This window comes from Cupriavidus ulmosensis, assembly GCF_977008105.1.
The window spans coordinates 2,476,972-2,589,166 of sequence record NZ_CDRMWP010000001.1 but is presented as its reverse complement, the minus strand read 5'-3'; the positions used below and the strand labels follow the sequence as shown (position 1 = coordinate 2,589,166).

The following is a 112,195-nucleotide window of genomic DNA, read 5'->3' as shown; positions in this document are numbered from 1 at the left end:
AGATCGACAAGCCCGAAGCCAACCCGGACCGCGTCAAGCAGGAACTGGTGGCCGAGCAGGTGCTGCCGGAAGAATACGGCGGCGACTCGCCGTTCGTGCCGGTGTCCGCCAAGACCGGCGCCGGCATCGACGAGCTGCTCGAGCAGGTGCTGCTGCAGGCCGAAGTGCTGGAACTGAAGGCGCCGGTGGACGCCCCGGCCAAGGGCCTGGTGGTGGAAGCCCAGCTCGACAAGGGCAAGGGCCCGATCGCGACCATCCTCGTCACCAGCGGCACGCTCAAGCGTGGCGACGTGGTGCTGGCCGGCAGCGCCTACGGCCGCGTGCGCGCCATGCTGGACGAAACCGGCAAGCCGACCAAGGAAGCCGGCCCTTCGATTCCGGTCGAGATCCAGGGCCTGTCCGAAGTGCCGGCCGCCGGCGAGGAAGTGCTGGTGCTGCCCGACGAGCGCAAGGCGCGCGAAATCGCGCTGTTCCGCCAGGGCAAGTTCCGCGACGTCAAGCTGGCCAAGCAGCAGGCGGCCAAGCTGGAGACCATGCTGGAGCAGATGAGCGAAGGCGAAGTGCAGACGCTGCCGCTGATCGTCAAGGCCGACGTGCAGGGTTCGCAGGAAGCGCTGGTGCAGTCGCTGCAGAAGCTCTCCACCGACGAAGTGCGCGTGCAGATCGTGCACGGCGGCGTGGGCGGCATTTCGGAGTCGGACGTCAACCTGGCCACGGCCTCGAAGGCGGTCATCATCGGCTTCAACGTGCGTGCCGACGCCGGCGCGCGCAAGCTGGCCGAGAACAACGGCATCGACATCCGCTACTACAACATCATTTACGATGCGGTGGACGAGATCAAGGCGGCGATGTCGGGCATGCTGGCGCCGGAAAAGCGCGAGGTCACGCTCGGCACGGTCGAGGTGCGCCAGGTGTTCCGCGTGCCGAAGATCGGCGCGGTGGCCGGCTGTATGGTCACCGACGGCGTGGTCAAGCGGACCTCTCTGGTGCGGGTGCTGCGCAACAACGTGGTCATCCATACCGGCGAGCTCGATTCGCTCAAGCGCTTCAAGGACGACGTCAAGGAAGTCAAGCAAGGCTTCGAGTGCGGCCTGTCGATCAAGAACTTCAACGACGTTCAGGAAGGCGACCAGCTCGAAGTGTATGAAATCACCGAGGTGGCGCGCACGCTGTAAGGCGCCGCGCGCGCGGCGGGCCCCCTTCACGGGCGGGTCCGCCGCGGCCGTCTCGACAAGACCCTATTGAATGGCCAAGAAAGGCAATATCTCCTCCCGCAATCTCCGGATTTCCGACCAGATCCAGCGTGACCTGGCCGCGATGATCCAGCGCGAGCTGCGCGATCCCCGCCTGGGGCTCGTCACGCTGCAGTCGGTCACGATGACGCCCGACTACGCGCACGCCAAGGTGTATTTCACCGTGCTGGGCGCCGATGCCGCGGTGGCCGAAGGCATCCTCAACGAAAAGGCCGGCTACCTGCATTCGCTGCTGTTCAAGCAACTGCATATCCACACCGTGCCGACGCTGCACTTCCACCACGACACCTCGGTCGAGCAGGCCATCGAGATGTCCAAGCTGATCAGCGAAGCCAATTCGACGCGGGCGAAGGAAGACTGAACCGGCGGCCCGTTGAAACGGGCCGTTTTTCCGTCCGCGCCGGCGTCGTCCGCTTCATCCGCTTCATCCGCTTCGTTCGTTCCGCCCGCTCTCCCGTCATGACCGATCCGAAAACCAATCGCCCGCCCCGGCAGCCGCGCCGCGAGGTGCACGGCGTGCTGCTGCTCGACAAGCCGCTCGGCCTGTCGTCCAACGACGCGCTGGTGCGCGCCAAGCGCATGCTGCGCGCGCTCAAGGCCGGCCACACCGGCACGCTCGACCCGCTCGCCACCGGCCTGCTGCCGCTGTGCTTCGGCGAGGCCACCAAGTTCTCGCAGGACCTGCTCGAAGCCGACAAGACCTACGAGGCCGTGGTGCGCCTGGGCATCCGCACCGCCACCGGCGACGCCGAAGGCGAGGTGATCGCCGAGCGCGCGGTGACGTGCGGCGCCGACGCGCTGCGCGCGGCCATCGCGCGCTTCACCGGCGAGATCGAGCAGGTGCCGCCGATGCACTCGGCGCTCAAGAAAGACGGCAAGCCGCTCTACGAATACGCCCGCGCGGGCCAGACCGTGGAGCGCGCCGCGCGTCGCGTGACCATCCACGAGATCGCGCTGCTCGACTGCGGCCTGCCGCAGGCGCCCACCTTCACCATGCGCGTGACCTGCAGCAAGGGCACCTATATCCGCACGCTGGCCGAGGACATCGGCGAAGCGCTGGGCTGCGGCGCGCACCTCACCGGCCTGCGCCGCACGGCCGTGGGCGACCTGAGCCTGGACGGCGCGGTCACGCTGGAACAGATCGACGCCCATGACGACGCCGCGCGCCCCGCGATGCTGGCGCCGGTCGACGCGCTGCTGCAGCGCTGCGCGCCGGTGACGCTGGACGAAGCCGCGGCGGGCCGCTTCCTGCAGGGCCAGCGCATCGCGCAGCGCGACCTGCCGGCGGGCACCGCGCTGGCCGAGGGCGAACTCGCGCGCGTCTATGGCGGCGAGCCGCAACGCCTGCTGGGCGTGGCGCGCATGCGCGAAGGGGCGCTGCGGCCGGAGCGGCTGGTCAGGCTTTGAGCCGGTCCGCAACGCGGGGAACTGGCTGACCAAGTTCATTCCGTCATCAACGGTTTGCTCTCCTCTCCCACAAAGTGGGCGATCTGCTGTTCTTCCATCGCAAGTTGCGCTGCCTGGTCACGTGCCGGAATCGCCTGCTGCCGTGGTCGTGGCGTTGCGCTCCTTGCTGGAAATCTCGGGCGAAGCGAGGCTCAAACAGCGAGTGAGCCACCGTCCACGAAGAGTTCGACGCCCGCGATGTAGCTGCTCTCGCCGGATGCCAGGAAGAGCACGGCGCGCGCGACTTCGTCCGGCTGCCCCAGGCGGCCGAGCGGCACGATCTGCTTCAGCATGTCTTCGACTCCCGGACGCGTGTCGAGGTAGCTGCGCATCAGGCGTGTTTCGGTGCCGCCCGGCGAGACCACGTTCACGCGGATGCCACGCTCCTTCAGGTCGGTCGTCCAGCTTCGCGCGAACGAACGCACCGCCGCCTTGCTCGCGTTGTAGAGCGACTGGTCGGGAAAGCCTTTGCTGCCGGCGACCGAGCCGTTGAGGATTACTGCGCCGCCCGCAGTCAGCAGTGGCAAGGCCTTCTGCACAGTGAAAAGCAGGCCACGCACATTCAGGCCGAAGAGGCGGTCGAAGTCCTCTGCGGCGATCGTGCCCAGCGGTCGCGGCTCGCCCTCGGCGATGCCGGCGTTGGCAAAAACGACATCCAGCTTGCCGTGCTCGCGTTGGATGCGCTCATAGAGTCGATCAAGGTCCGCGAGGTTCGCGGCGTCTCCCTGCACGCCAATAGCGCCATTGCCGATTTCCCGCACGGCTTCGTCGAGTCGATCCTGTCTGCGTCCGGTGACGTAGACCTGCGCGCCTTCGGCCGCAAAGAGCTTGGCAGTCGCCAGGCCGATGCCCTCGCTGCCGCCGGTGATCGCCACAACCTTGTTCTCGAATCGCTTGTTCATATATGCCTCATCTATAAGTGGAGTATTGCTCCACTTATTATATGGAGGCATCATCCACTTTGTAAATGAGGTCGAAGATGAAAGCGCATTCTGCAACTGACGAAGCGCCGCTGCGCGCCGACGCTGCGCGCAACAGGGAACGCATCCTTGCAGCGGCGGAAGAGGTGTTTCTTGAACGTGGCGCCGATGCCTCGCTCGACGATGTCGCCAAGCGCGCCAAGGTCGGCATCGGGACACTCTATCGCCGCTTTCCGACGCGCGAGGCCCTGCTTGCTGCATTAAGCGATGAGCGCTTGCTGTCGCTCGCTACGGCGAGCCGGGCCGCGGACGACACGCTCGAACCGAAGGCCTCCATACGCGCCTTCGTCCGGGAACTGGTGATGCACGCCAGCCACTATCGCGGGTTGGCGGCGTCGCTGGGGGCGGTACTCCAGAGTGGCACTCCCGGTTGTCACGCAGGGAGCGAAGAAGGACTGCGTCTGCTCCAGCGCGCGCAGAAAGCGGGAGTTGTTCGCAAGGATGTTTCCCTTGACGATCTCTTGTGCATGGTCACGGCGATCTCCCTTGCCGTCGAGCAAGGCCGTGCCGGGAAAGCGCGAGTCGCGCACTTGGTGGATATGTTCCTTGACGGCATCGGGATGCATTGAGCTGACAACATTGAGCTGACAATCGCGGATTTCGCTATCAAACGCACCACGCAAACATGAAACCGGGCGCAGCAAGTCTGCCGCGCCCGGTTTCAATGCCCAAAAATCGCCCCGTCGCCACCTTTGACTAGGCGGCGGCAGCGCGCGCAATGGACTCTTGCGAACCAAAAATATCCCTTTGGAAGCTAAGGCCGAAGCGCCAATAAGTGAGGGATATTTCCGGAGGCTGCTACCGCCATCGCATCAATCAGCGCGCGCGTTTCCGTCGGGCCAAACTCACCGAGATCCTTGATGGGGCGCGTACGGCTCAGAATCCATAGCAGGCCCGTACGCGCGATCGAAGGCAGGCCTGCAAGCGTCCCGAGCAGACGAGGCTTCAGTGCGTGGCCCAGGCCTCGAACCAGTTCGAACCCTTCCACCCATGCAACATCAAGCTGTCTCGCCTCTGCCCATGTGAGGGAAGTAGCTCGTTTCCAAGTGAGCAGAGCGGCGAGGAATGACGGCACCACGAACGCGACATGGCTTCGGAGGAAGGCATCCATATCGTCTTCAACTTCGCTTGGCATACCCGCCTCCCTGAACAACGTGGCGAGAGCCGGATTCGTCAGCGTTGTCACCATGCCGGGGCCATCCACGCGAAAGCGCAGCCGTTGGTCCACCAGAAAAGCCGACATTTTCGGGAACCCGAATGCGAAGCGTTCGATGCCTATGGCTGCTCGATAGGGTTCGGTTCCTTGAAACGTATTGAACATTAGAAGGATGGTGCTCGCGCTGCTTGCCGACAACGCTGGCAATAGGGGCGCGACTTGGTGTTCGGGAACAGTGACGATAGCCAAATCGTAGGGGGCGGCTGGATCTAGCGTCTGCACTACCTTGACCGGCATGCGTTGCCCGTCAACGGTAATAATGGCTCCCTCGCGGCTCAACGTGTCGAAGCGTGCGCCGCGTGCCACGACGGTGATGTCGTGACCAGCCTTGGCGAGACAGAAGGCGACGGCGCTGCCGATTCGACCAGTTCCAATCAGAATGATTTTCATGGGATCAGTTTAGGCGCGACGGAAATTCCCGGATACGGAAAATTACGGTAATCTGGTTCCCATATATGGAAAAACTTTCTTGGGATGATCTGCGCATTCTTCTGGCTGTGCATCGGGCCAGGAGCTTGCTGGGTGCAGGCAAAGCACTTGGCCTTTCAACCTCCACGACCGCGCGGCGTCTGGATGCCCTGGAGGCCGCCGTAGGACGGCAATTGGTGTACCGCAGCCAGTCGGGTACTGAGTTGAAACCAGAGGCGTTGCGCATGGTGCAGCTAGCCGAAGGGCTTGAGCATGGTCTGGATGCGTTGCGCCGCGATCAAACCGTTCTTGCTGGGACATTGCGGGTCAGTGTGCCGGATGGAATGGCTCAAACACTGACCCGATCGCTGCTCGCGTTCTGCCAAGAGTACCCCGACGTTGATCTTGAGCTGGTAGGAGAGAATCGGATGGTGGATGTGGCCGCGCGTGAGGCGGACATTGCCGTTCGTCTGGCGCGCTCCACTTCCAATGTGCTCGTCGAAAAGCACCTGGCGACGTTTCGGTTCGCGCTGTTCGCATCTGCGGACTATGTTCGACGCCATCTTCCAACGCGGCGGCTCAGTAAGGGCGAGGCCGCGGCGCATTCATTCGTCGGACTTGATGAACGATGGAAGGAGCTGCCGCACGAGCAATGGATGCGGACGCTGGGCGCGACGCGATTTGCATTTCGCTCCAGTTCAATGGATGCCATCGAAGAAGCCGTTCGCTACGGCGTAGGTCTTGCGGCATTCCTTGAAAAAGATCCACGAAGCGCGGGCCTGATCCGTGTCGAAACGGATACGGATGGGCCGTCCCAGTCTTTCTACCTCGTTTATCACCGCGATTTGCGAAAGCAACCGCATGTTCGTGCTGCGGTGGCATCAATCGAGGCATACATGCGTGTGCATCGCTGACTCGGATCAGCGCCCGCGAGCGCGGGCAAGATCTTGATGGCACCCCGCCGCAATGGGCGAGGCTTGTGGCGCTACGCCCCAGTTTGCCGCGGCAGGTTGTGCGAAAGCGTGCGCGCTCGCATCGTGCTGGCGGGCTTCGCCGCCATCGGCCTCGCTGCGCTGGCCTGGACAGTGCGCGGCGGCGGTGTGTCGCGGGATATGGGACGGCAGCGTGGAGTTGTGCCTTAACGGCTAGCCTGCTTCACTGTTTGAGTGGAAGTGGCCGTTCGTTGCACAACCCAGGGGGGAGCCGCCAGCTTTTCGGTGATCCAGTTGGAAAAGGCGCGAGTCTTGGACGGAGTGCCGGCCGCTGCCGGTGTGACCACATAGACGGCGCCGCGATCGAGCAGTGCCCAATCGGGAAGGACTTCGACCAGCTTGCCCGCGGCCAGATCGCGGCAGGCATACCAGTCCGACGTGTACAGGATACCTAGCCCGCTGACAGCCGCTTCGATCAACAGTTCGGCGTCATCCGACGCCAGGGGGCCAGACACGGTGACGCCGAGTGTCCCCCCGCTGGGCTTGGTGAAATTCCATCGGTAGGGATCGTGTCGGCCGGTGAAGCAGAGGCATGGATAGTTGGCTAGGTCTTGCGGCGTCTGAATAGCCGGATGCCGGGCGATGAAATCCGGGGATGCGCAGATCATCCGACGACGCTCTGCAACCTTGCGGGCGACCAAGCGCGAGTCGGGAAGCTCACCCAAGCGAATGGCGAGGTCGAAGCGTTCCCCGATCAGGTCAACGAAGCGATTGCTGGTGTCCGCCTCGATGGTGACGCGCGGATGCTTACGCAGGAACTCCACGATCAGCGGTGTCAACCACATGCGACCGAAGTTGCCCGGCAAGGTGATGCGCAGATGGCCGCGCGCCTCGCCATCAGCGAACGCGACTGCTTCGCGTCCGGCCGCCTGCAGGTCGTGCAGCAATGGCCGAATCCGGTCGAGATAGGTTCGACCGGCCTCGGTGAGAGCCACCTTGCGCGTGCTTCGTTCGGCCAGCCGGACACCCAGGCGCGCTTCCATCGCACTCAAGCGGCGAGAAACCGCAGTGGGATCCCGTCCGAGCTGCCTGCCAGCTGCAGCGAACGATCCTGTATCGGCCAGAGCTACGAAAGCCGCTAGCTCGTTCAGATCGGAGAATAGAGATTGCTGCATTTTTCGCAGGTATGAAATGCGTCGTCTCCGTATTCTACATAAAAACGCCGCGATTTAAAGTGACATACCTTTAGGAGAAAGACTCGTGCAATCCATTCAAATCACCGCACCTTCGTTCGATGCATTCCGGCGGGCAGAGCTGCCCGAACCCACTCAACCTGGCAAGGGACGCATCCTTGTTCGCATGAAGGCCGGCAGCGTCAACTTCGCCGATCTCGCCGTGGCTTCCGGCCATTACCCCGGCGCCTTGTATCCCAACATTCCCCTGTCCGACGGTGCGGGGGAGGTCATCGCTGTCGGTGAAGATGTCTGGCAAGTTGCCGTTGGCGATCGCGTCGCCATCCACGTCAAGGCGCACTGGATCGCTGGCCGGCCTAGCGCGGAACTGGCCAATCCGATGCGTGGTGCGACGCTGCCCGGCTCGCTGGTCGAAATCGCCGAACTCGATGCGGCCGGCGTCGTCAAGCTGCCGGACTATTTGAGCTGGGAAGCCGCAGGCACGCTCCCCATCGCGGCGATGACGGCATGGCGTGCGCTGGAATCGGCGCAGATCGGCCCGGCATCCACCGTCGCGCTGCTGGGCACGGGCGGGGTGTCGATCTTTGCGCTGCAACTGGCCAAGGCACGCGGGGCGCGAGTCATCATCACCTCCTCGTCCGACGAGAAGCTGGCCCGCGCTCGCGCCTTGGGCGCCGATGAGGTCATCAACTATCGCCAGGATGCCAACTGGGATGCTTCCGTTCTGGAACGCACGGGTGGCGTCGGTGCCGATCTGGTCATCGACCCGGTCGGCGGCGAAGGCTTCAACCGATCCGTGGCCGCTGCACGTCACGGCGGCACCGTGGCCGCCATCGGTTTCCTCGGCGGCGGTGCCACGCCGCTGGATTTGCTATCGGTGATCTTCAGGGAGGTGAGCGTACAAGGCAGCAACGGCGGCTCGGTGGCGGACTTGGCGGGAGCGGTGGCGGCGATGGCCGCGCATCGCATCGAGCCGGTCATCGACCGCACTTTCGGCCTTGATGACTTGAAGAAGGCTTACGAGCTGATGGCGCAAGGCGGCCACTTCGGAAAAATTGCGATCAGCTTCGACTGGTGAGTTCTGGACTCAGACCGTTGCTAAGAAGTTGCCTCGGCATTCGGCGCGCCGAGATGGAAATCCTGATTCCAAAGCTAGATATAACTGCTGCCTTGACCCCAATGAATACTCCGCAGCGCGCAATCAGCGCCGCGGAGACATTTTAGATAAGGAGTAAGAGGATGGCTAGTTCGTCCTTGGGTGCCGAACAGTCCGGCACATTTCAGCGAGCAAGTGCTTGATTACTGCTCCTCCCTCGGTATCGGCTTTATTCCTTGGTTCCCGCTGGCCGCAGGTGATCTCGCCAAGCCAGGCTCCTTGCTCGATAACCTGGCTCAGCGATACCACGCTACACCCGGGCAACTTGCGCTTGCTTGGCTCTTGAAGCGAAGCCAGAACATGCTGCCGATCCCGGGTACGTCGAAGGTCACGCATCTAGCGCAAAACGTTGCCGCCGCGGCGATAGCGTTTTCGGATGAAGATTTCCTCGCTCTAGACGAAGAAGGACGGAAGGCGTCGCGGGATGCCGGCACCAGATGATCAATCACGGCCGACCACGGCCGGCAAACTACCGGGAAACGCTATGAATGAAGACGTATCAATGTCTCGACGAATGGTCGTGACTGGCCTTGCCGCCGGCGCGGCCACTGAGAACAACTCGGTCGCGGTGGGGCCGGGCGCCACGGCATTGATCGTGATGTTTCGGCCTCGCGGTTCGCGCGAGAGGAAACTGGCATTTGCCGTGCCGCGCAACGGCGCCAGGACCTTCTTGGAACGACGCTAATGCGCCCCGGCCGCCGACGCATCCATGTCGCCGCCTTTCTTCGGCTTGGTCAGCCAGACGAAGACGATCAGCACGAAGAACAGCACCCCCGAGATCCAGAAGATGTCGTTGGCGCCGAGCATGGCCGCCTGCTGCGAGATGCCGCGCTCGATGAAGCCGTCGGCCTGCGCGCGCGTCATGCCCATCTGCATCAGGTGGTTGATCTGGTCGACATAGACCGGGTTGAACGGGTTGACCTGCTCCACCAGCTGCGCGTGATGCAGCGCCGAGCGGTTGTCCCACACGGTGGTCGAGATCGAGGCGCCGATCGCGCCGAAGGTGATCCGCACGAAGTTCGACACGCCCGAGGCCGACGGCATCTTCTCCGGCGGCTGGCCCGACAGGATGATCGAGGTCAGCGGGATGAAGAACATCGCCATCGCCGCGCCCTGGATCAGCGTGGGGATCATCAGCGTGCGGCTGTCCACCTGCAGCGTGAAGCCCGAGCGCATCAGGCTGACCACGCCGAAGGTGACGAAGGCCAGCGTGGCGACCCAGCGCGCGTCCATTCGCGGCAGGTTCTTGCCGATCAGCGGCGACAGCAGGATGGCGAAGATGCCCACCGGCGCCATCACGATGCCGGCGTCGGTCGCGGTGTAGCCGACGATGGTCTGCAGCCACAGCGGCAGGATCACCAGGTTGCCGAAGAACAGCCCGTAGGCCACCGAGATGGCCACCACGCCGGCGCTGAAGTTGCGCCCCCGGAACAGGTGGATGTCCACCACGGGGTGCTTCTCGTAGTTCTCCCACACCACGAAGAACAGGAACCCGACCACCGCCACCACGGCCAGCACCACGATCGCGGTGGAGTGGAACCAGTCCAGCTCCTTGCCCTTGTCGAGCATCAGCTGCATCGAGCCGACCCAGATCACCAGCAGCGCCAGCCCGATGCGGTCGATCGGCAGGATCCGGGTGGGCGTCTCGCGCTCGCGGTAGATCGCCCAGGTGGCATAGGCCGCGCCGAGCCCGACCGGGATGTTGATGTAGAAGATCCAAGGCCACGTCATGTTGTCCGAGATCCAGCCGCCCAGCAGCGGGCCCATGATGGGCGCCACCAGCGTGGTCATGCCCCACAGCGCCAGCGCCATCGTGCTTTTCTGCGGCGGGTAGCTCGACAGCAGCAGCGCCTGCGACAGCGGGATCATCGGCCCGGCCACCGCGCCCTGCAGCACGCGCGCGGCCAGCAGCACCTCCAGGTTGGGCGCCACGCCGCACAGCCACGACGACAGCACGAACAGCAGGATCGAGGTGACGAACAGCCGCACCGCGCCGAAGCGGGTGGTCATCCAGCCGGTGAGCGGCACCGAGATGGCGTTGGCCACCGCGAACGAGGTGATCACCCAGGTGCCCTGGTTGGGCGCCACGCCCAGGTCGCCCGAGATGGCCGGGATCGACACGTTGGCGATGGACGAGTCCAGCACGTTCATGAACGTGGCCAGCGACAGCGCGATGGTGCCGACCACCAGCTTGCCGCCGCTCAGCGGCACCGGCAGGGCGGAGCGGGGTGCCGGCGCGCGCGGGGCGGGCGCGGCGCCGTCGCGCGCGGGAAGGGAGGTCGCCATGTTCAGGTGTTGGCCGGTTTCGCCGCCGGTGCCGCGACCGGCGCCGCCATCGGCTCGGCAGCCTGGCGCCCGCCGTTGTTCAGCGAGATGATGCGGGCGATCAGCGCGTCGGCGTCCTGCGCGACCTTGTCATAGACGTCGGTCTGCATCGGGCGCGATGCCGTGGTCTGGGTCATCGAGGCGCCTTCCTCCTTGCGCACGTCGACCGTCACGTTCATCGACAGCCCCACGCGCAGCGGATGGTCCTTGAGCTGCCGCGGGTCCAGCGCGATGCGCACCGGCAGGCGCTGCACCACCTTGATCCAGTTGCCGGTGGCGTTCTGCGCCGGCAGCAGCGAGAAGGCCGAGCCGGTGCCGGCCGAGAACCCTTCCACCTTGCCGGCGTAGGCCACCTTGGAGCCGTACACGTCGGCTTCGAGCCGGACCGGCTGGCCCACGCGCATATGCGTGATCTGCACTTCCTTGAAGTTGGCGTCGACCCACACCTGCTCCAGCGGCACCACTGCCATCAGCGGCGTGCCCGGCGCCACGCGCTGGCCGACCTGCACCGAGCGCTTGGCCACGTAGCCGGTCACCGGCGCCGGCAGCGTGGAGCGCGCGAAGGCGAGATAGGCCGAGCGCAGGTTGGCGGCGGCGCGCTGCACGTTGGGATGCTTCTCCACCGTAGTCTGGTCGGTCAGCACCTTGTTGGAGGCGAGCTGCTCGCGCGTGGAGGAGAGCGCCGACAGCGCCGCCTGCAGCGCGGTCTGCGCGTGCGAGATTTCCTCGCCCGAGACCGCGCCGGAGCCGGCGATGGCCTGGCGGCGCCGGAGGTCTTCGCGCGCCCGGGCCACGTCGGCCTCGCGCATCGCCACGTTGGCGGCCAGCGAGCCGTTGTTGACGTAGAGCGTGCGCACTTCGCGCACGGCCTGCGCGAGCTGCGCCTCGGCCTGTTCCAGGTTGACCTGCGAGTCGGCGCGGTCGAGCTGGATCAGCGGCTGGCCGGCCGTGACCAGCTGGGTGTCGTCGGCCGCGATCGAGATCACGGTGCCGCTGACCAGCGGCGTGACCTGCACCACGTTGCCGGCGACGTAGGCGTCGTCGGTGTTCTCGAAGTGGCGCGCGTACAGGCCCCAGTAGATGCCGTAGGCCACGCCCGCCACCACCACCGCGGCGGTCAGGGAAAGCAGCAGGCGCTTGCGCTTGCCGTTGTTGTTGGCGGAGGCCGCGGGCGCGGGCGCGGCGGCGGTCTGGGACGCTTGCTTGTTGTCGCTCATGATGGTGTCTTAAGAATGCTGTCTCGGTGCTGTGCGGCGGCCGCGGCCGTCCGCCTCGTTGGTGCGTGGCGCTCTCAGCCCTGCGCGCCGCCGGGCTTTTCCCCCGCCACGCCGCCGGCCGGTTCCTGGTAGCCGCCGCCGAGCGCCTTCATCAGGCCCATCTGCAGGTCCAGCCGGCGGGCCTGCAGGTCGGTGGCGAGGCGGCGCTGCTGCAGCACGTTGCTCTCGGCATTGAGCACCGTGAGCTGCGTGCCGAGGCCGGCCTTGTAGCGGATGGTGGCGAGCGAGTAGGCGCGCTCGGCCAGCGCCAGCGCCTCGCGCTGCGCGGTGATCTGCGTGTCCACGCTGCGGATGCTGGTCACGGTGTCGGCGGTCTCGCGCAAGGCGTCGACCAGTGCCTGGTTGTAGTTGGCCACGGCGAGGTCGTACTGTGCGTACTTGCCGCGCAGGTTGGCGCGCAGCTTGCCGCCCTCGAAGATCGGCAGGGTCACGGCCGGGCCGACGCCGAACGTGCGGCTGATGCCCATCAGCAGGTTGGAGGTGTCCAGCGAGGCCACGCCGGCGAAGGCCGTCAGGCTGATCGCGGGCAGGAACTCGGCCTTGGCCACCGCGATGTCCTTGCCGGAAGCCTCCACGCGCCAGCGCGCGGCCACCAGGTCGGGGCGGCGGCCGAGCAGCTCGATGGTGAGGTTGTCGGGCAACTGCGGCGTGTCGTGCGCGAGCACGGTCGGGCGCTGGATTTCCTGGCCGCGGTCCGGCCCCTTGCCCAGCAGCGCGGCGATCTGGTTGCGCGCCAGCAGGATGTCTTCGTCCACGCGCAGCAGGTCGGTCTGCGCCGAAGCCACGGTGCCGCGCGCCTGGGTGGTTTCCACCTGCGTGTCGAGCCCCGCGCGCAGGCGGTCGCTGGACAACTGGGTCAGGTCGCGGCGCTGGGCGATGGCGCGCTCGGCCACGTCGCGCTGCGCGTACAGCGCGGCCAGGCGGGCGTAGGTGCGCGCCACGGCGGTGGTCAGGATCAGGCGCGAGGCCTGGCTCTCGGCCTCCATCGCGCGGTCGTCGGACAGCGCGGCCTCGAGCGCGGCGCGGTTCTTGCCCCAGAAGTCGAAGTCGTACGACAGGCCGGCCTGCAGGCGCGACTGGTTCTGCCAGGAGCCGGCCAGCGGCGTGCCCGCGAACAGGTCGGTCGAGGAAAAGCGCTGGCGCACCAGGCTGCCCTCGAAGTCCACGCTCGGGTAGAGCGCGCTGCGCGTGATGTCGGCCATCGCGCGCGAGGCTTCCACGCGCGCGAACGCGGCCTGCAGGTCGGGGCTGTCCTTGACCGCCTCGTCGACGAGGCGGCGCAGCTGCGGGTCGTTGAACTGGTCGACCCAGTCGAGCGAGGGCCACTGGCCATGCTCGCCGGGCAGGGTCCTGGCGCTGGCCAGGGCGGCCGGGTCGGTCACCGTCTGCGTGCTGTGCGAGTTGCCGAAGGCGGCGCAGCCGGCCAGCACCGCGGCCGCCAGCGCGCTCAGCGCCAGCGTGGCGGCACGGCGGCCGGCCGCGCCGGCGCGCGGCGACAGTGCGGATTGGGAATTGGGAGCTTGGTTCATCTCGGTGCCCTGCGCGAGAGCGTCAATGTTGCTTTTGTCATCGGTGAAGAACGTCAATCGATCCGGCTTGCCGGCCGGTGTCGCGCCTATCCGCTGTTGTTGCCGATGATCCGGTGCAGCATCGAGCGGAACGTCTGCAGCTCGGCCTCGGAGAAGCCGCGGAAATGCCGGTTCAGCACGCGGCAGTAGATGCGCGGCAGCGCCTCGAGCAGCGTGCGGCCGGCGGCGGTGATCGACACGTCCACCACGCGGCGGTCCGCGTCGCTGCGCTGGCGCTCGATCAGGCCGCGCTTTTCCATGCGGCCGAGCAGGCGCGTGACCGAGCCCATGTCGGTATTGAGCTCGCGGCCCAGGTCGGTCACGGTGTTGCCGCGCCCCGCGGCCAGCATCATCAGGCAGGTAGCCTGGGCATGGGTGATGTCCAGGTCGTTGACCTCCAGCTCCACCTCGTGCGACAGCAGGTTCTTGGCGCGCGCCATCAGGTAGCCCACGCTTTCGCCCATGCGGTACTGGGCCGGGTCGAAAGGATGGGTGTCGTCGAAGGCGGACGGGTCGTGCGGCTGGGGCGAGGGCTGCTCGGGCATGTCTGTCAGGTGCTTGTCAGGTGCTTGTCGCTGCAATGTTTGCCGTGGCAACTATATGTTCACGAATGAAGATCCGCAAGGACGGCAACTTGCTATTGCGATATGCGCAATAATTGAACAATTGTGATCGGCAAGGCGATCGCGCCGGCCACCCGTTCCCGGCCCGTCGCCATGCTTCCGGTCGCGCTTCGGGTTTTGCGCCGCAACATGCTATAATGTCGGGTTATCTTTTGATGCTCAGCCCCACAAGCGAGACGCTGCAATGACCCGCGCCATCCGCAATATCGCCATCATCGCCCACGTCGATCATGGCAAGACCACTCTGGTCGACCAACTCCTGCGCCAGGCAGGGACCTTCCGCGACAACCAGCAAGTGGTAGAGCGCGTGATGGATTCGAACGACATCGAAAAGGAACGCGGGATCACCATCCTGGCGAAGAATTGCGCTGTCGAATACAACGGTACCCACATCAACATCGTCGATACCCCGGGCCACGCCGACTTCGGCGGTGAAGTGGAGCGCGTGCTGTCGATGGTCGACGGCGTGCTGCTGCTGGTCGACGCCGTCGAAGGCCCGATGCCGCAGACCCGCTTCGTCACGCGCAAGGCGCTGGCGCTGGGCCTGAAGCCGATCGTGGTGATCAACAAGGTGGACCGCCCCGGCGCGCGTCCGGAATGGGTGATCAACCAGACCTTCGACCTGTTCGACAAGCTCGGCGCCACCGACGAGCAGCTCGACTTCCCGGTGATCTACGCCTCCGGCCTGAACGGCTACGCCGGCCTGACCGACGACGTGCGCGAAGGCGACATGAAGCCGCTGTTCGAGACCGTGCTGGCCAAGGTGCCGGTGCGCGACGACAACCCCGACGGCCCGCTGCAACTGCAGATCATCTCGCTGGACTACTCCAGCTACGTCGGCAAGATCGGCGTCGGCCGCATTTCGCGCGGCCGCGCGCGCCCGCTGCAGGACGTGGTGGTCAAGTTCGGCCCCGAAGGCAATCCGATCAAGGGCCGCATCAACCAGGTGCTGAAGTTCCAGGGCCTCGAGCGCGAGATCGTGCCCGAAGCCGAAGCCGGCGACATCGTGCTGATCAACGGCATCGAGGAGCTGGGCATCGGCTGCACCGTGTGCGCGCCGGACGCCCAGGACGCGCTGCCGATGCTCAAGGTGGACGAGCCCACGCTGACGATGAACTTCTGCGTCAACACCTCGCCGCTGGCCGGCCGCGAAGGCAAGTTCGTGACCAGCCGCCAGCTGCGCGAGCGCCTGGACCGCGAACTGAAGTCGAACGTGGCGCTGCGCGTGGCCGAGACCGGCGACGACACCATCTTCGAAGTGTCGGGCCGCGGCGAGCTGCACCTGACCATCCTGCTGGAAAACATGCGCCGCGAAGGCTACGAGCTGGCCGTGTCGCGCCCGCGCGTGGTGTTCAAGGAAATCGACGGCGTCAAGCACGAGCCGTTCGAGCTGCTGACCGTGGACGTCGAAGACGGCCACCAGGGCGGCGTGATGGAAGAGCTGGGCCGCCGCAAGGGCGAACTGCTCGACATGGCGTCCGACGGCAAGGGCCGCACCCGCCTGGAATACCGCGTCCCGGCACGTGGCCTGATCGGCTTCCAGGGCGAGTTCCTGACCATGACGCGCGGCACCGGCCTGATCAGCCACATCTTCGACGACTACGCGCCGCTGCGCGAAGGCGGCCTGGGTGAGCGCCACAACGGCGTGCTGATCTCGCAGGACGACGGCGACGCCGTGGCCTACGCGCTGTGGAAGCTGCAGGACCGCGGCCGCATGTTCGTCAAGCCGGGCGATGCGCTGTACGAAGGCATGATCATCGGCATCCACAGCCGCGACAACGATCTCGTGGTCAACCCGATCAAGGGCAAGCAGCTCACCAACGTGCGCGCCTCGGGCACCGACGAAGCCGTGCGCCTGGTGCCGCCGATCCAGATGTCGCTCGAATACGCGGTGGAATTCATCGCCGACGACGAACTGGTGGAAATCACGCCGAAGAGCATCCGCCTGCGCAAGCGCCACCTGAAGGAACACGAGCGCAAGCGCGCTTCGCGCGAAAACGCGTAAGCGTCTTTCGCCGCAGTCCGGCAGCAACGAAAAACCGCGCCCCGTGCGCGGTTTTTTGTCGTCCGGGCCACGGCGGCGCCGTCAGGCGTCCGGCATCCGCTCCGCCGCCGGCGCCGCGCGCGGGCTGCGCCATTCCGGCGGCATCCACAGGTGGCGCGGGTCGCGGTGGCGCCACGCGTCGGCGAACATGTCGCGCCATTCGTGAAAGGTGAGGGTGAGCGGGTTGTGGCTGTCGATGCGGCGCGTGATGCCGTACTCGGGCGCCTCCTGCTCCGGCACGAACGAGCCGAACAGGCGGTCCCACACGGTCAGCACGCCGGCGTAGTTGCGGTCGATGTAGCGCGGGTTGCGGGCGTGGTGCACGCGGTGGACCGAAGGCGTGTTGAACAGCCATTCCACGCGGCGCCAGCGCCTGCCCAGGCGCGTATGCACGAAGAACTGGAACGCCAGGTTCAGGCCGACCGCGAGGATCACCCAGTCCGGCGTGAAGCCGGCCAGCGCCAGCGGGATCCAGAACAGCCACATGCCCGAGAGCGGATAGGTCAGGCTCTGGCGGAACGCCGTCGAGAAATTCATGCCCTCCGACGAATGGTGCGTGACGTGCGAGGCCCACAGCCAGCGCACGCGGTGGCTGGCGCGGTGGAACCAGTAATAGAGGAAGTCCTGCAACAGCAGCAGGAGCAGGAACGACCACCACGCCTGCGGCACCGCCTGCCAGCCGTGCCGGTAGCACCAGTCGTAGGCGGTGCGCACCATCAGCCACAGGAAGAAGGCGTCCGAGGCCTGGTGCATCAGCGCCAGCGCGGCGTTCGAGGCCGAATCGCGCAGGCTGTACACGCCCGGGTCGCGGCGCGCCCAGTACCACGCCTCCGCGCCGATGGTGAGCAGGAACACCGGCGCGAACGCCAGCAGGATCAGGCCGGGATCGAGGGTCGACTGTGTCATGGCGCCAAGTGTTGCCGGTTTCCGGCGTTCATGCCTGGAGGCCGCCCTCTAGACGCGCGCCGGCCCGCGCCATGCCGCCGCGGTGCCCGCCGCGCGGTCCCGCTGGTGTAAAGTCGAGGGCTGCTTCCGAGGAGAAAGAGACAATGACAGACCTGGTCACCAGCGAGATCCACGGCGGTATCGGCTACCTCACGCTGAACCGCCCGCAGGCGCTCAACGCGCTCTCGCTCGAGATGATTCGCGCCATCACCGAGACGCTCAACGACTGGGCCGCGGCGCCCGAAGTCGCGGCCGTGGTGGTCGCCGGCGCCGGCGGCAAGGCCTTCTGCGCGGGCGGCGACATCCGCTTCTTCCACCAGGCCGCGCTGGCCGGCGACCTCGCCACGCTCGACCAGTTCTTCGTCGAGGAATATGCGCTCAACCACCTGATCCACCGCTACGCCAAGCCCTACATCGCGCTGATGGACGGCGTGGTAATGGGCGGCGGCATGGGCATCTCGCAGGGCGCGCGCCGCCGCCTGGTGACGGACCGCACCAGGATGGCCATGCCGGAAACCAATATCGGCCTGTTCCCCGACGTGGGCGGCGGCTGGTTCCTGTCGCGCACGCCGGGCCGCCTGGGCGAGTACCTGGGCCTGACCGGCGCCGTGATCCATGCCGCCGACGCGCTGCACGCCGGCCTGGCCGACGCCTACCTGCCCGGCAACGCGATGGCCGAACTGGTCGACACGCTGCGCTCGCGCGCGTTCGCCGACGGCGACGCGGTGCTGGCCTGCATCGACGCCGCCACCGCCGCGCACCGCGGCGCCTGCGTGCCCGCGCAAAGCCAGCTGGCCGCGCTGCGGGACGACATCGACCGCCTGTTCGCCGGCGCCACCGTGACCGACATCGTGGCCGCGGTCAGCGACGCCGGCACCGACTGGGCGGCGCAGACCGCCGCCATGCTGCGCGGGCGCTCGCCGCTGATGCTCAACGTCACGCTCGAGCAGATCCGCCGCGCGCGCACCATGACGCTCGAGGACGAGCTGCGCATGGAGCTCGACATGATGTACTACGTGTTCCGCCACGGCGACGGCGTGGAAGGCATCCGCGCGCTGGCGGTCGACAAGGACCACGCGCCGAAGTGGCAGCCGCCGCGCCTGGACGAGGTGTCGCGCGAGCGCGTGCGCGCCTTCTTCGACAGCCCGTGGGCGCACGGCGAGCATCCGCTCGCGGCGCTGTAGGCTGGATGGGGCGGGCCTGTTCCCGCCCGGTGCCTGCGGTTTTCTTTCACGCAATTGGATTAAAGTGACGGCTGGACCGGCCGCCGCCGGTCCGCATCACTCCGACATCCATCCTGCAGTGAACGTGAAAGGAATCGCGATGAGCCATCCCCGTGACGTAGCCGTACTGGTAGGCAGCCTGCGCAAGGAATCCTTCAACCGCAAGCTCGCGCTTGCGCTGGCCGCGCGGGCTCCCGCCGGCCTCAAGCTGGAGATCGTGGAGATCGGCCAGCTGCCGCTGTACAACCAGGACGAAGACGGCGGCCCGCCCGCGCCGTGGGTCGCGTTCCGCGACCGCATCCGCCGCGCCGACGCGGTGCTGTTCGTGACGCCCGAGTACAACCGCTCGGTGCCGGCCGCGCTCAAGAACGCCATCGACGTGGGCTCGCGCCCCTACGGGCAGAGCGCGTGGGACGGCAAGCCGGGTGGCGTGATCAGCGCATCGCCGGGCGCGATCGGCGGCTTCGGCGCCAACCACCACCTGCGCCAGTCGCTGGTGTTCCTCAACATCCCGGTGCTGCAGCAGCCCGAGGCCTATCTCAGCGGCGTCGACAAGCTGTTCGACGAGCACGGTGGCATCGCCAGCGAGTCCACGCGCGGTTTTCTCGACAAGTACCTGAACACCTTCGCCGGCTGGATCGAGCGCAACGCGCCGCGCTGAGCATCGCGCGCAAACGTTGACGCCCGCTGTCGCAAGGGCAGCGGGCGGGAGGGCAGGTTATCGCTGCCGCGCGCGTGTCGTGGTGCTTGTGGTTCTATTTCCCGCGCTTGAGGTCCCCGGCCGGCCGCTCGCGCGTGCCTGCCGGCGGCTGGCCTGGAAAGCCCTCCGGATAGCTGATGATGCGCAGGCCCGCGACGGCCCTGCGCAACGGCCATGCATGGCGGGCGCCGGTCCTCGCGCCGCCGGTGATCGCCGTCATGGCTTCCCTGTCGAGATCCACGCTGTCCGGCAAATCCTTGATGACGATAACGGCCATGACTTCCTCCTGCATGCGCCTGACGGGCGGCCGCGTGGCCGCGGCGCCGCCCTGGTCAGTATAGGTCACGGGCCTATGCTCCGGGACCGCTGGTGTGCCGCTCAGACCGCGGCGTGCGTGGCCGCCCATTGCGCCGGATTGACGTTGATCGCCAGTCCGAGGCCGGAGCCGATCACGCCGACGTTGTTGAGCGTGTTGACGTTGATGCTCTGCAACTGGGCGATGTTCTGGCTGACGTTGACATTGACGTTGGCCACCGGGCCCAGTCCTTGCAGCCAGTTGTTGGCGCCGCCGCGCACCCTGGCCAGGGACTTGCCGTCGAGATCCTGGGTCAGCGCGAGGTCGCGCACGATGATGGATGACATGATGTTTGCTCCTTGATGGTGGTGGTGTCCGGTGGCGCGGCGGCGGGGCGTGTCCCCGGCCCGCCGCGCGGCGCCGTTCAGCGGTAGATGTTGTTGGTGGCGTTCTGGGTGCTGTCGACGTGCGAGCGGATGCCGTCGGCGAAGGCGGTGTTGTTGCCGTTCATGTTGACCACGTTCTGGGTCTGGCCGATCAGCTGCGAGGCGTTGAAGGTGGAGTCGATCTTGACCGCGCTGAACACGGGCAGGACGGGCAGGAAGACCGTGCCGCCGCGCACCGCGCGCATGGCGCGGGCATCGAGTTGTTCGGTGACGGACAGGTCCTTGATGGCGAGGGTGGTAGTCATGGCAGTGCTCCTGGGTTCGGTGAGAGTGCGTGCGCGTGGGCCGGGACTGGCTTAGCGGTAGATGTTGTTGGTGGCGTTCTGGGTGCTGTCGACGTGCGAGCGGATGCCATCGACGAAGGCGGCGTTGTTGCCGTTCATGTTGACCACGTTCTGGGTCTGGCCGATCAGCTGCGAGGCGTTGAAGGTGGAGTCGACCTTGACCGCGCTGAACACGGGCAGGAAGGGGACGAAGCCGCCGCGCACGGCGCGCATGGCGCGGGCGTCGAGTTGTTCGGTGACGGACAGGTCCTTGATGACGAGGGTGGTTTGCATGGTGGTTCTCCTGAGAGCGGTTGGCTGGTTGGGCCGTTGGTGATTGGGACTTCGGTTCGTTTGGTGTTGAGCATCGTTGCTGCGCTCGGGAGGTACAAACGCATGGAGTGTGCCAAGGCGGGCCGGGCCGACGCGGATTGCCCGCAAAGCCAGGCGGCATGCGGGTTTGCGGTTCTGCGCCGCACATCGGGCGCGGGGCCGCGCGATGCGATGGCCCCGGCGGCTGGCGGGTCGCGGCCAACACCGCGGCGCCATGTGTTCGTTGGCGCGCGACACCTCGCCACGCCCGCGCGCGACGCGCGGCGCTTGTGCCGCCTCTGCATCGCCCGTGCGTCGCCCAGGCGATGCACGCGAGGTTTGCGATTGGCATGAGTGCGCACTAGTATCCATCGTGGGCAGGTACTCGCCGGCGGACGGCGGGTAGGCGCTCAATGCGCGACTTCGCGCTACCACGTCGCGGCTGCACCGATGGCTAGCATTCCGGATCTGATACGAACCTTCCAGAGCGGTGGTCTTTCGCACGAAGAGCTGTTTGCCCGCATCGACCGCACCCTGGCCGCGGACCACGCCAGCGCGCGGCAGTTGGCGGACATGCTCAGCGAGGAAAACACGCGCGTGCCGCTGCCGCCCGGCGTCTACGAGGAAGTGCTGCGCCGCATCGAGCGCCGCGGCGCCACGCAGTTCGAGGAAGGCGGCGAAGAAACCCGCATGGAGACCGGGCCGGCGGGCGCGCCTTTCATGTCGTCCTCGCCCGCGTCGTCTCCTTCGTCTCCTTCGTCTCCTTCATCTCCTTCATCGTCCCCGGCGTCCGCCGAGGGCGCGGGCCAGGCGCTGCCCGCGGGCGAGCCGGCCAAGGGCGTGGGCGATACGCTCAACGGCCGCTTCGTGCTGGAGGAGTGCCTCGGCGTGGGTGGCATGGGCACGGTCTACAAGGCGCTCGACCTGCGCAAGCTGGAAGCCTCCGACCGCCGGCCCTACATCGCCATCAAGGTCCTCAACGTACAGTTCCGCGGCCACCCCAAATCGCTGATCGCGCTGCAGCGCGAAGCGCGCAAGGCGCAGACGCTGGCGCACCGGAACATCGTCACCGTCTACGACTTCGACCGCGACGGCTCGGTGGTCTACCTGACGATGGAGTACCTGCAGGGCAAGTCGCTCAACCGCATCCTGCGCGCGCCGGACTTCACCGGCATGCCCTACGCCAAGGCGCTGCCCATCATCACCGGCATGGCGCGCGCGCTGTCCTACGCGCACGAGCGCGGTTTTGTCCACTGCGACTTCAAGCCCGCCAACGTCTTCATCACCGATGCCGGCGAAGTGAAGGTGATCGACTTCGGCATCGCGCGCGTGTTCCAGCAGCCGGCCGACGACGCCGATCCCACCGTGTTCGACCCCGGCACGCTCGGCGGCATGACGCCGGCCTATGCCAGCCCCGAGATGTTCGAGCACCGCGAGCCGGACCCGCGCGACGACATCTACGCGCTGGCCTGCGTGACCTACGAACTGCTCACCGGGCGCCATCCCTACGAGCGGCTCTCGGCCAATCAGGCGCGCAGCGGCGGCCTCAAGCTGCAGCGGCCAAAACTGCTCACGCGCGGCCAGTGGCGCGCGCTGCGCGCCGCGCTGTCGTTCGACCGCGCCACGCGCACGCCCACCGTGGCGCGCTTCCTGGCGGACCTCGGCGCCGCGCGCGGCGGCATGCCGCCGCTGGCGCGCGTCGGCGCGGCGGCGCTCGCCGGCGTGCTGGTGGCCGGCGGCCTCGGCTACTTCGCGTGGCGCATGCGCGGCGCCGATACCCGGCCGCCGCCTGAGCAGGCCGCCGCCGGCGCGCCCGCGGCGCCAGCGCAGGCCCCGGCGCCGCGGGCCATGTCGATGCAGGCGGTGGCGGCGGTGCTGGCGCGCCAGCCGTGCTCGCTGCTGGCCGCCTCGGCGCGCGGCGAGCACGCGCTGCAGGTGCGCGGTTTCGTGGCCGAGCGCGTCGGCACCAGGCGGCTGCAGGAAGACCTCGGCGCGGTGCCCGGCGTGCAGGCGGTGAACCTCGACGTGCAGCCGCTCGGCGACGACAAATGCGACGTGGCGCGGCTGGTGTCGCCGTACTGGTCCGGGCGCCGCGCCGGCGACGCGCTCGCCACCATCCGCGCGCGCGCGCGCAACGGGCAGCTCGGCGAAGGCACGCCGCTGGTGGTGGACATCACCACGCCGCCGTTCGACACCTACGTCTACGTGGACTACTACATGGCCGACGGCCGCGTCGTGCACATGGTGCCGAGCAGCCGCTCGCGCGCCAACCAGGCGCCGGCCGGCTACAGCGCGAGCGTGGGCAGCATGGGCGACTGGGTGGTGGGCAGGCCGTTCGGCACGGAGCTGATCGTGTTGCTCGCCACGCCGGCGCCGCTGTTCGACGCGCTGCGGCCCGAGGCGGAGCCGCGGCAGGACTACCTGCGCGCGCTCGACCGCCAGCTCGGGCCGATGGCCGCGAAGTACGGCGAGGACCATATCGGCGCCGACATGGCCCAGATTTCCACGCACGCGCGCTGAGCGCGCGCGGCGGCTACTTCAGGTCGCGCGCGACGCGGAAGCCGTTCTGCGACTGGCGCACGCTGGCGCTGTACTTGAAGCGGGTGGAGGACAGCATGTAGCTGGCGCCCTCCTGCCACGAGCCGCCGCGGATCACGCGCACGCTGCAGCCCGGCTCGTCCCAGGCCCGTCCGTCGGCCGGCGCGCCCTTGTAGGAGACGTGCCAGCAGTCGGCCACCCATTCCCACACGCTGCCGTTCACGTCGTGCAGGCCGAAGCCGTTGGCGGCGAAGGAGCCGGCGTTGGCCGGCGCGTCGGCGCTCCAGGGCTCGCCGCAGTCCTTGCAGTTGGCGGTGCCCTTGCGCATCTGGTCGCCCCACCAGTAGAGCGTGGCGGTGCCGCCGCGCGCCGCGTATTCCCATTCGGCCTCGGTGGGCAGGCGGTAGCGCTTGCCGCTGGCCTTGCTCAGCCACGCCGCGTACTGCTGGGCATCGTCCCAGCTGACGTCGCGCATGGGCGCGTTGCGCGCCGCGCCGGCCACGGTGGCGATGCGCGGGCAGCCGCCGCCGTCGGCGCAGGCATTCCATTGCTCGACCGTGACCTCGTACTTGCCGATCGCGAACGGCTGGCCGATGGCCACGTGATGGGGCGGCTTCTCGGTCGGGTCGCCGCCGTTGCTGCCCATCGTGAAGGCGCCCGCCGGCACGCTGTGCAGCACCGGGCAGGCCGGGCAGTCCTTGAGCTCGCCGGGCTTGACGTCGACCGTGACGGCGCCGCTGGCCACTTCGCGCTGCCTGATTGACGCGGACGACGCAGAGGACGCGGACGAGGGCGCGGATGCGGATGCGGATGTGCCGGCGGCGGGCGCGGGCTGCACCTTGCCGCTCTGCGCGCGTGCCGGCGGCGGCGCGACGGTACCCTGCGCGGTGGACGGCGCCGGCGCGGCGCGCGGCCGCTCGGCGGCAGTCCCCGCATCGGTCTTCGGCGCGCTGGCGCGCAGGCGCTCGATGCGCGCGCGCGCCAGCGGCGCGAAGCGGCCGTTGGGATAGGCCTTCAGGTAGGCCTCGTAGTCGCTGGCGAAATTGCTGTTCTTGATCGATTCCCAGAAGGTCAGCTCGTATTGCTCGTCGCTGTCCTTGGGCAGGATGCCGCGCTGCGCGTACAGCGCCGGCGAGATCCGTGCCGGCTCGGCGGCGCCGGCCGCGGCAAGGCCGGCTGTCGCGCCGGTGGTTGCGTGCGTTGCCGCGCCGAGCGGCAACGGCGCCGTCAGCGCCGACGATACCCACGGCTGCTGGGCGTGTGCGGTCCGCGCGCCGACGATGCGGCCGGCCTCGCGCAGCGCGGACTCGGCGTCGGCGCCGGGCGCGGCCAGCGTGCGCAGCAGCGCCGCGGTGAAGACGCCATGCCGCGCGCCGTCGCTGGCGGTGGCGCCCGGCGCGGCGGCATAGGCGATCACGGTGCCTGCGGGCGCGGCGGGCGGCGTGACGGCGGCGCCACGATAGGGATCGTCCAGGCAGGTGTCGAGGATCAGCACATTGCGCGCGCCGGGCCGCGCCGCCGGCATGCTGGCCAGCACCGCGTCCAGCGCCGTGCCCGCCGTCAGCAGGCGGTGCGGCGCGCGACCGTCGGCATCGACCGGCAGCAGCACCGGCGTGGCACCGGCCGCGAGGCCGTGCCCGGCGAAATAGAACAGGCCCACGCCGCCGCCCGCGAGCCGCCCGCGGAACTCGGCCAGCGCGCGCGCCATGCCCGCGTGGTCGAGGTCCTCGCGCAGCATGACGTCGAAGCCGAGCGCGGCCAGCGTGTCGCGCATCGCGCGCGCGTCGCCGCGCGCGTTCGGCAGCGGGGCGCCGGCATAGGCGGCGTTGCCGATCACCAGCGCCACGCGCGCCGGCTCGCCGGGAATCTGCGTGGTCGCGGCTTCGGCGCGCACGACCGCGGCCAGGCCGACCAGGCACACGACAAGGAGGGTTCGCCACATATGCAGGCCTTGTTCGTACCGCGCGGAAGGTCATCGCCGCGCCGCGCGCCGGCTGTGCCAGTTGTACCGGCCGTGCCGCGCGAAACGCGATGATGCCCGGCCGGTACGGCGGGGCCGCGCTGCGGGCGCAACGGCAGCATGCAGCGCGGGCGGCACCGGCCGGCTCAATCCACCATAGCACAGCGATTGTGAATCCGGAGGTGCTTTGCAGCGCCGGGTGGCGCCGCGAGCCCACCGCTTGCCGCGCGTGCCGCGCGGCCGGGTGCGCCGAGTATCTTTTTGCGTTTTTCCGTTCTAAGCTGGAGGACGAAAATGCTCGGGCGCCGGTCAGGAGCAAGAAAAAATCCACACCGCACACGCGGCACGGATCGTCGTAGGGGAGGGCTTTCAGATGCACAGGCGAACCGTGCTCGGCACCGTGGCAGCAGCGCTGCTGGCTCCGCTGCCCTCGATCTCCTTCTCCACGCCCGCCCCGCCCAATGCCGAGGTCTACATCATCTGGCCGCCCGACGGCGCCGTGATCGACGGCGGCAAGTTCTGGGTGCGCATGGGGCTGCGCAACATGGGCGTCGCGCCCAAGGGCGTGGACATGCCGAACGTCGGCCATCATCACCTGCTGATCGATACCGACCTGCCGCCGATGGACAAGGAAATCCCCAACGACCGCAACCACCTGCACTTCGGCGCGGGCGAGACCGAGGCGCGCATCGAGCTGCCGCCGGGCAAGCACACGCTGCAACTGCTGCTTGGCGATGCCAACCACAAGCCGCACGATCCGCCGGTGTATTCGAAGAAGATCACCATCACCGTCCGATAGGCCGCTGGCGGAACACGGCGGAAGAAAGTCGGGAGAAAGTCCATGCGTAAGCTCATCCTGGGCGCGGCGCTCGCAGCCAGCCTGCTTCTGAACGGCGGCATGCCGGGCCATGCGGTGGCGGCGGGCCCCACGCCGGCGCCGCCCAATGCCTACCTGTACATCGGCTTCCCCAACAACAACCAGGTGCTGCCGGCCGGCAAGCCGATCAAGGTGTGGTTCGGCCTGCGCGGCATGGGCGTGGCGCCGCGCGGCGTGACGTTTCCCAACAGCGGCCATCACCATCTGCTGATCGACACCGACCTGCCGCCGATGGACAAGGAAATCCCCAACGACCGCAACCACCTGCACTTCGGCGCGGGCGAGACCGAGACCACGATCGAACTGCCGCCGGGCAAGCACACGCTGCAGTTGCTGATGGCCGACGACAAGCACATCCCGCACAACCCGCCGATCTATTCCCGGAAGATCACGATCTACGTGAAGTGAGCGCGCGGCCCGCGCCGCGCGCGCCATGACCGGACCGCCGCGTCCGGCGGCGTCATTTTCCTCCTGCGCTTTTTCCCCCTGTCTTCTTGCGCAAGCGCGCGCCGCGCGCACTTGTCTGCCGGCGGCAGACACCGTGGCGCGATGGTGTTGGTCCGCACCCGTCAGCGCGGCAGTGCGTGCCAGCCCCCGCGATGTGCCGAGCCGAACCGCAAACCCGCATGCCGCCTGGCTTTGCGGGCAATCCGCGTCGGCCCGGCCCGCCTTGGCACACTCCATGCGTTTGTACCTCCCGAGCGCAGCAACGATGCTCAACACCAAACGAACCGAAGTCCCAATCACCAACGGCCCAACCAGCCAACCGCTCTCAGGAGAACCACCATGCAAACCACCCTCGTCATCAAGGACCTGTCCGTCACCGAACAACTCGACGCCCGCGCCATGCGCGCCGTGCGCGGCGGCACGGTCTTCCTGCCCGTCCTGCCCGTGTTCAGCGCGGTCAAGATCGACTCCACCTTCAACGCCTCGCAGCTGATCGGCCAGACCCAGAGCGTCACCAACATGAACGGCAACAACGCCGCCTTCGTCGATGGCATCCGCTCGCACGTCGACAGCACCCAGAACGCCACCAACAACATCTACCGCTGATGCCGCCGCGTCCCGCCCGCCATGTCGGGCGGGACGCGCGCAAGGCGTTTCGCGCCGCCGCCGGGCAAGGCCGCCAGCCTGCAATTTCGGGTTGGATCGCGCCGCGGGCGGATACACAATGAATGCACAGCGTATGGCGAGACCAGCCTGGTTCCTCGCGGGAGACGATCGTGCCTTGCTTGCTTACTCCGTTCGCCGCGCGCGCCGCGCGCGCCACCCTGCCGATGGCGCTGGGGCTGGTACTGGCGCTGGCCGGCTGCGCCGATTTCCGCCCGCCGGTGTACCAGCGCCCCGACACCCCGGCCAAGCCCGAATGGTCGCGCCAGGGCGCGATCACGGTGTCGCCGGCGGACACCATCGTGCCGAACTGGTGGCAGGCCTTCCGCGATCCGTATCTCGACGGCCTGGTCGACAAGGCCATCGTCGGCAACTACGACATCAAGGTGCTGGCCGCGCGCATCAAGGTGGCGGGCGCGCAGATCGCCGAAGTCAGGGCGGGCGCGCTGCCGGTCTTCGACGTGGGCGCCGGCGTGAGTTTCGACAAGACCACCGGGCAGTCGCTGAGCCGGACCTACAACCTCGGCACCCAGGTCAACTGGGACATCGACATCTGGGGCAAGGTCGAGAAGGGCGTGCAGGCCCAGAAGGCGGAGTTCAACGCCACCGAGGCGGACTGGCGTGCGGGCTACCTCACCCTGGTGTCGGCCGTGTCGACCACCTATTTCCAGATCCTGCAGTTCGACGAGCAGAGCGAGCAGCAGGCGCGCACGCTGGCCCGCAACAAGCAGATCCTCGTCACCTACCAGGCCATGTTCCAGAACGGCCTGATTCCCCAGGTCCGCGTGATGCAGCAGCAGGCCGAGATCAACCGCCTGACCAAGGACCTGCTGGAGCTGCGCCGCGGGCGCGATCTCTCCGAGAACGCGCTGGGCACGCTGGTGGGCGTGCCGGCGGGCGTGTTCAATGTGCCGGCCGGGCGCCTGCAGGAGCGCGTGCAGCTGCCACCGGTGCCGGCCGGGCTACCGTCGCAGCTGCTGTCGCGCCGCCCGGACATCGTGGCGGCGGAGTACCGCGTGCTCGAGTCGTACAACCTGGTCGGCCAGGCGCGGCTGGCGCAGCTGCCCAGCCTGAGCCTCACGGGGCGCGGCGGCACCTCCAGCTTCGCGCTGACCGACCTGCTCAAGTCCTTCACCTTCGGCTTCATGCCGAGCATCAACCTGCCGATGCTGGACCCGGGCGTGCGCGCCCGCGTGAAGACCTCCGAGGCGCAGACCAAGGTGGCCGAGAGCGAATACGGCCGCACCGTCATCACCGCGTTCGAGGAAGTGGAGAATGCGCTGGTCAACGTGGAGGCGCACAGGAAGCAGCGCGTGGAACTGCAGCAGCAGGTGGCGCAGTTGCGCGTGGTCTCGGCGCAGATCGAGGCGCAGCTCAAGGAGGGCGTGGTGTCGCAGCTCGACGTGTTCGAGGCCGAGCGCTCGCTGCTCGGCGCGCAGCTCGAGTTGTTGGCCAACCACCAACAGATCCTCGCCGACACTGTCACCCTCTACAAGGCGCTCGGCGGCGGGTGGCCCAGCGTGGCCGTGGCCAACGCGCCCGGCGACGGACCGCGGCAGGTGTCGCAGCAGGACGCGAAATAGCCGCGCTGCGCGCGCGGCCGCGCGATTGACTACCGGCGGGCCTGGCCTACTATGTCCTTGTCAGCACGTTCCCGGCGCGGCGGCCTGCGGGCCCGCCCCGCCGCCATGAAAAATGGCTTGCCGCCGGCGCACGCGCATGGCCCAAGCGCTGTTGGTGGTAGCGAAACATGGCTTCAGACCAGGCTCTGATCGACGAGGCGCGGGCGGCGGCGGGGCAGGGCGCGGCGCCTTCGCCGGGGCTGGCGCCGCGGCTCGACATCGTGCTCGCGCCTGTCACGCATCCTGCGCTCGGCGAGATCCGCATCGAGGAGAGTCTGTTTGCCGTGGGGCGCGCCGAAGCGCCTTTCGCCGCCTATCCCGCCGAGGTGGCGGCCGTGCTGTCGCGCCGGCATGCGCGCATCTTCAGCGAGGACGGCGCGGCCTACATCGCCGACCTCGGCAGCAAGAACGGCACCACGCTCAACGGCGCGGCCGTGGCGCAGCAGCCGGCGCGCCTGCGCGACGGCGACGAGCTGCGCTTCGGCAGCGCGCTGGCCTACCGCGTGCGCCTGTGCCCGCGCGCGCCGGCGCCGCCGGCCGCACACCCGCCGGTGGTGCTGACGCTGACGCCGGAACGCGGCGACCTCGGCCTGCAGCCGATCGAGATCACCGGCTTTCCGTTCCTCGCCAGCAAGGCCGACGAGACTTTCGCGCGCTACCGCGACGCCTATCCGCACCAGGTGAACTACGTCTCGCGCCGGCACGCGCACATTTTCCTCAGGGGCGGGCAGCCCTTCGTCGAAGACCTGGGCAGCACCAACGGCACCTTCGTCAACGGCACGCGCGTGGAGGACCATGCGGTGGCGCTGGCCGAGCACGACCTGCTGGCGTTCGGCGGCAACCATTTCGCCTACCGCGTCGGCATGCGGGCCGAGCCCACGCAGGATGCGACCGTCACCAGCTCGGCCTTGCCGCAGCCGCCAGAAGCCAGCGCCGCGCCGCCGGCCGCCGAGGTGCCGCCGCCGGTTGCCGCCGCGCCGGCGCAGGACCCCGACAAGACCACCTTCGTGGCGGCGCCGGGATCGTTCCTCGACATCTTCTGCGTCGACTACGCCGCGCGGCAGGAAGACGAGGTCAACCAGGAGGCCGTGGCGCCGGCGCAGGGTGCCGCCGCCGACAAGCCGCAGGCGCAGGGCAAGTACGCGCTGGTCATGGCGCGGCTGGCGGCCGGTTTCGGCGCCGGCGAGCGCGCGCAGCTCAGGCGCGCGGCGCGCTGGGGCGCGGCGGCGGCGCTGGCGGGGGTGGCGCTGCTGCTGGTGCTCTATTTCCGCGGCGCGCCCGAGCGCGAGATGAAGGCGCTCATGGCGGGCGGCGATTTCCCGCGCGCCGCCGCCGTGGCCGACGCCTATCTCGCGCGGCATCCCGACAACGCGCAGTTCAAGGCCGCAGGCACCGAGGCGCTGCTGCGCGCGTATGTGCCCGCCTGGATGGGCAGGCTGCAGGCGCGCGACTTCGACGGCGCCGACGCGGCGCTGGCGCGGATGAAGACGCTCGGCGCGCACAACGCCGACGCGCGCGCCTTGCTCGACGAGATGGCGTGGCTGGGCCGGCTCGACCGCTTCGTGGCGGGCCGCGGCGGCGTGGACGCGCCGATCCGCATGTATGCCGACGAGGCCGCCATCCGCGGCCTGCTGCGCGACTGGAACGCCGACATCCCCGCGCACCAGCGCGCGCTCGACCGCATTTCCGCCTACGTGCCCGCGTTCAAGGACCGCTACGCGGTGGCGCTGAGCTACGTGCGCAAGCTGCAGAGCGACGATTCCGTCTACCTCGCCGCCATCGATCGCCTCAACGCGGCGCTGGCCACCGGGCTGGCCGGCGATGCGCCGCAGGCGCTGCAGCCCGTGCTGGCGGACTACGCCGAGAAATATCCGCGCCTCGCCGGCATGGACCGCCTCAAGGAAGACCTGCGGCGCTACCTGGAGCTCGACGCCGCCCTGCGCGCGACGGCGCTCGGCCCGGTGGTGGCGCAGATGGCCGGCGCCGGCTTCGCCACGCCGCCGTTCCAGGCGCGCTACCGCGAGCTCGCCGCCGGCCGCCTGCCCACGCCCGAGGTGGCGCGCCTGTACGGCGACGCGGACAAGGCCTGGCGCGCGGGCGATGCCGGCGCCGCCTTCGCGGCCCTGCAGCAGATCAAGGGCGGCCCCTGGGCCGAGGCGGCGGCCAGCGAGCTGGCGCGGCGGCAGGCGGTGGCCGCGCAGTTCGGCGAGCTGCAGAAGGGGCGCGGCGGCAGCGGCTACGACGAGCGCCTGCTGTCCTTCTACGCCGTGCTCGATCCGGCGCAGGACGCCTATTTCGTCAAAGCCATCGAGCCGGACGTGGCGGCCATCCACGACACCGCGCTGCGGCGCGCGCAGGCGCTCATGAACGGCGCGCTGGCAAGCTGGCGCCAGTACCGGCGCGACGGCGCGCTCGGCGGCGAGCAGCGCCTGGAGCCGGAGATCTCGGCCAAGTTCCGCGCGCAGGCGCGGCTGCTGTCCGGCGCCAGCGCGCAGGCGCGCCAGGGCATGCGCATCTACGCGCAGCTCAAGGTCGGCGACACCGCGCAGTGGAGCCAGGTGCGCGACGACATCGAGGCGGAGGCCGAGCTGCAGCGCCGCTCGCTGCAGGAGCTGCGCATGGTGCTGAACCCCGCCGTGCTCAAGGGCAAGCTGGCGCTGATCGGCGCCGAGGCGGCGGACGGCGGCGAGAGCGTGGCGGCGGGCGGAGGCAGGGACGGAGAGAAGGACGGCGGGAGGCGCGATGAAGGACGATAACCGCGACAACCGCCTCAAGCCGCTGCACGAGGCGCTCGAGGACCACAGCGCCGAGGGTATCGCGATCCTCAGCGCCGAGCCGCTCAAGATCATGCAGGTCTCGGTGCTGGTGATGGTGCTGCTGGTGCTGTGCGCGCTGGTGTGGTCGTTCGTCGGCCACGCGGATGTGATCGTCACGGCGGACGGCACGCTCGCGCCCGAGTCGGAAGTGCGGCGCTTCTACGCGCCGGTGGACGGCGAGCTGGCCGATCTCTACGTGGCCGAGGGGCAGCCGGTGTCGAAGGACGACGTGCTGGCGCGGCTCAACGCGCGCGGCGCGATCGAGGCGGCCACCAATGCGCTGGAGGCCCAGCTCAAGCTGCAGGACTCCGAGCGCGAGTGGCAGCAGTTCCCGGACAAGAAGCTGCTGATGGAGCGCAAGGCGGCCGCGCTCAAGAAGCAGATCGAGGTGGCCGAGCGCCTGCACGAGAACCGCACCGCGGAGGGCACCACGCGCCTGGCCGAGCAGCAGCGCGCGCAGCTGCAGGAAGCGCGCAGCAACCTCGACAACGCGCGCCGCCAGCGCGAGTTCACGCGCCAGGAGCAGGACCGGTACGCGCGCCTGTTCGCGCTGCCGGGCGGCGGCGGGGTGTCGCAGTCGCAGGTAGAGGGCAAGCGCAATGCCGCGGTGGAGGCGGAGAACGCGCTGCGCATCGCGCAGTCGCGCCTGACCGAGCTCGATTCGCGGCTGAGCCAGGAGCTCAACCAGGCCACCGTGCAGCTCGAGGGCAGCAGCCAGGAGTTGACCAACCTGCGCATCCAGTACGACGCCGCGCTGCGCGAGATCAGCAACACCGAGGACAAGCTGCGCCTGCAGGTGCAGACCGCGCGGCTGGTGGCCGAGGCGGCGGCGCGCATCCGCTTCGAGAACATCGACAAGGACAACTTCCTGCTGATCCTGGCGCCGGTGGCCGGTGTCATCACCGACGTGAGCTCCACGCAGCGCGGCGACAAGGTGCAGGCCAACGCGCCGCTGGGCGGCATCGCGCCCAAGGACGCGCGCCCGGTGCTGAAGATCGAGATCGCCGAGCGCGACCGCGCCTTCCTGCGCGAGGGGCTGCCGGTCAAGCTCAAGTTCAATGCCTTTCCCTACCAGCGCTACGGGCTCATCAACGGCACGCTGGAATACATCTCGCCGGCGACCAAGCTGGCGGGGCAGAACCGGCAGCCGGTGTACGAAGGCCGCGTGCGGCTGGCGCAGACGTACTACGCCGTGGCGGACGGCAAATATCCGTTGCGCTACGGTATGACCGCCACGGCGGAAATCGTGGTGCGCGAGCGGCGCCTGATCGACCTGGGGCTGGACCCGTTCCGGCAGGTGGCGGGCTGACGGGCACAAGGCGCGCAGGGCGGGGGCGGGAGGGGCGGCGTGCCCGGCACGGCGCGTGCGGCAACGAGCGAGGAGCACGGAACATGACAGCGATTGTGCGGGTCGACGACGAGATCATCGGCGTCGAGGAGTTCATCCGGGTGCTGAAGCTCACGGGGCAGTTCGAGGGGCTGATCGAGCAGATCGTGCGCGACAAGCTCACCGTGCACGCGGCGCGCAAGCAGCGCATCGGCGTCACCCCCGAAGAGGTGCAGGAGCGCGCCGACCAGTTCCGCCGCGTGCAGGGGCTGCACCGCGCGGCGGACATGAACCACTATCTCGACGTGCTCAACGTCAGCCTGGACGAGTTCGAGACCTTCATCACCGAAAGCCTCTACCAGGAAAAAATGATGGCCGAGGTGACGAACGAGCGCGCGGTGGATGCCTACTTCAAGCTCCATTCGCCGAAGTTCGACAGCATCGAGATCAGCCACATCGTGGTGGACGCCGAGGGCAAGGCCAAGGAACTCATCTCCTACCTGCGCGACGACCCCGACAGCTTCGCCGAGATGGCGCGCGAGCATTCCATCGCCGACACGCGCGAGCAGGGCGGCGCCATCGGCAAGGTGCTGCGCGGCTCGCTGCGCGCCGACATCGAGGCCAAGGTGTTCAACGCCGCCGCCGGCGACCTGCTCGGGCCGTTCCCGTCGGCCGACCGCGCCGTCTTCGAGATCTTCATGGTGAGCGACAAGCACCCGGCCGTGCTCGACGCCGAAGTGGCGGCCGAGGTGCGCCGACTGCTGCGCGAGGACTGGCTGATGGCCAGGGCGCAGGAACATGTGATCGAAGCGCGCTAGCGCGCCGGCGCGGGGGCACCAAGCGATGGAAGCCAGCTCCGAACTGCAGCCGCTCGCCGATTTCCTGGCCGGCGTGGAGATCCTCTCGCCGTTCTCGCGCGAGGAACTGGAGCGGCTGGCGGAGCACGCGCAATCGCTGACCTACGGCTTCGGCGAGACCGTGTGCAACGCGGGCGACGCGGCGGGCGGCCTGTTCATCGTCAAGGCCGGCTCGGTGCGCGTGTTCAACGAGGACAACGGCAAGGAGGTGAGCCTGGGCGTGCGCAAGGCGCGCGAGGTGTTCGCCGACGTGGCCATGCTGCGCGAGTACCGGCACGAATCGTCGGTGCGCGCGTCGGGCAAGACCGAGCTGCTGTTCATCCCGCGCGGCGTGACCGAGCCGCTGGCGGCGCAGAACCCGGCGGCGATGGCGTTCATCGCCAGCTACGTGGCGATCAGCTCGGCGGGCGGCTTCGTGGCGCGCCTGTTCGACCTGCGCGGCAAGCTCGACAAGGCCGAGCTGGAAGAGGCGGTGCGCAGCGTGGGCGTCAAGCGCATATCGGCCGGCAAGGAGATCCTGCGCCAGGACGCGCGCGAGGACCGCCGCCTCTACGTGGTGCGGCAGGGCGAGGTGCGCATCGTGCGCACCGAGGACGGCGTGGAGTTTCCGCTGGCCACGCTGCGCCAGGGCGACATCTTCGGCGAGCGGGCCTGCGTGATGCGGCAGGAGCAGATCGCCTCGGCCGTCGCCGTGACCGACGCGCGGCTGCTGGTGATCCCGGAAAAGACCGTGCAGCTGATCATCGAGCGCAACCCCAGGCTGCGCGAGGTGCTGGAGGAGCGCATCCGCTTCGTCGACCGCGAGCTGCACCGCCAGAAGAAGCTGGCCGAGCGCCGCAAGCATCCGGTGATGCTGGACCTGGCCTCCAAGCCGGAAATGGGCGAGCGCGTGATCCGCCGCTTCGCGCTGGTCGAGCAGGCCGAGGAAATGGATTGCGGCGCGGCGTGCCTGGCGATGATCTGCCGCCACTACGGCATTCCGATGACGCTGGGCAAGCTGCGCGAACTGGCCAACGTGACCACGCAGGGCGCCACGCTGGACAGCCTGGCGCGCGCGGGCGAGTCGCTCGGCTTTACCACGCGCGGCGTGCAGTGCACGCAGGATTCGCTGCTGGGCTTCACGCTGCCGTTCATCGTGCACTGGGAGGGCTACCACTACGTGGTGGTCTACGGCGTGTCCAGGCGCTGGGTGTGGGTGGCGGACCCGGCGCTGGGATTCCGCAAGATGCGCGTGGAGGAATTCGAGCGCGGCTGGAGCGGGACCTGCCTGCTGTTTACCGCCGGGGAGAGCATGGCGCAACTGGCGGTGGCGCGCTCGCCGTGGCTGCGCTTCATCGGCTACCTGGCGCCGTACAAGCGCATCCTGGTCCATCTGTTCATGGCGACCTTCGTGATCCAGGTGCTGGGCGTGGTGCCGCCGCTGATCATCCAGAACATCCTCGACGGCGTGGTGGTGCACCAGAACGTGGGCCTGCTCAATCTGCTGATCGTGGGGCTGATCGTCTCCAACGTGTTCTCGCAGCTGATGTCCACGGTGCGCGCCTATCTCGCCAACTTCATGGTGCGCAACATGGACTTCGCCATGATGTCGCATTTCTTCCGGCACACCATGTCGCTGCCGTTCTCGTTCTTCGCCAAGCGCAAGACCGGCGACATCTTCGCGCGCTTCCAGGAGAACCAGACCATCCGCGCGTTCCTGACCGAGTCCACCGTGACCACCGCGCTCAACCTGCTGATGGTGTTCATCTACTTCACCATCATGTTCCTCTACAACGTCAAGATGACGCTGGTGCTGCTGGCCTTCGTGGTGCCGATCGCGGCGCTCACGGTGCTGGCCACGCCGCGCGTGAAGGCCTACGCGCGCGAGGTCTTCACCACTTCCACCGAGGCCCGCTCCTACCTGATGGAGACGCTGGGCGGCGTGGAGACGGTCAAGGGCATGGGCATCGAGCGCGCGGTGCGGCTCAAGTGGGAAAAGAAGTACGCCAAGGCGCTCGAGCTGCAGTACAAGGCGCAGGCGTTCCATATCGTGGTCGGCCTGGCCAGCCAGCTGCTCAATGCCGCCACCACCATCGCCGTGCTGTGGGTGGGCGCCAACCTGGTGCTGCAGCGGGAGCTGACCATCGGCCAACTGATCGCCTTCAATGCCTTCATGGGCAGCGTGCTGGCGCCGCTGATGGGGCTGGTGTCGCTGTGGGGCCAGCTCAACGACGCCGGCGTGGCAATGGAGCGCCTGGGCGACGTGCTCGACCTGGACCCGGAGCAGAAGCCGCAGGACCTGCCCTCGCGCGTGATGCTGCCCGACCTGCAGGGCGAGATCAGCCTGGACGGGGTGTATTTCCGCTACGGCGGCAACGACACGCCCTACGTGCTGGAGAACATCAGCTTCAGCATCAAGCCCGGCGAGCTGCTGGCCATCGTGGGGCGCAGCGGCTCGGGCAAGACCACGCTGGCCAAGATGCTGGTGGGCTTCTACGTGCCCAGCGAGGGCAAGATTACGGTGGACGGCTACGACCTCGGCGTGATCGACAAGGAGTATTACCGCGCGCAGATCGGCTACGTGATGCAGAGCAACCTGCTGTTCTCCGGCACCATCGCCGAGAACATCGCCTGCGGCGACGACAGCCCGGACCGCCGCCACATCGAGGAAGTGGCCAAGATGGCCGACGCGCACGCCTTCATCAGCAAGCTGCCGCTGGGCTACGAGCAGGTGGTGGGCGAGCGCGGCATGGGCTTGTCCGGCGGGCAGATCCAGCGGCTGTGCATTGCGCGCGCGCTGTACCACGACCCGCGCCTGCTGGTGTTCGACGAGGCCACCTCGGCGCTGGACACGCAGTCCGAGAGCAATATCCTCGGCAACATGCAGGACATCCTGCGCGGGCGCACCGCGGTGATCATCGCGCACCGGCTCAGCACGATCATGCGCGCCGACAAGATCCTGGTCTTGTACGAAGGCGGCATCGTGGAGCAGGGGCGGCACGAGGAACTGCTCGAGCGCAAGGGCATGTACTACCAGCTGGTGCAGAAGCAGTTGAGCGCGGCCTGAACATGGCTTGAGCATGGCTTGCGCGTCGGCGCGCAGGGGGAGGGCGAGATGAAGTTGTTCAACCAGGGCGGCGCGGTCGGCAGCACCCTGTCCTACGCCGGGCTGATCGAGAAGATCGAGATCCTGCGCTCCACGCTGCGCTGGGCCTCCAGGCTCGAGCGCGCCGACATCGAGAAGCTGCTCAAGCAGGCCACCACGCTGCGCGACGAGGTGATGCAGCTGTCGCACAAGGAGCGCTTCGTGCAGGCCGCGGTGGCCGAGCCGGCCGAGCCCGAGCCGGCGGCCGACCTGGGCCCGCGCGAGCGCCGCCAGGCGCTGCTGGAGCGCAGCTTCATCTTCGAGGGCACGTTCGGCGACAACCCCAAGCTGCTGGAGGCGCTGGAGATCGCCGAGAAGGCCGCGCCGACGCACCTGCCGGTGCTGATCGACGGCGAGAGCGGCACCGGCAAGGAGCTCATGGCCAAGGTGATCCATGCCAACGGCTCGCGCACCGACAAGCCGTTCATCTCGGTGAACTGCGGGGCGATTCCCGAGAACCTGATCGAGTCCGAGCTGTTCGGCCACAAGAAGGGCGCCTTCACCGGCGCGGCCAGCGACCGGCGCGGCAAGTTCGAGAGCGCGCACACCGGCACCATTTTCCTCGACGAGATCGGCGAGCTGCCGCTCACCGGGCAGGTCAAGCTGCTGCGCGTGCTGGAGGCGCACGAGATCCAGCGGGTCGGCTCGGACGAGACCATCTCGGTGGACACGCGCATCGTGGCGGCGACCAACCGCGACCTGCGGCGCTTGAGCGAGGAGGGCAAGTTCCGCGAAGACCTGTTCTACCGCCTCAGCGTGATCCACGTCACGCTGCCGCCGCTGCGCGAGCGCCGCGACGAGATCGCGCTGCTGGTGGCGTTCTTCGGCGACGAGGCGGCCGGCTCGCTCAAGCGCCGCCCGGTCAAGCTGACGCCGCGCCTGCGCGATTTCCTCATGAATTACGCCTACCCGGGCAATATCCGCGAGCTGCGCAACCTGATGTACCGGGTCTCGTGCCTGGCCGGCGACACCGCCGACCTCGAGCACCTGCCGCAGGACATCCGGCCGCGGGCGGCCGGCCCCGCGCTGGTGGCGGGCGGGGTGGCGGCGGCCGGCGGCGTGGACGCGACCACCGCGACCTCGCTCAGCGAAGCCAAGCGCGCCGCCAGCGACGAGGCCGAGCGCGCCTTCCTCGAACGCGGCCTGCACGAAGTGGGCGGCACCGTGGCGGAGTTGGCCAGGCGCTTCGACATGAACCGCTCGCACCTGCAGATGCTGCTCAAGAAGCACGGCATCCATTCGAAGGATTTCCGCCACCAGGCCGCGCAGAGCGGCAAGGCGGGCTAGGGGAATGGCCGGCCCCGCGCCTAGAGCGCGGGATTCACCATTGTCTTGTCGTTGGCGTAGAGGTCTTCGGCGCGCGCCACCACGGCGGAGATATTGTCGTGGCCGCCGCGCTCCAGTGCCGCCGTCACCAGGGCCTGCGCGGCCAGTTCGCAGTCGCCGCAGGCCAGGAAGCCGGCGATCTCCGGGTCGCGCAGCTCGTTGCTGATGCCGTCGCTGCACAGCAGGAACATGTCGCCGTCGGCCGCCTCCATCCAGGTCTGCTCCAGTTCCAGCGAGGCATTCGCGCCCACCGCGCGCGTGATGGTGTTGTGCGCCGGATGGTGGAGCGCTTCTTCCGCCGTGATCAGGCCGCGCGCCTTGAGCTCCTCCACGCGGCTGTGGTCGCGCGTCAACTGGGTCAGGTGCGCGTCGCGGTACAGGTAGATGCGGCTGTCGCCGGCCCACAGGCAGCCGCAGAAACGCTCGCAGGCCATCAGCACCACCACGGTGCTGCCGATGCGCCGCACCTGCCGGCGCGTGGCCTCGGCCAGCAGCGCGCGGTTGACTTCCAGCAGCGCCGTGCGCGCATCGTCGAGCAGGCCTTCCAGGCTGCGCGGCTCGCCCAGCCGGTCCAGCGTTTCCACCACCAGATTGCTGGCATAGTCGCCCACCGCGTGGCCGCCCATGCCGTCGGCCACGACCCAGAGCCCGCGCTCGGGCCGGGACAGGCAGGCATCTTCGTTGCGCTCGCGCACCAGGCCGACGTCGGTGCGCGCGGCTGAAGTCCAGCGGAATTGCGATGCACAGGTCACGATCGTCTCCGTTGCGCGGGCCGGCCGGCGCGCGCCGCGCGGCCCGGTCGCATGGACGCGGGCGCGGCCGCGCGTCGCGCTCCGGGCGGGCTCAGATGTGCCCGTCGTTGCGCGCGCCTTGTCCCGCCTGCACATTGATGTTCGCGCCCGGTGCCGAATTGCGAACGTCGATGTTCTGGAACTGATTCACCATCTGATCAGCATAGAAGCTGTTGTTGATCTCGTAAAAGTTGACGACGGGGCCGAGGCTCGGCCTGGCTGGCTGGTAGGGCTGGATCCAGCCGAATACCCAGGGCGCGCCGCCGCCGCGGATGGCCGACATGGCGCGTCCGTCGAGCGTGCGGTCGTTGTAGAGGTCGTGGATGGCGAGCGATGCCATGATCGGTCTCCGGTGGTGGTTGCGGGATGGTTGCGCGATGGCCGTGATGCCGTCTCCCTTCCATGAGCAAGGCGCATGCCAGTGCGGCGCCGGCATCCGGCGCGCGCGCCGCGCCAGCCCGGAACCGCCAGCCGGGGCGGCCTGCGGCCCGGGGCACGCCGATGCGGCGCGTGGCCGCGCGCGCTGGCGAGTTGGCGGTGCGCCAACATGGGCGCCGGAACTGGTGGCTGCGGCCCGTCTGTTTTCGTGCCGCGCCGCGCGTTCGCGCAATGGCGGTTTCGGTGTGCTTCGGATTCGCGTCGGCGCGGCGCGTCCGCTTGCCGCCGGGTGCGCGCAATGACGGCGCGCGGCCAACACAAAGCGCGCCGGGATGTTGGGCTGCCCACGACATTCTTGTGGCGCCGGTCCCGCCGTTTTTCCCGCTTTCCCTGATGACGCCTGGGCCGGTGGCCGATGGCACGGTTGATGCGGATATGGCTGCAACCAGCAGGCAATGCCTGCAGCAAGCAAACAGATCCGAGGCCGCCATGAACCACCAAGACCAACGCCACGACGAAGCCGCCGAAGCCGCCGAAGCCGACTACCCGCTCGGCGCGCACCTCGTCACCGAACGCCGCGGCTACGCCCATCACGGCATCTACATCGGCGAGGGCAAGGTGGTCCACTACGCCGGGTTCGCCGGCTCGCTGCATCGCGGCCCGGTGGAAGAAGTGAGCCTCGAACACTTCGCCGCCGGCCACGCGGTCAGCGTCAAGGCCAACCCCTGCGCCCGCTACGTCGGCCGCGAAGCCGTCGCGCGCGCCCGCTCCCGCCTTGGCGAAGACGACTACCGCCTGCTCACCAACAACTGCGAGCACTTCTGCTCGTGGTGCCTGCTGGGCCAAGCCCGCAGCGAGCAGGTCGAAGCGTGCCTGCACCATCCGGCCGTGGCGGTGCACACGGTCGTGGTCCTGCTCAGGACGCTGATCGAAACCGAATGGCGCGGCGCCCACTTCGGCGCCCGCATCGCCTGAACCTGCCAGGAGACTGACATGCAAACGACCCGGGTATCCCTGCGCGGACTGATCGACAAGTGGCTCGGCGCGCGGCTGGCCGCGCCGGCGCGCATCACGCGCGTGCGCGGCGCGCGCGCCGGGCAGGGTGGCTGCGTGCGGGTGGAGGTGGCGGGCCCGTCCGGCCAGCTCTCGATGTTCTTCTTCCGGCATGGCGACTGCGGCTGGTGCGTGTTCCCGCCGTCGCTGAATGCGGCTTGACGGCCCGCCCCGGCCGGCGCGGTTCCATCTATGATGGCGTCATGCCCGGTAGAGGGAGGGAGCGATGGAGCGCACATTCGAATATGGCGGTTACGCCGTGCTGACCCGCGCGGTGGCGTGCGCCGGCGGTGGCTTCTCGGCCACGGTGGTGATCGCCGACGCATTCGGCGGCGATGCCCCGCAGGTTTCCTTCGAGGAGGACGCCGGCATCGCGCCCTCCGCGGAGGCGGCGCTGGCGCTGGCCGAAGCGTCGGCCATGCAGACCATCGACGCGGGGCGGGTGAATTAGGCCGGGGATCGGCGCGGCATCGACAGGCGGATGCCGGCCGCGGCAGCGCGCCGGCGCGCGCTGCCGTATACTCTTGGCCTTCCTTTCTTCCTGGCTGGCCGCGCGATGCGCGGTCGTTTGACGCCGTAGCACGATGAATCCAAATTCCCGCCGTATTTCCGTCGCACCGATGATGGACTGGACTGACCGCCACTGCCGCATGTTCCACCGGCAGTTGAGCCGCCACGCCTGGCTCTACACGGAGATGGTCACGACCGGGGCGCTCCTGCATGGCGACGTGAAGCGGCACCTGGATTTCGATGCGGCGGAGCAGCCGGTGGCCCTGCAGCTCGGCGGCAGCGAGCCGGCGGACCTGGCGGCGGCCGCCAGGCTTGGCGAGCAGTGGGGTTATGCCGAGATCAACCTCAATTGCGGATGCCCATCCGAGCGCGTGCAGCGTGGCGCGTTCGGCGCCTGCCTGATGGCCGAGCCGGAGCTGGTCGCGGACTGCGTGAAGGCGATGCGCGATGCGGTGTCGGTGCCGGTGACGGTCAAGCACCGCATCGGCATCGATACGATCGAGCACTATGGCTTCGTGCGCGATTTTGTCGGCAAGGTCGCGGCAGCAGGCTGCGAGACCTTCATCGTGCATGCGCGCAATGCGATCCTGAAGGGCCTGAGCCCGAAGGAGAACCGCGAGGTCCCGCCGCTGCGCTATGAGGTGGCCTACCAGTTGAAGCGCGAGTTTCCGCACCTCGAGATCCTGATCAACGGCGGTATCGTGACGCACGACGAGATGGATGCGCATCTCGCGCACGTGGACGGCGTGATGATCGGCCGCGAAGCCTATCACCAGCCCTATGTGCTGGCCGAGGTGGATACGCGCTTCTATGGCGCGCGGACGCCGGTGCCGTCCCGGCTCGAAGTGGAGCTGGCGATGCAGCGCTATATCGGCGACCTGGTGGAGCAGGGCGGTTATATGGGCGCGGTCACGCGTCACATGCTGGGCCTGCACCGTGGCATCCACGGCGGGCGCGGCTGGCGGCGTGTGCTGTCCGATGCGCGCCGCATGCATGCGGTACGGACGCGCGCGGGGGTGGACGCCATGTTCGAGGAAGCCCGCGCGCATTTGCAGCCGGGCGGCGAAGTGTCGCTGGAGGCGGCCTGAGCGCACGCTGCCGGCCCGCCGCGGGTCGAGTTTTTCCTCTAACTTCGAATATGGTTTTCGTGCAGGCGAGGCGCAGGGCGCAGCGACGGGCACTTGACCTCGCCAGCAGCCCGCTTTGCCGCGCCGGCAAAGGGATTCCCCTAATTCGTGCGGGAGCGGCAAATTCATACACTGTGCTTGCCCTCGAATACGGGGCTTTCTTCAACTGATTATTAAGCCCGCCTTGCGCGGGCTTTTTTTTGGCGCAACCGGTGGCTAATGCCATTGGGTATTGGCGGCAATGTGGCGCGGATTTTTGGTGTGGTCTTCCGTTTACCCTGATGGTACGAATGGGAAATGGCGTCTAGATTACTAGAGCCTTCAGGGCAATTGAGATCGCTAATTGGAGGGCCCGCGCTGCGGGCTCTTTTTTTTCGCCGTCCAGCGGGCGGCGTGGCTGCGGCGGCGGTCCGCCGCGCTATTTCGATCGCTCGCTCGAAATGCCGATGTCCACGGTGCCGTAAGTGGTGATGCCGGAGCCGCTGCCGTCGCCGGCCGGGCTGGCACAGCCGCCGGCGAGGACGAGGACGGCACAGGCGGCCAGCAGGCTCCGTGCGAAGTAGTTCATGATGACCTTCCAAGGTCGCGGCGGATGCCGCGTTCCTGTTTGGGCGCCGGATCGCGGGGTTTGGTTCCTGGCCGGGTCAGCCGATGACAAACCGGTGCAGCAGCAATACCGCGATGGCGGGGCAGGCCAGCACCAGGCCGCCGACAAACGGAAAGCGTTGCGACCAGATACCGATCAAGGCGGGGATCGCGGCAATCGGTCCGAGGACATCCATCAGCAGCGACAGCATGCCATTGGCATGAGGGCCATTCGCCGCCGCCGGCAGCTCGGCCGCGGCGGGCGAGCCGAACAGGCCGTAGGCGCTGCCGAAAATGAGAGCCACGAGGCAGAGGGAGGCTGCGAGCTTGAGGGTGTGCTTGGTGCTGGAGGTGGGCCGCATCACTGTTCTTCCGTGGGGCCGAGGGGCCGGCGGCGGGTGGTAAGGCAACTGGCGCGTCTCGGCGATGCTTGCAAAAATAGCGCAATCTGCACCTATTCCTACTGAGACTTTTCTAATTCAGAGTTAAGCCGGTCCGGTTCTGGTGAGGCCGCCGCGGCTGCGTGTCGAGGTTGCCGTCGCCTGATCGTGTCGTTGCGGGCGGGGTTGGATGGGCGCCCTCAGGTAGTCCGTGACGACGGCGCAGGCCATGCGGACGGTCTTGTTGTCTCTGTGGCTCGATGAGGAGGCATGACGGAGCCATGCCCTTCGCGTGCCGACATTCGTGAGTGTCAAATATGCGTCATAGTCAACTTATGGCGGTAGCACAGAATTATTTCAGAAAACGCTTGCCAAGGTGGGTTGGTGGCCTTAATATTCGCTCCCTCGCAACACGAAGCTTGTCTGCAAAGGCAGACGGGACAAGGGCTGCGGGGGAATGGGTGAGGTTGGTGGCGCGGATGGCGCGGCTGATCGAAGCAAAAAAAGATTGCGAAACCTGTTGACGAAACGTAGAAAGTTCTTCATAATCTCGTTTCTCTGCTGCTGACAACGAAGCAGCGACGCGGTAAGCAAAGCGAACCGCGGCAAGTTCTTTAACAAACAAACAACCGATAAGTGTGGGCGCTTGATAGCGGACGCGGGAGACTTCGGTCTTCTAGCTTACAAGTTATAAAGTGCTCGCACAGTAAACATGTTCGGTTCTTCTTCGGAGGGATCGAGTCAGTTTTCTGAGAGTGAGCGACCGCTCGAAAGAGCGAGACCCTTTTGGGTCACACAGGTATTGAACTGAAGAGTTTGATCCTGGCTCAGATTGAACGCTGGCGGCATGCCTTACACATGCAAGTCGAACGGCAGCACGGGAGCAATCCTGGTGGCGAGTGGCGAACGGGTGAGTAATACATCGGAACGTGCCCTGTCGTGGGGGATAACTAGTCGAAAGATTAGCTAATACCGCATACGACCTGAGGGTGAAAGCGGGGGACCGCAAGGCCTCGCGCGATAGGAGCGGCCGATGTCTGATTAGCTAGTTGGTGAGGTAAGAGCTCACCAAGGCGACGATCAGTAGCTGGTCTGAGAGGACGATCAGCCACACTGGGACTGAGACACGGCCCAGACTCCTACGGGAGGCAGCAGTGGGGAATTTTGGACAATGGGGGCAACCCTGATCCAGCAATGCCGCGTGTGTGAAGAAGGCCTTCGGGTTGTAAAGCACTTTTGTCCGGAAAGAAATCCCCTGGGATAATACCTCGGGGGGATGACGGTACCGGAAGAATAAGCACCGGCTAACTACGTGCCAGCAGCCGCGGTAATACGTAGGGTGCGAGCGTTAATCGGAATTACTGGGCGTAAAGCGTGCGCAGGCGGTTTTGTAAGACAGGCGTGAAATCCCCGAGCTCAACTTGGGAATGGCGCTTGTGACTGCAAGGCTAGAGTATGTCAGAGGGGGGTAGAATTCCACGTGTAGCAGTGAAATGCGTAGAGATGTGGAGGAATACCGATGGCGAAGGCAGCCCCCTGGGACGTCACTGACGCTCATGCACGAAAGCGTGGGGAGCAAACAGGATTAGATACCCTGGTAGTCCACGCCCTAAACGATGTCAACTAGTTGTTGGGGATTCATTTCTTCAGTAACGTAGCTAACGCGTGAAGTTGACCGCCTGGGGAGTACGGTCGCAAGATTAAAACTCAAAGGAATTGACGGGGACCCGCACAAGCGGTGGATGATGTGGATTAATTCGATGCAACGCGAAAAACCTTACCTACCCTTGACATGCCACTAACGAAGCAGAGATGCATTAGGTGCTCGAAAGAGAAAGTGGACACAGGTGCTGCATGGCTGTCGTCAGCTCGTGTCGTGAGATGTTGGGTTAAGTCCCGCAACGAGCGCAACCCTTGTCTCTAGTTGCTACGAAAGGGCACTCTAGAGAGACTGCCGGTGACAAACCGGAGGAAGGTGGGGATGACGTCAAGTCCTCATGGCCCTTATGGGTAGGGCTTCACACGTCATACAATGGTGCGTACAGAGGGTTGCCAACCCGCGAGGGGGAGCTAATCCCAGAAAACGCATCGTAGTCCGGATCGTAGTCTGCAACTCGACTACGTGAAGCTGGAATCGCTAGTAATCGCGGATCAGCATGCCGCGGTGAATACGTTCCCGGGTCTTGTACACACCGCCCGTCACACCATGGGAGTGGGTTTTGCCAGAAGTAGTTAGCCTAACCGCAAGGAGGGCGATTACCACGGCAGGGTTCATGACTGGGGTGAAGTCGTAACAAGGTAGCCGTATCGGAAGGTGCGGCTGGATCACCTCCTTTCAAGAGCGTGCAGAAGTTGTTGAGCGTTCACACTTATCGGTTTGTTTGGTGTTACAGCCAAGGGTCTGTAGCTCAGGTGGTTAGAGCACCGTCTTGATAAGGCGGGGGTCGTAGGTTCAAGTCCTACCAGACCCACCAAGTTATCGGGGGATTAGCTCAGCTGGGAGAGCACCTGCTTTGCAAGCAGGGGGTCGTCGGTTCGATCCCGTCATCCTCCACCACTACCTTGGATTGGTCAGTCCAAAGGCAAGCGCTTTGAGAGAAAAGCGTTTGCCTTTGGCTTTGCCAAGACGATGGAAACATCGGCTGTTCTTTAACAATATGGGATGTAGTAAAGGTGTCGTGAGCGTTGATGAGACGCTGCAGTAAAACACGATACCGGGTTGTGATTGTATCAACCAAATGTATTTTAAAGTGATCGAAAGATGACTTGGAATACGGCACAAATGCGAGAACTCAACCTGTAGGAAGCGTGACTCGAAAGAGACACACTTGTTATAGGGTCAAGCGAACAAGTGCATGTGGTGGATGCCTTGGCGATCACAGGCGATGAAGGACGCGGTAGCCTGCGAAAAGCTTCGGGGAGCTGGCAAACAAGCTTTGATCCGGAGATGTCCGAATGGGGAAACCCGGCCCTTATGGGTCATCCCTGACTGAATACATAGGTCAGGGAAGCGAACGCGGCGAACTGAAACATCTAAGTAGCTGCAGGAACAGAAATCAACCGAGATTCCCAAAGTAGTGGCGAACGAAATGGGAAGAGCCTTGTACTCTTTAGCAGTGTTGTTAGCAGAACGGTCTGGAAAGGCCGGCCATAGCAGGTGATAGCCCTGTATGCGAAAACAGCGTTGTGGAACTAGGTGTACGACAAGTAGGGCGGGACACGTGAAATCCTGTCTGAAGATGGGGGGACCATCCTCCAAGGCTAAATACTCGTGATCGACCGATAGTGAACCAGTACCGTGAGGGAAAGGCGAAAAGAACCCCGGGAGGGGAGTGAAATAGATCCTGAAACCGCATGCATACAAACAGTCGGAGCCTGGAAACGGGTGACGGCGTACCTTTTGTATAATGGGTCAGCGACTTACATTCAGTGGCAAGCTTAACCGATTAGGGAAGGCGTAGCGAAAGCGAGTCCGAATAGGGCGTTCAGTCGCTGGGTGTAGACCCGAAACCAGACGATCTATCCATGGCCAGGTTGAAGGTGCGGTAACACGTACTGGAGGACCGAACCCACTAACGTTGAAAAGTTAGGGGATGAGCTGTGGATAGGGGTGAAAGGCTAAACAAGTCTGGAAATAGCTGGTTCTCTCCGAAAACTATTTAGGTAGTGCCTCGTGTCTCACCTTCGGGGGTAGAGCACTGTCATGGTTGGGGGGTCTATTGCTGATTACCCCGCCATAGCAAACTCCGAATACCGAAGAGTGCAATCACGGGAGACAGACATCGGGTGCTAACGTCCGGTGTCAAGAGGGAAACAACCCAGACCGCCAGCTAAGGTCCCAAAGATTGGCTAAGTGGGAAACGAAGTGGGAAGGCTAAAACAGTCAGGAGGTTGGCTTAGAAGCAGCCACCCTTTAAAGAAAGCGTAATAGCTCACTGATCGAGTCGTCCTGCGCGGAAGATGTAACGGGGCTAAGCCAGTCACCGAAGCTGCGGACGCACGTAAGTGCGTGGTAGGAGAGCGTTCTGTAAGCCTGTGAAGGTGTCTTGTAAAGGATGCTGGAGGTATCAGAAGTGCGAATGCTGACATGAGTAGCGATAAAGGGGGTGAAAAGCCCCCTCGCCGTAAGCCCAAGGTTTCCTACGCAACGTTCATCGGCGTAGGGTGAGTCGGCCCCTAAGGCGAGGCAGAGATGCGTAGCTGATGGGAAGCAGGTTAATATTCCTGCACCGTCGTATGATGCGATGGGGGGACGGATCGCGGAAGGTTGTCCGGGTGTTGGAAGTCCCGGTCCCTGTATTGGAGAAGGCGCTTAGGCAAATCCGGGCGCGGAATTCAAGGATATGGGGCGAGCGGCCTAGTGCTGCGAAGCAATTGGAAGTGGTTCCAAGAAAAGCCTCTAAGCTTCAGTCATACGAGACCGTACCGCAAACCGACACAGGTGGGCGAGATGAGTATTCTAAGGCGCTTGAGAGAACTCGGGAGAAGGAACTCGGCAAATTGGTACCGTAACTTCGGGATAAGGTACGCCCTTGTAGCTTGACTGGCCTGCGCCAGGAGGGTGAAGGGGTTGCAATAAAATGGTGGCTGCGACTGTTTAATAAAAACACAGCACTCTGCAAACACGAAAGTGGACGTATAGGGTGTGACGCCTGCCCGGTGCCGGAAGATTAAATGATGGGGTGCAAGCTCTTGATTGAAGTCCCGGTAAACGGCGGCCGTAACTATAACGGTCCTAAGGTAGCGAAATTCCTTGTCGGGTAAGTTCCGACCTGCACGAATGGCGTAACGATGGCCACACTGTCTCCTCCCGAGACTCAGCGAAGTTGAAGTGTTTGTGATGATGCAATCTCCCCGCGGCTAGACGGAAAGACCCCATGAACCTTTACTGTAGCTTTGCATTGGACTTTGAACCGATCTGTGTAGGATAGGTGGGAGGCTTTGAAGCGTGGACGCTAGTCTGCGTGGAGCCGACCTTGAAATACCACCCTGGTTTGTTTGAGGTTCTAACCTTGGCCCGTGAATCCGGGTCGGGGACAGTGCATGGTAGGCAGTTTGACTGGGGCGGTCTCCTCCCAAAGTGTAACGGAGGAGTTCGAAGGTACGCTTGGTACGGTCGGACATCGTACCTAAAGTGCAATGGCAAAAGCGTGCTTAACTGCGAGACCGACAAGTCGAGCAGGTGCGAAAGCAGGACATAGTGATCCGGTGGTTCTGAATGGAAGGGCCATCGCTCAACGGATAAAAGGTACTCTGGGGATAACAGGCTGATACCGCCCAAGAGTTCATATCGACGGCGGTGTTTGGCACCTCGATGTCGGCTCATCTCATCCTGGGGCTGTAGCCGGTCCCAAGGGTATGGCTGTTCGCCATTTAAAGAGGTACGTGAGCTGGGTTTAAAACGTCGTGAGACAGTTTGGTCCCTATCTGCCGTGGGCGTTGGAATCTTGACGGGGGCTGCTCCTAGTACGAGAGGACCGGAGTGGACGTACCGCTGGTGTACCTGTTGTCTCGCCAGAGGCATCGCAGGGTAGCTATGTACGGAAGAGATAACCGCTGAAAGCATCTAAGCGGGAAACTCGCCTGAAGATGAGGATTCCCTGGAGGCTTGACCTCCTTGAAGGGTCGTTCGAGACCAGGACGTTGATAGGCTGGGTGTGGAAGCGCAGTAATGCGTTAAGCTAACCAGTACTAATTGCCCGTAAGGCTTGATCCTATAACCAGTGTGTTTCTGCCTGGTTGACGTATCGCGTGCCGCTGCTCAGCAGCCTGGCCGATACAAGACACAACCTGACTACATCCCTATTCGTTGCGTTGGCCGACAAGCCCAGCGCAACACACCGCTCATGCCTGGTGACCATAGCGAGTTGGAACCACCCCTTCCCATCCCGAACAGGACCGTGAAACGACTCCACGCCGATGATAGTGCGGATTACCCGTGTGAAAGTAGGTAATCGCCAGGCTCTCTCTTAAAACCCCTCAGTACGTACGTACTGGGGGGTTTTGCTTTTGGGGTTTTAGTTTCTGGCGCTTTGCATTATCCGCGTCATACCGGCCGGGCCATCGCATTCAGTCCAGCGATGGCCGGACAACCCGTACCGCAAGCTTGATCAGGAAGACCGCCGCCGTCACCAGCGCGCCGGCCACGATGCCGGCCACGCCATTGACGAGCAGGGGACCGAGCATGTCAAGACTGCCTTCCGCGCCCAGCAGGGCGCCCGCGCGCTCCGTCACGTGGTGCGCGCCAGGAAAGCCATGTACCAGGATTCCCCCGCCGACCAGGAACATGGCAACCGTGCCGGCCACCGAAAGCGCCCGCATCAGCCAGGGCGCCATGCGCAGAATGGCCCGGCCGGCGGCGCGCGCCGTTGCCGATGGCCGTTGGTGAAGATAAAGCCCGGCATCGTCGAGCCTGACGATGCCGGCCACCAGGCCATAGACGCCCACCGTCATGACCAATGCGACGATCGACAATACGGCAACCTGCGTGCCGAACGTCGCCTCGGAAACCGTGCCGAGCGAGATGACGATGATCTCCGCCGACAAGATGAAATCCGTGCGCACCGCGCCGCGGACCTTCGTTGTTTCGAGCGTGGCCAGATCCGTTGTCGGCGGCTCGCTCCGGATGACAGTCGCCTCCGGTGCCTTCCGCTGATGCAGCAGGCTGTGCGCAATCTTCTCGAATCCCTCATGGCAGAGAAAGGCGCCACCCGCCATCAACAAAGGCGTGATCGCCCACGGAATCGCGGCGCTGATCGCCAGCGCGGACGGCACCAGGATTGCCTTGTTGCGCAGCGATCCCTTTGCCACCGCCCACACCACCGGCAGCTCCCGGTCGGCCTTCATGCCCGTGACTTGCTGCGCGTTGAGAGCGAGATCGTCGCCGAGCACGCCGGCGGTATTCTTGGCGGCGAGCTTGCTCATGGACGCGATGTCGTCAAGGATCGAGGTGATGTCGTCGATCAGCAGCAAGAGGCTCGAGCCAGCCATATCCAGATCTCCTGGTGTGTAGTGGGTATCGGGGCAAACAGCGTCGCGCTGCAATTTCCGCGCGCATGGGGAGTGAGGTGGCAGGATAATGCCTTCCACATGTGGATGGCATGTCCGCCATGAATCGAGAGGCAGTGGCCGGGGCATCTTGCATGGCCACTCGATGGCGGTCAGGCCCCGAAGTCCGCAAGACATCGGACCTACGCATCGGCCAAAAAAGAAAACCCCGCCGGACACGAATGCCCGGCGGGGACAGGAAGCCGCACCGTACCCAGCGGAGGATGACGATGCGAGATTGAAGGCTATCAGGATGCGGAGACACGGACTGTCAACAACTGTCACCGCGGCTGCGGCCGCCGTTCCGCCAAAAAAAGCCGCTGGGCCGGGGGAGCGGCGCAGCGGCATCGGGAAGTGTCGAATATGAGCACCAGGGGATGGTGCCGCGGCCAGCATAAGAAGCAACGTACCGTTTGACTGTCAACAATTGCAAAATGACCGGCCTCGCATGCGCGATAAGCGGGTCGACTGGCGACGTTGGTTTGAGGAGGGGAGTCCGGGCAATGGCAAATTGGAGCATCGGTGCGATGCTTGCCAGCGGCAGAAAACAAAAACGGCGCCAGAGGCGCCGTTGGGTATATCCGCTTTTATCGGATATCTCGTATCGCGAACGGCTGGTTAATGCTCAAGCCGTCGATACCGAAGAGAATTCTGGGGTGGCTGATGGGACTCGAACCCACGACGACAGGAATCACAATCCTGGACTCTACCAACTGAGCTACAGCCACCGTCGTTGTCTTTCAGCTGAGTGCTGATCGACGAAAAACAAGATTATACAAACTTCATTGGCACATGGCTAGTACTTCGCCTCAAAAAATTTCATGAGGCTGGCGCATGCGGCGAATGGCAACCGTCTCCACGCTGCGCCACCACGCGGCACGCGCCATTACACGGACAGCTTGGGAAGGTCTTCCAGCTCGAGCATGCGGCAGATGGCGGCCATGCTGCCGACCATCGTGCGCCGCTGCGCGCCCTGGTAGATGCGCACGCCTTTGGACTGGCGGAACGGAACGGGCTTGACGGGGCGGCGGGTGGAGAAGCGATTGGCTGGGAGCATGGCTACACCTGGTGATTTGCAACAACAGTTGTCGGCATCCGCAGCGCGGATGGCGTTGGCATATCGGGTGCAGCTCGAGGCGGGCGAACCCGCTCCAGCCGCACTTGAGGCTTGGGGCTTTTAGAACGCGCCGGTACGGATCAGGCCGACGGCGATGCCTTCCAAGGAGAATTCTTCCCGGTCCGGCTGGACGATGATGTTGCTGAAGTCGGGGTTCTCCGCGATCAGTTCGATCGTGTCGCCGCGGCGGTTGAGGCGTTTGACGGTGACGTCCTCGCCGAGCCGGGCCACGACGATCTTCCCGTTGGCGGCTTCGCTGGCGCGCTTGACCGCGAGCAGGTCGCCGTCGAGGATGCCGGCGTCGCGCATGCTCAGGCCGCGCACGCGCAGCAGGTAGTCGGGCTGGACTTCGAAGACGGAGGCATCGACCTGGTACTGGCGGTCGATGTGTTCGGCGGCCAGGATCGGGCTGCCGGCGGCGACGCGGCCGACCAGCGGCAGCGTCAGCTGCATGACGCCCGCCATCGGCAGCGAGAACTGGTCGGGCAACTCGGAGTCGCTGCGCGATACCTTGAGACGGATGCCGCGCGACGCGCCGGGGGTGAGTTCGATCACGCCCTTGCGGGCCAGCGCGCGCAGATGCTCTTCCGCGGCATTGGGCGAGGAGAAGCCGAACTTGGCGGCAATCTCGGCACGCGTGGGCGGAAAGCCGGTGTGCTGGAGAGTGCTGCGAATCAGGTCGAAAATCTGCTGCTGCCGCGGTGTCAGGGTCGCCATAGTCGCCGTTGTTCGCTGTTGTTTTCGCTGTTATTGGAGAGCACTGTACGTTTAAACAGTATGCTGTGATTTTATACAGTATCGAGTGAAGTGCAAGCGGAATTTTTAGGACGCGGCGCATCGACGAATAGTTTGCAACACGCCTGCCTGCGGGCGCGCCTTGCGGGTGCCGGGATGCGCAGGGTTACAATCCGCGGCACGCGGTGCCCGTTCCGGGTACGCGTTTTTTTCGACTCCAGGTTTCCTACACGTCCCCCGCCATGTCCTCACTGCGTCGCGTCGTTGTGCTTGCCACCGGCGGCACCATTGCCGGTTCTTCGTCCAATCCCGCCAGCAGCGCGAAGTACCAGGCCGCCACGGTGCCGGTGTCGGCGCTGCTCGGGGCCGTGCCCGCGCTTGGCGAGGTAGCGCGCATCGAGGCGGAGCAGGTGGCGCAGGTGGACAGCAAGGACATGTCGTTCGCGCTCTGGTCCAGGCTGGTCGAGCGGATCCGCTTCTGGTCGGCGCAGCCCGACGTCGCCGGCATCGTGGTGACGCACGGCACCGATACGCTGGAGGAAACGGCGATGGTGCTGCACCTGGCCTGCGAGGCCACGCTGCCGGTGGTGCTGACCGCGGCCATGCGGCCGTCGACTTCTCTGTCCGCGGACGGCCCGCTGAATCTGCTCGACGCGGTGCGCGTGGCCAGCCATCCGGCGTCGGTGGGGAAGGGTGTGCTGCTGGTCGTCAACCAGGAGATCCACGCCGCGCGCGACGCCGTGAAGGCGCACACGGCGGCGGTGAACGCCTTCGCTTCGCCGGCGGGCGGCCCGGTCGGTTATGTGCAGGACGATTTCGTCTGTTTCACCCGCGCCCCGCTGCGGCTGCCGGCCGCGGCCATGCCGGTGCCGGTGCCGGCGGCGTGGCCGCAGGTGGAAATCCTGGCCAGCTACGCGCAGCCGGGCCGGGTGATGGTCGATGCGCTGGTCGCGGCCGGGGTGAACGGCCTCGTGGTGGCCGCCGCGGGCAACGGCTCGATCCACCAGTCGCTGGCGGAGGCGCTGGCCGAGGCCGCCGCGGCGGGCGTGGCGGTCGTGCGCAGCTCGCGCACCGGGGCCGGGCATGTGGCGATGCCGGCGCAGCCGCGGCCGAGCGCCGGCGTCTTCGTGTCGGCCGGCGACCTGAATCCCTACAAGGCGCGCGTGCTGCTGCTGCTCACGCTGGCGGCCAGGCCGGCGCTGGCGGCGGATCCGGCGGCGTTGCAGGCGCTCTTTGCCGATAACTGAAGCAGCTTGCCCTATGCGTGGAAAGCGCGCTATACTTTAAGGCTATCCAACCTTGCCACACCGGACATGGCGCCCGGGTGGCTTATCCAAAAGGAGCGTCAATGCGTCATTACGAAATCGTATTTATCGTCCATCCGGACCAGAGCGAACAGGTTCCGGCCATGATCGAGCGTTACAAGACGCTGGTCACCTCGCAGGAAGGCCAGATCCACCGAGTGGAAGACTGGGGCCGCCGTCAGATGGCCTACATGATCCAGAAGCTGGCCAAGGCTCACTACGTTTGCCTGAACATCGAATGCGGCAAGGAAACCCTGGCTGAACTCGAACACGCGTTCAAGTTCAACGACGCGGTGCTGCGCCACCTCATCGTTCAGACCAAGAAGGCCGAAACCGCACCGTCCCCGATGATGAAGGAAGTGCAGCGCGAAGAAGCCCGCAAGGCCGCGCAACAGACCACCGAAGGCCAGGCCGCCTAAGTGCGGGCTCTTGCGGTTGCCGCGGGCGCTGAATATCGCAGGCGCCGCGGCGGCGCGAGCGGGCATGGACACCGGGAACGGAGGCAGCGTTGAACCAGTTGAGGCTCTGCGCGACCCTCGCCGAACGCGATGCCCTGCGCTATACCCCGGCCGGCGTCCCCGTCGTCAACTGCATCCTGCAGTACGCGGGCGAGACGGTCGAGGCGCAGACGCCCAGGCAGGTGGAATTTGCCATCGCCGCGATGGGGATCGGACAGATCGGACAACGGCTCGAGCGCACGCCGCTCGGCGCGATGCTCGACTGCGAAGGATTCCTGGCCCGCAAGCACCGCAACAGCAAGGCTCTCGTCTTTCACATCACTGGATGTAAAGCATTCGAAAAGGATTGAATCATGGCATTCGTCAAACGTGACAACAAGAACAAGAAGCGCTTCCAACAGCAGAACCCGCTGTTCAAGCGCAAGCGCTTCTGCCGCTTCACCGTGGCCGGCGTGGAACAGATCGACTACAAGGATCTGGACACCCTGAAGGATTTCATCGGCGACAACGGCAAGATCACGCCGGCCCGCCTGACCGGCACCAAGGCGCACTATCAGCGTCAGCTCGATACGGCCATCAAGCGCGCGCGTTTCCTCGCGCTGATGCCCTACACCGACCTGCACAAGAACTGATCGGCCCTAGGTCCGTCAAGGAGAAAACACGATGCAAATCATTCTGCTGGAAAAAGTCATCAACCTGGGCAACCTGGGTGACATCGTTCGCGTGAAGGACGGCTACGCCCGTAACTTCCTGATCCCGAACAAGAAGGCCCGCCGCGCGACCCAGACCGCCATCAGCGAGTTCGAAGTCAAGCGCGCCGAGCTGGAAAAGGCCGCCGCCGAGAAGCTGGCTGCCGCGCAGGGCGAGGGCGAGAAGCTCAACGGCCTGACCGTGCAGATCACCCAGAAGTCGGGTGTGGACGGCCGCCTGTTCGGCTCGGTCACCAATGCCGACATCGCCGCCGCCCTGGAAGGCCAAGGCTTCAAGATCGAGAAGGCGCAAGTGCGCCTGCCGAACGGCCCGCTGAAGATCGTTGGCGATCATCCGGTCAGCGTTTCGCTGCACACGGACGTGGTGGTCGACGTGACGGTCTCCGTCCTGGGCGAACACGTCTAAGCCGGAACCGGCCGCCGCCGCGGGGCCCGCGAGGGATCTCCGCAGCGGCAGCGGCCGCAGGCAGGAACAAAAAGGCAGGAGCCAGGCGCTCCTGCCTTTTTGTTTTGGCCCGGGGTTCCGACTTCGGCCCGGCCGGGGTGGTTGTCCTGCCGTCACATCGCCGCACGCGCCGCGATTTCTCCTCCGGCTCGCCTGTGCGCGCCGTTATAATCCCTCCCCATGAACGCGCCTGTCAGCGACCCCCAACTAGATAATCTCAAGGTACCTCCGCACTCCATCGAGGCCGAGCAATCGGTGCTGGGTGGCCTGCTGCTGGACAACGCCGCCTGGGACCGCATCGCCGACTTCCTTTCCGAGTCGGACTTCTACCGCTTCGACCACCGGATGATCTTCCAGAGCATCGCCCGGCTGATCTCGGCGACCAAGCCCGCGGACGTCATCACCGTCTACGAGATGCTGCAGGTGGCCGGCAAGGCGGAGGAGGTGGGCGGGCTGGCCTACCTGAACTCGCTCGCGCAGAACACGCCCAGCGCGGCCAACATCCGCCGCTACGCGGAAATCGTGCGCGAGCGTTCGGTGCTGCGCAAGCTGGTCACGGTGGCCGACGACATCGCCTCGGCGGCCTTCGCGCCCAAGGGGCGCGAGGTGCGCGAGCTGCTCGACGAAGCCGAGTCCAAGGTCTTCGCCATCGCCGAGGAAGGCTCGCGCGGGCAGAAGGGCTTCCAGGAAATCCAGCCGCTGCTCACGCAGGTGGTGGAGCGCATCGACGAGCTGTACCACCGCGACAGCAACACCGACGTGACCGGCGTGCCGACCGGCTTCATCGACCTGGACCGCATGACCAGCGGCATGCAGGCCGGCGACCTGATCATCGTGGCCGGCCGCCCGTCGATGGGCAAGACCGCGTTCTCGCTCAACATCGGCGAGCACGTGGCGGTGGAGCAGGGCCTGCCGGTGGCGGTGTTCTCGATGGAAATGGCGGGCACCCAGCTGGCCATGCGTATGCTGGGCTCGGTCGGCCGGCTGGACCAGCACCGCCTGCGTACCGGCCGCCTGCTCGACGAGGACTGGCCGCGCCTCACGCATGCCATCCAGCGCATGAACGACGCGCAGCTGTTCATCGACGAGACCCCGGCGCTCAACCCGATGGAGCTGCGCGCGCGCTCGCGCCGCCTGGCGCGCCAGTGCGGGCAGCTTGGCCTGATCATCATCGACTACCTGCAACTGATGTCGGGCTCGGGCAGCGGCGAGAACCGCGCCACCGAAATCTCGGAAATCTCCCGTTCGCTCAAGGGGCTGGCCAAGGAACTCAACTGCCCGGTGATCGCGCTGTCGCAGTTGAACCGGAGCCTGGAGCAGCGCCCCAACAAGCGCCCGGTGATGTCCGACCTGCGCGAATCGGGCGCCATTGAGCAGGATGCCGACGTGATCCTGTTCATCTACCGCGACGAGGTCTACAACCCCGACTCGCAGGACAAGGGCACCTCCGAGATCATCATCGGCAAGCAGCGTAACGGTCCCATCGGCACCGTGCGCCTGACATTCCTGGGCCAGTTCACCAAATTCGACAACTTCAGCGGCGGTCCGGCCTTCTTCGACAACGACACCTGAAGCCAGTCCTGGCGCGGCCTGGGCGGTGGCAAAGCGGTCCCGCCGTGGCCGATCGCCCACGCCGGACGTGAAAGAGATTCGGCTGCGGCCCGCATACCTGTAAAATATTTCGTTTTGATGACAGCCGCCGCCAGGCGGCTGTCTGCAATGTATGCCTGGCCGATTGAGCCAGTCGCCCAGGCAATAACCCGGGGGCGCTCGCGCGCCCCGACAAGGAACAACCCATGTTCGGCCGATTCATGCCCACGGAGGGCAAGTTCTTCGAATACTTCAACCAGCATGCCGATTGCGCGGTGACCGCCGCCCGCGAGCTGGAAGTGCTGGTCAACGACCTGCCCAATGCCGAGGCGCACGCGCGCCGCGTGCAGGCCACCGAAAAGAAGGCCGACCGCATCACGCACGACACCATCGACCTGCTGCACAAGACCTTCATCACGCCGCTGGACCGCGACGAGATCCACAAGCTCATCACCACGATGGACGACATCCTCGACCTGATGGAGGACGTGGCGGAGACCATCTCGCTGTACGACGTGACCAGCCTGACCGACGAGGCCCGCAAGCTGGCCTCGATCTGCGTGCAGTGCTGCGACCAGGTCAAGATCGCGGTCGGCCTGCTCGAGGACATGAGCAACGCCAGCGCCATTCTCAAGACGGCGCAGCAGATCGACCACCTCGAGTCCGAGGCCGACCGCGTGATGCGCTCGGCGATGTCGAAGCTGTTCCGCGACGAGACCGACGTGAAACGGCTGATCAAGCTCAAGGCCATCTACGAGCAGCTCGAGACCATCACCGACAAGTGCGAGGACGTTGCCAACATCATCGAAGGCATCGTCCTGGAAAACGCCTGAGGCACGAATCGGCATGCACACAATACAAATGAGCCTGTGGGTCATCGGCCTGCTGGTGGCGCTCGCCTTGCTGTTCGACTTCATGAACGGCTTCCACGACGCCGCCAATTCGATCGCCACGGTGGTGTCGACGGGCGTGCTCAAGCCGCACCACGCGGTGGCGATGGCGGCCATGTGCAACGTGGTGGCCATCTTCATCTTCCACCTCAAGGTGGCGGCCACGGTGGGCACCGGCACCGTCGACGTCAACATCGTCGACCACCACGTGATCTTCGGCGCGCTGGTCGGCGCCATCGCCTGGAACCTGATCACCTGGTACTACGGCATTCCCTCGTCGTCCTCGCACGCGCTGATCGGCGGGCTGGTAGGCGCCGCGGTGGCCAAGGGCGGCACCGGCGCGCTGGTCGGCGGCGGGCTGGCCAAGACCGTGGCCTTCATCGTGATCTCGCCGCTGCTGGGTTTCGTGCTCGGCTCGCTGATGATGGTGATCGTGGGCTGGACCTTCTTCCGCACGCCGCCGTCGCGCGTGGACCGCTGGTTCCGCCGCCTGCAACTGGTGTCGGCCTCGCTCTACAGCCTGGGCCACGGCGGCAACGACGCGCAGAAGACCATCGGCATCATCTGGATGCTGCTGATCGCCAGCGGCCACGTGGCGCAGGGCGGCGCCGAGCCGCCGGTGTGGGTCATCGTCTGCTGCTACGTGGCGATCGGCATGGGCACCATGTTCGGCGGTTGGCGCATCGTGCGGACGATGGGCCAGAAGATCACCAAGCTCAAGCCGGTCGGCGGCTTCTGCGCGGAGACCGGCGGCGCCATCACGCTGTTCATCGCCTCGGCGCTGGGCGTGCCGGTGTCCACCACCCATACCATCACCGGCGCCATCGTCGGCGTGGGCTCGGCGCAGAAGATGTCGGCGGTGCGCTGGGGCGTGGCCGGCAACATCGTGTGGGCATGGGTGCTGACCATTCCCGCGTCGGCCTTCATGGCGGCGATTGCATGGTGGATCGGTTTGCACGTGCTTTGAGCCGGCGCCCGCGGCGCCGGTGAGGCCGATGTCGGCCATGAAAAAAACCAGGCGTGAAGCCTGGTTTTTTTCATGGCGCGCGGGAAGCGCGCCGGCGCCGCGCTAGCGGTTGGCGAAGGCGGCGATCGGGTCGTCGTCCTGCGCCGGTGGCGGGGCGGCGGGGATCGCCGGCGCCGCGGGCTGCTGCGGCTGGGCCGGCGGCGGCACGGCGGCGGAGGCCACGCGCCGCGCGCCGTTGTAGCGCGACACCCAGTATGACTTGCCCATGTCCTCCAGGCGCACCGTGCCGCCGGTGGAGGGCGCGTGCACGAAGCGGTTCTGGCCCACGTAGATGCCCACGTGCGAGTTGGCGCGGCCGGTGGTGTTGAAGAACACCAGGTCGCCCGAGGCCACCTGGCTGCGCTCGAGCGGCACGCCGCGCTCGCCCATTGCCTCGGTGGTGCGCGGCAGGTTGACGTTGGCGGCGCGCAGCACCACGTAGCGCACCAGCCCGCTGCAGTCGAAGCCGGAATCGGGGGTGTTGCCGCCGTAGCGGTAGGGCGTGCCGACCAGGGACATGGCCTGGATGGAGACTTCTTCCAGCCCCGCGCTCGGATCCACCATCGGCGTGCCGGGCAGGCGCGAGAGGCCGCCGTGGCGCGGCGGCGGCGCGGAGGCGCAGGCGGCGAGCAGCAGGGCGGCCGCGCACAGCGAGGGCAGGCGGGCCCGGCAGGCAGCGCGCGCCAGCGGTGACGATGGCGCGCGTGGTGACGGCTTGGCGGTCTGGCGCGTTGGCATTCTCGTTCTGGTCCGGTCCCGGGCCAGGCGCCAGCCGCCAACCGCGAGCGGGGCCGCCGCGAAGGCAGCCTTCCGGCGGGCGCCTTCCAGCGCAACTACCGACGCAACTACCAGCGCAGCTGCGCGTTGTAGGTGCCCGTGCTCACAGTGACCGACCTGGCCTGACCCTTATAAGTCGCTTCGATATTGTAGCTGCCTTGCGGGGCCTTGATGAGGCACTTCGGCCCGCTGGCGGTAAAGCTGGCGACTTCGTGGCCTTCGCGCATCACGCGCACGGCCACGTCGGCCAGATATTCGCCGCGCTCGCCCTGCGTGAACAGCACGCCCATGCTGAAGTTCTTCTGCTGGGCGGCCAGTGCCAGCTGCTCGTCGGCGGCAATGCCGCCGCAGACGTAGCTGATCGGGCCCATCGTGCGGATCACCATTTCGTCCGCGGCGAGGGCGGGGCCGCACAGCAGGCAGGCGGCTGCCACGGCAAGGCCGCCGGCCGCGCGGCGCCGCGGCGCATGGTGCCGGGCGCATGCTTGGCGAGAATGCTGGGTATCCATTCAATGCCTCCATCGATCCAGAGCCGAAACGAAAAAGCGCCCGCCAGGCGCCGGCACACAGGTGCCGGACTGGCGGGCGCTGCGCTTGCCTTGATGCTAGGCCAGGCCGGCGCGCAATGATGCCGGTCGCGGTCCTACAAAGGCGGCGCGGCGGCCGGCGCCGCGCGGCGGCTACAGGACATCCGCCGCATGGTCCGCCAGGCGCGAGCGCTCGCCGCGCGCCAGCGTGATGTGGCCGCTGTGGCTCCATCCCTTGAAGCGGTCGACCACGTAGGTCAGGCCGGACGAGCCCTCGGTCAGGTAGGGCGTGTCGATCTGCGCGATGTTGCCCAGGCAGATGATCTTGGTGCCGGGGCCCGCGCGCGTCACCAGCGTCTTCATCTGCTTCGGCGTCAGGTTCTGCGCCTCGTCGATGATGACGAACTTGTTGACGAAGGTGCGCCCGCGCATGAAGTTCATGCTCTTGACCTTGATGCGCGAGCGGATCAGCTCCTGGGTGGCGGCGCGGCCCCATTCGCCGGCGCTGTCGTCGCTCTTCTGCAGCACTTCCAGGTTGTCGTCGAACGCGCCCATCCAGGGCTGCATCTTTTCTTCCTCGGTGCCGGGCAGGAAGCCGATGTCCTCGCCCACCGGCACGGTGGCGCGGGTGACGATGATCTCGTTGTAGAGCTTCTGGTCGAGCACCTGCTCCAGGCCCGCGGCCAGCGCCAGCAGCGTCTTGCCGGTGCCGGCCTGGCCCAGCAGCGTGACGAAGTCGATCTCCGGGTGCATCAGCAGGTTGAGCGCGAAGTTCTGCTCGCGGTTGCGCGCGGTCACGCTCCACACATTGTTCTTGTGGTGCGTGAAGTCCTTGAGCGTCTGCAGCAGCGCGGTCTTGCCGTTGATCTCCTTGACCTGGGCGTACAGCGGCAGGCTGCCGTCGCTGGGCTCCAGGTAGACGAACTGGTTGACCAGGAACGACGGCACCAGCGGGCCGGTCAGGCGGTAGAACATGGCGCCGGACTTGGGGTCCTGCCAGCTTTCCACGCCCTTGCCGTGCTTGGCCCAGAAATCGTTGGGCAGGACCATCACGCCCGAATAGAGCAGGTCCTTGTCCTCGAGGACCTGGTCGTTGAAGTAGTCCTCGGCGGGCAGGCCCAGCGCGCGCGCCTTGATGCGCATGTTGATGTCTTTCGACACCAGCACCACCTGGCGGTCCGGGAACTGCTGCTGCAGGGCGCTGACCACGCCCAGGATCTGGTTGTCGGCCTTGCCCTGGGGCAGGCCGTCGGGCAGCTTGATCTCGTTGAGCTTGGTCTGCAGGAACAGCTTGCCCTGGGCGTCGCGGTTGCCCAGCTTGGCCAGCGGCATGCCTTCGTCGAGCGAGCCGTCGGTGCCGCCCACCAGCGCGTCCAGCGTGCGGCTGACGGTGCGCGCATTGCGCGCGACTTCGCTCATGCCCTTCTTGTGGTTGTCCAGCTCCTCGAGCGTCATCATCGGCAGATAGACGTCGTGCTCCTCGAAGCGGAACAGCGAGGACGGATCGTGCATCAGCACGTTGGTGTCCAGCACGAACAGCTTGGCGGGCCCGGTGTGCTTGGGCGCGCGTCGGCCGGCGGCGCCAGCGGCGGTCTTGGCGGGGACCTTGGGCACCGAGGACAGGGTCGGCACGGAGGTCAGCGGCGCCGGCGCGTCCTTGCCGCGCGCGCGCGTGGTGCCGCCCGCGCGGGCCACCACGGCCGGCGCGTCTTCGGTCGTGCCGTTTCCGGTTTCCAGCAAGGCCACGCGCTCCAGCGCCGGCACAGGTTTCTTGCCCTGTGTCGCGGATCTGGCCTTGGGCAGCTTGGTCACCGGGGCGAATTCGCTCGGGTCAAGCAATTGAGCAGGCTTGGCGGGCATGGTCGGCAGCGGCATGCTTGGCTTTCCTTTCAGGGGGAGAAGACGGCTGGAAAACCGCGCAGGACACGGGGGCGGCCGCGCTGGGCCGCGAAGGTGCCGATCGTGTCCTGTGCGTACAAACAAAAAAGCCGCCAGACCTGTGCAGCAGGTTTGACGGCTTTCTTGCGGACCGGAGACACGGCAGGTCCGCTACCGGCCCGGGGCTCGAGGCACCTGGGACGGGACGATGAAACAGCGTGGCATCCGGATTCTGAACTCATTACGGGTCAATGTATCCGAACGATTTCTGTTTTGCAATCGTCGATATGGCACCGGCGCGCGGGTGTTGCTGCGGCGATTCAGCGGCCGCCCCGCGGGCCGGCGCGCTCAGAGGCTGCGCACGATCTGCAGGACCTCGTCGACGTGGTTGGGCACCTTGATGCCGCGCATGGCGTGGCGCAGGATGCCCTTGCGGTCGATGACGAAGGTGCTGCGCTCGATGCCGCGCACTTCCTTGCCATACATTTTCTTCATCTTGATGACATCGAACAGGGTGCAGACGGCCTCGTCGCCGTCGGAGATGAGCTCGAACGGCAATTCCAGCTTGGCCTTGAAGTTCTCGTGCGACTTCATGCTGTCGCGCGAGATGCCGAACACCACCGCGTCGGCGCCGAGGAAGCCGTCGTACTGGTCGCGGAAGTTCATGGCTTCCGTGGTGCAGCCCGGCGTGTTGTCCTTGGGATAGAAATACAGCACTACCGTCTTGCCACGCTGCTCGGAGAGGCGGAAAGCACCGCCGGTGGCGGGCGCGCTGAAGTCGGGTACGGCCTGGTCGAGACTGATTGTCATTCTTGTGGCTCCTGGGAGAGGCAGGAAGGGAGGCGGCGGCATGCGTGCTGCCACCTTGGTGGCGGCAGATGGGGGCGGCCCGGCAAACTTCAAGCGTGGCGCGCGCTTAACTTGCCGCGCCGTGCCCGCAGGCGCCCGGACGGCCGCGGCGCAACCGCGGCCAGGCTCAGGCCGGGTCTTCCAGCAGCAGCACCGCCGCCACCTTGCGGCCTTCGGCCATCAGGATGTTGTAGGTGCGGCAGGCGGCCTGCAGGTCCATCGCGTCCACGCCCACGTGCCGGCGCGCCAGCGAGTCGGTCAGGCGCGGGTGCGGGAAGCGCAGGCGGTTGCCGGTGCCGAGCAGCACCACCTCGGGCGCGTGCGGCAGCAGGCCCTCGAAATGGGCCGGCTCCAGGTCTTCGAAGCGCCGCACCGGCCACGGCCGGATCTCGCCCTCGGGCATGACCAGCACGGACTCGGTGTAGCGCACCATGTTGATTTCGATATAACCGGGCCCGTAGGCGGTCACCGTATTGAGGGCATTGGGCTGGTCAGCGTGGAGTTTCAATGGGGAACCTTTGGCGGCGCGGCCCCGTGGCGGGTGCCCGGCGAGCGGGCGGCCGCCCGGGGCGGGTTTGGGGGCGGGTTGAAAGCGGAACGGCGACAGAACGGCAAGCGCCCGGCGGTGCACGCTGCAATGCAAGAATCCCTGCCGAAGTCTGTCATAATCCGATAAATTATAGCTTTTGCCTCCCTGCCTGCCACGTTTCGCGTCGCACCGCAGCGGACAGGCGCCCGCGGACCACTCCTTCCCACCCGGATTCCCTAGCCAGCCGCCGCTTGCCCGGCGGCCCTTGCCTCCTGCCGACATCGCCGTGAAACCGATCCAGAAATCCAACAAGCTCAACAATGTTTGCTACGACATCCGCGGCCCGGTGCTGGAGAAGGCCAAGCAGATGGAAGAGGAAGGCCACAAGATCATCAAGCTGAACATCGGCAACCTCGCCGTGTTCGGTTTCGACGCCCCGGAAGAGATCCAGCAGGACATGATGCGCAACCTGCCCAACTCGGCGGGCTACTCGGACTCCAAGGGCATCTTCGCCGCGCGCAAGGCGATCATGCACTACACCCAGCAGAAGAACATCGAAGGCGTGGGGCTGGACGACATCTACGTGGGCAACGGCGCCTCGGAACTGATCGTGATGTCGATGAACGCGCTGCTCAACGGCGGCGACGAAGTGCTGGTGCCGGCGCCGGACTACCCGCTGTGGACCGCCGCGGTGAGCCTGTCGGGCGGCACCCCGGTGCACTACGTGTGCGACGAGGCCAACGAGTGGATGCCCGACCTCGACGACATCCGCGCCAAGATCACGCCCAATACCAAGGCCATCGTCGTCATCAACCCCAACAACCCGACCGGTGCGCTGTATTCGGACGAGCTGCTCAAGGCCATCGTGGCGATCGCGCGCGAGCACGGCCTGATCATCTTCGCCGACGAGATCTACGACAAGGTGCTGTACGACGGCCACACCCACACCTCGATCGCCGCGCTGTCGACCGACGTGCTGACCGTGACCTTCAACGGCCTGTCCAAGAACTACCGCTCGTGCGGCTACCGCGCCGGCTGGATGGTGGTGTCGGGCGACAAGCGCCCGGCGCTGGACTACATCGAGGGCCTCAACATGCTGTCCTCGATGCGCCTGTGCGCCAACGTGCCGGGCCAGTGGGCCATCCAGACCGCGCTGGGCGGCTACCAGAGCATCAACGACCTGGTGGGCGAGGGCGGCCGCCTGCGCCGCCAGCGCGACCTCGCGCACGAACTGATCACGCAGATCCCGGGCGTGACCTGCGTCAAGCCCAAGGCCGCGCTGTACCTGTTCCCCAAACTCGACCTGTCGATGTACCCGATCCAGGACGACCAGGAATTCATCTACGAGCTGCTGCAGGAATCCAAGGTGCTGCTGGTGCAGGGCACCGGCTTCAACTGGGGCAAGCCGGACCATTTCCGGATCGTGTTCCTGCCGCACGAGGAAGACCTGCGCGAGGCCATCGGCCGCGTGGGCCGCTTCCTCGATGCCTACCGCAGGCGCCACCAGGGCCTCGCGGCCTGAGCCGGCGCCGCGGCGCAATCCATTTTTCAGCAACCCAGAGTCAGATTGTCCATGAACCCCATCAAAGTAGGCCTGCTTGGCATCGGTACCGTCGGTAGCGGCACGTTCAACGTGCTGCAACGCAACCAGGAAGAGATCCGCCGCCGCGCCGGCCGCGGCATCGAGATTGCCGTGGTCGCCGACCTCAACACCGAACGCGCTCGCGAGCTGACCGGTGGGCAGGTCGAGGTGGTGGCCGATGCCAACGAGGTCGTCACCCGCGCCGGGATCGACATCGTCGTCGAGCTGATCGGCGGCTACGGCATCGCGCGCGAGCTGGTGCTCAAGGCCATCGAGAACGGCAAGCACGTCGTCACCGCCAACAAGGCGCTGCTGGCCGTGCACGGCAACGAGATCTTCGAGGCCGCGCGCCGCAAGGGCGTGATCGTGGCCTTCGAGGCCGCGGTGGCCGGCGGCATCCCCATCATCAAGGCGCTGCGCGAAGGCCTGACCGCCAACCGCATCGAGTGGATCGCCGGCATCATCAACGGCACCACCAACTTCATCCTGTCGGAGATGCGCGACAAGGGCCTGGACTTCGACACCGTGCTCAAGGAAGCGCAGGCGCTCGGTTATGCCGAGGCCGACCCGACCTTCGACATCGAAGGCATCGACGCGGCCCACAAGGTCACGCTGATGAGCTCGATCGCGTTCGGCATGCCGGTGCAGTTCGACAAGGCTTACGTGGAAGGCATCACCAGGCTGTCGGCCGTGGACATCCGCTACGCCGAGGAGCTCGGCTACCGCATCAAGCTGCTGGGCCTGACGCGCCGCCGCGAGAACGGCATCGAGCTGCGCGTGCACCCGACCCTGGTGCCCACCAAGCGCCTGATCGCCAACGTGGAAGGCGCCATGAACGCAGTGCTGGTGCAGGGCGACGCCGTGGGCGCCACGCTGTACTACGGCAAGGGCGCCGGCGCCGAGCCGACCGCCTCGGCGGTGATCGCCGACCTCGTCGACGTGACCCGCCTGCACACCGCCGACCCCGAGCACCGCGTGCCGCACCTGGCCTTCCAGCCGGACGAGCTGTCCAGCGTGCCGGTGCTGCCGATCGAGGAAGTCACCAGCTCGTACTACCTGCGCATGCGCGTGGCCGACGAAACCGGCGTGCTGGCCGACATCACCCGCATCCTCGCCGACGCCGGCATCTCCATCGATGCCATGCTGCAGAAGGAATCGCGCGAAGGCGAGCCGCAGACCGACATCATCATGCTGTCGCACCTCACGCGCGAGAAGCAGGTCAACGCCGCCATCGCCAAGATCGAGGCGCTGCCGACCGTGCTGTCCGCGGTCACGCGCCTGCGCATGGAAGAACTGAACTGAGCGAGCGATGAAATACCTGTCGACGCGCGGCCACGAGGCGCCGCAAACCTTCTCCGAGATCCTGCTGGGCGGCCTGGCGCCGGACGGCGGACTGTACCTGCCGCAGGCATACCCGCAAGTCACCGCCGACGAGCTGGAGGCCTGGCGCAAGCTGTCCTACGCCGATCTCGCCTTCGAAGTGCTGTCCCGCTTCTGCGACGACATCCCGGCCGCGGACCTGCGCGCGCTCACGCGCAAGACCTACACCGCCGAGGTGTACTGCAACGCCCGTCCCGGCGACAACACCGCCGACATCACCCCGCTGCGCACGCTGGGCGAGGAGGGCGGGGCGCCGCTGCAACTGCTGGGCCTGTCCAACGGCCCCACGCTGGCGTTCAAGGACATGGCCATGCAGCTGCTCGGCAACCTGTTCGAGTACGCGCTGGCGCGCGCCGGGCAGGAGCTGAACATCCTCGGCGCCACCTCGGGCGACACCGGCAGCGCCGCCGAATACGCGATGCGCGGCAAGCGCGGCATCCGCGTGTTCATGCTCAGCCCGCACCGCAAGATGAGCGCGTTCCAGACCGCGCAGATGTTCAGCCTGCAGGACCCGAACATCTTCAACCTGGCGGTCGAAGGCGTGTTCGACGACTGCCAGGACATCGTCAAGGCGGTGTCGAACGACCTCGGCTACAAGGCCCGCCAGAAGATCGGCACGGTCAACTCGATCAACTGGGCGCGCGTGGTGGCCCAGGTGGTGTACTACTTCAAGGGCTGGCTGCTGGCGACCAGCGGCCCGGGCCAGAAGGTCTCGTTCTGCGTGCCGTCGGGCAATTTCGGCAACGTCTGCGCCGGCCACATCGCGCGCATGATGGGCCTGCCGATCGACAAGCTGGTGGTGGCCACCAACGAGAACGACGTGCTCGACGAATTCTTCCGCACCGGCACCTACCGCGTGCGCAAGTCGGCCGAGACGTACCACACCTCCAGCCCGAGCATGGACATCTCCAAGGCCTCGAACTTCGAGCGCTTCGTGTTCGACCTGCTCGGCCGCGATGCCGCCAAGCTGGCGCGGATGTTCCGCGACGTCGACACCGCGGGCGGCTTCGACCTCGCCGGCACGGCGGAATTCGAGCGCATCCGCGCGTTCGGCTTCGTCTCCGGACGCAGCACGCACGAGGACCGCCTCGCCACCATCCGCGACCTGTCCTCGCGCTACGGCATCACCATCGACACGCACACCGCCGACGGCGTCAAGGTCGCGCGCGAGCACCTCACCCCCGGCGTGCCGATGGTGGTGCTGGAAACCGCGCTGCCGGCCAAGTTCGCCGACACCATCCGCGAGGCGCTCGGCCACGAGCCGGAGCGGCCGGCCAGCTTCGACGGCATCGAGAAGCTGCCGCAGCGTTTCGAGGTCATGCCCGCCGACGCCGGCCGGATCAAGGCCTTCATCGCCGGCCACACCGGCCTGTAGGCCGCGCCCGCCTTCCCGGCACTGGCGGCACCGGCGGCATCCGCGGCCGGCCGTTGGCTGGGTTGGCGCCAACTCGCTACAATCGGACTTGCCGAGCTGAACCGCACGGCCCGCGCATCGCCCCCGCAGGTACCGGGGACGGTACGTGGGCCGTTTCCCTTGGGCGACCGCGGGTTTGCGTCTCAGCCTGCCGTCCCCACCTACCTGCTTTCGTCATGACCCAAGCCGCCGCGCCCGCCCGTTCCCCCATGCTGACCACGGCCCAGGCGCTCGAAGCCCTGCTGGCCGGCGCCACGCCGCTGGCCGAGAGCGAGCGCATCGCCACGCTCGATGCCAACGGCCGCGTGCTGGCCGCGCCCGTGGCCAGCACGCTGGACGTGCCGCCCGCGGACAACACCGCGATGGACGGCTACGCCGTGCGCCATGCCGACGTGCCCGCGCCCGGCGCGCGCCTGCGCGTGGCGCAGCGCATTCCCGCCGGCCACGTGGGCACGGCGCTGGCCGCCGGCACCGCGGCGCGCATCTTCACCGGCGGCCTGATCCCGCCCGGCGCCGATGCGGTGGTCATGCAGGAGCAATGCGTGGCCGAAGGCGACGAGGTGGTGGTCAACCACGCGCCGCAGGCCGGCGAGTGGATCCGCCGCGCGGGCGAGGACATCCGCGCCGGCAGCGTGATCCTGCCCGCCGGCACGCGCCTGACGCCGCAGGCGCTCGGGCTGGCCGCCTCGGTGGGGCAGGCCGCGCTCGACGTGGTGCGCCGCGTCAAAGTGGCGGTGTTCTTCACCGGCGACGAGCTCGCCATGCCGGGCGAGCCGCTCAAGCCGGGCGCCATCTACAACTCCAACCGCTTCACGCTGCGCGGCCTGCTCGACCGGCTCGGCTGCGAGGTCAGCGACTTCGGCATCGTGCCGGACTCGCTGGCCGCCACGCGCGACACGCTGCGCCGCGCCGCCGCCGGGCATGACCTGATCATCACCTCGGGCGGCGTCTCGGTCGGCGAGGAAGACCATATCAAGCCGGCGGTCCAGGCCGAAGGGCGCCTGAACCTGTGGCAGATCGCCATGAAGCCGGGCAGGCCGCTGGCCTTCGGCGAGGTCGCGCGCGGCGGGCAGGCGCCGGCCTATTTCCTCGGCCTGCCGGGCAACCCGGTGTCCAGCTTCGTGACCTTCCTGCTGTTCGTGCGGCCCTTCATCCTGCGCTTGCAGGGCGTGCAGGACGTGATGCCGCGCCGCTTGCTGCTGCGCGCCGATTTCGACCTGCCCAAGGGCGACCGCCGCAACGAATTCCTGCGCGTGCGCACCAACCAGGCCGGCGGGCTCGAGCTGTTTCCCAACCAGAGCTCGGGCGTGCTGACTTCCACCGTGTGGGGCGACGGCCTGGTCGACAACCCGCCGGGCCAGGCGATCGCGCGCGGCGACATCGTGCAGTACATCGCCTTCGACGGGCTGCTGGGCTGAGGAGAGTGACTGCGATGAACATCGAACTGCGTTTTTTTGCCAGCGTGCGCGAGCAACTGGGCCTGGGGCAGGAGCGCGTCGCGGTGCCGGCCACGGTGGCCACCGTGGGCGAGCTGCGCCAGTGGCTGGGCGCGCGCGGCGGCGCCTGGGCCGAAGTGCTGGCCGAAGGCCGCGCCTTGCGCATGGCGGTGGACCACGAGGTGGCGGGCGCCGGCAGCGCGCTGGCCGAAGGCTGCGAGGTGGCCTTCTTCCCGCCGGTCACGGGAGGCTGAGATGAGCGTCAGGGTGCAGCGCGAGGATTTCGACCTGGGCGCCGAGGTGGCCGCGCTGCGCGCGGACCAGCCGGGCGTGGGCGCGGTGGCCAGCTTCATCGGCACGGTGCGCGACGTCAGCGACGGCAGCGCCGTCAGCGCGATGGAGCTGGAGCACTACCCGGGCATGACCGAGAAGGCGCTGGCCCGCATCGAGGCGGTGGCGCGGGAGCGCTGGGCGCTGCTCGGCGTGACCATCGTGCACCGGGTCGGGCCGCTGCTGCCGCTGGACCAGATCGTGCTGGTGGCGGTGGCCTCGGCCCATCGCGGCAACGCGTTCGCCGCCTGCGAATTCATCATGGACTATCTCAAGTCCGAGGCGCCGTTCTGGAAGAAAGAGCAGACCCCGGAAGGCGCGCGCTGGGTCGACGCGCGCGTCGCCGACGAGGCCGCGCTGCAGCGCTGGGGCGTGCGCTCGCTCAACGCCAGCGGCGATGCCCCCGCGGCGCCCCCGCAGGACGCGGAAGCCGCGCGCTGATGGGCCCGCTCGGGTTTGTCGCGGTGGGCGTGGGCGCCGCGATGGGCGCGTGGCTGCGCTGGCTGTTCTCGGTGCTGTGGAACGCCGCCAACCCGGCGCTGCCCTACGGCACGCTGGCCGCCAACCTGGTGGGCGGCTACCTGGTCGGCCTCGCCGTCGGCTATTTCGACTCGCACGTGGAACTGCCGTCCGAATGGCGCCTGCTGGCGGTGACCGGCTTTCTCGGCGGGCTCACCACCTTTTCCACCTTCTCCAGCGAAGTCGTGGCCAACCTGATGGCCGGCGACTACGGCTGGGCCGCGGCGCACCTGCTGCTGCACCTGGGCGGCTCGCTGGCGCTGACCGTGCTCGGCCTGTGGACCTACCGGCTGCTGGCCTGAGCGCCGCGTCCGGCGCCGGTCTACGGGATGCGATCTATTGACATGCCGAGCACCGAGTTTATACGATGAAACATGATAGCTGATTCATGTTTCACGATCCCGGAGCCGCGATGCCGCTGACCGATCCCGGCGCGAGCCAGCCCAAGACCGCGCGCGGCCAGAAGACCCGCGCGGCGCTGCTGCGCGCCGCCGAGAAGGTGTTCGGCGAGAAGGGCTACCACGTGGCGTCGATCTCCGAGATCACCCAGGAGGCCCAGGTGGCGATGGGCACCTTCTATCTCTACTTCAAGGACAAGGAAGACATCTTCCGCGCGCTGATGCAGCGTATGCTGGAACTGGTGCGCGCCCACCTGCGCAAGCACGCCGGCCCGGCGCACACGCGGATCGAGGCCGAGCGGCTCGGCCTCAGGGCCTTCCTCTCGTTCGTCTCGCGCCACAAGAACCTGTACCGCATCGTGCTCGATTCGTATTCGGTGGACGAGGCCATCTACAGCAGCTACTTCCAGGCCTTCGCCGACGTCTACCGCCACCGCCTGGACGAGGCCGAAGAACAGGGCCAGATCTCGCCCGGCGACGCCGAGGTGCGGGCCTGGTGCCTGATCGGCATCAGCAATTTCCTCGGCATGCGCTACGCGCTGTGGAAGCGCCCGGCGTCGATGGCCAAGGTGGTCGACACCGCGTTCGACATGATCTCGCACGGACTGGAGGCGCGCCGAACGCAGCGCGACGGCAAGCCGGCGCCGGGCACGCACTGAACGGCCGCACGGAGGGGACGCGCGGAAGGGCGCGGCAAGCAGGAAACGACGGCAGGGCCAGCAACGGAAGCACAGGCAGCAACGGCGGGCAATATCGATCGGCAGCCCGATCCGCACCGGCAACAAGAAGAAGGCATCCCACGAGGAGACGAGCATGCAACGCAAGCACCTTGCGGCCAGTCTGGCGCGCCATGCCGGCGGCGCCGCGCACGCCGTGCATCTGTTCCCGATCGGACCGGCAGGCAACGGGGGGTACGGCATGTCGCGCGAATCCGCGGCGAGTCTCGGTGGCGTGGCCCGGCTGGCGCTGGCGGGCCTGGCCTGCCTGGCGCTGGCCGCCTGCGGCGGTGGCGGCAACGGCACTGGCAACAACGGCGGCAACGCCAGTCCCAACGTCAAGCCGTCCAATATCGGCACGGTGACGATCAAGTCCTACGACGGCAACACCGACGACCTGCTCACCGCCGGCCTCGGCAAGGACGGGCTGGCGTCGGCCACCGCGCCGCTGCCGCTGAACCCGGCCGCGCCCACCGCGGCCGAGCTGCGCCGCTACGCCATCTATACCAACTACCGCGCGCTGGTCGACACCACCGCCGGCGGCGGCTACGGCACGCTGTTCGGCCCCAACGTGGACGCCCAGGGCAACGTCACCGGCGGGCAGGGCAAGGTGGCCGGGCGCGAGTACCTGGCCTTCTCCGACGACGGCAGCAGCCGCCAGAACGTGACCATGCTGGTGCAGATCCCGGACAGCTTTGACGTGACGCGGCCGTGCCTGATCACCGCGACCTCGTCGGGCTCGCGCGGCGTCTACGGCGGCATCTCCACCGGCGAGTGGGCGCTCAAGCGCGGCTGCGCCGTGGCCTACACCGACAAGGGCACCGGCGCCGCGCCGCACGACCTCGATGCCGACACCGTGCCGCTGATCGACGGCACGCGCGCCGCGCGCGGCGCGGCTGGCGCCAACGCGCAGTTCGCCGCGCCGTTTCCGGGCACCAGCCTGCCGGCCTTCAACGCGCTCGCGCCGCACCGCCTGGCCTTCAAGCACGCGCACTCGCAGCGCAACCCCGAGAAGGACTGGGGCAGCTTCACGCTGCAGGCCGCGCAGTTCGCGCTGTGGGCGCTCAACGACCGCTTCGGCACGGTGGCGCTGGACGGCACGCGCCAGCGCACCTTCAGCCCGCAGACGGTGGTGGTGATCGCCTCCAGCGTCTCCAACGGCGGCGGCGCGGCCATCGCCGCGGCCGAGCAGGACACCGAGGGCCTGATCGACGGCGTGGCCGTGGGCGAGCCCAACCTCAACCTGCCGGCGGGCACCGGCGTGACGGTCACGCGCGGCGGCACGCCGGTGGCGGCGTCCGGGCGCACGCTGTACGACTACATCACCACCGCGAACCTGCTGCAACTGTGCACCTCGCAGGCGGCGGCGCTGGTCAACGCGCCGGCCGTCAATCTCTACGCGCAGCCCGCCGTGGCGCTGGCGCAGCCGGCGCTCAACCGCTGCCAGTCGCTGGCGGACGCCGGCATCATCACCGGCGCCGACACCGCGGCGCAGGCCGCCAACGCGCTGCAGGCGCTGCACGACGCGGGCTGGGAGCCGGAGTCGGACGAGATCCATCCGTCGCTGGCGCTGTTCGAGGTGGCCAGCGCGGTCTCGGTGACATTCGCCAACGCGCTCGCGCGCGCCGCCGTGGCCGACCGCCTGTGCGGCTACAGCTTCGCCGCCACCGGCGCCGCGGCGCTCACGCCGGCGGCCATCGCGCCGGACGTGCTCAACGTGCTGTACGCCACCGGCAACGGCGTGCCGCCGGCGGCCGGCGTGCAACTGATCAACGACAACAATCCGGGCGGCCCGCTGCGCGATGTCTATTCGAAGTCGCCGGGCAACAATGTGGCGGATGCCAATCTCGACGGCGCGCGCTGCCTGCGCGCGCTGCTGGGCGGCACCGGCGGCGCGTCGCCGGCGCTGCAGGCCGGCCAGGCGCAGACGCTGCGCTCGGGCAACCTGCACGGCAAGCCGGCCATCATCGTGCATGGCCGCAGCGACGCGCTGCTGCCGGTCAACCACACGTCGCGCCCGTATCTCGGCTACAACCGCCTGCAGGAGGGCAGCGCCAGCAGGCTGTCGTATATCGAAGTGACCAACGGGCAGCATTTCGACAGCTTCATCGGCGCGGTGGCCGGTTATGACAACCGTTTCATCCCGCTGCACGTCTACCTGAACCGCGCACTCGACGCGGTCTACGCCAACCTGACCGCCGGCACCGCGCTGCCGCCTTCGCAGGTCGTGCGCACCGTCGCGCGCGGCGGCACGCTGTCGCCGGCGCTCCTGTCCACCAACCTGCCGCCGTTCGCCGCCGTGCCGGCCAGCGCGGACCGCATCGCGGTCAACGGCAGCACCGTAGAGGTACCCAACTGATGAAGGCATCCCGCCCGCGCGTCCTGACGCAGGAAGACTTCGACCGCTTCGCCTCGCTCTCGCGCGACGACAACCCGATCCACTGCGACCCGGCCTTCGCCCGCACCACGCCCTTCGGCGCCACGGTGGCGCACGGCATGCTGCTGTTCTCGCTGCTGTGCGCGCAGATGCGGCGCAGCAACCCGCTGCCGGTGCTGCCGATCGGGCAGACGCTGATGTTCCCGCGGCCGGCCTTCGTCGGCGACGGCGTGGCGGCCGTGCTGGTCCTCAACGACACGCCGGGCCGCGGCCGCATCGCGCTGGACACCGCGATCCGCTGCGTGCGGCGCGGCGGCGCGCGCATGCCGGCGGGCGACGAGCAGGTGACGGCGCAGGGCGACGCGGTCCTGCTGGTCGACGCCAGCGCCGGCGCGCTGGCCGAAGCGCGCCTGCGCGAGCCGGACGATGCCCTGCCGGCCGCGCCCGGCGGCGAGCGCGTGCTCTATCACCTGAGCGTGGGCCAGGAGGCATCGGCGGTGCGCAGCTTCAGCGCCGGCGACATCGACGAGTACGTCGCGCTGACCGACGACGGCAATCCGTTCTACACCGATCCGGTGTTCGCCCGCAACCGGGGCTTCGACGGCGCGATGGTGCCGCTGCCGCTGCTGGCCGGGATGTTCTCCGACCTGCTCGGCACGCGCCTGCCCGGGCGCGGCGCCGGCTGGATGCAGCAGTCGCTGCGGCTGCGCTCGCCGGCGCGGCTGGGCGAGCTGCTGACCGCCTCGGTGCGCATCGTGCGCCTGCGCGGCGACAAGGACCTGGTCAACCTGGCCACCGTGGTGACCGGCGACGACGGCCGCGCGGTGCTGTCCGGCGAGGCGCTGGTGCTGGTGCGCAACCTGGAAAACAAGCGGGCCCTGGCGGCGGCCTGAGCGCGCCCGCCGGCGGGTATCGCCGCCGCCACTTCGGGCGGCCTCCAAATACCGGCCGCGCGGCCTTGAAATGTCGTCGCAAAGCCTTATCTTTCGAAAAGACCAACCAGTGTCCGGAACGCACAGGGAAGGGCCAGGCGGAGGTACGCCGGGCCGCGCCTCCCGTCTCAGGACACTCATCCAGGACAGAGAGAGGGATCCTTAATGCGACTAGACAAACTGACTACCCGATTCCAGGAAGCGCTGGCCGACGCCCAGAGTCTGGCCATCGGCAACGACAACCAATACATCGACCCGCTGCACGTGCTGCGCGCGCTGCTGTCGCAGAACGACGGCGCCGCGCGCGGGCTGCTGGCGCGCGCCGGCGTCAACGTGGGCGGCCTGACCGGCGCGCTCGACGCGGCCATCAAGCGCCTGCCGCAGATCCAGGGCAACAGCGAGGTCCAGGTCGGGCGCGAGCTGAACGCGCTGTTCAACGCCACCGAGAAGGAAGCGATCAAGCGCGGCGACCAGTTCATCGCCAGCGAGCTGTTCCTGCTCGCCGTGGCCGACGACAAGGGCGAGGCCGGCCGCATCGCGCGCGAGCACGGGCTGGGGCGCAAGTCGCTGGAGTCCGCCATCGAAGCCGTGCGCGGCGGCGATGCGGTCAACAGCGCCGACGCCGAGACCCAGCGCGAAGCGCTCAAGAAGTACACCGTGGACCTCACCGAGCGCGCCCGCATCGGCAAGCTCGACCCGGTCATCGGCCGCGACGACGAGATCCGCCGCGCGATCCAGATCCTGCAGCGCCGCACCAAGAACAATCCCGTGCTGATCGGCGAGCCGGGCGTGGGCAAGACCGCCATCGTGGAAGGCCTGGCCCAGCGCATCGTCAACGGCGAGGTGCCCGAGACCCTGAAGAACAAGCGCGTGCTGGTGCTCGACATGGCCGGCCTGCTGGCCGGCGCCAAGTATCGCGGCGAGTTCGAGGAACGCCTCAAGGCCGTGCTGTCGGACATCGCCAAGGACGAGGGCCAGACCATCGTCTTCATCGACGAGATCCACACGATGGTGGGCGCGGGCAAGGCCGAGGGCGCCATCGACGCCGGCAACATGCTCAAGCCCGCGCTGGCGCGCGGCGAGCTGCACTGCATCGGCGCCACCACGCTGGACGAATACCGCAAGTACATCGAGAAGGACGCCGCGCTCGAGCGCCGCTTCCAGAAGGTGCTGGTGGACGAGCCGAGCGTGGAGGCCACCATCGCCATCCTGCGCGGCCTGCAGGAGAAGTACGAGCTGCACCACGGCGTGGAGATCACCGACCCGGCCATCGTCGCCGCGGCGGAGCTGTCGCACCGCTACATCACCGACCGCTTCCTGCCCGACAAGGCCATCGACCTGATCGACGAGGCCGGCGCGCGCATCAAGATGGAGATCGACTCCAAGCCCGAGGTGATGGACAAGCTCGAGCGCCGCACCATCCAGCTCAAGATCGAGCGCGAAGCCGTCAAGCGCGAGACCGACGAGGCCTCGAAGAAGCGGCTCGAGCTGATCGAGCAGGAGATCGAGCGCCTGGAGAAGGAGTACGCCGACCTCGAGGAAATCTGGAAGGCCGAGAAGGGCGCCGCCCAGGGCGCGGCCGCGCTCAAGGAGGAGATCGACAAGATCCGCCTGGAGATCACGCGCCTGCAGCGCGAAGGCAAGCTCGACAAGGTGGCCGAGCTGCAGTACGGCAAGCTGCCCGAGCTCGAAGGCAAGCTCAAGGCCGCCACCGCGGCCGAGGCCAGCGAGCAGAAGCACCAGAACAAGCTGCTGCGCACGCAGGTCGGCGCCGAGGAAATCGCCGAGGTGGTCAGCCGCGCGACCGGCATCCCGGTCTCGCGCATGATGCAGGGCGAGCGCGAGAAGCTGATCCAGATGGAAGACTACCTGCACCGCCGCGTGGTGGGGCAGGACGAGGCCGTGCGCCTGGTGTCGGATGCCATCCGCCGCTCGCGCGCCGGGCTGGCCGACGAGAACAAGCCCTATGGCTCGTTCCTGTTCCTCGGCCCCACCGGCGTGGGCAAGACCGAGCTGTGCAAGGCGCTGGCCGAGTTCCTGTTCGATTCGCAGGACCACCTGATCCGCATCGACATGAGCGAGTTCATGGAGAAGCACAGCGTGAGCCGGCTGATCGGCGCGCCGCCCGGATACGTGGGCTACGAGGAAGGCGGCTACCTGACCGAGGCGGTGCGCCGCAAGCCGTACAGCGTGGTGCTGCTCGATGAAGTCGAGAAGGCCCACCCGGACGTCTTCAACGTGCTGCTGCAGGTGCTCGACGACGGCCGCCTGACCGATGGCCAGGGCCGCACGGTGGACTTCAAGAACACCGTGATCGTGATGACCTCGAACCTCGGTTCGCAGATCATCCAGGCCATGTCCGGCGAGCCGCACGAAGCGGTGAAGGGTGCCGTGTGGCAGGAAGTGAAGACGCATTTCCGCCCCGAGTTCCTCAACCGGATCGACGAGGTGGTGGTGTTCCACGCGCTCGACCAGCAGCATATCGAGTCGATCGCCCGCATCCAGCTCCAGCGGCTGCAGGCACGGCTGGCACGCATGGACATGACGCTCGAAGTCAGCGAAACGGCGATCGCCAAGATCGCCAGCGCGGGCTACGACCCGGTGTTCGGCGCGCGTCCGCTCAAGCGCGCGATCCAGCAGCAGATCGAGAACCCGGTGGCGCGCGCCATCCTCGAAGGCAAGTTCGCCGCCAAGGACGTGGTGCCGGTGGACTACCGCGACGGCGAGTTCGTGCTGGGCGAGGCCAGGGCGGCGGCGTAAGCCGGACGCCGGAAATGAAAACCGCCCCTTCGGGGGCGGTTTTTTTTGTAATAAGAACTAACGATTTTGCCGGCCGCGCGGGGCGCGCGCGGCTCAGCGGTGGTAGCCGTGCGGATGATGGTACGCATACCAGTCGCGGCGGCCCCACCAGCGGCGGCCGTCCCAGTAGCGGTCGCCATGCCAGCCGATCACCACGGCGGGCGCCATCACCACGGGCGGCGGGCCGTACACCGGGGGCGCGGCGTAGACGGGCGCCGGCGGCGCGTAGACCGGGGCGGGCGGGGCGACGTAGACCGGCGCCGGCGCCACCACCACCGGCGCGGGCACGCCGATGTTCACGCCGACATCCACGCGCGCCAGCGCGGGTTGCGAAACGGCCCAGGCCAGTGCCCCGATGCCCAGGGCGCAGCAGAATCCTTGCTTCATGTTCTTGTCCTCGTCATGCCATCACCATGACGCTACTCTAGCGCTGCCGCCGGCGGACAGGCAGATACAACTGTAACGGTATTTCACCAGAGCGGGCCCGGCGCCACGGGCGCGAACCCGTGGCGCCGGCCGCCTGGCCTCAGAACGAGGACCAGTCGCCGCCCGCCGCGGTGGCGGGGGCGGCGGCCACCGCCGTGGCGGCGGCGCGGGGCGCGCGCGCGGCTGCCGCGCGCGCCGGCACCGCCACCGGCCGCGTTGCGGCGGGAAGGGCCCGGCGCGCGGGAAGGGTGGGGCGGGCGGGCACGCCGGCGGCGGCCTGGGCGCCGAGCCGGAACACGGCCACCGTGTCCTTGAGCTTGCCGGCCTGTTCCTCGAGCGACTGCGCGGCCGCGGCCGCTTCCTCGACCAGCGAGGCGTTCTGCTGGGTGACTTCGTCCATCTGGCTCACCGCCCGCGCGACCTGGTCGATGCCGCTGGTCTGTTCGACCGAGGCGGCCGAGATCTCGCCCATGATGTCGGACACGCGCTGGATGTCGCGGATGATCTCGGTCATGGTGGCGCCGGCCTGGTCGACCAGCGTGGTGCCGGTGGTGACGCGCGCCGAGGACTTGTCGATCAGGTCCTTGATCTCCTTGGCCGCGCTCGACGAGCGCTGCGCCAGCGTGCGCACTTCGCCGGCGACCACCGCGAAGCCGCGGCCCTGCTCGCCGGCGCGCGCCGCTTCCACGGCGGCGTTGAGCGCCAGGATGTTGGTCTGGAAGGCAATGCCTTCGATGATGCTGATGATGTCGGCGATGCGCGCCGAGCTTTCGTTGATCTCGCTCATGGTCGAGACCACGTTGCGGATCACCTCGCCGCCGTGGTTGGCGGTTCCCGACGCGGTGGCGGCCAGCGAGGCGGCCTGGCGCGCGTTGTCGGCGTTCTGCTTCACGGTGCCGGTGAGTTCTTCCATGCTGGCGGCGGTCTGCTCCAGCGAGGCGGCCTGCTGCTCCGTGCGCGACGACAGGTCGACGTTGCCGGCGGCGATCTGCTTGGTGGCCGCAGCGATGGTCTCGCTGCCGGTGCGCACGGCCAGCACGGTCTGCGCCAGCCCGTCCTGCATGCGCGCGATGCCCGCCAGCAACAGGCCCATTTCGTCCTGCGAGTGCACGTGGACGGTGCGGCTCAGGTCGCCGGCGGTGATGTACTCGAAGTGCTCCAGCGCGGCCTCGAGCGGCCGCGCGATGGCGCGGCGCAGCGCCAGCCAGCTGTAGACGGCAAGCGCGAGGCCGCCGAGCAGCGCGACCACGGTGATGGTGCGGAAGCGCGAGAAGGAAGCCTCGGCATCCTCGTAGCTGGTGCGGGCGCGCTCGGTCTGCAGCTTGCTGAGCGCCTCGGCGCTGGACTGCAGCGCGGCGTAGAACGGCGTGTGCGCGACGCCGGTGGCGATGATCTTCTCATGGTCCCCCGACCTGATCGCGTCGGTGAAGGTATCGAGCGCGCCGTACAGCGCCTTGCGCTTCGCGCTCACTTCCTGGGCCAGGCGGTCTTCCTCCGCGTCGCGCGGCAGCGCCAGGTAGCGCTGCCAGGCGGCATCGGCGTTGCTGAGGAATTTCACGTTGCGCGCCAGCAGCTCGGCGGCGTGGGGCGAGGCCGGGTCCAGGGCGGCGCTGAACAGCGAGGTCCGCACGCGGCCCAGCCAGCTATCGGCCTCGGCGATGGCGATGGCGCTCGGCAGCTGGTTGGCGTAGGTCGCGTGGTTGGCCTCGTTGCTGCGCGTCATGCCGAGCAGGCCGAGCGCCCCGACCACGACCAGGAGGAGGGAAAGCACGAACATCGCGATGGCGAGCCGGGCCTTGATGGTGAGCTTCGATAGCATTGCTTGATCCATGTATTGAGGAAAATCTCAATACGTATTTACGGCAGGGGCGATGCCGGCTGAAGCTGTGCCGCCGCGTGCGCGCAGCGGCGGCACGCGCCCGCGCGCGCCGGCGCTCGCGAACCGGGTCCGCGCGCTATGCGTATTCCTGAGGCGGCGGCTGGCGGCGCAGGCGGTGGAACCCAGCAGAATCAAGGGATTGGGGCGCGCGCGGCGGCGCCCGCGCGGGAGCGGCGCGGGCATGCGTCGTTGCCGTTGTCCGCCAGGCCGGACAATGATTCCGCCGCCCGGGACAATAATCTGGTCCGGGCAGGTGCGTCCGGCGCCTCGCCAGGCGCGGCCGTTCGGGCCTATGCTCACGGCTTGTCAGGCACGAACAGCGAAGGAGCACAAATGACGTGGTCAGCCCAGCAGTATGTGAAATTCGAGAACGAACGCACCCGCCCGGTGCGCGACCTGCTGGCCGCCGTGCCGGGGCGCGCGCCGCGCCTTGCCGTGGACATCGGCTGCGGCCCCGGCAATTCGACCGAGGTGCTGGCGGCCAGCTTCCCGGGCGCCAGCGTCACCGGCCTCGACAGCTCGGCCGACATGATCGCCGCCGCGCGCAAGCGCCTGCCCGCGCTGCAGTTCGAAGTGGCCAGCATCGAGCACTGGCAGGCCCCCGGCCCCTACGACCTCATCCTCGCCAACGCGGTGCTGCAATGGCTGCCCGACCACGAGCGCCTGCTGCCGGCGCTGGCCGCCAAGCTGGCGCCCGGCGGCAGCCTCGCCATCCAGGTGCCGGACACGCTCGACACGCCCGCGCACCGCCTGATGCGCGACGTCGCCGCCGACGGCCCGTGGGCCGCCCGGCTCGCCGCCGCCGCGCAGGCGCGCACCACGCTGGCCCGCCCGGACTGGTATTACGCGCTGCTGCGCGGGCACTGCGGCACCGTCGACGTCTGGCAGACCACCTACTACCATGCGCTGGCGGGCGGCCCGGCGGCCATCGTGGAATGGTTCAAGGGCACTGGCCTGCGCCCGTTCCTCGATCCGCTCGACGAAGCCCAGCGCGGCGCCTATCTCGAGCGCTACACGGCGGAAGTGGCGCGCGCCTACCCGCTCCTGGCCGACGGCTCCGTGCTGCTGCCGTTCCCGCGCTTCTTCATCGTGGCGACGCGCTGAGGCGGGCCGGGCCGGCGCGGGAAAGGGTGCCGAACCGGGGCGCCGGGCTGCGCTGGCGCCGGCATCGAAGTAACATTGCGGACATGGCGCCAGCCCGTACCCGGAGACCTTCCCCATGAACGCGAAAACAGTCAAGATTCCCGGCCCCGATCACCCGATCACGATCGCCGCCAATCCCGGGCGCGTCGTCGTCAGGGCCGGCGGCGCGGTGGTGGCCGATACCCGCGCGGCGCTGACGCTGTGCGAGGCGTCCTACCCGGCGGTGCAGTACGTGCCGCGCGCGGACGTGGACATGGCGCGCCTGGAGCGCACCGACCACGCCACCTATTGCCCGTACAAGGGCGATTGCGCCTACTACAGTATTCCCGCGGGCGGCGCGCGCGCCGCCCGCGCGGTGTGGACCTACGAGCATCCCTACGCGGCCGTGGCGCAGATCGCCGGCTATCTCGCGTTCGACCCGGCCAGGGTCGACAGCATCGAAGTCACCGCCGGCTGAGCGCCGGCCGATCAATCTGCGCAGGACCCGCTGCAAGTGCTTGAATGCATGAATGCGCGTGGCGACAGCCACGCACCGACGAACTGATGACAACATGGATGACCATTTTCGGCACGGGGCAGGTGCGCTGCCCGTCTTGTTCCGGCTGCTTGCCAGGCTGCCGCTGCCACTGCTGCAGGCCACCGGGCGCCTGCTCGGCAAGCTGGCCTACGCGGCGCCGGGCCGCTACCGCGAGCGCCTGCGCGCCAACGCCGCCATCGCCGGCTATGCGGATCCCGCCTTCGCGCGCCACGCCGCCGGCGAAGCCGGCGCCATGATCATGGAACTGCCGCGGGTCTGGTTCCGCACCCAGCAGAGCGTGGGCCAGGTGGTCACCGACGACTGGCAGGTGGTGCAGGACGCCGTCGACGACGGCCGCGGCATCCTGTTCCTGACGCCGCACCTGGGCTGCTTCGAGATCACCGCGCGCTACACCGCCCAGCGCCTGCCGCTGACCGTGATGTTCCGCCCGCCGCGCAAGGACATCATGGCGCCGCTGCTGGATGCAGCGCGCGGCATGTCGGGCCTGCAGGTCGTGCCGGCCACCTCGCAGGGCGTGCGCGCCTTCGTGCGGGCGCTGCGCCAGGGCAACGCGGTCGGGCTGCTGCCGGACCAGGCGCCGAGCTTCGGCGATGGCGTGTGGGTGCCGTTCTTCGGCCGCCTGGCCTACACCATGACGCTGCCGGGCAAGCTCGCCATGCAGACCGGCGTGCCGATCATCCTGGCCGCGGGCGAGCGGCTGCCGCAAGGGCGCGGCTGGCGCATGCACTACGTGCGCCTGCCCGAGCTGCCGGCCGCGGCGCCGGCGCAGGCGGCGCTGCTCAACGCCGAGATGGAACGGCTGATCCGGCGCTTTCCGCAGCAATACCTGTGGAGCTACAACCGCTACAAGGTGCCGCCGGGCGCACCGCCCGCGCCGGTCGAGGCGGAGCCGGGCGTGCCGGAGGCGCTGTAGGCACTGTAGGCGCCGGGGGAGCCGGAAGTGCCACGGCAAGCACCGCAGGCGGCACAACCGCCGCGCCGACGGAAATTTCCGCTCCCGACATGCGTTTGACGTGGGTCAATGGCCGCCGCGAGCGGTCCCGCTAAGATGGTTTCCGTCATGGAGATGCGGGGGCGCTCTTCATGACTTGTCTACCCGTTTCCAAGTACGGAAACTTAGCCCGCGCCACGCAAGTGGGGCGGGCTTTTTTCTTTGGCGGCGCGCGGCGTAAGATGCGGGACGATATCCGGCCGTGCGGGGAGGGCATGCATGACATCTAGCGGAAATGTGGCGCCCGCGCCGTTCGCGCCGGACCGGCTCTCGGTCGGCCTGACGCTGCCGCTGCTGGGCGCGGGCCGCATCGTCGCGGATTTCGGGGAGCAGTTGAGCCTGGCCGCGCACGCGGACGCGCTCGGCTTTCGCGCGCTGTGGGTGCGCGACGTGCCGCTGAACAGCGCCGCCTATCCCGATCCGGTCGGGCATCTCGATCCCTGGGTCTTCCTCGGCGCGCTGGCCGCGCGGACCGGGCGCATCGCGCTGGTCAGCGGCGCCATCGTGCTCACGCTGCGCCACCCGCTGCATGTGGCCAAGGCGGCGGTATCGGTGGCGGCGCTGTCGCAGGGCCGCTTCATCCTCGGCCTGGGTTCCGGGGACCGGCCGGCCGAATATGCCGCCTTCGGGCAGGACACGGCGGCGCGGCGCGATCTGTATCTGCGCCACTGGCAGACCGTCGCGGCGGCGGTGGCCAGGCCCTCCCGCGTGGTGCCGGATCTCGTTGCCGAAGGCGAGGCGGGCGGCGCCGAAGCCTTCTTCCTGCTGCCGGAACTCGCGCAGCCGATTCCGCTGCTCGCGGTCGGCTCCGGCGGGCAGAGCGTCGACTGGATCGCGCGCCATGCCATCGGCTGGATGACGTACCACCGCGAGCCGGCGGTGCAGCGCGAGCGCTACCGCATGTGGCGCGCGGCGGTCGAGCGCGCCGCGCCGGGGCAGTTCCGCGCGTTCGGCGTGGCCATGCAGCTCGACCTCGCCGACGATCCCGGCGCGCCGCCCACGGCCATCCCGCTCGGCTACCGCACCGGGCGGCGCGGGTTGGCCGCCGTGCTCGCCGGGATGCGCGACAGCGGCACGCACCACGTCACGCTCAACCTGGGTTCGTCGCAGCGCGCGCCGCGCGAGGTGATGGAGGAAATCGCGGCGGAGGTCCTGCCGGCATTCCACGCCGGCTGAGGGCGAACGGGGCTGCAGGGGTGGCCGCGAGGCGTCATGGGCGCCATCGGCGGGCACCCCGTATGACGCGCCGGGCATGTCCATATTTCCGCGAAATCTTATGCGGAAAACGTGCAAGGATCGGCGAAACCATTCGTTCCTTTCAGATAGGCCGGTCGGTAGTCTTCTTCCCTGACACAAGCCTTCCCACGAAGGAAGGCCATGAAACGCGGCGCAAAGGCGCCATTTCACGACAGATGACGGGAGCAAGACACATGATTCGCAAGCTGGCCATCGGATTCGCGGCACTGGCCGTGATCGGTTCCACCCAGGTCGCCTGGGCCAACACCACGCTGCTCAATGTTTCGTACGACCCCACGCGCGAGCTGTACGTGGATGTCAACGCCGCTTTCGCCAAGGCCTGGAAGGCCAAGGGCGGCGACGCCGTGACCATCCGCCAGTCGCACGGCGGCTCGGGCAAGCAGGCGCGCTCGGTGATCGACGGGCTGGATGCGGACGTGGTCACGCTGGCGCTGGGCTACGACATCGACGCCATCGCCGAGAAGGGCCTGCTCAAGGCCGACTGGCAAAAGCGCCTGCCGCACAATGCCTCGCCCTATACCTCGACCATCGTGTTCCTGGTGCGCAAGGGCAATCCCAAGGGCATCAAGGACTGGAACGACCTGATCAAGCCGGGCGTGCAGGTGATCACCCCCAACCCGAAGACCTCGGGCGGCGCGCGCTGGAACTACCTGGCCGCGTGGGGCTACGCGCTGCGCCAGCCGGGCGGCAATGAGCAGAAGGCCAAGGAGTTCGTCGGCGCGCTGCTGAAGAACGTGCCGGTGCTCGACTCCGGCGCGCGCGGCGCGACCACCACCTTCGTCGAGCGCGGCCTCGGCGACGTGCTGATCGCGTGGGAAAACGAAGCGATCCTGGCCATCAAGGAACTGGGTCCGGACAAGTTCGACATCGTCGCGCCGTCCATCTCGATCCTGGCCGAGCCGCCGGTGGCGGTGGTCGACAAGGTGGTGGACAAGAAGGGCACGCGCAAGGTGGCCGAGGCCTACCTGCAGTTCCTGTACACCGACGAAGGCCAGGAAATCGCGGCCAAGAACTACTACCGCCCGATCTCCGAGAAGATCGCCGCCAAGTACGCGGCCAACTTCCCGAAGGTCAAGCTGTTCACCATCGACGAAGAGTTCGGCGGCTGGCAGAAGGCACAGAAGGCGCACTTCGCCGACGGTGGCTCGTTCGACCAGATCTACCAGCCCGGCAAGAAATAAGCGGCGGCGTGAGCGCGGCGCCCACCGAACCCGCCGCGCCCGCTGCGCCAACCAGCCAACAAGGAAAGCCCGATGTCCATCCTGACCCTGTCCGGCAGCCCCTCCGCACCGTCGCGCTCCGGACACCTGCTGACGCATCTGCGCGGCGTGCTCGAAGCCGCCGGCGAGCGTACCAGCCACCTGGCGCTGCGGGAACTGCCGCCCGCCGCGCTGCTGGCGGCCAGGGTGGACGACCCCGAGATCGCCGCCGCCACCCGCGCGGTGGCCGAGGCCCAGGTGGTGATCCTGGCCACGCCGGTCTACAAGGCGGCCTACAGCGGCCTGCTCAAGACCTTCCTCGACCTGCTGCCCCAGACCGGCCTGCGCGACAAGGTAGTGCTGCCGATCGCCACCGGCGGCAGCCTGGCCCACACGCTGGCCATCGACTACGCCTTGCGCCCGGTGCTGTCCGCGCTCGGCGCGCGCCACATCCTGCCCGGCATCTTCGCCGTGGACCAGCAGATCGCCTATTCCGAGACGCAAGGCCTGAGCCTCGATCCCGCGCTGGATGCGCGCCTGGCCGAAGGCGTGCTGCGCCTGCGCGAGGCGCTGGCCCATGCCCGCATCGCGGTGCCGCTGGACCTGCTGCCCGGCACGGCCGCCGGCGCGGATACGTCCACCGCGCCCGCCGCATTCGCGCGCGCGGCGGCGCGCCCGGCCGCGGCCGGGCGATGTTCCGCCTGAGTTGACGCGGGCGGCGTCTGCCGCCCGCCCGCTTGCCTCGCGCCTTGATTGCCATGCCGCCTGCGGGCCGGCAGGCGGGCATGCGCGCGCCGCATCGCCTTGCTTCGCTTCGCACAGGATCATCTTCGTACAGGACCATTCCACATGACTTCGCCCATCTCCACGCCCGCCGGCCACCACAGCGCGCCCGCCGCCGGCGCCAGCCTCAAGCGCCGCCTGCTGCTGGCCGCGCTGGTGGCCGCCACCGGCCTGGCCTATGCGCTGCTGCCCGGCCGCGCGCAGGCGCAGGACACCAGCAACAAGGTGCTGCGCATCGGCTACCAGAAGTACGGCACGCTGACGCTGCTCAAGGCGCGCGGCACGCTGGAAAAGCGCCTCGCGCCGCTGGGCATCGCGGTCAGGTGGACGGAGTTCCCGGCCGGCCCGCAACTGCTCGAAGGCCTGAACGTGGGCGCCATCGATTTCGGCACCGTGGGCGAAGCCCCGCCGATCTTCGCGCAGGCCGCCGGCGCGCAACTGGCCTACATCGGCAACGAGCCGCCCGCTCCGGCGGCCGAGGCCATCGTGGTGCCCAAGGGTTCGGCGCTCAAGTCGGTGGCGGACCTGCGCGGCAAGCGCGTGGCGCTGAACAAGGGCTCGAACGTGCATTACCTGCTGGTGCGCCTGCTGGAAAAGGCCGGCGTGCCCTACAGCGAGATCCAGCCGGTCTACCTGGCCCCGGCCGACGCGCGCGCGGCCTTCGAGCGCGGCGCGGTGGACGCCTGGGCGATCTGGGACCCGTTCCTGGCCGCCGCCGAGAAGCAGCTCGACGCGCGCGTGCTGGCCGACGGCCGCGGCGCCGACGGCAAGAACGTGGTCAGCAACCACCAGTTCTACCTGGCCTCGCGCCCTTACGCGCAGGCCCGGCCCGACGTGGTCAACCTGATCCTGGACGAGCTCGCCACGCTGGGCACCTGGGCCGAGAAGAACCCCAAGGAAGCCGTGACCGTGCTGGTCCCGCAACTGGGCCTCGACCCGGCCGTGGTGACGCTGGCGGTGTCGCGCTTTTCCTACGGCGCCAAGGCCGTGACGCCGGCCGTGCTGGGCGAGCAGCAGCGCATCGCCGACGTGTTCTACACGCTCAAGCTGATTCCCAAGCCGGTCAAGGTGGCCGACGCCGCCTGGCAGGCGCAGCGCTGAGCGGCGCGCCGGCCGCGCACGATTCCACGAGGCTGTCGCCCAGAACGGCCCTGATCCCATAGCCCCCGACAAGCTCAACAGGTGAAGACATGCAGGTTTTCTGGTTCATCCCCACGCACGGCGACAGCCGCTATCTCGGCACCTCGGATGGGGCGCGCGAAGTCAATTTCGATTACCTGAAGCAGATCGCCACCGCCGCCGACAACCTCGGCTACGAAGGCGTGCTGATTCCCACCGGCCGCTCCTGCGAAGATCCGTGGGTGGCCGCCTCGATGCTGGCCGCGGTCACGCGCCGGCTGCGCTTCCTGGTGGCGGTGCGCCCGGGTCTGATGGCGCCCACGCTGGCCGCGCGCATGGCGGCCACGTTCGACCGCCTGTCCGGCGGGCGGCTGCTGGTCAACCTCGTGACCGGCGGCGACGTGTCGGAGCTCGAAGGCGATGGCCTGTTCCTCGACCATGCCGAGCGCTATGAAGCCTCGGCCGAGTTCATCCGCGTGTGGCGCGACGTGCTGGCCGCCAGCCACGAAGGCGCCGCGGTGGACTTCGACGGCAAGCATCTCAAGGTCAAGGGCGCCAAGGTCCTGTACCCGCCGCTGCAGCGGCCGCATCCGCCGGTGTATTTCGGCGGCTCGTCGGAAGCCGCGCACGAGCTGGCCGCCGAGCAGGTCGAAACCTACCTGACCTGGGGCGAGCCGCCACAGGACGTGGCGAAGAAGCTGGCCGACGTGCGCGCGCGCGCCGCGCGCCACGGGCGCACCGTGCGCTTCGGCATCCGCCTGCACGTGATCGTGCGCGAGACCGACGCCGAGGCCTGGGCCGCGGCCGACCAGCTGATCAGCCACCTCGACGACGAGACCGTGGCGCGCGCGCAGGCGGTGTTCGCCAAGATGGATTCCGAGGGCCAGCGCCGCATGGCCGCGCTGCACGCCGGCGGTGGCAAGCGCTCGCGCGCGGAGCTGGAGATCAGCCCCAACCTGTGGGCCGGCGTCGGCCTGGTGCGCGGCGGCGCCGGCACCGCGCTGGTGGGCGACGCGCGGACCGTGGCCGCGCGCATGCAGGAATACGCCGAGCTGGGCATCGACACCTTCGTGCTGTCCGGCTACCCGCACCTCGAGGAAGCCTACCGCTTCGCCGAGCTGGTGTTCCCGCTGCTGCCGCGCTCGGTGCAGGACAAGCTGCCGGGCAAGGTGCTGTCCGGCCCGTTCGGCGAAGTGATGGCGACCGGCATCGTGCCGCGCGCGTCGCAGAGCTGAGGAGACACGCCATGAGCGCCCCCTCGACACTCCCGCCGCGCCGCATCGCGTGGCTGCATCAGGCCGCGGCCGCCGCCGCGCCGTGGGCGGTCCCGGTGCTGCTGGTGCTGGGCTGGCAGCTGGCCGCGCAGGCCGGCTGGCTGTCCAGCCGCATCCTGCCGGCGCCGCTCGACGTGGTGAAAGCCGCGTGGGGCCTGGCCGTGACCGGCGAACTGTGGCGCCACGTATGGGTCAGCAGCTGGCGCGCGGCGGCCGGCTTCGCCATCGGCGGCGGCTTCGGGCTCGTGCTGGGGCTGCTGACCGGCACCTTCCGCCCGGCCGCGACGCTGCTCGACAGCACGCTGCAGATGATCCGCAACATTCCCACGCTGGCGCTGATCCCGCTGGTGATCCTGTGGTTCGGCATCGACGAGACCGCCAAGCTGTTCCTGGTCTCGCTGGGCGTGTTTTTCCCGATCTACCTCAACACCTACCACGGCATCCGCGCGGTGGACCCGGGCCTGATCGAGATGGCGCGCAGCTACGGCCTGTCCGGCTGGCGGCTGTACCGCGAGGTGATCCTGCCGGGCGCCTTGCCCAGCATCCTGGTGGGCGTGCGTTTCTCGCTCGGCCTGATGTGGGTGATCCTGATCGTGGCGGAAACCATCTCGGCGCAATCGGGCATCGGCTACATGACCATGAACGCGCGCGAGTTCCTGCAGACCGACGTGGTGCTGGTGGGCATCCTGCTCTACGCGCTGCTGGGCAAGCTGGCCGACCTGCTGTCGCGCGGGCTGGAGCGGTTCTGGCTGCGCTGGCATCCCGGCTACCAGGCGCATTGAGCGCGCGCCAAGGAGAACACGACATGCAGAGCAATCCGATCGAACACGCGGCACTGGCCGAGGTTCCCGCCAGCGAGGTCGTCCCCGGCCTGGCGCTGCGCGTGCAGCAGGTGGTCAAGCAGTACGGCGGGCGCGAGGTGCTGCACGGCATCGACCTGCAGGCCGCGCCCGGCGAGTTCCTCGCCATCGTGGGCCGCAGCGGCTGCGGCAAGAGCACCTTGCTGCGGCTGGTGGCGGGCCTGGAAGACAGCGACGGCGGCACCGTGGCGCTCGACGACGCGCCGGGCCGCGCGCAGCGCGAGGCAGTGCGGGTGATGTTCCAGGACGCGCGCCTGCTGCCCTGGAAGAAGGTGCTGGACAACGTGGCGCTGGGTTTGCCGCGTGCGCGCCGCGCCGACGCGGCCCGCGTGCTGGCGCAGGTCGGCCTGGCCGAGCGCGCCGACGAATGGCCGGCGCGCCTGTCGGGCGGCCAGCGCCAGCGCGTGGCGCTGGCGCGCGCGCTGGTCCACCATCCGCGCCTGCTGCTGCTCGACGAGCCGCTGGGCGCGCTCGACGCGCTCACGCGCATCGAGATGCAGGGCCTGATCGAAGGACTGTGGCAGCGCCTGGGCTTCACCGCGCTGCTGGTCACGCACGATGTCTCGGAAGCGGTGGCGCTGGCCGACCGCGTGGTGCTGATCGAGGACGGGCGCATCGCGCTGGACCAGCGCGTGGCGCTGCCGCGGCCGCGCCAGCGCGGCTCGGCGGCTTTCGCGCAGCTCGAGGACGCGGTGCTGCGCCGGGTCATGCAGCGCGCCGGCGAGGAGCCGGCGCCGCGTGAGGACGGCCAGGCCGACTGGCTGGCCGGGCGGACCGTGGATTCGGTGCGCTGGGCGATCTAGCGCCCGGCGGGAGGCAGGGCAGGGACAACAGAGACAGCAGGGACAACAGCGGCAGCAGCGGCAGCAGGAACGGCAGAAGCGGCAGAAGCGGCAGAAGCGGCAGGCGGCACAGGTGGCACGGCGCACATCCCGCGTCCGTGCCGGGCGCGCCGCGGGCGCCACTCAGCGCCATCTTTTACGCATTCTTCATTTTCACTCGTACAACGGAGCTTCTATCATGAGCATTCAAGCCATCAACGTTCGCAACCAGTTCCGCGGCAAGGTCGCCGCCATCATCGAAGGCCCGGTGGTCTCGGAAGTCGACGTCGAGACGCCGGCCGGCATCGTCACCTCGGTCATCACCACCCGCTCGGTCAAGGATCTCGGCCTCACCATCGGCAGCGAAGTGGTTGCCCTGGTCAAGGCCACCGAGGTTTCGCTGGCCAAGCTCTGAGGCCCCGCCTCGGGCAGCAGGCGCAAAAGGAATTCGTCATGGCAAGCGCGGATGAAGCAGGCGTGGGGCTGGCAGCCCTCACGCATTACCTGGACGGACTGCCGCGGCAACCCGGCAGCGACCGCCAGCTATGGCGGGACGAGCACGGCCAGGTGCAGGGCCAGTTCTACAATTGTTCGCTGACCAGCGCCTTCGAGCCGCTCATCACCCTGTCGAGCCGCGACGTGGTGGCGCACGAAGGCACGCTGCGCACCTATGCCGGCGACGGCGTGGGGCTGGCGGCGTGGAAGCTGTTCGCGATGGCGGCCGACGACGCCTCGCTGGTGTCGCTCGACCGGCTCTCGCGGCTGGTGCACGCGATCAACTATTTCGCCGCGGACGGCGACCGCAAGCTGGTGCTCAACGTGCACAACCGGCTGCTGGCCGCGGTCGCGGACGACCACGGCGCGGCGTTCCGGCGCGCGCTGCAGTCGCTCGGCCTGCCGCTCGACCGCTTCGTGATCCAGGTGCCGGCCAGCGCCAACGACGACCTGCCGCTGCTGCTCCACGTGGTCGGCAACTACCGGCGCAACGGCTTCGCCGTGAGCCTGCAGGCGTCCGACCCGGCCGAGGCCGGCGCGCTGATGGCGCACGCGTTGCCCAATTGGCTCAAGCTCGACATGCGCCGCAACTGGACCGACCGCCAGCTCGCCGGGCTGCAGGCCAGCGCCGACAGCGCCGGCGTGACCCTGATCGGGCGCCGGCTGCAGAACGCCGAGCATGCCGAGCGGCTGCAGGCGGCGGGCATCGTGCTAGGGCAGGGCGTGTTTACCGGAGAGGCGGTAAGCGCACGCCGGCTGCGCGAGACGCGGCCGGACACGGAGGCGCCCGGCGCCGGCGATGCCGGCGGGCAGGCGCGCTCCGGGCCGGGCGGCGCGCCGCTGGAGTACAGCAAGGAGCCGATATGACGCAAAGCAAGGGGATGGCCGCCGCGCCGGCGGCCGAGGTGCGGCTGAAAGTGCCGAAGGGCCTGCAGATCCTCACCGTGCCCGGCCTGCACGGCAGCGGCCCGGGCCACTGGCAGAGCCGCTGGGAGCAGCGCTTTCCCGACTGGCAGCGCGTGGAGCAGCACGACTGGTCGCGCCCGAGCCTGCCGCTGTGGGCCGAGCGCGTCTCGGAGAGCATCATGCGCGCCCAGCGCGTGGCGTCGCGCGGGGCCATCCTGGTGGCGCACAGCTTCGGCTGCCTGGCCACGCTGCGCCAGGCCGCGCTCGACGCCGAGGGCATCGCCGGCGCCTTGCTGGTGGCGCCGGCCGATCCGGACAAGTTCGGCGTGGCCGGCCTGCTGCCGGCGCACCGGCTGCCGTTCCCGACCATCCTCGTGGCCAGCCGCAACGATCCCTGGATGCAGCAGCGCACCGCGTTCAGCTGGGGCACGCTGTGGGGCAGCGAACTGCACGACGCGGGCACGCTGGGTCACATCAATGCCGATTCCGGCCTGGGCCAGTGGCCGGCGGGGCTGGCCCTGCTCGATACCCTGATCCAGCGCATCGAGGCGCAAGGCAGCGCCGGCCTGGCTGGAGACCGTGCCGGGCCGTGGGATGCCGAGGTGGAAGTGTCCTCGACCATCCCTTATATCTAAAACGTCTAAGAAAATACGCAAATATTCGTTCTGTTTATAAGGACGTATCTGCAGAATTTGTCTCGTAGGCCGGTGCGTTATGCGCCGGCGTCATAAAGAAGCCGCCAGCGGTTTCCCGTTCCGCCCCCTTGCAAGCCCGGCCGCCCAGTGCGCCTGCCCGGCGCGCGCAGCCGGTGCGCGCGTGACGGGCAGGGCGCGGGCGGATACAGACGGCGCTCACGAGACGATATGCCTCCCTCGATTTCCCTGGCGGACAACCCGCCCCCGGCCCGGCCGGATGCCCCGCAGGCGTACGGACGCCTGCCCGGCAAGACCAGCCGGCGGCATTTCACGGTGCTGCCCGGCTTCGGCCTGTCGCTGGGCTTCACGCTGTTCTACCTGACGCTGATCGTCCTGATCCCGCTGTCGGCCACCTTCCTCAAGACCTTCACCATGAGCTGGGAAGCGTTCTGGGGCGCGGTGACGGCACCGCGCGTGGTGGCCTCGCTGGAGCTGAGCTTCGGCGCCTCGCTGATCGCCGCCATCGTCAATACCGTGTTCGGCCTCGTGGTGGCGTGGGTGCTGGTGCGCTACCGCTTTCCGGGCAAGCGCCTGATCGACGCGCTGGTGGACCTGCCGTTCGCGCTACCGACCGCGGTGGCCGGTATCGCGCTGACCGCGCTGTATGCCGGCAACGGCTGGATCGGCCGCTACCTGGAGCCGCTCGGCATCAAGGTGGCGTTCACCCCGCTGGGCGTGGTGGTGGCGCTGACCTTCATCGGGCTGCCGTTCGTGGTGCGCACGGTGCAGCCGGTGCTGGAGGACGCGGAGCAGGAGCTGGAAGAGGCCGCCGCCAGCCTCGGCGCCACGCGCCTGCAGACCTTCGCGCGGGTGATCCTGCCGACCATCCTGCCGGCGCTGCTGACCGGCTTCGCGCTGTCGTTCGCGCGCGCCACCGGCGAGTACGGCTCGGTGGTGTTCATCTCCGGCAACATGCCGATGGTCTCCGAGATCGCGCCGCTGATGATCTATTCGAAGCTGGAGCAATACGACTACGCGGGCGCCACCGCGGTGGCGGTGGTGATGCTGGTGATCTCGTTCGCGCTGCTGCTGCTCATCAACGTGCTGCAGGCATGGACGCGCCGCCACCACACGGCCGGGCGCGCCGCCGCGGCGCAGGAACAGGAGAACTGAGATGGCCGGCATCGTCACCAAGGGCCTGGGCGGCCGCGCCCAGCCCGCCGCGCATTTCGCGGACGCCACCGCGGAAGCGCCGTGGGTGCGCTACACGCTGATCACGGTCGCGGTCCTGTTCCTCGCGCTGTTCCTGTTCATCCCGCTGGCCTCGGTGTTCTACGAGGCGCTGCGCAAGGGCGTGCAGACCTATTTCGATTCGCTGGTCGAGCCCGACGCGGTGGCCGCGATCCAGCTCACGCTGCTGGTGGCCGCCATCGCGGTGCCGCTCAACGTGGTGTTCGGCGTGTCGGCGGCGTGGGCCATCGCCAAGTTCGAGTTCCGCGGCAAGAACCTGCTGACCACGCTGATCGACCTGCCGTTCTCGGTCTCGCCGGTGATCTCGGGGCTGGTCTACGTGCTGCTGTTCGGCGCGCAGGGCTGGCTCGGGCCGTGGCTGGAAGCGCACGACATCAAGATCATGTTCGCGGTGCCGGGCATCGTGCTGGCCACCATCTTCGTGACCTTCCCGTTCGTCGCGCGCGAGCTGATCCCGCTGATGCAGGCGCAGGGCAGCGAGGAGGAAGAGGCCGCCATCGTGCTGGGCGCGTCCGGCTGGCAGACCTTCCGCCGCATCACGCTGCCCAACATCCGCTGGGGCCTGCTGTACGGCGTGATCCTGTGCAATGCGCGGGCGATGGGCGAGTTCGGCGCGGTGTCGGTGGTGTCGGGCCACATCCGCGGGCTGACCAACACCATGCCGCTGCACGTGGAGATCCTCTACAACGAATACAACTTCGCGGCGGCCTTCGCGGTGGCCTCGCTGCTGACGCTGCTGGCCCTGGTCACGCTCGGCATCAAGACGCTGGTGGAATACCGGGCGCGCCGCGAGCACGCCGAAGACGAGAATATCGCGCCGGAGAACCCGGGCGCGGGCAATTTGCAAGGACAGGCATCATGAGCATCCAGGTCAGGAATGTGCAGAAGCGCTTCGGCAATTTCGTCGCGCTCGACGACGTCTCGCTCGATTTCGACGAAGGCCAGCTGACGGCGCTGCTGGGGCCCTCGGGCTGCGGCAAGACCACCCTGCTGCGCATCATCGCCGGGCTGGAGCGCGCCGACGCGGGCCAGGTCCTGCTGGAAGGCCGCGATGCCTCCAACCAGCACGTGCGCCAGCGCCAGGTGGGCTTCGTGTTCCAGCACTACGCGCTGTTCAAGCACATGACGGTGTTCGAGAACGTGGCCTTCGGCCTGCGCGTGAAGCCGCGCGGCGAGCGCCCGGCCGAGGCGCAGATCCGCGAGAAGGTGCGCTCGCTGCTGGAGCTGGTGCAGCTCGACTGGCTGGCCGACCGCTATCCGCCGCAGCTGTCCGGCGGCCAGCGCCAGCGCATCGCGCTGGCCCGCGCGCTGGCGGTGGAGCCGCGCGTGCTGCTGCTCGACGAGCCGTTCGGCGCGCTCGACGCCAAGGTGCGCAAGGAACTGCGCCGCTGGCTGCGCCGCCTGCACGACGAACTGCACGTGACCAGCGTGTTCGTCACCCACGACCAGGAAGAGGCGCTCGAGGTGGCCGACCAGGTGGTGCTGATGAACCGCGGCCACGTGGAGCAGGCCGGCACGCCGGAGGCGGTCTACAACCACCCGGCCACGCCGTTCGTGTTCGGCTTCCTCGGCAACGTCAACCTGTTCCACGGCCGCCTGGAAGTGGGCGAGCGCGGCGGCCTGCTGCACACCGGCGAGGCGATCCTGCCGGTGGTCGGCAGCGGCCACGAGACCGCCGGCGACGCGGTCGCCTACGTGCGCCCGCACGACCTCGACCTGGAGCGCTACGCGCCGGGCGCCGAGGGCATCGCCGTGACCCTGCGCCGCGCGCTCACGCTCGGCCCGGTGGCCCAGCTCGAGCTCGAGCGCGAGGACAACCAGGAAGTGATCGAGGTGGCCCTGCCGCTCGAGCGCTTCCGCCACCAGGGCTTCCGCGAAGGCGAGCTGCTCGCGGTGCGGCCGCGCCAGCTGCGCGTCTTTGTCCAATCCGAATCGTCAACCCGCGCGCCGGCCAAGCCCGCGCCCGCAGGAGCCGCACAATGAACTTCCAGCAACTGCGTTCGATCCGCGAGGCGGTACGCCGCCAGTTCAACCTGACCGAGGTCGCCAACGCGCTCTATACCTCGCAGCCCGGCGTGTCGCGCCAGATCCGCGAGCTCGAGGAAGAGCTCGGGGTGGAAATCTTCGAGCGCTACGGCAAGCGCCTGACCGGCCTGACCGAGCCCGGCCGCGAGATCGTGCGGATCGTGGAGCGGCTGCTGCTCGAGGCCGAGAACCTGCGCCAGGCCGGCGACGAGTTCGCCGGGCGCCACACCGGCCGGCTGACCGTGGCGACCACCCACACCCAGGCGCGCTACGCGCTGCCCAAGGTGGTGCAGAGTTTCCGCCGCGCCTATCCGCACGTGACGCTGGCGCTGCAGGAAGCCTCGCCGGCGCATATCGTGGAGCTGCTGCTGACCGGGCAGGCGGACATCGGCATCGCCACCGAGGCGGTGGCCAGCGAGGCCGGCCTGACCTCGTTCGAGGCCTATAGCTGGCAGCACGTGCTGGTGGTGTCGCCCGGGCATCCGCTCACGCATGTGCCCGAGCCGACGCTGGAAGACATCGCCGGCTTCCCGATCATCACCTACGACGCCGGCTTCACCGGCCGCCGCAAGATCGACGGCGCGTTCGCCGCCGCCGGCCTGCAGCCGGAGATCGTGCTGACCGCGATGGACGCCGACGTGATCAAGACCTACGCCGAGCTGGACCTGGGCGTGGGCATCATCGCCTCGATGGCCTACGACGAGCGCAAGGATGCCGGCCTGGTGCGAATCTCGGCCGACCACCTGTTCGAGCCCAACACCACCAGCGTGGCCGTGCGCCGCGGCGCCTACCTGCGCGGCTACGCGCACGCCTTCATCAACATGTTCGCGCCGCACCTGTCGCGCGACACGGTCAGCAACGCGCTGTCCGAGCCGGCCGGCGGCCCCGCGGTCGAGGCCTGAGCGCCGGCGCCGGCCACGGCGCGCACGTTCTCCGGGCTGTTGCGCCGCCGCCGTCACTGGCGGCGGCGCCGTATCCGGCGGTGCCGCTCGCGCCGCATCCTCGCGCTTCGCGCTCCCGATCCTCCATTCGTCGCACGCCACTTCCGCCATGCACGCGGCAGGCGTACAGTTCGTGCAGTACGTGGCGGATCACTCTGGCGCAGCACCATGCGGCGACACGACCGCGGAAAGACGAACGAGGCGAGCGCAACATGACACGAGGCCGTGGCGGCAGGGGGCTGCTGCTCCCCATCATCCTGATCGCGCTGGGCGCGCTGTTCCTGGCGCACAACGCCGGCATGCTGCCCGTGCGCGCCGTTCGCGACGGCTGGCCGCTGATCCTGGTCGCGCTCGGCGCCGGGCTGCTGGCGCGCCGGCTGGTGCCGCGCCGCGCCGCGCGGCGGGAGCCGCGGCCGTGAGCGCCCGCCCTGCATGGCTGCGCAGCGCGTGCCTGCGTGCCGGGGTGGGTGGGCATGCACGGAGGCCGGCCGTCGGCGGCGCATGGCGATGAGCCTCCCTTACAATAGGTTTTCGCCGGCCCGCCCGCGGCACCCGCGCAGGCCGGCGCGGCTTCTGTTCTTACCGATGTCACCGATCCTGCTGATTTCGCCGGCCTGGCCGGCACCCGAGCCTCGTATGGAGCTTCCGTCCTCATGAAATCGCTGGGCCGCTGTCCGGCCGCCATGCCTTCGCGCGTTTCCATCCTCGGGCGCGACCTCGTGTTCGTGCTGTGCATGAACACCGTGATCGCCGTGAGCCTGAACTATGGCTTCCGCACCGGCGGCTCGCTGTTGCACAACTTCGTCTACAGCCACCTGATCGGCCTGTCGATCTGGCTGCTGATCGACGTCGCCCGCGTGTTGATCTGGTGGAACGAGCGCCCCACGCGCTGGCCGTTCATCTGCCTGGCCGCGGTCGCCGTGCCGCTCGGGGTGCTGCTGGGCAGCTGGGCCACGCGCATCGTGCTGGGCGAGCCGGCCAAGTCCTTCCAGGAAGCCAGCGACATGCTGCGCATGTGCCTGGTGGTGGGCATGCTGGCGGCGGCCAGCATGATCTATTTCTACTGGTCGCGCGAGAAGCTGGCGCACCTGGAGCGGCAGGCCGCGCTGGACGCGCTGCAGCGCGAGGAGGCCGAGAAGCAGCTGGTGCGCGCGCAGCTGATGGCGCTGCAGGCGCAGATCGAGCCGCATTTCCTGTTCAACTCGCTGGCCAACCTGGATTGCCTGATCGCCACCGACCAGAAGGCCGCGCGGCGCCTGCTGCAGCGGCTGATCGGCTTCCTGCGGATGTCGCTGGCGCACACGCGCGCCGAGCAGTGCACGCTGCGCCAGGAGTTCGAGCTGCTGCGCAGCTATCTCGACATCCAGGGCCTGCGCTTCGGCACGCGCCTGAACTACAGCATCGACCTGCCGCCGGAGCTGGCGGAAGTGGAGATCCCGCCGATGCTGATCCAGCCGCTGGTGGAAAACGCGGTCAGCCACGGCATCGAGCCGTGCATGCATGGCGGCAGCATCGCGCTGTCCGCGCGCGCGCTCGGCGCCGGCGCGGTGCAGGTGGTGATCGCCGACACCGGCGTGGGCTTCGGCCACGCCGTGACCAAGGGCTCGGGCCTGGGGCTGACCCACGTGCGCGAGCGCCTGGCGCGCATCTTCGGCGCGGCGGCCGGCATGCAGATGGAGGAGAACGCGCCGCGCGGCGTGATCGTGCGCCTGACGCTGCCGGTGATGCGCGCGCCGGCCGCCGCCGTGCCCACGCCGGCACAGTCGCAGGCGCCGGCCGGCGGCATCGGCGCCGGGCTGGCCCCGGTGGCGCGTGCCGCCGTGCGGGGGGCCGCCCCGGCCTCGCATTCCTGACGCGCCGGGCACCGCCGGCGCCGTCCCGTTTTCCGACAGTCCATTACCGTTGCCATGTCCCCGACCTTGTTGATCGCCGACGACGAGCCGCTGCTCGCGCGCGCGCTGCATGCCGAACTGAGCGGCCTCTGGCCCGAGGCGCGCATCGTCTCCGTGGTGCACGATGGCGTGTCCGCGCTGGAGGCGGCGCGCCAGCACGGGCCGCAGGTGGCCTTTCTCGACATCCGCATGCCGGGCATGAGCGGCATGGATGTGGCGCGCGAGCTGATGGCGTTCGATCGGCCGCCGCTGGTGGTGTTCGTCACCGCCTACGACCAGTTCGCGCTCGAGGCCTTCGAGCGCGAGGCCGTCGACTACGTGCTCAAGCCGGTGCAGCCGGATAGGCTCGAAGCCACCGTGCAGCGTCTCAAGGGGCGGCTGGCCGAGCATGCCCAGGCCAGCGAGGAAGCCGGCGCGGGCGGGGCGGCGCTGGACGCCGCGCGCCTGGCGCAGCTGCTGGCGCGGCTGGAGACGCTGGAGCCCGGCGGCGGCGCGCAGCCGCCGGCTGCGGGGCCGGCGCAGCACGGCTACCTGCGTTTCATCAAGGCGCTGGTGGGGCAGGAGATCCGCATCATCCCGGTCGACGAGGTGATCTACCTCGAAGCCACCGACAAGTACGTCAACGTGGTCTCCACCGGCGGCGAGGCGCTGATCCGCACCAGCCTGCGCGAACTCTCGCAGCAGCTCGATCCCGAGCGCTTCTGGCAGATCCATCGCGGCACCGTGGTCAACATCGACTGCGTGGCCAGCGCCGTGAACCAGTCGCTCGGGCGGCTCGCGCTGAAACTGCGCAACCGCTCCGAGACCCTGGCGGTGGCGCGCCAGTACGCCTACCTGTTCAAGCAGATGTAGTGCCCGGGGGCATGCCTGCCGCGGGCGGTTTTCCTCTATGATGCGGCCCGATACCCGATGCTTTTTCCACTCTCACGAATCAGGAGCCGCCCATGAACTTTGCAACCACCGATCTGTGCGATGACAACGAAGACCGCCTGGCCGACGGCACGCTGCGCGTGCTGACGCCGGGGTTCCGCCATTTCGGCAAGCGCGCGGTCTTCGCCGGCCCGGCCGCCACGCTCAAGGTGTTCGAGGACAACTCGCTGGTGCGCGAGGCGGTGGAGTCGCCCGGCAACGGCCGCGTGCTGGTGGTCGACGGCGGCGGCTCGCTGCGCTGCGCGCTGGTGGGCGGCAAGCTCGGCGTGCTGGCCGAGAAGAACGGCTGGGCCGGCATCGTCGTCAACGGCTGCGTGCGCGACAGCGCGGAGCTGGACGCATGCGACATCGGCGTGCGCGCGCTGGCGCTGCATCCGCAGAAAAGCCAGAAGCGCAACATCGGCGAGCGCGAGGTGACGGTGCAGATGCCCGGCGCGGTGGTGCGCCCCGGCAACTGGATCTATGCCGACGCCGACGGCGTGCTGGTGGCGGACGGCAAGCTGGAGGGCTGAGCATGCCGGTGGTCTTTGTCTACGGCACGCTGCGCGCCGGCGAGGTCAACGACCTCAACGCCGCCGCGCGCCGGCACGGCATCGCGGCGCCGCGCCTGCTGGGCGGCGCCACCGTGCCGGGCCGGCTCTACGACTTCGGCAGCTATCCCGGGCTGGTGCCGGACGCCGCCGCGCCCGGCGTGGCCGGCGACCTCTATGAAGTGGACGCCGCGCTGGTGCCGGTGCTCGACGAGATCGAGGAGGTCTACCCGGGCCAGGCCTCGCTGTTCGTGCGCGAGGAGCGCGCGGTGTCCGCCGCCGGCGGCCCGGTCGTCTGCCTGCTGTATCCGGTGGCCGAGTCCGCCGTGGCCGGGCTGCCGCGCATCGCGTCGGGAGACTGGGTGGCGTACCGCCGCGCGCGCGAGGCCGGCCTGCGCCAGCCCTGAGCGCGCCGCCGTTTCAAACGGCATGGCCGGTGCTCGCCGCGCCCGCGCGGCTGGCGTAGCATCGGCAACCATTCCATCACCCGATGTCATGGTCCGCGCATGCCTTCTTCCCCGCTTCCCTCCGAGGCCGCGCCCGCCCGGCTATCCGTCCGGTCCGGCGATGTCCGCCTCGCCGTCCAGACCTGGGGCGACCCGTCGCGCCGCACCATCGTGCTGGTGCACGGCTATCCCGACAACAGCGCGGTCTGGCACGGCGTGGCGCCGCTGCTGGCCGATGACTATCACGTGGTTGCCTACGACGTGCGCGGCGCGGGCGCGTCGTCGGCGCCCGCGGGCGTGGCCGCCTACCGGCTGGAGCGGCTGGCGGAGGACTTCGGCGCGGTGATCGATGCGGTGTCGCCCGGCGCGCCGGTGCACCTGGTCGGGCACGACTGGGGCTCGATCCAGTGCTGGGAGTTCGCCACCGAGCCGCGCCTGCGCGGGCGCATCGCCTCGTTCACCTCATGCTCCGGCCCCTGCCTCGACCATGCCGGCCACTGGATGCGCGGCAACCGCCGGCTCTCGCGCGCGGCGCTGGCGCGCTCGCTGCGGCAGGCGCTCTCGTCCTGGTACATCTATGTATTCCACCTGCCGTGGCTGCCGGAGCTGAGCTGGCGGCTGTGGATGGGCCGCGCGTGGCCGCGCTACCTGAAGCTGTCGGAGGGCGTGGCGGCGCAGCCCAGCCCCACGCAGGTGGCCGATGGCTGCCACGGCCTGGCGCTGTATCGCGCCAACATGCTGTGCCGGCTGCTCGCGCCGGGCGAGCGCCATGCGCACGCGCCGGTGCAGGTGATCGTGCCGCTGCGCGACCGCTACGTCAGCCCGGCGCTGTCGGCGGACCTGTCGCGCTGGGTGGGACGGTGGTGGCGCCGCGAGGTGGCGGCGCGGCACTGGCTGCCGCTGGCCGACCCGGCCGGCATGGCCGCCATGATCCTGGAGCTGGCCCGGCATGTCGACGGCGCTCCCGAGGCGCAGGCGCTGCAGCGCGCGCGCATGCCGGACGGGCAGGGCGCCGGTGCGGCGGCGGCGTGATCGCCCCGCATGCCATCTTCTATTTTTCACAATGCGGAATGCCGTTTTGAGCCACAAAAAATGTGGCTGCGTAGCACAACGGTCGTTTCTCATGATGGGAGATGTCGTGCCGTATCGTGAAATTACATTTGCAAGATACTGATTTTATTGAATAAAAAAACTTAGCAAGGACTGCATTCCGACCTGTTGCGACGCGGGACGTTTCCCTACACTCTTATATAAGACACATGACCTGAGACGCGAAAAACGGGGGTGGCGAGGCAGCAGGAAACGGCCTCCGCAAGCACCCCCGCGGCGTCCCGGTCGGCTGCCGGGCATCGGTGCCCGGCAGGCCTGTCGCAAGTTTTCTTACGCCATACCCGTCTCAATCACTAGGAGAGTGCAATGTCCCGCGAACAAGAAATCCAGAAGCTGCAGAAGGAATGGGAAACCAACCCGCGCTGGAAGGGCGTGAAGCGCAACTACAGCGCCGCCGACGTGGTGCGCCTGCGCGGCTCCGTGCAGGTCGAGCACACCCTGGCCCGCCGCGGCGCCGAGAAGCTGTGGCACCTGCTGAACACCGAGCCGTTCGTCAACACGCTGGGCGCGCTGACCGGCAACCAGGCCATGCAGCAGGTCAAGGCCGGCCTCAAGGCCATCTACCTGTCGGGCTGGCAGGTCGCCGGCGACGCCAACCTGGCCGGCGAAATGTACCCCGACCAGTCGCTGTACCCGGCCAACTCGGTGCCGCAGGTGGTCAAGCGCATCAACAACACCTTCCAGCGCGCCGACCAGATCCAGTGGAGCGAAGGCAAGGGCGACACCGACTACTTCGCGCCGATCGTGGCTGATGCGGAAGCCGGCTTCGGCGGCGTGCTGAACGCCTTCGAGCTGATGAAGTCGATGATCGAAGCGGGCGCGGCCGGCGTGCACTTCGAAGACCAGCTCGCCTCGGTCAAGAAGTGCGGCCACATGGGCGGCAAGGTGCTGGTGCCGACGCGCGAAGCCGTCGCCAAGCTGACCGCCGCGCGCCTGGCCGCCGACGTCTCCGGCGTGCCGACCCTGGTGATCGCCCGCACCGACGCCGAAGCGGCCGATCTGCTGACCTCGGACGTCGACGACAACGACAAGCCGTTCTGCACCGGCGAGCGCACCGTGGAAGGTTTCTACCGCGTGCGCAACGGCCTGGAGCAGTCGATCTCGCGCGCGCTGGCCTATGCCGAAGTGGCCGACCTGGTGTGGTGCGAAACCGGCAAGCCGGACTTGGAATTCGCCAGGAAGTTTGCCGAAGCCGTGCACGCCAAGTTCCCGGGCAAGCTGCTGGCCTACAACTGCTCGCCGTCGTTCAACTGGAAGAAGAACCTCGACGACGCCACCATCTCCAAGTTCCAGAAGGAACTCGGCGCGATGGGCTACAAGTTCCAGTTCATCACGCTGGCCGGCTTCCACTCGCTGAACTACTCGATGTTCAACCTGGCCTACGGCTATGCCCGCAACCAGATGAGCGCCTTCGTCGAACTGCAGGAAAACGAGTTCGCCGCGGCCGAGAAGGGCTTCACCGCCGTCAAGCACCAGCGCGAAGTCGGCACCGGCTACTTCGACGCCGTGACCCAGACCATCGAAGGCGGCCAGTCGTCGACCACCGCGCTCAAGGGCTCGACCGAGGACGAGCAGTTCTTCGACAAGAAGGTGGCCTGAGTTTCCCGGGGCCCCGGCCCCGGAGTTGCAGCATGGCAGGATAACCAGAACGATACCTGCTCACCTTGAAGGACGTGCGACCATCGCGTCCTTCAATTAGGCGCCGCGCCGTGTCTCTCTCGGAGGGACGGCGCGGCTTTTTGTTTTCCGGCGCGAGGATGTGGATCAGGGGCTAGGAAAGATCGCGTGGGTCGATACGAAATATCCGAAAAATATTAAAAATTGTGTCGTTGTCGATTCAGACGTTTCCAATTCACTTGCGATGATTTCGGCGATATGATGCCGCTGCGTGTCCGGAAGAGCACGCAGGGAAGCGCCGGCGAGCCACCGGCGCCGTCCCTTGGGGGCAAGCCTTCGGGCCATGCCTCCGGGTCGTTCATTCGCGTCATCCATCCGTGTTGCCGGCGCAGTTTCCGGCCGGTGCGCATCCAACAAGACAACTCCATGAAGCACACACTTTCCCTCGTGGCCGTCGCCGGCCTTTCCGCTCTCGTGGTCGGCTGTGCCGGCACCAATGTCGACGGCATGGTGGGCGCGGGCACCTCGATGTTCAAGGCGGCCTCGCTCGGCGATGCGGACGTCAAGTCGATGTCCGACCAGGCCTGCGCCGAGTCCGACAAGACCAACAAGATCGCCGCGGCCAACAGCGCCTATGGCAAGCGCCTGGCCAAGATCATGGCCGGCCTGCAGTCGACCGACATCTCCAACGTCAATGCCAAGGTCTACCTGACCAAGGACGTCAACGCCTGGGCGATGGCCAACGGCTGCGTGCGCGTGTACAGCGGCCTGATGGACATGATGACCGACGACGAAGTGCGCGGCGTGGTGGGCCACGAACTGGGCCACGTGGCGCTGGGCCACACCAAGAACAAGATGCAGGTGGCCTACGCCGCAATGGCCGCGCGCGGCGCGCTGGCGGCCAGCGGCAGCGGCGCGGTGGCCACGCTGTCGTCCTCGCAGCTGGGCGAGCTGGGCGAGCAACTGATCAACGCGCAGTTCTCGCAGACGCAGGAAAGCGCCGCCGACGACTACTCGTTCGACGTGCTGACCAAGAACAAGGCCAACACCCGCGGCCTGGTCACGGCCTTCCAGAAGCTGGCCAAGCTCGACGGCGGCAAGTCCAGCATGTTCTCGTCGCACCCGGGCTCGGCGGACCGCGCCAAGCACATCGAGGACCGCATCAAGCAGGGCAGCTGACCCGGCGCCGGCCTCGCGCCGGCGTCTTCCGCGCATGCAAGAAAGGCTGGCCGCCCGTTACCGGGCGGCCAGCCTTTTTTCCTTGTTTCCGCCGCTGCAGGCTACAACCCGGCGCCGGAGGAAGGCGGATCAGCGGTACACGATCACGGGAATGTCGGTATGCGTGAGCACCTTCTGCGTCTCGCTGCCCAGCAGCAGGCCGGACAGGCCGCGCCGGCCGTGCGAGGCCATGAAGATCACGTCGCAGCCGTGGCGCTCGGCCGCGTCGATGATGCCGAGGTAGGGCACCGCGAAGGTCGTCATGTCGCAGTCGAAGGCGATGCCGTCGGCCGCGGCGGCGCTTTCCACTTCCTTCAGGTACAGCCGCGCCTGGCTTTCGACGCGGTCCTTGAAGGCCTGCGGGGCTTCCACCACGATCTCGCTGAAAGGTGTGTAAGGGTATTCCTCCAGGCACACATAGGCGGTGACGCGCGCCTTGATCGTCTTGGCCAGTTCCAGCGCGCCGTCGATGGCTTTCTTGGACAGTTCAGAACCGTCGGTGGGTAGCAGGATGTGCTTGAACATGCTGGACTCCTTTGGGGCAACGAGGCAGTAAGGGGGCGGTGCGCCGCATCAGGAGCAGGTCCAACGGCGCCTGCCCTTGATGCATTGTAGGCAGAGGTGGCGCATGGGTCATTGGCCTATATCAAATTCCTCCGCGGCGTGGGCCTCGCCGGCCCGGCGCCAGTAGGCCGGGTTGCCGTAGGTGTTCTTCAGGTGGTCGATGAACAGCCGCACGCGCAGCGGCAGGTGCTTGCGCTGCGGGAAGACCGCGTGGATGCCGATCGGCGGCGCCTGGAATTCGTCCAGCACCGTGACCAGGTGGCCGCTGGCGATCTCCTGCCCGACCTCCCACCAGGAGCGCCACGCCAGCCCGTGCCCCTGCAGGCACCAGGCATGCAGCACCGCGCCGTCGGTGCATTCCATCGAGCCGCCCACCTTGACCATGAGCGGCTTGCCGCCTTGCTGGAAGGCCCAGCCGCGCTGCACGTTGGCGCTCGCGCCGAAGGCCAGGCAGTTGTGCCGCGCCAGGTCCTCGGGCGCGGCCGGCACGCCGGCGCGCGCCAGGTAGGCGGGGGCGGCCACCACCACGCGGCGGTTCTCGGCCAGGCGGATGGACACCAGGCTGGAGTCGGGCAGGTCGCCGAGCCGGATGGCGCAGTCGAAGCCCTCGTTGACGAGGTCGACCACGCGGTCCGACAGGTCCAGCGTGAGCGTCACGTCCGGGTGCGACTCGATGAACAGCGGCACCAGCGGTGCCACGTGCCTGCGGCCGAAGCCCGCCGGCGCGGTCACGCGCAGGTGGCCGCTGGCCTTGACGCCGCCGGCCGAGACGCTGGCCTCGGCGTTGTGCAGGTCGTTGAGGATGCGCTGGCAGTCTTCCAGGAAGGCCGAGCCTTCGAAGGTCAGGCTGATCTTGCGCGTGGTGCGCAGCAGCAGCTTCACGCCCAGGCGCTCTTCCAGCGCGTCGATGCGGCGCCCGATGATGGCGGGCGCCACGCCCTCGGCGGCGGCGGCGGCGGACAGGCTGCCGCGCGCGGCGACCGAGACGAAGGTCTCCAGTTGCTTGAAATGATCCACGAATCTCGCCGGTGTGTGCCTCATGCCGCCCGGCGGGCCGCGTGCCGGGCAATGGAGTGGATTTGGTGCCTATTCTTATTGGCGTCAGCGAAGATTAGTAGTGTAAAAGTAAAAGATCAAGTGACCCGCAACGGCTATGCCGCGGTGCGGCGCCTACCTACAATGCATGCATTCACTGGTGTACAGGCCGCGCGGCACGGATGAGCGATGCGCGCCGGCCTGACGCGATCATCCGAGGAAGCCCCAGGCTCATGCACAAGATCCGCGCAGTCGTCTTCGATGCCTACGGCACGCTGTTCGACGTGTATTCCGTCACCGCGCGCGCCGAGCAGCTCTTTCCCGGCAAGGGCGAGGCGCTGGCGCTGCTGTGGCGCGAGCGCCAGATCGACTACACCCGCATCCGCTCGCTGGCCGGCCCGGACGGCGCGCACTACAAGCCGTTCTGGCCGATCACGGTGGACGCGCTGCGCTACGCCGCCGAGCGCCTGCAGCTGGACCTGGGCCCGGCCGCCGAAGCGCAACTGCTCAAGGAATACGCCTGCCTGTCGGCGTTCCCGGAGAACCTCGGCGCGCTCAAGCGCCTGCGCGCCGCCGGGCTGCCGCTGGGCATCCTCTCCAACGGCAACCCGGAGATGCTCGACATCTCGGTCAAGAGCGCCGGCATGCACGGCCTGTTCGACCATGTGCTGTCGGTCGACGCGGTGCGCCTGTACAAGACCGCGCCGGCCGCCTACGCGCTGGCCCCCGCGGCCTTCGGCGTGGCCCCGGCCGAGATCCTGTTCGTCTCGTCCAACGGCTGGGACGCATGCGGCGGCGCCTGGTACGGCTTCACCGCTTTCTGGATCAATCGTGCCGGCCATCCGGCCGAGCGGCTCGACGTGAGCCCTGCCGGCACCGGGCACGACATGAACGACCTGCTGCAATTCGCCCGCACCCGCGGCGTGGCGCTCTGACGGCAGGCAACCCGAACCAACCATCGAACACAGGAGAACACAGATGGCCATCACGCTGCCTGCGGGCATGAAGATCACCGGCGAGATCCTGCCGGCCTATGAAGACATCCTTTCGCCGGCGGCCCTGGCCCTGGTGGACAAGCTGCACCGCGCCTTCGAGCCGCGCCGCCAGGAACTGCTGGCCGCGCGCGTCGAGCGCACCAAGCGCCTGGACGCCGGCGAGCTGCCCGACTTCCTGCCGCAGACCAGGAGCGTGCGCGAAGGCGACTGGAAGGTCGCGCCGGTGCCGCCCGCGCTGCATTGCCGCCGCGTGGAGATCACCGGCCCGGTCGAAGCCAAGATGGTCATCAACGCGTTCAACTCGGGCGCCGACAGCTACATGACCGACTTCGAGGACTCCAACACCCCCAACTGGCACAACCAGCTGCAGGGCCAGGTCAACCTCAAGGCCGCCGTGCGCCGCACGCTCACGCTGGACTCGAACGGCAAGCACTACAAGCTGAACGACAAGATCGCCACGCTGCAGGTGCGCCCGCGCGGCTGGCACCTCGACGAAAAGCACGTCACCATCGACGGCCAGCGCGTCTCCGGCGGCATCTTCGACTTCGCGCTGTTCGTGTTCCATAACGCGAAGGAACAGATCGCCCGCGGCGCCGGCCCGTTCTTCTACCTGCCGAAGATGGAAAGCCACCTCGAAGCGCGCCTGTGGAACGACGTCTTCGTCATGGCGCAGAACGAGATCGGCCTGCCGCAGGGCACCATCAAGGCCACCGTGCTGATCGAGACCATCCTGGCCGCGTTCGAGATGGAAGAAATCCTGTACGAGCTGCGCGAGCACAGCGCGGGCCTGAACGCCGGGCGCTGGGACTACATCTTCTCGTGCATCAAGAAGTTCAAGGTCGACAAGAACTTCTGCCTGGCCGACCGCGCCAAGGTCACGATGACCTCGCCGTTCATGCGCGCGTATGCGCTGCTGCTGCTCAAGACCTGCCACAAGCGCGGCGCGCCCGCGATCGGCGGCATGAGCGCGCTGATCCCGATCAAGAACGATCCGGAGAAGAACGCGGTGGCCATGCAGGGCATCATCAACGACAAGAAGCGCGACGCCACCGACGGCTACGACGGCGGCTGGGTGGCCCACCCGGGCCTGGTCGAGCCGGCCATGAAGGAATTCGTGGCGGTGCTGGGCGACAAGCCCAACCAGTTCGGCAAGCAGCGCGACGACGTCAGCGTGTCGGCCAAGGACCTGCTGGACTTCCAGCCGGAAACCCCGATCACCGAGGCCGGCCTGCGCATGAACATCAACGTCGGCATCCATTACCTCGGCTCCTGGCTGGCCGGCAACGGCTGCGTGCCCATCCACAACCTGATGGAAGACGCCGCCACCGCCGAGATCTCGCGCTCGCAGGTGTGGCAGTGGATCCGCTCGCCCAAGGGCAAGCTGGAAGACGGCCGCAAGGTGACGGCCGAGATGGTGCGCGGCCTGATTCCCGAGGAACTGGCCAAGGTCAAGGAAGTGGTCGGCGGCGAGACCAGGACCTACGACCGTGCCGCCCAGATCTTCGAGCAGATGTCCACGTCGGAAGACTTCGCCGAATTCCTGACGCTGCCGCTGTACGAAGAAATCTGATGCCGTAGCCGCGCGCCGGGACCATCCCGGCGCATGGCAAGCCGGCCACGCCGCGCCGCCCCTGGACAGGGGGCGGCGCGGTTTTTTTTGTCCCGGCTACGCGGATGCCGGGAAGGTCTCCTGCAGCAGCGCGCGCACCGTGTCGGCCACGCCGTGCTGGCTGCCGCGGCGCCATGCCAGGTGCAGCTCCACGTCCAGCCCCGCGGCGTCCTCGAGCGGGCGGAAGGCCACGCCGGCATACCCGAGCCGGTGCGCGGACTGCGGCACCAGCGCCACGCCCATGCCGGCGTCCACCAGCGACAGGATGGAGTGCGTGTGGCTCAGCGTCTGCACGGTCTCGGGCGCCACGCCCTCGGCGCGCAGCCGGCCCGCCACCACCTCGTACAGGTAGCGCGACTCCGACGGGCAGAACTCGATGAACGGCTGCCCCTCCAGCGACCGCAGCGTGAGCGCGGCGCAGGTCATCAGCGCGTGCCCGACCGGCGCCGCCAGCACGAACGGCTCGCGCAGCAGCGGCGCCGACAGCGCGAAGCTGCGCGGCGCGAACGGCCGCACCACGCCGAGCTCGATGCGGCCCGCGCCGATCGCCTCCAGTTGGGCGTCGGTCTGCATCTCGCGCAGCGACACGTGGACGTCGGGGAATTTCGCGCCGATGGCCGACAGCAACTGCGGCAGCAGCGTGAAGCTGGCGGCCGGGATGAAGCCCATCGTCACGCTGCCGGCGTCGGCCCGCATGGCGCGCCGCGCGGCCAGCGTGGCGGCCTGGCTGCGGCGCAGGATGTCTTCCGCCTCGCGCAGGAAGGTGGCGCCGGCCAGGGTCAGCCGCACGGTGCCGCCCGAGCGCTCCAGCAGGCGCACGCCCACCTCATGCTCGAGCAGCTGGATCTGCCGCGTGAGCGGCGGCTGTGTCATGTTCAGCAAGGCAGCCGCCCGGCCGAAATGCAGCTCCGTCGCCACGGCGACGAAGCTGCGCAGATGCGAAAGCTGGAACACGATTCAATTCTTGTATTGCGGCATCGCCTGTTTGAATTGGACGCCGCGCCCGCTTCCTTCTTAGAGTGGCACCTCCTGACTCTTGCGTCTTTTGAGTCTTTTCCCCTGGGAGATAAAGGTGGCAACTTTCGAAGGCCCGGCGCTGCGCAGGGCGCTTGACGGCATTTCCGGCATTCTGGTCACGCCCTTCGACGCAGATGATACCGTTTCGCCGGCGCCGCTCGCGCCCGTGGTGGATCGCGCGGTCGAAGCCGGCGTGCACGTGCTGGTCGCCAACGGCAACACCAGCGAGTTCTACGGGCTGCGCGAGCAGGAAGCCGTGCAGATGGTGCAGGTGGCCGCCGAGTGCGTGGCCGGCCGCGTGCCGCTGCTGGCCGGCGTGGGCCGCAGCGTGCACGAGGCCTGCGCGCTGGCGCGCGCCTCGCGCCAGGCCGGCGCCGACGCGCTGATGGTGCACCAGCCGCCCGATCCGTTCGTGGCGCCGCGCGGCGTGGCGGCCTACGTGCGCCGCATCGCCGAGGCGGGCGAGGGCCTGCCGCTGGTGCTCTACCTGCGCAACGACAACATCGGCCTGGCCGCGATCGAGGAGTTGTGCCGCATCCCCGGCGTGATCGGCGTGAAGTGGGCCTCGCCCACGCCGCTGGTGCTGGCCGAAGCCATGCGCCGCACCGCCGATCTCGGCCTGGCCTGGGTCGGCGGCCTCGCCGAGGTCTGGGCGCCGCCGTTCTACGCGGTCGGCGCACGCGGCTTCACCTCGGGCCTCATCAACGTGCTGCCGGAGCGCTCGGTGGCCATCCATGCCGCGCTCGAAGCCGCCGACTACGCGCAGGCGATGCGCCTGATCGGCGAGATGCTGCCGTTCGAGGAATTGCGCGCGCAGGAGAACAACGGCGCCAACGTCACGGTGGTCAAGGCCGCGCTGCGGATCATGGGCAACGACTGCGGCGCCACGCGGCCGCCCTCGGCGTGGCCGCTGAACGCGGGCCAGCAGGCGCAGTTGCAGGCGCTGCTGGCGGGCTGGGGCCTGGCCCGCTGATCCGGCGATCCGCCGATCCGCCCGTTTTCCCCGATTCCCGCATCTCCGACCCCCGGCGGGGGCATCGTTTCCCCGCCGGCCCGAAGCACGACACAACACACCGGTTTCACCCGCAGGAGACAACCCATGCAGATCCACCGCCCGCTGCTTGCCATGCTGGCCGCCCTGTTGTTGAGCGGCGCCGCCGCCGCGCAGGGCTATCCCACCCATCCCATCACGATCGTGATCGGCTCCAGCCCCGGCAGCGCCACCGACGGACTCGCGCGCGCCATCGGCATGGAAGTGACCAAGCTCACCGGCCAGGCCGTGGTGGTCGACAACCGCGCCGGCGCCTTCGGCGGCATCGCCGCCCAGACCGTGGCGCGCGCCGCGCCCGACGGCTACACGCTGTTCATGACCACCAACACCACGCAGGCCGCCAACCCGCACCTGCTCAAGAAGCTGCCCTACGACCCGATCAAGGACTTCGCGCCGGTCTCGCTGCTGACCAAGGGCTACCAGCTGCTGGTGGTCAACCCGCAGGTCAAGGCGCACAGCGTGGGCGAGCTGGTCGCGCTGGCCAAAAAAGAACCGGGCAAGATGAGCTACGGCTCCGGCAGTTCGTCGGCGCAGGTGGCCACCGAGCTGTTCCAGCAGGCCACCGGCACCAAGTTCACCTACGTGCCCTACAAGGCCAATCCGCAGGCGGTGATCGACCTGGTGGCCGGGCAGACCGACCTGATGATCGTCGACCTCGCCGCCAGCCTGCCGCAGGTCAAGGCCGGCAAGCTGCGCGCGCTCGGCATCAGCAGCCCGAAGCGCTCGGCGCTGGTGCCCGGCGTGCCGGCCATCGCCGAGACGCTGCCCGGCTACGAGGCCGGCTACTGGAACGCGCTGTACGCGCCCGCCAGCACGCCCGCGCCGGTGGTGCAGCGCCTCAACGACCTGATGCGCCGCGCGATGGCCGCGCCCGAGGTCAGGCAGGTGGTCGAGCAGACCGGCATGGAGGCCGCGCTGTCCTCGCCCGAGGAACTGGGGCGCTTCCAGCTGGCGGAGCTGAGCCGCTGGGGGCAGATCATCAAGACGGCCGGCATCCAGCCGGAGTAAGGGCGTAGCCGGTAGTGTGGCGGCGCGGCGGTCCCGCGCCTGCCGGCTCCGGGGGGCCCTGTACGGCGGTTGTCGGCGCGGTTGCCAGTGACTATGCTAGTCGGGCACATGGCCCGGCTTCCCGGGCCGGCCCGGGCAGACCGGACAGGAGACGATCAAATGCAGGTTTCGATGCTTGTTCCGCCGCGTGCCCCGGTCTCGCGGCGCGCGCGCCTAATGTCCGCCGCGTTCGCCGCGTTCGCCGGCCTTGCGGCGGCCGCGGCGATGGCGGCGCCCGTTTCGTTCACGGTGCCGCTGACCGGCGCGCAGCAGGTGCCGCCGGTCCAGACCGCGGGCAGCGGCTCCGCCGACCTCACCTATGATCCCGCCACGCGGGTGGTCGCCTGGACGATCAGCTTCGGCGGCCTGTCCAGCGCGCCGACGATGGCGCATTTCCACGGTCCCGCCGCGGCCGGCAAGAACGCCGGCGTGCAGGTCTGGCTGGCCGAGAAGGGCGCCGCGCTGGCCAGTCCCGTCAAGGGCCAGGCCACGCTGTCGCCGGACGAGGCGAAGGAATTCGCATCCGGCGAGATGTACATCAACGTGCATACCAAGGACCATCCGTCCGGCGAGATCCGCGGCCAGGTGCTGCCGCCCAGGAGCAACTGACGCGACTGACGTAACGGACGGCCGGCACGGCGCGCGTATCAGAGATACGCCGCCAGCAGCGCCGCCGCCGCCGCGCCCGCGGCCAGCATGAGCAGCGCCAGCGCCACGGGCGCGCGGCGCGGCGCGGGGATGCGCGCGGGCAGGAACTTGCGTCCGGTCAGCATCGGGCGCAGCAGGTTTTGGCCCTTGGCCGCCGCGTACAGCGCGATGGCCAGCACGTGCAGCGCCACCGCCGCCAGCAGCACATCCCACAGCAGCGCGTGCAGCGCCGAGATCGCATTGGCGAGCGGCGCCGGCACCCATTCGCTCAGCGGCCCTTCGTTGGCGATGTCGTTGTTGATGTAGAGCCCGCTGAGCGTCTCGCCGAGCAGCAGCGCGAGCAGCAGCAGCACCATCCAGCCGCCGGCCGGGTTGTGGCCGACCTGCAGGTCGGCCTCGCGGCGGAACAGGTGGCGCAGGTGACGCCAAGCGGCGGCGGGCGAAGCCATGAAACTGCGAAAGCGCGCGGTCTCGCTGCCGCAGCAGCCCCACAGCAGCCGGAAGAAAACCAGCGCGAGCAGCATCTCGCCGGCCCGCGCGTGCCAGTCCATCCAGTTCAGCCGGGCGGTGCCGTAGGCCACGGCCACCAGCACCACCGCCAGCCAGTGGAACAGCCGCGTCGGCGCGTCCCAGACCGTCACGGGGCGGCCCGCGGCCGGGTCGTCAGGTTTCATCGCTCGGCTCCGTCGGGCATCGGGCCCTTGCCGGCCTTTACTTTAGGCCCGCCTGCCGCCGCGGCCTAGCGCTGCGTCAGCTCGGCCGCAGGATTCCACAGCGCCGGGTCGAACGGGTTGATCTGCCGGCCGACCTCGGCGGTCTCGCGCTGCATCAGCTCCACCACGATGGGCAGGCGCTCCGGGCTCAGCCGCTCGATCAGCGTGCCGACGCCCAGCGCCGCCACCGCGCGGCCTTCGCGGTCCAGGATCGGCACCGCCACGCCCGCCATGCCGTCGAGCAGCCCGGCGCGGCGCGAGGCGTAGCCGCATTCGCGGACCTGCTCGATCTCGCTGCGCAGCGACACTTCGTCGAGCAGGCCGTATTCGCGCAGCCGCGGCAGGTTGAACTGCAGCACCGCCTCGCGCTCCTCGTCGGGCAGGAAGGCGAGGATGGCGGTGGCGGCCTGGCCCACGCCCAGCGGCACGCGCCCGCCGATGCCGCCGGTGAAGGTGCGGATGGCGTAGGGCCCTTCGTTGCGGTCCAGGCACACGGCGT

General features: G+C 68.0%; 105 protein-coding genes, 3 tRNA genes, 3 rRNA genes and 1 pseudogene (2 of these 112 running past the window's edge). 78 read left to right on the top strand and 34 right to left on the bottom strand.

Annotated elements, in window-relative coordinates; all coding sequences use genetic code 11:
- From infB to truB, 3 genes are all read left to right on the top strand, one after another.
- Positions 1-1,175: the final stretch of a translation initiation factor IF-2 gene (gene infB, locus ACWTPI_RS11825; protein ID WP_454731742.1), read on the top strand. 1,729 nt of this gene lie to the left of the window's left edge; 1,175 of the gene's 2,904 nt are visible here — the last part of the coding sequence; its start codon lies off the left edge, out of view; its stop codon occupies positions 1,173-1,175.
- Positions 1,176-1,245: 70 nt separating this feature from the next.
- A complete protein-coding gene (gene rbfA / locus ACWTPI_RS11820; protein ID WP_020205923.1) occupies positions 1,246-1,614 on the top strand; it encodes a 30S ribosome-binding factor RbfA in 369 nt (122 codons plus the stop codon).
- A 98-nt stretch (positions 1,615-1,712) separates the two neighbouring features.
- Positions 1,713-2,660, top strand: a complete 948-nt coding sequence (truB, locus tag ACWTPI_RS11815) for a tRNA pseudouridine(55) synthase TruB (protein ID WP_454731741.1) — start codon at positions 1,713-1,715, stop codon at positions 2,658-2,660.
- 191 nt (positions 2,661-2,851) lie between these two features.
- On the opposite strand, the gene ACWTPI_RS11810 is transcribed toward truB, so the two are convergent.
- Positions 2,852-3,601 carry an SDR family NAD(P)-dependent oxidoreductase gene (locus ACWTPI_RS11810; RefSeq protein WP_059413383.1) on the bottom strand — a complete coding sequence of 250 codons (750 nt, stop codon included), beginning with the start codon at positions 3,599-3,601 and terminating at the stop codon, positions 2,852-2,854.
- Between the two features lie 77 nt (positions 3,602-3,678).
- On the opposite strand from ACWTPI_RS11810, the gene ACWTPI_RS11805 reads away from it, so the two are divergent.
- Positions 3,679-4,248, top strand: a complete 570-nt coding sequence (locus ACWTPI_RS11805) for a TetR/AcrR family transcriptional regulator (protein ID WP_020205920.1) — start codon at positions 3,679-3,681, stop codon at positions 4,246-4,248.
- Between the two features lie 185 nt (positions 4,249-4,433).
- Here the strand turns inward: ACWTPI_RS11805 and ACWTPI_RS11800 are convergent, their stop codons facing one another.
- Entirely contained in the window at positions 4,434-5,285 is an 852-nt protein-coding gene (locus ACWTPI_RS11800; protein WP_454731740.1) for a ketopantoate reductase family protein, read from the bottom strand.
- A 65-nt stretch (positions 5,286-5,350) separates the two neighbouring features.
- On the opposite strand from ACWTPI_RS11800, the gene ACWTPI_RS11795 reads away from it, so the two are divergent.
- Entirely contained in the window at positions 5,351-6,217 is an 867-nt protein-coding gene (locus ACWTPI_RS11795; protein ID WP_081651552.1) for a LysR family transcriptional regulator, read from the top strand.
- Between the two features lie 224 nt (positions 6,218-6,441).
- Here the strand turns inward: ACWTPI_RS11795 and ACWTPI_RS11790 are convergent, their stop codons facing one another.
- Positions 6,442-7,410, bottom strand: a complete 969-nt coding sequence (locus ACWTPI_RS11790) for a LysR family transcriptional regulator (protein WP_454731739.1) — start codon at positions 7,408-7,410, stop codon at positions 6,442-6,444.
- Between the two features lie 85 nt (positions 7,411-7,495).
- On the opposite strand from ACWTPI_RS11790, the gene ACWTPI_RS11785 reads away from it, so the two are divergent.
- A complete protein-coding gene (locus ACWTPI_RS11785) occupies positions 7,496-8,506 on the top strand; it encodes a zinc-dependent alcohol dehydrogenase family protein (protein ID WP_454731738.1) in 1,011 nt (336 codons plus the stop codon).
- Between the two features lie 180 nt (positions 8,507-8,686).
- Positions 8,687-9,025, top strand: a complete 339-nt coding sequence (locus tag ACWTPI_RS11780) for an aldo/keto reductase (RefSeq protein WP_454731737.1) — start codon at positions 8,687-8,689, stop codon at positions 9,023-9,025.
- A 111-nt stretch (positions 9,026-9,136) separates the two neighbouring features.
- On the opposite strand, the pseudogene ACWTPI_RS11775 reads toward ACWTPI_RS11780, so the two are convergent.
- The 5 genes and pseudogenes from ACWTPI_RS11775 to ACWTPI_RS11755 all read right to left on the bottom strand — a co-directional run.
- Positions 9,137-9,211 (bottom strand): annotated as a pseudogene (locus ACWTPI_RS11775) (3-ketoacyl-ACP reductase); the annotation flags it as partial.
- A gap of 54 nt (positions 9,212-9,265) precedes the next feature.
- Positions 9,266-10,870 (bottom strand): DHA2 family efflux MFS transporter permease subunit, encoded by a 1,605-nt coding sequence (locus tag ACWTPI_RS11770; protein ID WP_029044225.1) that lies wholly within the window; start codon positions 10,868-10,870, stop codon positions 9,266-9,268.
- 2 nt (positions 10,871-10,872) lie between these two features.
- Positions 10,873-12,126, bottom strand: a complete 1,254-nt coding sequence (locus tag ACWTPI_RS11765; RefSeq protein WP_454731736.1) for an HlyD family secretion protein — start codon at positions 12,124-12,126, stop codon at positions 10,873-10,875.
- Between the two features lie 74 nt (positions 12,127-12,200).
- On the bottom strand, positions 12,201-13,715 hold the full coding sequence (locus tag ACWTPI_RS11760) for an AdeC/AdeK/OprM family multidrug efflux complex outer membrane factor (RefSeq protein ID WP_454731735.1): 1,515 nt from the start codon (positions 13,713-13,715) through the stop codon (positions 12,201-12,203).
- 86 nt (positions 13,716-13,801) lie between these two features.
- The gene (locus ACWTPI_RS11755) at positions 13,802-14,299 is read right to left on the bottom strand and encodes a MarR family winged helix-turn-helix transcriptional regulator (RefSeq protein WP_020205911.1); all 498 of its coding nucleotides are present in this window, start codon (positions 14,297-14,299) and stop codon (positions 13,802-13,804) included.
- Positions 14,300-14,561: 262 nt separating this feature from the next.
- Between ACWTPI_RS11755 and typA the strand changes: the two genes are divergently transcribed.
- Positions 14,562-16,382 (top strand): translational GTPase TypA, encoded by a 1,821-nt coding sequence (gene typA, locus ACWTPI_RS11750; RefSeq protein WP_020205910.1) that lies wholly within the window; start codon positions 14,562-14,564, stop codon positions 16,380-16,382.
- Between the two features lie 81 nt (positions 16,383-16,463).
- Here the strand turns inward: typA and ACWTPI_RS11745 are convergent, their stop codons facing one another.
- Positions 16,464-17,327, bottom strand: a complete 864-nt coding sequence (locus ACWTPI_RS11745; protein ID WP_454731734.1) for a sterol desaturase family protein — start codon at positions 17,325-17,327, stop codon at positions 16,464-16,466.
- 143 nt (positions 17,328-17,470) lie between these two features.
- Between ACWTPI_RS11745 and ACWTPI_RS11740 the strand changes: the two genes are divergently transcribed.
- Both ACWTPI_RS11740 and ACWTPI_RS11735 read left to right on the top strand, forming a co-directional pair.
- Complete coding sequence (locus ACWTPI_RS11740; protein WP_059413390.1) at positions 17,471-18,550, top strand: enoyl-CoA hydratase/isomerase family protein; 1,080 nt, start codon at positions 17,471-17,473, stop codon at positions 18,548-18,550.
- A 139-nt stretch (positions 18,551-18,689) separates the two neighbouring features.
- A complete protein-coding gene (locus ACWTPI_RS11735; protein WP_454731733.1) occupies positions 18,690-19,250 on the top strand; it encodes an NADPH-dependent FMN reductase in 561 nt (186 codons plus the stop codon).
- A gap of 94 nt (positions 19,251-19,344) precedes the next feature.
- On the opposite strand, the gene ACWTPI_RS11730 is transcribed toward ACWTPI_RS11735, so the two are convergent.
- From ACWTPI_RS11730 to ACWTPI_RS11715, 4 genes are all read right to left on the bottom strand, one after another.
- Positions 19,345-19,635: a hypothetical protein gene (locus ACWTPI_RS11730; RefSeq protein ID WP_020205906.1), complete on the bottom strand. Its 291-nt coding sequence runs from the start codon at positions 19,633-19,635 to the stop codon at positions 19,345-19,347.
- A gap of 32 nt (positions 19,636-19,667) precedes the next feature.
- Complete coding sequence (locus ACWTPI_RS11725) at positions 19,668-19,931, bottom strand: hypothetical protein (RefSeq protein ID WP_020205905.1); 264 nt, start codon at positions 19,929-19,931, stop codon at positions 19,668-19,670.
- Between the two features lie 77 nt (positions 19,932-20,008).
- On the bottom strand, positions 20,009-20,275 hold the full coding sequence (locus ACWTPI_RS11720) for a hypothetical protein (protein WP_454731732.1): 267 nt from the start codon (positions 20,273-20,275) through the stop codon (positions 20,009-20,011).
- 51 nt (positions 20,276-20,326) lie between these two features.
- Positions 20,327-20,587 (bottom strand): hypothetical protein, encoded by a 261-nt coding sequence (locus tag ACWTPI_RS11715; protein ID WP_059413392.1) that lies wholly within the window; start codon positions 20,585-20,587, stop codon positions 20,327-20,329.
- A gap of 468 nt (positions 20,588-21,055) precedes the next feature.
- On the opposite strand from ACWTPI_RS11715, the gene ACWTPI_RS11710 reads away from it, so the two are divergent.
- A complete protein-coding gene (locus ACWTPI_RS11710; protein ID WP_454731731.1) occupies positions 21,056-23,125 on the top strand; it encodes a serine/threonine-protein kinase in 2,070 nt (689 codons plus the stop codon).
- A 13-nt stretch (positions 23,126-23,138) separates the two neighbouring features.
- Here ACWTPI_RS11710 and ACWTPI_RS11705 read toward each other — a convergent pair whose 3' ends face one another.
- Positions 23,139-25,085, bottom strand: a complete 1,947-nt coding sequence (locus ACWTPI_RS11705) for an SUMF1/EgtB/PvdO family nonheme iron enzyme (protein WP_454731730.1) — start codon at positions 25,083-25,085, stop codon at positions 23,139-23,141.
- A gap of 391 nt (positions 25,086-25,476) precedes the next feature.
- Between ACWTPI_RS11705 and ACWTPI_RS11700 the strand changes: the two genes are divergently transcribed.
- From ACWTPI_RS11700 to ACWTPI_RS11660, 9 genes are all read left to right on the top strand, one after another.
- The gene (locus ACWTPI_RS11700) at positions 25,477-25,902 is read left to right on the top strand and encodes a DUF4399 domain-containing protein (RefSeq protein WP_059413395.1); all 426 of its coding nucleotides are present in this window, start codon (positions 25,477-25,479) and stop codon (positions 25,900-25,902) included.
- A gap of 42 nt (positions 25,903-25,944) precedes the next feature.
- A complete protein-coding gene (locus ACWTPI_RS11695) occupies positions 25,945-26,388 on the top strand; it encodes a DUF4399 domain-containing protein (protein ID WP_059413396.1) in 444 nt (147 codons plus the stop codon).
- A gap of 378 nt (positions 26,389-26,766) precedes the next feature.
- Positions 26,767-27,033: a hypothetical protein gene (locus tag ACWTPI_RS11690; RefSeq protein WP_454731729.1), complete on the top strand. Its 267-nt coding sequence runs from the start codon at positions 26,767-26,769 to the stop codon at positions 27,031-27,033.
- Between the two features lie 224 nt (positions 27,034-27,257).
- Positions 27,258-28,673 carry an efflux transporter outer membrane subunit gene (locus tag ACWTPI_RS11685; protein ID WP_454732471.1) on the top strand — a complete coding sequence of 472 codons (1,416 nt, stop codon included), beginning with the start codon at positions 27,258-27,260 and terminating at the stop codon, positions 28,671-28,673.
- A gap of 167 nt (positions 28,674-28,840) precedes the next feature.
- Positions 28,841-31,468, top strand: coding sequence for an FHA domain-containing protein (locus ACWTPI_RS11680; protein WP_454731728.1), 2,628 nt, complete (start codon positions 28,841-28,843; stop codon positions 31,466-31,468).
- The gene (locus ACWTPI_RS11675) at positions 31,455-32,837 is read left to right on the top strand and encodes an HlyD family efflux transporter periplasmic adaptor subunit (RefSeq protein ID WP_020206898.1); all 1,383 of its coding nucleotides are present in this window, start codon (positions 31,455-31,457) and stop codon (positions 32,835-32,837) included. Before ACWTPI_RS11680 ends, ACWTPI_RS11675 begins: the two co-directional genes overlap by 14 nt.
- 83 nt (positions 32,838-32,920) lie before the next feature.
- Positions 32,921-33,673: a peptidylprolyl isomerase gene (locus ACWTPI_RS11670; protein ID WP_059413399.1), complete on the top strand. Its 753-nt coding sequence runs from the start codon at positions 32,921-32,923 to the stop codon at positions 33,671-33,673.
- A gap of 25 nt (positions 33,674-33,698) precedes the next feature.
- Entirely contained in the window at positions 33,699-36,758 is a 3,060-nt protein-coding gene (locus ACWTPI_RS11665) for an ABC transporter transmembrane domain-containing protein (protein WP_454731727.1), read from the top strand.
- A 48-nt stretch (positions 36,759-36,806) separates the two neighbouring features.
- On the top strand, positions 36,807-38,123 hold the full coding sequence (locus tag ACWTPI_RS11660) for a sigma-54 interaction domain-containing protein (protein ID WP_029044264.1): 1,317 nt from the start codon (positions 36,807-36,809) through the stop codon (positions 38,121-38,123).
- Positions 38,124-38,143: 20 nt separating this feature from the next.
- On the opposite strand, the gene ACWTPI_RS11655 is transcribed toward ACWTPI_RS11660, so the two are convergent.
- Both ACWTPI_RS11655 and ACWTPI_RS11650 read right to left on the bottom strand, forming a co-directional pair.
- Positions 38,144-38,914 (bottom strand): PP2C family protein-serine/threonine phosphatase, encoded by a 771-nt coding sequence (locus ACWTPI_RS11655; protein WP_454731726.1) that lies wholly within the window; start codon positions 38,912-38,914, stop codon positions 38,144-38,146.
- 91 nt (positions 38,915-39,005) lie between these two features.
- Positions 39,006-39,293: a hypothetical protein gene (locus tag ACWTPI_RS11650; protein WP_020206117.1), complete on the bottom strand. Its 288-nt coding sequence runs from the start codon at positions 39,291-39,293 to the stop codon at positions 39,006-39,008.
- 527 nt (positions 39,294-39,820) lie between these two features.
- Here ACWTPI_RS11650 and ACWTPI_RS11645 point away from each other — a divergent pair.
- From ACWTPI_RS11645 to dusA, 4 genes are all read left to right on the top strand, one after another.
- The gene (locus ACWTPI_RS11645) at positions 39,821-40,306 is read left to right on the top strand and encodes a lecithin retinol acyltransferase family protein (protein WP_059413401.1); all 486 of its coding nucleotides are present in this window, start codon (positions 39,821-39,823) and stop codon (positions 40,304-40,306) included.
- Between the two features lie 18 nt (positions 40,307-40,324).
- The gene (locus ACWTPI_RS11640; protein WP_020206115.1) at positions 40,325-40,546 is read left to right on the top strand and encodes a hypothetical protein; all 222 of its coding nucleotides are present in this window, start codon (positions 40,325-40,327) and stop codon (positions 40,544-40,546) included.
- A gap of 64 nt (positions 40,547-40,610) precedes the next feature.
- Positions 40,611-40,835: a hypothetical protein gene (locus tag ACWTPI_RS11635; RefSeq protein ID WP_454731725.1), complete on the top strand. Its 225-nt coding sequence runs from the start codon at positions 40,611-40,613 to the stop codon at positions 40,833-40,835.
- Positions 40,836-40,968: 133 nt separating this feature from the next.
- Complete coding sequence (gene dusA / locus ACWTPI_RS11630) at positions 40,969-41,982, top strand: tRNA dihydrouridine(20/20a) synthase DusA (RefSeq protein WP_454731724.1); 1,014 nt, start codon at positions 40,969-40,971, stop codon at positions 41,980-41,982.
- 457 nt (positions 41,983-42,439) lie between these two features.
- Here dusA and ACWTPI_RS11625 read toward each other — a convergent pair whose 3' ends face one another.
- Both ACWTPI_RS11625 and ACWTPI_RS11620 read right to left on the bottom strand, forming a co-directional pair.
- Positions 42,440-42,589 (bottom strand): hypothetical protein, encoded by a 150-nt coding sequence (locus ACWTPI_RS11625; RefSeq protein WP_020206101.1) that lies wholly within the window; start codon positions 42,587-42,589, stop codon positions 42,440-42,442.
- A 76-nt stretch (positions 42,590-42,665) separates the two neighbouring features.
- Positions 42,666-42,968 carry a hypothetical protein gene (locus tag ACWTPI_RS11620; protein ID WP_059413459.1) on the bottom strand — a complete coding sequence of 101 codons (303 nt, stop codon included), beginning with the start codon at positions 42,966-42,968 and terminating at the stop codon, positions 42,666-42,668.
- 822 nt (positions 42,969-43,790) lie between these two features.
- Here ACWTPI_RS11620 and ACWTPI_RS11615 point away from each other — a divergent pair.
- The 5 genes from ACWTPI_RS11615 to rrf all read left to right on the top strand — a co-directional run bounded on the left by ACWTPI_RS11615 (position 43,791) and on the right by rrf (position 48,949).
- Positions 43,791-45,322, top strand: a 16S ribosomal RNA gene (locus ACWTPI_RS11615).
- 61 nt (positions 45,323-45,383) lie between these two features.
- Positions 45,384-45,460 (top strand) — tRNA-Ile (locus ACWTPI_RS11610).
- Between the two features lie 7 nt (positions 45,461-45,467).
- Positions 45,468-45,543: transfer RNA gene (locus ACWTPI_RS11605), tRNA-Ala, on the top strand.
- A 280-nt stretch (positions 45,544-45,823) separates the two neighbouring features.
- Positions 45,824-48,702 (top strand): 23S ribosomal RNA (locus ACWTPI_RS11600).
- Positions 48,703-48,835: 133 nt separating this feature from the next.
- Positions 48,836-48,949 (top strand): 5S ribosomal RNA (rrf, locus tag ACWTPI_RS11595).
- Together the 16S, 23S and 5S rRNA genes with 2 tRNA genes alongside form the textbook arrangement of a ribosomal RNA operon.
- A gap of 106 nt (positions 48,950-49,055) precedes the next feature.
- On the opposite strand, the gene ACWTPI_RS11590 is transcribed toward rrf, so the two are convergent.
- The 4 genes from ACWTPI_RS11590 to lexA all read right to left on the bottom strand — a co-directional run bounded on the left by ACWTPI_RS11590 (position 49,056) and on the right by lexA (position 51,867).
- Positions 49,056-49,976 carry a DUF808 domain-containing protein gene (locus ACWTPI_RS11590; protein ID WP_454731723.1) on the bottom strand — a complete coding sequence of 307 codons (921 nt, stop codon included), beginning with the start codon at positions 49,974-49,976 and terminating at the stop codon, positions 49,056-49,058.
- A 709-nt stretch (positions 49,977-50,685) separates the two neighbouring features.
- Positions 50,686-50,761, bottom strand: a tRNA-His gene (locus ACWTPI_RS11585).
- A gap of 158 nt (positions 50,762-50,919) precedes the next feature.
- Positions 50,920-51,090 (bottom strand): hypothetical protein, encoded by a 171-nt coding sequence (locus ACWTPI_RS11580; protein ID WP_020205698.1) that lies wholly within the window; start codon positions 51,088-51,090, stop codon positions 50,920-50,922.
- Positions 51,091-51,210: 120 nt separating this feature from the next.
- Positions 51,211-51,867 (bottom strand): transcriptional repressor LexA, encoded by a 657-nt coding sequence (lexA, locus tag ACWTPI_RS11575; protein WP_029044180.1) that lies wholly within the window; start codon positions 51,865-51,867, stop codon positions 51,211-51,213.
- A gap of 260 nt (positions 51,868-52,127) precedes the next feature.
- Here lexA and ACWTPI_RS11570 point away from each other — a divergent pair, with 260 nt between their 5' ends.
- From ACWTPI_RS11570 to ACWTPI_RS11535, 8 genes are all read left to right on the top strand, one after another.
- Positions 52,128-53,132 carry an asparaginase gene (locus tag ACWTPI_RS11570; RefSeq protein WP_454731722.1) on the top strand — a complete coding sequence of 335 codons (1,005 nt, stop codon included), beginning with the start codon at positions 52,128-52,130 and terminating at the stop codon, positions 53,130-53,132.
- Positions 53,133-53,233: 101 nt separating this feature from the next.
- On the top strand, positions 53,234-53,608 hold the full coding sequence (rpsF, locus tag ACWTPI_RS11565; protein WP_020205696.1) for a 30S ribosomal protein S6: 375 nt from the start codon (positions 53,234-53,236) through the stop codon (positions 53,606-53,608).
- 89 nt (positions 53,609-53,697) lie between these two features.
- Entirely contained in the window at positions 53,698-53,997 is a 300-nt protein-coding gene (gene priB, locus ACWTPI_RS11560) for a primosomal replication protein N (RefSeq protein ID WP_017228959.1), read from the top strand.
- 3 nt (positions 53,998-54,000) lie between these two features.
- Positions 54,001-54,279, top strand: a complete 279-nt coding sequence (gene rpsR / locus ACWTPI_RS11555) for a 30S ribosomal protein S18 (RefSeq protein ID WP_006163606.1) — start codon at positions 54,001-54,003, stop codon at positions 54,277-54,279.
- A 31-nt stretch (positions 54,280-54,310) separates the two neighbouring features.
- Positions 54,311-54,763, top strand: coding sequence for a 50S ribosomal protein L9 (rplI, locus tag ACWTPI_RS11550; RefSeq protein ID WP_020205695.1), 453 nt, complete (start codon positions 54,311-54,313; stop codon positions 54,761-54,763).
- Between the two features lie 219 nt (positions 54,764-54,982).
- Positions 54,983-56,374 carry a replicative DNA helicase gene (locus ACWTPI_RS11545; RefSeq protein ID WP_020205694.1) on the top strand — a complete coding sequence of 464 codons (1,392 nt, stop codon included), beginning with the start codon at positions 54,983-54,985 and terminating at the stop codon, positions 56,372-56,374.
- A 224-nt stretch (positions 56,375-56,598) separates the two neighbouring features.
- Positions 56,599-57,225, top strand: a complete 627-nt coding sequence (locus ACWTPI_RS11540) for a DUF47 domain-containing protein (RefSeq protein WP_020205693.1) — start codon at positions 56,599-56,601, stop codon at positions 57,223-57,225.
- A 13-nt stretch (positions 57,226-57,238) separates the two neighbouring features.
- Positions 57,239-58,249 carry an inorganic phosphate transporter gene (locus tag ACWTPI_RS11535; protein WP_029044178.1) on the top strand — a complete coding sequence of 337 codons (1,011 nt, stop codon included), beginning with the start codon at positions 57,239-57,241 and terminating at the stop codon, positions 58,247-58,249.
- A 102-nt stretch (positions 58,250-58,351) separates the two neighbouring features.
- On the opposite strand, the gene ACWTPI_RS11530 is transcribed toward ACWTPI_RS11535, so the two are convergent.
- From ACWTPI_RS11530 to ACWTPI_RS11510, 5 genes are all read right to left on the bottom strand, one after another.
- Complete coding sequence (locus tag ACWTPI_RS11530; RefSeq protein ID WP_454731721.1) at positions 58,352-59,026, bottom strand: C40 family peptidase; 675 nt, start codon at positions 59,024-59,026, stop codon at positions 58,352-58,354.
- A gap of 107 nt (positions 59,027-59,133) precedes the next feature.
- Complete coding sequence (locus tag ACWTPI_RS11525) at positions 59,134-59,574, bottom strand: hypothetical protein (RefSeq protein ID WP_020205689.1); 441 nt, start codon at positions 59,572-59,574, stop codon at positions 59,134-59,136.
- 171 nt (positions 59,575-59,745) lie between these two features.
- A complete protein-coding gene (locus ACWTPI_RS11520; protein WP_454731720.1) occupies positions 59,746-61,467 on the bottom strand; it encodes a PhoH family protein in 1,722 nt (573 codons plus the stop codon).
- Between the two features lie 351 nt (positions 61,468-61,818).
- Positions 61,819-62,280 carry a peroxiredoxin gene (locus tag ACWTPI_RS11515; protein WP_020205687.1) on the bottom strand — a complete coding sequence of 154 codons (462 nt, stop codon included), beginning with the start codon at positions 62,278-62,280 and terminating at the stop codon, positions 61,819-61,821.
- Positions 62,281-62,446: 166 nt separating this feature from the next.
- Positions 62,447-62,827: an Mth938-like domain-containing protein gene (locus ACWTPI_RS11510; RefSeq protein WP_029044176.1), complete on the bottom strand. Its 381-nt coding sequence runs from the start codon at positions 62,825-62,827 to the stop codon at positions 62,447-62,449.
- Positions 62,828-63,134: 307 nt separating this feature from the next.
- Here ACWTPI_RS11510 and ACWTPI_RS11505 point away from each other — a divergent pair, with 307 nt between their 5' ends.
- The 11 genes from ACWTPI_RS11505 to clpB all read left to right on the top strand — a co-directional run bounded on the left by ACWTPI_RS11505 (position 63,135) and on the right by clpB (position 76,692).
- Entirely contained in the window at positions 63,135-64,370 is a 1,236-nt protein-coding gene (locus ACWTPI_RS11505) for a pyridoxal phosphate-dependent aminotransferase (protein ID WP_454731719.1), read from the top strand.
- 51 nt (positions 64,371-64,421) lie between these two features.
- A complete protein-coding gene (locus ACWTPI_RS11500; RefSeq protein ID WP_020205684.1) occupies positions 64,422-65,732 on the top strand; it encodes a homoserine dehydrogenase in 1,311 nt (436 codons plus the stop codon).
- A 7-nt stretch (positions 65,733-65,739) separates the two neighbouring features.
- Positions 65,740-67,185, top strand: coding sequence for a threonine synthase (gene thrC, locus ACWTPI_RS11495; protein ID WP_020205683.1), 1,446 nt, complete (start codon positions 65,740-65,742; stop codon positions 67,183-67,185).
- 215 nt (positions 67,186-67,400) lie between these two features.
- Positions 67,401-68,642, top strand: a complete 1,242-nt coding sequence (locus ACWTPI_RS11490; RefSeq protein WP_029044174.1) for a molybdopterin molybdotransferase MoeA — start codon at positions 67,401-67,403, stop codon at positions 68,640-68,642.
- Positions 68,643-68,656: 14 nt separating this feature from the next.
- Positions 68,657-68,914, top strand: a complete 258-nt coding sequence (gene moaD, locus ACWTPI_RS11485) for a molybdopterin converting factor subunit 1 (RefSeq protein WP_020205681.1) — start codon at positions 68,657-68,659, stop codon at positions 68,912-68,914.
- Position 68,915: 1 nt separating this feature from the next.
- On the top strand, positions 68,916-69,431 hold the full coding sequence (gene moaE / locus ACWTPI_RS11480; protein WP_020205680.1) for a molybdopterin synthase catalytic subunit MoaE: 516 nt from the start codon (positions 68,916-68,918) through the stop codon (positions 69,429-69,431).
- Entirely contained in the window at positions 69,431-69,811 is a 381-nt protein-coding gene (gene crcB, locus ACWTPI_RS11475) for a fluoride efflux transporter CrcB (RefSeq protein WP_020205679.1), read from the top strand. Before moaE ends, crcB begins: the two co-directional genes overlap by 1 nt.
- A gap of 110 nt (positions 69,812-69,921) precedes the next feature.
- Positions 69,922-70,566, top strand: coding sequence for a TetR/AcrR family transcriptional regulator (locus tag ACWTPI_RS11470; RefSeq protein ID WP_454732470.1), 645 nt, complete (start codon positions 69,922-69,924; stop codon positions 70,564-70,566).
- Between the two features lie 154 nt (positions 70,567-70,720).
- Entirely contained in the window at positions 70,721-72,982 is a 2,262-nt protein-coding gene (locus ACWTPI_RS11465) for a 3-hydroxybutyrate oligomer hydrolase family protein (RefSeq protein WP_454731718.1), read from the top strand.
- Positions 72,982-73,893 carry a MaoC/PaaZ C-terminal domain-containing protein gene (locus tag ACWTPI_RS11460; RefSeq protein WP_454731717.1) on the top strand — a complete coding sequence of 304 codons (912 nt, stop codon included), beginning with the start codon at positions 72,982-72,984 and terminating at the stop codon, positions 73,891-73,893. The genes ACWTPI_RS11465 and ACWTPI_RS11460 overlap by 1 nt, the downstream gene beginning before the upstream one ends.
- 204 nt (positions 73,894-74,097) lie before the next feature.
- Positions 74,098-76,692: an ATP-dependent chaperone ClpB gene (clpB, locus tag ACWTPI_RS11455; protein WP_020205675.1), complete on the top strand. Its 2,595-nt coding sequence runs from the start codon at positions 74,098-74,100 to the stop codon at positions 76,690-76,692.
- A gap of 93 nt (positions 76,693-76,785) precedes the next feature.
- Here clpB and ACWTPI_RS11450 read toward each other — a convergent pair whose 3' ends face one another.
- Entirely contained in the window at positions 76,786-77,118 is a 333-nt protein-coding gene (locus ACWTPI_RS11450) for a hypothetical protein (RefSeq protein WP_454731716.1), read from the bottom strand.
- Between the two features lie 139 nt (positions 77,119-77,257).
- Positions 77,258-78,976, bottom strand: a complete 1,719-nt coding sequence (locus ACWTPI_RS11445; protein WP_454731715.1) for a methyl-accepting chemotaxis protein — start codon at positions 78,974-78,976, stop codon at positions 77,258-77,260.
- Between the two features lie 393 nt (positions 78,977-79,369).
- Here ACWTPI_RS11445 and tam point away from each other — a divergent pair, with 393 nt between their 5' ends.
- The 25 genes from tam (at position 79,370) to loiP (ending at position 102,978) form a co-directional block, all read left to right on the top strand.
- Positions 79,370-80,140: a trans-aconitate 2-methyltransferase gene (gene tam / locus ACWTPI_RS11440; protein ID WP_454731714.1), complete on the top strand. Its 771-nt coding sequence runs from the start codon at positions 79,370-79,372 to the stop codon at positions 80,138-80,140.
- A gap of 115 nt (positions 80,141-80,255) precedes the next feature.
- On the top strand, positions 80,256-80,636 hold the full coding sequence (locus ACWTPI_RS11435; RefSeq protein ID WP_454731713.1) for a DUF427 domain-containing protein: 381 nt from the start codon (positions 80,256-80,258) through the stop codon (positions 80,634-80,636).
- 94 nt (positions 80,637-80,730) lie between these two features.
- Positions 80,731-81,630: a lysophospholipid acyltransferase family protein gene (locus tag ACWTPI_RS11430; RefSeq protein ID WP_454731712.1), complete on the top strand. Its 900-nt coding sequence runs from the start codon at positions 80,731-80,733 to the stop codon at positions 81,628-81,630.
- A gap of 297 nt (positions 81,631-81,927) precedes the next feature.
- Positions 81,928-82,884: a TIGR03571 family LLM class oxidoreductase gene (locus tag ACWTPI_RS11425; RefSeq protein ID WP_029043537.1), complete on the top strand. Its 957-nt coding sequence runs from the start codon at positions 81,928-81,930 to the stop codon at positions 82,882-82,884.
- Between the two features lie 254 nt (positions 82,885-83,138).
- Positions 83,139-84,146, top strand: coding sequence for a sulfate ABC transporter substrate-binding protein (locus tag ACWTPI_RS11420; protein ID WP_020202688.1), 1,008 nt, complete (start codon positions 83,139-83,141; stop codon positions 84,144-84,146).
- 72 nt (positions 84,147-84,218) lie between these two features.
- Positions 84,219-84,869: an NADPH-dependent FMN reductase gene (gene ssuE / locus ACWTPI_RS11415; protein WP_454731711.1), complete on the top strand. Its 651-nt coding sequence runs from the start codon at positions 84,219-84,221 to the stop codon at positions 84,867-84,869.
- A 144-nt stretch (positions 84,870-85,013) separates the two neighbouring features.
- Positions 85,014-86,048 (top strand): sulfonate ABC transporter substrate-binding protein, encoded by a 1,035-nt coding sequence (locus ACWTPI_RS11410; protein ID WP_454731710.1) that lies wholly within the window; start codon positions 85,014-85,016, stop codon positions 86,046-86,048.
- Between the two features lie 89 nt (positions 86,049-86,137).
- Positions 86,138-87,301 carry an FMNH2-dependent alkanesulfonate monooxygenase gene (ssuD, locus tag ACWTPI_RS11405; protein ID WP_020202691.1) on the top strand — a complete coding sequence of 388 codons (1,164 nt, stop codon included), beginning with the start codon at positions 86,138-86,140 and terminating at the stop codon, positions 87,299-87,301.
- 11 nt (positions 87,302-87,312) lie between these two features.
- Positions 87,313-88,122, top strand: a complete 810-nt coding sequence (gene ssuC, locus ACWTPI_RS11400; protein ID WP_020202692.1) for an aliphatic sulfonate ABC transporter permease SsuC — start codon at positions 87,313-87,315, stop codon at positions 88,120-88,122.
- 23 nt (positions 88,123-88,145) lie between these two features.
- The gene (locus tag ACWTPI_RS11395; RefSeq protein WP_059412884.1) at positions 88,146-89,003 is read left to right on the top strand and encodes an ATP-binding cassette domain-containing protein; all 858 of its coding nucleotides are present in this window, start codon (positions 88,146-88,148) and stop codon (positions 89,001-89,003) included.
- A gap of 217 nt (positions 89,004-89,220) precedes the next feature.
- On the top strand, positions 89,221-89,436 hold the full coding sequence (locus ACWTPI_RS11390; protein WP_006161487.1) for a TOBE domain-containing protein: 216 nt from the start codon (positions 89,221-89,223) through the stop codon (positions 89,434-89,436).
- 38 nt (positions 89,437-89,474) lie between these two features.
- Complete coding sequence (locus ACWTPI_RS11385; RefSeq protein WP_059412883.1) at positions 89,475-90,383, top strand: EAL domain-containing protein; 909 nt, start codon at positions 89,475-89,477, stop codon at positions 90,381-90,383.
- Positions 90,380-91,057 carry an RBBP9/YdeN family alpha/beta hydrolase gene (locus tag ACWTPI_RS11380; protein WP_059412882.1) on the top strand — a complete coding sequence of 226 codons (678 nt, stop codon included), beginning with the start codon at positions 90,380-90,382 and terminating at the stop codon, positions 91,055-91,057. The genes ACWTPI_RS11385 and ACWTPI_RS11380 overlap by 4 nt, the downstream gene beginning before the upstream one ends.
- A gap of 228 nt (positions 91,058-91,285) precedes the next feature.
- Entirely contained in the window at positions 91,286-92,230 is a 945-nt protein-coding gene (gene cysT / locus ACWTPI_RS11375; RefSeq protein WP_454731709.1) for a sulfate ABC transporter permease subunit CysT, read from the top strand.
- Position 92,231: 1 nt separating this feature from the next.
- The gene (cysW, locus tag ACWTPI_RS11370) at positions 92,232-93,170 is read left to right on the top strand and encodes a sulfate ABC transporter permease subunit CysW (protein ID WP_059412881.1); all 939 of its coding nucleotides are present in this window, start codon (positions 92,232-92,234) and stop codon (positions 93,168-93,170) included.
- The gene (locus tag ACWTPI_RS11365; RefSeq protein ID WP_020202698.1) at positions 93,167-94,291 is read left to right on the top strand and encodes a sulfate/molybdate ABC transporter ATP-binding protein; all 1,125 of its coding nucleotides are present in this window, start codon (positions 93,167-93,169) and stop codon (positions 94,289-94,291) included. The genes cysW and ACWTPI_RS11365 overlap by 4 nt, the downstream gene beginning before the upstream one ends.
- Positions 94,288-95,235, top strand: coding sequence for a CysB family HTH-type transcriptional regulator (locus tag ACWTPI_RS11360; protein ID WP_020202699.1), 948 nt, complete (start codon positions 94,288-94,290; stop codon positions 95,233-95,235). Before ACWTPI_RS11365 ends, ACWTPI_RS11360 begins: the two co-directional genes overlap by 4 nt.
- Before the next feature lie 251 nt (positions 95,236-95,486).
- The gene (locus ACWTPI_RS11355) at positions 95,487-95,693 is read left to right on the top strand and encodes a LiaI-LiaF-like domain-containing protein (protein ID WP_454731708.1); all 207 of its coding nucleotides are present in this window, start codon (positions 95,487-95,489) and stop codon (positions 95,691-95,693) included.
- Positions 95,694-95,927: 234 nt separating this feature from the next.
- The gene (locus ACWTPI_RS11350; protein ID WP_059412879.1) at positions 95,928-97,127 is read left to right on the top strand and encodes a sensor histidine kinase; all 1,200 of its coding nucleotides are present in this window, start codon (positions 95,928-95,930) and stop codon (positions 97,125-97,127) included.
- A gap of 54 nt (positions 97,128-97,181) precedes the next feature.
- The gene (locus tag ACWTPI_RS11345) at positions 97,182-98,018 is read left to right on the top strand and encodes a LytR/AlgR family response regulator transcription factor (protein WP_059412878.1); all 837 of its coding nucleotides are present in this window, start codon (positions 97,182-97,184) and stop codon (positions 98,016-98,018) included.
- A gap of 92 nt (positions 98,019-98,110) precedes the next feature.
- Entirely contained in the window at positions 98,111-98,608 is a 498-nt protein-coding gene (rraA, locus tag ACWTPI_RS11340) for a ribonuclease E activity regulator RraA (protein WP_059412877.1), read from the top strand.
- Between the two features lie 2 nt (positions 98,609-98,610).
- On the top strand, positions 98,611-99,033 hold the full coding sequence (locus ACWTPI_RS11335; RefSeq protein ID WP_454731707.1) for a gamma-glutamylcyclotransferase family protein: 423 nt from the start codon (positions 98,611-98,613) through the stop codon (positions 99,031-99,033).
- A 99-nt stretch (positions 99,034-99,132) separates the two neighbouring features.
- A complete protein-coding gene (locus tag ACWTPI_RS11330; RefSeq protein ID WP_454731706.1) occupies positions 99,133-100,104 on the top strand; it encodes an alpha/beta fold hydrolase in 972 nt (323 codons plus the stop codon).
- Positions 100,105-100,488: 384 nt separating this feature from the next.
- A complete protein-coding gene (gene aceA / locus ACWTPI_RS11325; protein WP_020202706.1) occupies positions 100,489-101,781 on the top strand; it encodes an isocitrate lyase in 1,293 nt (430 codons plus the stop codon).
- A 444-nt stretch (positions 101,782-102,225) separates the two neighbouring features.
- Positions 102,226-102,978 carry a metalloprotease LoiP gene (loiP, locus tag ACWTPI_RS11320; RefSeq protein WP_081651378.1) on the top strand — a complete coding sequence of 251 codons (753 nt, stop codon included), beginning with the start codon at positions 102,226-102,228 and terminating at the stop codon, positions 102,976-102,978.
- 129 nt (positions 102,979-103,107) lie between these two features.
- Here the strand turns inward: loiP and ACWTPI_RS11315 are convergent, their stop codons facing one another.
- Together ACWTPI_RS11315 and ACWTPI_RS11310 are read right to left on the bottom strand one after the other, a co-directional pair.
- Positions 103,108-103,542, bottom strand: a complete 435-nt coding sequence (locus ACWTPI_RS11315; RefSeq protein WP_020202708.1) for a universal stress protein — start codon at positions 103,540-103,542, stop codon at positions 103,108-103,110.
- 108 nt (positions 103,543-103,650) lie between these two features.
- Complete coding sequence (locus ACWTPI_RS11310) at positions 103,651-104,598, bottom strand: LysR substrate-binding domain-containing protein (protein WP_454731705.1); 948 nt, start codon at positions 104,596-104,598, stop codon at positions 103,651-103,653.
- 251 nt (positions 104,599-104,849) lie between these two features.
- Between ACWTPI_RS11310 and ACWTPI_RS11305 the strand changes: the two genes are divergently transcribed.
- Positions 104,850-105,551: a haloacid dehalogenase type II gene (locus ACWTPI_RS11305; RefSeq protein WP_454731704.1), complete on the top strand. Its 702-nt coding sequence runs from the start codon at positions 104,850-104,852 to the stop codon at positions 105,549-105,551.
- Between the two features lie 43 nt (positions 105,552-105,594).
- Complete coding sequence (gene aceB / locus ACWTPI_RS11300) at positions 105,595-107,181, top strand: malate synthase A (RefSeq protein ID WP_020202711.1); 1,587 nt, start codon at positions 105,595-105,597, stop codon at positions 107,179-107,181.
- Positions 107,182-107,277: 96 nt separating this feature from the next.
- Here the strand turns inward: aceB and ACWTPI_RS11295 are convergent, their stop codons facing one another.
- A complete protein-coding gene (locus ACWTPI_RS11295) occupies positions 107,278-108,174 on the bottom strand; it encodes a LysR family transcriptional regulator (protein ID WP_020202712.1) in 897 nt (298 codons plus the stop codon).
- Positions 108,175-108,292: 118 nt separating this feature from the next.
- On the opposite strand from ACWTPI_RS11295, the gene ACWTPI_RS11290 reads away from it, so the two are divergent.
- The 3 genes from ACWTPI_RS11290 to ACWTPI_RS11280 all read left to right on the top strand — a co-directional run bounded on the left by ACWTPI_RS11290 (position 108,293) and on the right by ACWTPI_RS11280 (position 110,944).
- Positions 108,293-109,210, top strand: a complete 918-nt coding sequence (locus tag ACWTPI_RS11290) for a dihydrodipicolinate synthase family protein (protein WP_020202713.1) — start codon at positions 108,293-108,295, stop codon at positions 109,208-109,210.
- Between the two features lie 126 nt (positions 109,211-109,336).
- On the top strand, positions 109,337-110,296 hold the full coding sequence (locus ACWTPI_RS11285; protein ID WP_059412873.1) for a Bug family tripartite tricarboxylate transporter substrate binding protein: 960 nt from the start codon (positions 109,337-109,339) through the stop codon (positions 110,294-110,296).
- Between the two features lie 216 nt (positions 110,297-110,512).
- Complete coding sequence (locus tag ACWTPI_RS11280; protein ID WP_454731703.1) at positions 110,513-110,944, top strand: CHRD domain-containing protein; 432 nt, start codon at positions 110,513-110,515, stop codon at positions 110,942-110,944.
- Positions 110,945-110,982: 38 nt separating this feature from the next.
- On the opposite strand, the gene ACWTPI_RS11275 is transcribed toward ACWTPI_RS11280, so the two are convergent.
- The gene (locus tag ACWTPI_RS11275) at positions 110,983-111,657 is read right to left on the bottom strand and encodes a cytochrome b/b6 domain-containing protein (RefSeq protein WP_454731702.1); all 675 of its coding nucleotides are present in this window, start codon (positions 111,655-111,657) and stop codon (positions 110,983-110,985) included.
- Between the two features lie 65 nt (positions 111,658-111,722).
- Positions 111,723-112,195: the 3' portion of an IclR family transcriptional regulator gene (locus ACWTPI_RS11270; RefSeq protein WP_020202717.1), read on the bottom strand. Its footprint extends 343 nt past the window's final position; only the last 473 of its 816 coding nucleotides appear in the window; the start codon falls outside the window, past its right edge; it ends in the stop codon at positions 111,723-111,725.

Coding starts and splice junctions, on each gene's coding strand:
- rbfA (WP_020205923.1), top strand. CDS start 1,246: ATGGCCAAGAAAGGCAATATCTCCTCCCGCAATCTCCGGATTTCCGAC.
- truB (WP_454731741.1), top strand. CDS start 1,713: ATGACCGATCCGAAAACCAATCGCCCGCCCCGGCAGCCGCGCCGCGAG.
- ACWTPI_RS11810 (WP_059413383.1), bottom strand. CDS start 3,601: ATGAACAAGCGATTCGAGAACAAGGTTGTGGCGATCACCGGCGGCAGC.
- ACWTPI_RS11805 (WP_020205920.1), top strand. CDS start 3,679: ATGAAAGCGCATTCTGCAACTGACGAAGCGCCGCTGCGCGCCGACGCT.
- ACWTPI_RS11800 (WP_454731740.1), bottom strand. CDS start 5,285: ATGAAAATCATTCTGATTGGAACTGGTCGAATCGGCAGCGCCGTCGCC.
- ACWTPI_RS11795 (WP_081651552.1), top strand. CDS start 5,351: ATGGAAAAACTTTCTTGGGATGATCTGCGCATTCTTCTGGCTGTGCAT.
- ACWTPI_RS11790 (WP_454731739.1), bottom strand. CDS start 7,410: ATGCAGCAATCTCTATTCTCCGATCTGAACGAGCTAGCGGCTTTCGTA.
- ACWTPI_RS11770 (WP_029044225.1), bottom strand. CDS start 10,870: ATGGCGACCTCCCTTCCCGCGCGCGACGGCGCCGCGCCCGCCCCGCGC.
- ACWTPI_RS11765 (WP_454731736.1), bottom strand. CDS start 12,126: ATGAGCGACAACAAGCAAGCGTCCCAGACCGCCGCCGCGCCCGCGCCC.
- ACWTPI_RS11760 (WP_454731735.1), bottom strand. CDS start 13,715: ATGAACCAAGCTCCCAATTCCCAATCCGCACTGTCGCCGCGCGCCGGC.
- ACWTPI_RS11755 (WP_020205911.1), bottom strand. CDS start 14,299: ATGCCCGAGCAGCCCTCGCCCCAGCCGCACGACCCGTCCGCCTTCGAC.
- typA (WP_020205910.1), top strand. CDS start 14,562: ATGACCCGCGCCATCCGCAATATCGCCATCATCGCCCACGTCGATCAT.
- ACWTPI_RS11745 (WP_454731734.1), bottom strand. CDS start 17,327: ATGACACAGTCGACCCTCGATCCCGGCCTGATCCTGCTGGCGTTCGCG.
- ACWTPI_RS11740 (WP_059413390.1), top strand. CDS start 17,471: ATGACAGACCTGGTCACCAGCGAGATCCACGGCGGTATCGGCTACCTC.
- ACWTPI_RS11735 (WP_454731733.1), top strand. CDS start 18,690: ATGAGCCATCCCCGTGACGTAGCCGTACTGGTAGGCAGCCTGCGCAAG.
- ACWTPI_RS11725 (WP_020205905.1), bottom strand. CDS start 19,931: ATGTCATCCATCATCGTGCGCGACCTCGCGCTGACCCAGGATCTCGAC.
- ACWTPI_RS11720 (WP_454731732.1), bottom strand. CDS start 20,275: ATGACTACCACCCTCGCCATCAAGGACCTGTCCGTCACCGAACAACTC.
- ACWTPI_RS11715 (WP_059413392.1), bottom strand. CDS start 20,587: ATGCAAACCACCCTCGTCATCAAGGACCTGTCCGTCACCGAACAACTC.
- ACWTPI_RS11710 (WP_454731731.1), top strand. CDS start 21,056: ATGGCTAGCATTCCGGATCTGATACGAACCTTCCAGAGCGGTGGTCTT.
- ACWTPI_RS11705 (WP_454731730.1), bottom strand. CDS start 25,085: ATGTGGCGAACCCTCCTTGTCGTGTGCCTGGTCGGCCTGGCCGCGGTC.
- ACWTPI_RS11700 (WP_059413395.1), top strand. CDS start 25,477: ATGCACAGGCGAACCGTGCTCGGCACCGTGGCAGCAGCGCTGCTGGCT.
- ACWTPI_RS11695 (WP_059413396.1), top strand. CDS start 25,945: ATGCGTAAGCTCATCCTGGGCGCGGCGCTCGCAGCCAGCCTGCTTCTG.
- ACWTPI_RS11690 (WP_454731729.1), top strand. CDS start 26,767: ATGCAAACCACCCTCGTCATCAAGGACCTGTCCGTCACCGAACAACTC.
- ACWTPI_RS11685 (WP_454732471.1), top strand. CDS start 27,258: ATGGCGCTGGGGCTGGTACTGGCGCTGGCCGGCTGCGCCGATTTCCGC.
- ACWTPI_RS11680 (WP_454731728.1), top strand. CDS start 28,841: ATGGCTTCAGACCAGGCTCTGATCGACGAGGCGCGGGCGGCGGCGGGG.
- ACWTPI_RS11675 (WP_020206898.1), top strand. CDS start 31,455: ATGAAGGACGATAACCGCGACAACCGCCTCAAGCCGCTGCACGAGGCG.
- ACWTPI_RS11670 (WP_059413399.1), top strand. CDS start 32,921: ATGACAGCGATTGTGCGGGTCGACGACGAGATCATCGGCGTCGAGGAG.
- ACWTPI_RS11665 (WP_454731727.1), top strand. CDS start 33,699: ATGGAAGCCAGCTCCGAACTGCAGCCGCTCGCCGATTTCCTGGCCGGC.
- ACWTPI_RS11660 (WP_029044264.1), top strand. CDS start 36,807: ATGAAGTTGTTCAACCAGGGCGGCGCGGTCGGCAGCACCCTGTCCTAC.
- ACWTPI_RS11650 (WP_020206117.1), bottom strand. CDS start 39,293: ATGGCATCGCTCGCCATCCACGACCTCTACAACGACCGCACGCTCGAC.
- ACWTPI_RS11645 (WP_059413401.1), top strand. CDS start 39,821: ATGAACCACCAAGACCAACGCCACGACGAAGCCGCCGAAGCCGCCGAA.
- ACWTPI_RS11640 (WP_020206115.1), top strand. CDS start 40,325: ATGCAAACGACCCGGGTATCCCTGCGCGGACTGATCGACAAGTGGCTC.
- ACWTPI_RS11635 (WP_454731725.1), top strand. CDS start 40,611: ATGGAGCGCACATTCGAATATGGCGGTTACGCCGTGCTGACCCGCGCG.
- dusA (WP_454731724.1), top strand. CDS start 40,969: ATGAATCCAAATTCCCGCCGTATTTCCGTCGCACCGATGATGGACTGG.
- ACWTPI_RS11625 (WP_020206101.1), bottom strand. CDS start 42,589: ATGAACTACTTCGCACGGAGCCTGCTGGCCGCCTGTGCCGTCCTCGTC.
- ACWTPI_RS11620 (WP_059413459.1), bottom strand. CDS start 42,968: ATGCGGCCCACCTCCAGCACCAAGCACACCCTCAAGCTCGCAGCCTCC.
- ACWTPI_RS11590 (WP_454731723.1), bottom strand. CDS start 49,976: ATGGCTGGCTCGAGCCTCTTGCTGCTGATCGACGACATCACCTCGATC.
- ACWTPI_RS11580 (WP_020205698.1), bottom strand. CDS start 51,090: ATGCTCCCAGCCAATCGCTTCTCCACCCGCCGCCCCGTCAAGCCCGTT.
- lexA (WP_029044180.1), bottom strand. CDS start 51,867: ATGGCGACCCTGACACCGCGGCAGCAGCAGATTTTCGACCTGATTCGC.
- ACWTPI_RS11570 (WP_454731722.1), top strand. CDS start 52,128: ATGTCCTCACTGCGTCGCGTCGTTGTGCTTGCCACCGGCGGCACCATT.
- rpsF (WP_020205696.1), top strand. CDS start 53,234: ATGCGTCATTACGAAATCGTATTTATCGTCCATCCGGACCAGAGCGAA.
- rpsR (WP_006163606.1), top strand. CDS start 54,001: ATGGCATTCGTCAAACGTGACAACAAGAACAAGAAGCGCTTCCAACAG.
- rplI (WP_020205695.1), top strand. CDS start 54,311: ATGCAAATCATTCTGCTGGAAAAAGTCATCAACCTGGGCAACCTGGGT.
- ACWTPI_RS11545 (WP_020205694.1), top strand. CDS start 54,983: ATGAACGCGCCTGTCAGCGACCCCCAACTAGATAATCTCAAGGTACCT.
- ACWTPI_RS11540 (WP_020205693.1), top strand. CDS start 56,599: ATGTTCGGCCGATTCATGCCCACGGAGGGCAAGTTCTTCGAATACTTC.
- ACWTPI_RS11535 (WP_029044178.1), top strand. CDS start 57,239: ATGCACACAATACAAATGAGCCTGTGGGTCATCGGCCTGCTGGTGGCG.
- ACWTPI_RS11530 (WP_454731721.1), bottom strand. CDS start 59,026: ATGCCAACGCGCCAGACCGCCAAGCCGTCACCACGCGCGCCATCGTCA.
- ACWTPI_RS11525 (WP_020205689.1), bottom strand. CDS start 59,574: ATGGATACCCAGCATTCTCGCCAAGCATGCGCCCGGCACCATGCGCCG.
- ACWTPI_RS11520 (WP_454731720.1), bottom strand. CDS start 61,467: ATGCCGCTGCCGACCATGCCCGCCAAGCCTGCTCAATTGCTTGACCCG.
- ACWTPI_RS11515 (WP_020205687.1), bottom strand. CDS start 62,280: ATGACAATCAGTCTCGACCAGGCCGTACCCGACTTCAGCGCGCCCGCC.
- ACWTPI_RS11500 (WP_020205684.1), top strand. CDS start 64,422: ATGAACCCCATCAAAGTAGGCCTGCTTGGCATCGGTACCGTCGGTAGC.
- thrC (WP_020205683.1), top strand. CDS start 65,740: ATGAAATACCTGTCGACGCGCGGCCACGAGGCGCCGCAAACCTTCTCC.
- ACWTPI_RS11490 (WP_029044174.1), top strand. CDS start 67,401: ATGACCCAAGCCGCCGCGCCCGCCCGTTCCCCCATGCTGACCACGGCC.
- moaD (WP_020205681.1), top strand. CDS start 68,657: ATGAACATCGAACTGCGTTTTTTTGCCAGCGTGCGCGAGCAACTGGGC.
- moaE (WP_020205680.1), top strand. CDS start 68,916: ATGAGCGTCAGGGTGCAGCGCGAGGATTTCGACCTGGGCGCCGAGGTG.
- crcB (WP_020205679.1), top strand. CDS start 69,431: ATGGGCCCGCTCGGGTTTGTCGCGGTGGGCGTGGGCGCCGCGATGGGC.
- ACWTPI_RS11470 (WP_454732470.1), top strand. CDS start 69,922: ATGCCGCTGACCGATCCCGGCGCGAGCCAGCCCAAGACCGCGCGCGGC.
- ACWTPI_RS11465 (WP_454731718.1), top strand. CDS start 70,721: ATGCAACGCAAGCACCTTGCGGCCAGTCTGGCGCGCCATGCCGGCGGC.
- ACWTPI_RS11460 (WP_454731717.1), top strand. CDS start 72,982: ATGAAGGCATCCCGCCCGCGCGTCCTGACGCAGGAAGACTTCGACCGC.
- clpB (WP_020205675.1), top strand. CDS start 74,098: ATGCGACTAGACAAACTGACTACCCGATTCCAGGAAGCGCTGGCCGAC.
- ACWTPI_RS11450 (WP_454731716.1), bottom strand. CDS start 77,118: ATGAAGCAAGGATTCTGCTGCGCCCTGGGCATCGGGGCACTGGCCTGG.
- ACWTPI_RS11445 (WP_454731715.1), bottom strand. CDS start 78,976: ATGCTATCGAAGCTCACCATCAAGGCCCGGCTCGCCATCGCGATGTTC.
- tam (WP_454731714.1), top strand. CDS start 79,370: ATGACGTGGTCAGCCCAGCAGTATGTGAAATTCGAGAACGAACGCACC.
- ACWTPI_RS11435 (WP_454731713.1), top strand. CDS start 80,256: ATGAACGCGAAAACAGTCAAGATTCCCGGCCCCGATCACCCGATCACG.
- ACWTPI_RS11430 (WP_454731712.1), top strand. CDS start 80,731: ATGGATGACCATTTTCGGCACGGGGCAGGTGCGCTGCCCGTCTTGTTC.
- ACWTPI_RS11425 (WP_029043537.1), top strand. CDS start 81,928: ATGACATCTAGCGGAAATGTGGCGCCCGCGCCGTTCGCGCCGGACCGG.
- ACWTPI_RS11420 (WP_020202688.1), top strand. CDS start 83,139: ATGATTCGCAAGCTGGCCATCGGATTCGCGGCACTGGCCGTGATCGGT.
- ssuE (WP_454731711.1), top strand. CDS start 84,219: ATGTCCATCCTGACCCTGTCCGGCAGCCCCTCCGCACCGTCGCGCTCC.
- ACWTPI_RS11410 (WP_454731710.1), top strand. CDS start 85,014: ATGACTTCGCCCATCTCCACGCCCGCCGGCCACCACAGCGCGCCCGCC.
- ssuD (WP_020202691.1), top strand. CDS start 86,138: ATGCAGGTTTTCTGGTTCATCCCCACGCACGGCGACAGCCGCTATCTC.
- ssuC (WP_020202692.1), top strand. CDS start 87,313: ATGAGCGCCCCCTCGACACTCCCGCCGCGCCGCATCGCGTGGCTGCAT.
- ACWTPI_RS11395 (WP_059412884.1), top strand. CDS start 88,146: ATGCAGAGCAATCCGATCGAACACGCGGCACTGGCCGAGGTTCCCGCC.
- ACWTPI_RS11390 (WP_006161487.1), top strand. CDS start 89,221: ATGAGCATTCAAGCCATCAACGTTCGCAACCAGTTCCGCGGCAAGGTC.
- ACWTPI_RS11385 (WP_059412883.1), top strand. CDS start 89,475: ATGGCAAGCGCGGATGAAGCAGGCGTGGGGCTGGCAGCCCTCACGCAT.
- ACWTPI_RS11380 (WP_059412882.1), top strand. CDS start 90,380: ATGACGCAAAGCAAGGGGATGGCCGCCGCGCCGGCGGCCGAGGTGCGG.
- cysT (WP_454731709.1), top strand. CDS start 91,286: ATGCCTCCCTCGATTTCCCTGGCGGACAACCCGCCCCCGGCCCGGCCG.
- cysW (WP_059412881.1), top strand. CDS start 92,232: ATGGCCGGCATCGTCACCAAGGGCCTGGGCGGCCGCGCCCAGCCCGCC.
- ACWTPI_RS11365 (WP_020202698.1), top strand. CDS start 93,167: ATGAGCATCCAGGTCAGGAATGTGCAGAAGCGCTTCGGCAATTTCGTC.
- ACWTPI_RS11360 (WP_020202699.1), top strand. CDS start 94,288: ATGAACTTCCAGCAACTGCGTTCGATCCGCGAGGCGGTACGCCGCCAG.
- ACWTPI_RS11355 (WP_454731708.1), top strand. CDS start 95,487: ATGACACGAGGCCGTGGCGGCAGGGGGCTGCTGCTCCCCATCATCCTG.
- ACWTPI_RS11350 (WP_059412879.1), top strand. CDS start 95,928: ATGAAATCGCTGGGCCGCTGTCCGGCCGCCATGCCTTCGCGCGTTTCC.
- ACWTPI_RS11345 (WP_059412878.1), top strand. CDS start 97,182: ATGTCCCCGACCTTGTTGATCGCCGACGACGAGCCGCTGCTCGCGCGC.
- rraA (WP_059412877.1), top strand. CDS start 98,111: ATGAACTTTGCAACCACCGATCTGTGCGATGACAACGAAGACCGCCTG.
- ACWTPI_RS11335 (WP_454731707.1), top strand. CDS start 98,611: ATGCCGGTGGTCTTTGTCTACGGCACGCTGCGCGCCGGCGAGGTCAAC.
- ACWTPI_RS11330 (WP_454731706.1), top strand. CDS start 99,133: ATGCCTTCTTCCCCGCTTCCCTCCGAGGCCGCGCCCGCCCGGCTATCC.
- aceA (WP_020202706.1), top strand. CDS start 100,489: ATGTCCCGCGAACAAGAAATCCAGAAGCTGCAGAAGGAATGGGAAACC.
- loiP (WP_081651378.1), top strand. CDS start 102,226: ATGAAGCACACACTTTCCCTCGTGGCCGTCGCCGGCCTTTCCGCTCTC.
- ACWTPI_RS11315 (WP_020202708.1), bottom strand. CDS start 103,542: ATGTTCAAGCACATCCTGCTACCCACCGACGGTTCTGAACTGTCCAAG.
- ACWTPI_RS11305 (WP_454731704.1), top strand. CDS start 104,850: ATGCACAAGATCCGCGCAGTCGTCTTCGATGCCTACGGCACGCTGTTC.
- aceB (WP_020202711.1), top strand. CDS start 105,595: ATGGCCATCACGCTGCCTGCGGGCATGAAGATCACCGGCGAGATCCTG.
- ACWTPI_RS11285 (WP_059412873.1), top strand. CDS start 109,337: ATGCAGATCCACCGCCCGCTGCTTGCCATGCTGGCCGCCCTGTTGTTG.
- ACWTPI_RS11280 (WP_454731703.1), top strand. CDS start 110,513: ATGTCCGCCGCGTTCGCCGCGTTCGCCGGCCTTGCGGCGGCCGCGGCG.
- ACWTPI_RS11275 (WP_454731702.1), bottom strand. CDS start 111,657: ATGAAACCTGACGACCCGGCCGCGGGCCGCCCCGTGACGGTCTGGGAC.